General features: G+C 46.3%; 92 protein-coding genes, 3 tRNA genes, 2 pseudogenes and 2 CRISPR repeat arrays (1 of these 99 cut by a window edge). Of the genes and pseudogenes, 38 read left to right on the top strand and 59 right to left on the bottom strand.

Going from position 1 to position 115,343, the window contains the following annotated elements:
- Window positions 1-1,455, top strand: the end of a protein-coding gene (locus H3S83_RS10100; RefSeq protein WP_198239603.1) for a type ISP restriction/modification enzyme. It extends 3,423 nt beyond the left edge of the window; the window shows 1,455 of its 4,878 coding nt (coding positions 3,424-4,878); its start codon lies beyond the left edge, outside the window; it ends in the stop codon at window positions 1,453-1,455.
- 99 nt (window positions 1,456-1,554) lie between these two features.
- On the opposite strand, the gene H3S83_RS10095 is transcribed toward H3S83_RS10100, so the two are convergent.
- The 17 genes from H3S83_RS10095 to H3S83_RS10015 all read right to left on the bottom strand — a co-directional run bounded on the left by H3S83_RS10095 (window position 1,555) and on the right by H3S83_RS10015 (window position 23,319).
- Window positions 1,555-1,639: transfer RNA gene (locus tag H3S83_RS10095), tRNA-Leu, on the bottom strand.
- Window positions 1,640-1,873: 234 nt separating this feature from the next.
- Entirely contained in the window at window positions 1,874-2,035 is a 162-nt protein-coding gene (locus H3S83_RS10090) for a hypothetical protein (protein ID WP_210327926.1), read from the bottom strand.
- Between the two features lie 86 nt (window positions 2,036-2,121).
- On the bottom strand, window positions 2,122-2,361 hold the full coding sequence (locus H3S83_RS10085) for a hypothetical protein (RefSeq protein ID WP_198239601.1): 240 nt from the start codon (window positions 2,359-2,361) through the stop codon (window positions 2,122-2,124).
- Between the two features lie 87 nt (window positions 2,362-2,448).
- Window positions 2,449-3,066, bottom strand: coding sequence for a 2,3-bisphosphoglycerate-dependent phosphoglycerate mutase (locus H3S83_RS10080; protein ID WP_075914011.1), 618 nt, complete (start codon window positions 3,064-3,066; stop codon window positions 2,449-2,451).
- Between the two features lie 34 nt (window positions 3,067-3,100).
- Window positions 3,101-3,907: a 4-hydroxy-tetrahydrodipicolinate reductase gene (dapB, locus tag H3S83_RS10075; RefSeq protein ID WP_198223828.1), complete on the bottom strand. Its 807-nt coding sequence runs from the start codon at window positions 3,905-3,907 to the stop codon at window positions 3,101-3,103.
- A gap of 452 nt (window positions 3,908-4,359) precedes the next feature.
- Window positions 4,360-8,559 (bottom strand): autotransporter outer membrane beta-barrel domain-containing protein, encoded by a 4,200-nt coding sequence (locus H3S83_RS10070; RefSeq protein ID WP_198239600.1) that lies wholly within the window; start codon window positions 8,557-8,559, stop codon window positions 4,360-4,362.
- Window positions 8,560-9,785: 1,226 nt separating this feature from the next.
- Window positions 9,786-12,815 (bottom strand): autotransporter outer membrane beta-barrel domain-containing protein, encoded by a 3,030-nt coding sequence (locus tag H3S83_RS10065; protein ID WP_198239599.1) that lies wholly within the window; start codon window positions 12,813-12,815, stop codon window positions 9,786-9,788.
- 494 nt (window positions 12,816-13,309) lie between these two features.
- A complete protein-coding gene (locus H3S83_RS10060) occupies window positions 13,310-14,329 on the bottom strand; it encodes a glucokinase (protein ID WP_198239598.1) in 1,020 nt (339 codons plus the stop codon).
- A gap of 73 nt (window positions 14,330-14,402) precedes the next feature.
- A complete protein-coding gene (gene mepA / locus H3S83_RS10055) occupies window positions 14,403-15,311 on the bottom strand; it encodes a penicillin-insensitive murein endopeptidase (protein WP_149867596.1) in 909 nt (302 codons plus the stop codon).
- Between the two features lie 106 nt (window positions 15,312-15,417).
- Window positions 15,418-16,356 carry an SDR family oxidoreductase gene (locus H3S83_RS10050; RefSeq protein ID WP_246741748.1) on the bottom strand — a complete coding sequence of 313 codons (939 nt, stop codon included), beginning with the start codon at window positions 16,354-16,356 and terminating at the stop codon, window positions 15,418-15,420.
- The gene (gene queG / locus H3S83_RS10045) at window positions 16,353-17,501 is read right to left on the bottom strand and encodes a tRNA epoxyqueuosine(34) reductase QueG (protein WP_198239596.1); all 1,149 of its coding nucleotides are present in this window, start codon (window positions 17,499-17,501) and stop codon (window positions 16,353-16,355) included. The genes H3S83_RS10050 and queG overlap by 4 nt, the downstream gene beginning before the upstream one ends.
- Window positions 17,482-18,174 (bottom strand): glutathione S-transferase family protein, encoded by a 693-nt coding sequence (locus H3S83_RS10040; protein WP_077972509.1) that lies wholly within the window; start codon window positions 18,172-18,174, stop codon window positions 17,482-17,484. The genes queG and H3S83_RS10040 overlap by 20 nt, the downstream gene beginning before the upstream one ends.
- Before the next feature lie 747 nt (window positions 18,175-18,921).
- Complete coding sequence (gene yihA / locus H3S83_RS10035) at window positions 18,922-19,578, bottom strand: ribosome biogenesis GTP-binding protein YihA/YsxC (RefSeq protein WP_078039923.1); 657 nt, start codon at window positions 19,576-19,578, stop codon at window positions 18,922-18,924.
- Window positions 19,579-21,426, bottom strand: a complete 1,848-nt coding sequence (yidC, locus tag H3S83_RS10030) for a membrane protein insertase YidC (protein WP_198239595.1) — start codon at window positions 21,424-21,426, stop codon at window positions 19,579-19,581. It abuts the gene before it with no gap.
- Between the two features lie 14 nt (window positions 21,427-21,440).
- Window positions 21,441-21,809: a ribonuclease P protein component gene (gene rnpA / locus H3S83_RS10025; protein ID WP_198232350.1), complete on the bottom strand. Its 369-nt coding sequence runs from the start codon at window positions 21,807-21,809 to the stop codon at window positions 21,441-21,443.
- A 186-nt stretch (window positions 21,810-21,995) separates the two neighbouring features.
- Window positions 21,996-22,130, bottom strand: coding sequence for a 50S ribosomal protein L34 (rpmH, locus tag H3S83_RS10020; protein ID WP_075869057.1), 135 nt, complete (start codon window positions 22,128-22,130; stop codon window positions 21,996-21,998).
- A gap of 139 nt (window positions 22,131-22,269) precedes the next feature.
- On the bottom strand, window positions 22,270-23,319 hold the full coding sequence (locus H3S83_RS10015) for a DUF4105 domain-containing protein (protein WP_198239594.1): 1,050 nt from the start codon (window positions 23,317-23,319) through the stop codon (window positions 22,270-22,272).
- 565 nt (window positions 23,320-23,884) lie between these two features.
- Here H3S83_RS10015 and H3S83_RS10010 point away from each other — a divergent pair.
- The 11 genes from H3S83_RS10010 (at window position 23,885) to H3S83_RS09960 (ending at window position 38,226) form a co-directional block, all read left to right on the top strand.
- The gene (locus H3S83_RS10010) at window positions 23,885-24,091 is read left to right on the top strand and encodes a hypothetical protein (protein WP_198239593.1); all 207 of its coding nucleotides are present in this window, start codon (window positions 23,885-23,887) and stop codon (window positions 24,089-24,091) included.
- A gap of 118 nt (window positions 24,092-24,209) precedes the next feature.
- Window positions 24,210-25,451: an alpha/beta hydrolase gene (locus tag H3S83_RS11725; protein ID WP_198239592.1), complete on the top strand. Its 1,242-nt coding sequence runs from the start codon at window positions 24,210-24,212 to the stop codon at window positions 25,449-25,451.
- 73 nt (window positions 25,452-25,524) lie between these two features.
- The gene (locus tag H3S83_RS10000; protein ID WP_198239591.1) at window positions 25,525-26,670 is read left to right on the top strand and encodes a P-loop NTPase; all 1,146 of its coding nucleotides are present in this window, start codon (window positions 25,525-25,527) and stop codon (window positions 26,668-26,670) included.
- 437 nt (window positions 26,671-27,107) lie between these two features.
- Window positions 27,108-27,890 carry a lytic transglycosylase domain-containing protein gene (locus H3S83_RS11720; RefSeq protein WP_198232345.1) on the top strand — a complete coding sequence of 261 codons (783 nt, stop codon included), beginning with the start codon at window positions 27,108-27,110 and terminating at the stop codon, window positions 27,888-27,890.
- A gap of 1,138 nt (window positions 27,891-29,028) precedes the next feature.
- Window positions 29,029-29,724: an orotidine-5'-phosphate decarboxylase gene (gene pyrF / locus H3S83_RS09990; protein WP_198239590.1), complete on the top strand. Its 696-nt coding sequence runs from the start codon at window positions 29,029-29,031 to the stop codon at window positions 29,722-29,724.
- An 86-nt stretch (window positions 29,725-29,810) separates the two neighbouring features.
- Entirely contained in the window at window positions 29,811-31,304 is a 1,494-nt protein-coding gene (locus tag H3S83_RS09985; RefSeq protein ID WP_198239589.1) for a succinate CoA transferase, read from the top strand.
- A gap of 3 nt (window positions 31,305-31,307) precedes the next feature.
- Window positions 31,308-32,192, top strand: coding sequence for a 16S rRNA (cytidine(1402)-2'-O)-methyltransferase (gene rsmI, locus H3S83_RS09980; RefSeq protein ID WP_198239588.1), 885 nt, complete (start codon window positions 31,308-31,310; stop codon window positions 32,190-32,192).
- A 293-nt stretch (window positions 32,193-32,485) separates the two neighbouring features.
- Window positions 32,486-32,857 carry a YraN family protein gene (locus tag H3S83_RS09975; protein WP_198239587.1) on the top strand — a complete coding sequence of 124 codons (372 nt, stop codon included), beginning with the start codon at window positions 32,486-32,488 and terminating at the stop codon, window positions 32,855-32,857.
- A 413-nt stretch (window positions 32,858-33,270) separates the two neighbouring features.
- Entirely contained in the window at window positions 33,271-33,516 is a 246-nt protein-coding gene (locus H3S83_RS09970) for a hypothetical protein (RefSeq protein WP_077972485.1), read from the top strand.
- A gap of 130 nt (window positions 33,517-33,646) precedes the next feature.
- Window positions 33,647-37,465 carry a methionine synthase gene (gene metH / locus H3S83_RS09965; RefSeq protein WP_198239586.1) on the top strand — a complete coding sequence of 1,273 codons (3,819 nt, stop codon included), beginning with the start codon at window positions 33,647-33,649 and terminating at the stop codon, window positions 37,463-37,465.
- Complete coding sequence (locus tag H3S83_RS09960) at window positions 37,462-38,226, top strand: pyrroline-5-carboxylate reductase (RefSeq protein WP_198239585.1); 765 nt, start codon at window positions 37,462-37,464, stop codon at window positions 38,224-38,226. Before metH ends, H3S83_RS09960 begins: the two co-directional genes overlap by 4 nt.
- 397 nt (window positions 38,227-38,623) lie before the next feature.
- Here H3S83_RS09960 and H3S83_RS09955 read toward each other — a convergent pair whose 3' ends face one another.
- Window positions 38,624-38,959 (bottom strand): hypothetical protein, encoded by a 336-nt coding sequence (locus H3S83_RS09955; RefSeq protein WP_198222306.1) that lies wholly within the window; start codon window positions 38,957-38,959, stop codon window positions 38,624-38,626.
- 639 nt (window positions 38,960-39,598) lie between these two features.
- Between H3S83_RS09955 and H3S83_RS09950 the strand changes: the two genes are divergently transcribed.
- Window positions 39,599-39,883 carry a hypothetical protein gene (locus H3S83_RS09950; protein WP_198239584.1) on the top strand — a complete coding sequence of 95 codons (285 nt, stop codon included), beginning with the start codon at window positions 39,599-39,601 and terminating at the stop codon, window positions 39,881-39,883.
- A 237-nt stretch (window positions 39,884-40,120) separates the two neighbouring features.
- Here the strand turns inward: H3S83_RS09950 and H3S83_RS09945 are convergent, their stop codons facing one another.
- Window positions 40,121-42,382, bottom strand: coding sequence for an AGE family epimerase/isomerase (locus H3S83_RS09945; protein WP_198239583.1), 2,262 nt, complete (start codon window positions 42,380-42,382; stop codon window positions 40,121-40,123).
- Window positions 42,383-42,963: 581 nt separating this feature from the next.
- On the opposite strand from H3S83_RS09945, the gene H3S83_RS09940 reads away from it, so the two are divergent.
- A tRNA-Pro gene (locus H3S83_RS09940) sits at window positions 42,964-43,040 on the top strand.
- 1,795 nt (window positions 43,041-44,835) lie between these two features.
- Window positions 44,836-45,048 carry a hypothetical protein gene (locus tag H3S83_RS09935; RefSeq protein WP_198226713.1) on the top strand — a complete coding sequence of 71 codons (213 nt, stop codon included), beginning with the start codon at window positions 44,836-44,838 and terminating at the stop codon, window positions 45,046-45,048.
- Window positions 45,049-45,625: 577 nt separating this feature from the next.
- Here the strand turns inward: H3S83_RS09935 and H3S83_RS09930 are convergent.
- The 3 genes from H3S83_RS09930 to H3S83_RS09920 form a co-directional block, all read right to left on the bottom strand.
- Window positions 45,626-45,970: a hypothetical protein gene (locus H3S83_RS09930; RefSeq protein WP_198239582.1), complete on the bottom strand. Its 345-nt coding sequence runs from the start codon at window positions 45,968-45,970 to the stop codon at window positions 45,626-45,628.
- Between the two features lie 526 nt (window positions 45,971-46,496).
- Window positions 46,497-46,763, bottom strand: coding sequence for a hypothetical protein (locus tag H3S83_RS09925; RefSeq protein ID WP_198233342.1), 267 nt, complete (start codon window positions 46,761-46,763; stop codon window positions 46,497-46,499).
- Window positions 46,760-47,425: a lysozyme gene (locus tag H3S83_RS09920; RefSeq protein ID WP_198239581.1), complete on the bottom strand. Its 666-nt coding sequence runs from the start codon at window positions 47,423-47,425 to the stop codon at window positions 46,760-46,762. Before H3S83_RS09920 ends, H3S83_RS09925 begins: the two co-directional genes overlap by 4 nt.
- A 283-nt stretch (window positions 47,426-47,708) precedes the next feature.
- Here H3S83_RS09920 and H3S83_RS09915 point away from each other — a divergent pair, with 283 nt between their 5' ends.
- Window positions 47,709-48,002 carry a hypothetical protein gene (locus H3S83_RS09915; protein ID WP_198223877.1) on the top strand — a complete coding sequence of 98 codons (294 nt, stop codon included), beginning with the start codon at window positions 47,709-47,711 and terminating at the stop codon, window positions 48,000-48,002.
- 78 nt (window positions 48,003-48,080) lie between these two features.
- Here H3S83_RS09915 and H3S83_RS09910 read toward each other — a convergent pair whose 3' ends face one another.
- From H3S83_RS09910 to H3S83_RS09850, 13 genes are all read right to left on the bottom strand, one after another.
- A complete protein-coding gene (locus tag H3S83_RS09910) occupies window positions 48,081-48,698 on the bottom strand; it encodes a hypothetical protein (RefSeq protein WP_198239580.1) in 618 nt (205 codons plus the stop codon).
- Between the two features lie 4 nt (window positions 48,699-48,702).
- The gene (locus H3S83_RS09905; protein WP_198239579.1) at window positions 48,703-49,731 is read right to left on the bottom strand and encodes a hypothetical protein; all 1,029 of its coding nucleotides are present in this window, start codon (window positions 49,729-49,731) and stop codon (window positions 48,703-48,705) included.
- Window positions 49,732-49,899: a hypothetical protein gene (locus tag H3S83_RS09900; protein WP_178391754.1), complete on the bottom strand. Its 168-nt coding sequence runs from the start codon at window positions 49,897-49,899 to the stop codon at window positions 49,732-49,734. It abuts the gene before it with no gap.
- Between the two features lie 3 nt (window positions 49,900-49,902).
- On the bottom strand, window positions 49,903-50,844 hold the full coding sequence (locus tag H3S83_RS09895) for a tail fiber protein (protein WP_198239578.1): 942 nt from the start codon (window positions 50,842-50,844) through the stop codon (window positions 49,903-49,905).
- Window positions 50,841-51,236 carry a hypothetical protein gene (locus H3S83_RS09890; RefSeq protein ID WP_198239577.1) on the bottom strand — a complete coding sequence of 132 codons (396 nt, stop codon included), beginning with the start codon at window positions 51,234-51,236 and terminating at the stop codon, window positions 50,841-50,843. The genes H3S83_RS09895 and H3S83_RS09890 overlap by 4 nt, the downstream gene beginning before the upstream one ends.
- A gap of 185 nt (window positions 51,237-51,421) precedes the next feature.
- Complete coding sequence (locus tag H3S83_RS09885) at window positions 51,422-52,471, bottom strand: tail fiber domain-containing protein (RefSeq protein ID WP_198239576.1); 1,050 nt, start codon at window positions 52,469-52,471, stop codon at window positions 51,422-51,424.
- Entirely contained in the window at window positions 52,458-52,901 is a 444-nt protein-coding gene (locus tag H3S83_RS09880; protein WP_198238124.1) for a hypothetical protein, read from the bottom strand. The genes H3S83_RS09885 and H3S83_RS09880 overlap by 14 nt, the downstream gene beginning before the upstream one ends.
- Entirely contained in the window at window positions 52,898-54,364 is a 1,467-nt protein-coding gene (locus tag H3S83_RS09875) for a hypothetical protein (protein ID WP_198238125.1), read from the bottom strand. Before H3S83_RS09875 ends, H3S83_RS09880 begins: the two co-directional genes overlap by 4 nt.
- Complete coding sequence (locus tag H3S83_RS09870; protein WP_246741747.1) at window positions 54,365-55,060, bottom strand: hypothetical protein; 696 nt, start codon at window positions 55,058-55,060, stop codon at window positions 54,365-54,367.
- Between the two features lie 4 nt (window positions 55,061-55,064).
- Window positions 55,065-55,412 carry a hypothetical protein gene (locus tag H3S83_RS09865; RefSeq protein ID WP_198238126.1) on the bottom strand — a complete coding sequence of 116 codons (348 nt, stop codon included), beginning with the start codon at window positions 55,410-55,412 and terminating at the stop codon, window positions 55,065-55,067.
- Window positions 55,413-55,538: 126 nt separating this feature from the next.
- Window positions 55,539-56,657 carry a N4-gp56 family major capsid protein gene (locus H3S83_RS09860; RefSeq protein ID WP_198238127.1) on the bottom strand — a complete coding sequence of 373 codons (1,119 nt, stop codon included), beginning with the start codon at window positions 56,655-56,657 and terminating at the stop codon, window positions 55,539-55,541.
- 277 nt (window positions 56,658-56,934) lie between these two features.
- Entirely contained in the window at window positions 56,935-57,924 is a 990-nt protein-coding gene (locus H3S83_RS09855) for a hypothetical protein (protein WP_198238128.1), read from the bottom strand.
- Window positions 57,925-58,118: 194 nt separating this feature from the next.
- Complete coding sequence (locus H3S83_RS09850) at window positions 58,119-60,218, bottom strand: portal protein (protein ID WP_198239716.1); 2,100 nt, start codon at window positions 60,216-60,218, stop codon at window positions 58,119-58,121.
- Between the two features lie 172 nt (window positions 60,219-60,390).
- Between H3S83_RS09850 and H3S83_RS09845 the strand changes: the two genes are divergently transcribed.
- The gene (locus H3S83_RS09845) at window positions 60,391-60,837 is read left to right on the top strand and encodes a hypothetical protein (RefSeq protein WP_198239575.1); all 447 of its coding nucleotides are present in this window, start codon (window positions 60,391-60,393) and stop codon (window positions 60,835-60,837) included.
- A 34-nt stretch (window positions 60,838-60,871) separates the two neighbouring features.
- Here H3S83_RS09845 and H3S83_RS09840 read toward each other — a convergent pair whose 3' ends face one another.
- The 3 genes from H3S83_RS09840 to H3S83_RS09830 all read right to left on the bottom strand — a co-directional run bounded on the left by H3S83_RS09840 (window position 60,872) and on the right by H3S83_RS09830 (window position 63,609).
- Entirely contained in the window at window positions 60,872-62,197 is a 1,326-nt protein-coding gene (locus H3S83_RS09840) for a phage terminase large subunit (protein WP_198239574.1), read from the bottom strand.
- Between the two features lie 421 nt (window positions 62,198-62,618).
- Entirely contained in the window at window positions 62,619-63,131 is a 513-nt protein-coding gene (locus H3S83_RS09835; protein ID WP_198239573.1) for a hypothetical protein, read from the bottom strand.
- A gap of 175 nt (window positions 63,132-63,306) precedes the next feature.
- Complete coding sequence (locus H3S83_RS09830) at window positions 63,307-63,609, bottom strand: hypothetical protein (protein WP_198239572.1); 303 nt, start codon at window positions 63,607-63,609, stop codon at window positions 63,307-63,309.
- A gap of 700 nt (window positions 63,610-64,309) precedes the next feature.
- Between H3S83_RS09830 and H3S83_RS09825 the strand changes: the two genes are divergently transcribed.
- Complete coding sequence (locus H3S83_RS09825) at window positions 64,310-64,480, top strand: DUF1508 domain-containing protein (RefSeq protein WP_077972433.1); 171 nt, start codon at window positions 64,310-64,312, stop codon at window positions 64,478-64,480.
- A 328-nt stretch (window positions 64,481-64,808) separates the two neighbouring features.
- Here the strand turns inward: H3S83_RS09825 and H3S83_RS09820 are convergent, their stop codons facing one another.
- A complete protein-coding gene (locus H3S83_RS09820; RefSeq protein WP_198239571.1) occupies window positions 64,809-65,747 on the bottom strand; it encodes an AbiJ-NTD4 domain-containing protein in 939 nt (312 codons plus the stop codon).
- 384 nt (window positions 65,748-66,131) lie between these two features.
- Here H3S83_RS09820 and H3S83_RS09815 point away from each other — a divergent pair, with 384 nt between their 5' ends.
- Window positions 66,132-67,745, top strand: coding sequence for a hypothetical protein (locus H3S83_RS09815; protein WP_198239570.1), 1,614 nt, complete (start codon window positions 66,132-66,134; stop codon window positions 67,743-67,745).
- 466 nt (window positions 67,746-68,211) lie between these two features.
- Here the strand turns inward: H3S83_RS09815 and H3S83_RS09810 are convergent, their stop codons facing one another.
- The 3 genes from H3S83_RS09810 to H3S83_RS09800 all read right to left on the bottom strand — a co-directional run bounded on the left by H3S83_RS09810 (window position 68,212) and on the right by H3S83_RS09800 (window position 70,557).
- Window positions 68,212-68,817 (bottom strand): hypothetical protein, encoded by a 606-nt coding sequence (locus H3S83_RS09810; protein WP_246741746.1) that lies wholly within the window; start codon window positions 68,815-68,817, stop codon window positions 68,212-68,214.
- A 191-nt stretch (window positions 68,818-69,008) separates the two neighbouring features.
- Window positions 69,009-69,587, bottom strand: a complete 579-nt coding sequence (locus H3S83_RS09805; protein ID WP_210327925.1) for a hypothetical protein — start codon at window positions 69,585-69,587, stop codon at window positions 69,009-69,011.
- Complete coding sequence (locus H3S83_RS09800; protein ID WP_198239568.1) at window positions 69,550-70,557, bottom strand: hypothetical protein; 1,008 nt, start codon at window positions 70,555-70,557, stop codon at window positions 69,550-69,552. Before H3S83_RS09800 ends, H3S83_RS09805 begins: the two co-directional genes overlap by 38 nt.
- Before the next feature lie 391 nt (window positions 70,558-70,948).
- On the opposite strand from H3S83_RS09800, the gene H3S83_RS09795 reads away from it, so the two are divergent.
- Both H3S83_RS09795 and H3S83_RS09790 read left to right on the top strand, forming a co-directional pair.
- Window positions 70,949-71,239: a hypothetical protein gene (locus H3S83_RS09795; protein WP_198239567.1), complete on the top strand. Its 291-nt coding sequence runs from the start codon at window positions 70,949-70,951 to the stop codon at window positions 71,237-71,239.
- Window positions 71,240-71,847: 608 nt separating this feature from the next.
- Entirely contained in the window at window positions 71,848-72,582 is a 735-nt protein-coding gene (locus H3S83_RS09790) for a S24 family peptidase (protein ID WP_246741745.1), read from the top strand.
- A 76-nt stretch (window positions 72,583-72,658) separates the two neighbouring features.
- Here H3S83_RS09790 and H3S83_RS09785 read toward each other — a convergent pair whose 3' ends face one another.
- Complete coding sequence (locus tag H3S83_RS09785) at window positions 72,659-72,805, bottom strand: hypothetical protein (RefSeq protein ID WP_198239565.1); 147 nt, start codon at window positions 72,803-72,805, stop codon at window positions 72,659-72,661.
- Window positions 72,806-74,245: 1,440 nt separating this feature from the next.
- Between H3S83_RS09785 and H3S83_RS09780 the strand changes: the two genes are divergently transcribed.
- The 4 genes from H3S83_RS09780 (at window position 74,246) to H3S83_RS09765 (ending at window position 77,147) form a co-directional block, all read left to right on the top strand.
- Window positions 74,246-74,806: a hypothetical protein gene (locus tag H3S83_RS09780; protein WP_198239564.1), complete on the top strand. Its 561-nt coding sequence runs from the start codon at window positions 74,246-74,248 to the stop codon at window positions 74,804-74,806.
- A 372-nt stretch (window positions 74,807-75,178) separates the two neighbouring features.
- The gene (locus H3S83_RS09775; RefSeq protein WP_210327924.1) at window positions 75,179-75,844 is read left to right on the top strand and encodes a helix-turn-helix transcriptional regulator; all 666 of its coding nucleotides are present in this window, start codon (window positions 75,179-75,181) and stop codon (window positions 75,842-75,844) included.
- Window positions 75,845-75,882: 38 nt separating this feature from the next.
- On the top strand, window positions 75,883-76,746 hold the full coding sequence (locus H3S83_RS09770) for an XRE family transcriptional regulator (RefSeq protein ID WP_198239563.1): 864 nt from the start codon (window positions 75,883-75,885) through the stop codon (window positions 76,744-76,746).
- Window positions 76,747-76,823: 77 nt separating this feature from the next.
- Complete coding sequence (locus H3S83_RS09765; RefSeq protein ID WP_370541352.1) at window positions 76,824-77,147, top strand: XRE family transcriptional regulator; 324 nt, start codon at window positions 76,824-76,826, stop codon at window positions 77,145-77,147.
- A 67-nt stretch (window positions 77,148-77,214) separates the two neighbouring features.
- Here H3S83_RS09765 and H3S83_RS09760 read toward each other — a convergent pair whose 3' ends face one another.
- Complete coding sequence (locus tag H3S83_RS09760) at window positions 77,215-77,580, bottom strand: hypothetical protein (protein WP_198239562.1); 366 nt, start codon at window positions 77,578-77,580, stop codon at window positions 77,215-77,217.
- A gap of 692 nt (window positions 77,581-78,272) precedes the next feature.
- Window positions 78,273-78,992: a hypothetical protein gene (locus H3S83_RS09755; RefSeq protein WP_198239561.1), complete on the bottom strand. Its 720-nt coding sequence runs from the start codon at window positions 78,990-78,992 to the stop codon at window positions 78,273-78,275.
- Between the two features lie 658 nt (window positions 78,993-79,650).
- On the opposite strand from H3S83_RS09755, the gene H3S83_RS09750 reads away from it, so the two are divergent.
- Window positions 79,651-81,291, top strand: coding sequence for a Na+/H+ antiporter (locus tag H3S83_RS09750; RefSeq protein ID WP_198223932.1), 1,641 nt, complete (start codon window positions 79,651-79,653; stop codon window positions 81,289-81,291).
- 120 nt (window positions 81,292-81,411) lie between these two features.
- On the opposite strand, the gene H3S83_RS09745 is transcribed toward H3S83_RS09750, so the two are convergent.
- The 10 genes from H3S83_RS09745 to H3S83_RS09700 all read right to left on the bottom strand — a co-directional run bounded on the left by H3S83_RS09745 (window position 81,412) and on the right by H3S83_RS09700 (window position 94,392).
- The gene (locus H3S83_RS09745; protein WP_198239560.1) at window positions 81,412-82,776 is read right to left on the bottom strand and encodes an MFS transporter; all 1,365 of its coding nucleotides are present in this window, start codon (window positions 82,774-82,776) and stop codon (window positions 81,412-81,414) included.
- A gap of 346 nt (window positions 82,777-83,122) precedes the next feature.
- Window positions 83,123-83,881 (bottom strand): ABC transporter ATP-binding protein, encoded by a 759-nt coding sequence (locus H3S83_RS09740; RefSeq protein ID WP_198222350.1) that lies wholly within the window; start codon window positions 83,879-83,881, stop codon window positions 83,123-83,125.
- Window positions 83,878-84,741: an iron chelate uptake ABC transporter family permease subunit gene (locus H3S83_RS09735; protein ID WP_198239712.1), complete on the bottom strand. Its 864-nt coding sequence runs from the start codon at window positions 84,739-84,741 to the stop codon at window positions 83,878-83,880. Before H3S83_RS09735 ends, H3S83_RS09740 begins: the two co-directional genes overlap by 4 nt.
- A gap of 664 nt (window positions 84,742-85,405) precedes the next feature.
- Window positions 85,406-86,362 (bottom strand): ABC transporter permease, encoded by a 957-nt coding sequence (locus H3S83_RS09730; protein WP_198235233.1) that lies wholly within the window; start codon window positions 86,360-86,362, stop codon window positions 85,406-85,408.
- A gap of 129 nt (window positions 86,363-86,491) precedes the next feature.
- Window positions 86,492-87,421 (bottom strand): siderophore ABC transporter substrate-binding protein, encoded by a 930-nt coding sequence (locus H3S83_RS09725; RefSeq protein ID WP_198239559.1) that lies wholly within the window; start codon window positions 87,419-87,421, stop codon window positions 86,492-86,494.
- Window positions 87,422-87,423: 2 nt separating this feature from the next.
- Window positions 87,424-89,124 (bottom strand): alpha/beta hydrolase, encoded by a 1,701-nt coding sequence (locus tag H3S83_RS09720; RefSeq protein WP_198239558.1) that lies wholly within the window; start codon window positions 89,122-89,124, stop codon window positions 87,424-87,426.
- A gap of 63 nt (window positions 89,125-89,187) precedes the next feature.
- Window positions 89,188-91,653, bottom strand: a complete 2,466-nt coding sequence (locus tag H3S83_RS09715) for a TonB-dependent receptor domain-containing protein (RefSeq protein ID WP_246741744.1) — start codon at window positions 91,651-91,653, stop codon at window positions 89,188-89,190.
- A gap of 914 nt (window positions 91,654-92,567) precedes the next feature.
- A complete protein-coding gene (locus H3S83_RS09710; protein WP_198239557.1) occupies window positions 92,568-92,966 on the bottom strand; it encodes a cupin domain-containing protein in 399 nt (132 codons plus the stop codon).
- A complete protein-coding gene (locus H3S83_RS09705) occupies window positions 92,897-93,223 on the bottom strand; it encodes a hypothetical protein (RefSeq protein ID WP_198239556.1) in 327 nt (108 codons plus the stop codon). Before H3S83_RS09705 ends, H3S83_RS09710 begins: the two co-directional genes overlap by 70 nt.
- A gap of 119 nt (window positions 93,224-93,342) precedes the next feature.
- Window positions 93,343-94,392, bottom strand: coding sequence for an NAD(P)-dependent alcohol dehydrogenase (locus H3S83_RS09700; RefSeq protein ID WP_198233762.1), 1,050 nt, complete (start codon window positions 94,390-94,392; stop codon window positions 93,343-93,345).
- Window positions 94,393-94,865: 473 nt separating this feature from the next.
- On the opposite strand from H3S83_RS09700, the gene H3S83_RS09695 reads away from it, so the two are divergent.
- Complete coding sequence (locus tag H3S83_RS09695) at window positions 94,866-95,732, top strand: NAD(P)-dependent oxidoreductase (protein WP_198239555.1); 867 nt, start codon at window positions 94,866-94,868, stop codon at window positions 95,730-95,732.
- A gap of 104 nt (window positions 95,733-95,836) precedes the next feature.
- Here the strand turns inward: H3S83_RS09695 and H3S83_RS09690 are convergent, their stop codons facing one another.
- Together H3S83_RS09690 and H3S83_RS09685 are read right to left on the bottom strand one after the other, a co-directional pair.
- Window positions 95,837-96,025 (bottom strand): hypothetical protein, encoded by a 189-nt coding sequence (locus tag H3S83_RS09690; RefSeq protein WP_198239554.1) that lies wholly within the window; start codon window positions 96,023-96,025, stop codon window positions 95,837-95,839.
- Window positions 96,026-96,048: 23 nt separating this feature from the next.
- Complete coding sequence (locus H3S83_RS09685) at window positions 96,049-97,065, bottom strand: LacI family DNA-binding transcriptional regulator (protein WP_198239553.1); 1,017 nt, start codon at window positions 97,063-97,065, stop codon at window positions 96,049-96,051.
- Window positions 97,066-97,233: 168 nt separating this feature from the next.
- On the opposite strand from H3S83_RS09685, the gene ptsP reads away from it, so the two are divergent.
- From ptsP to H3S83_RS09665, 4 genes are all read left to right on the top strand, one after another.
- A complete protein-coding gene (ptsP, locus tag H3S83_RS09680) occupies window positions 97,234-99,735 on the top strand; it encodes a phosphoenolpyruvate--protein phosphotransferase (protein ID WP_370541351.1) in 2,502 nt (833 codons plus the stop codon).
- Complete coding sequence (pfkB, locus tag H3S83_RS09675) at window positions 99,732-100,664, top strand: 1-phosphofructokinase (RefSeq protein WP_198239551.1); 933 nt, start codon at window positions 99,732-99,734, stop codon at window positions 100,662-100,664. Before ptsP ends, pfkB begins: the two co-directional genes overlap by 4 nt.
- A 27-nt stretch (window positions 100,665-100,691) precedes the next feature.
- Window positions 100,692-102,449 carry a PTS fructose transporter subunit IIC gene (locus H3S83_RS09670; RefSeq protein ID WP_198239550.1) on the top strand — a complete coding sequence of 586 codons (1,758 nt, stop codon included), beginning with the start codon at window positions 100,692-100,694 and terminating at the stop codon, window positions 102,447-102,449.
- A 599-nt stretch (window positions 102,450-103,048) separates the two neighbouring features.
- Window positions 103,049-103,930, top strand: coding sequence for an HAD family hydrolase (locus H3S83_RS09665; RefSeq protein WP_198239549.1), 882 nt, complete (start codon window positions 103,049-103,051; stop codon window positions 103,928-103,930).
- 297 nt (window positions 103,931-104,227) lie between these two features.
- On the opposite strand, the gene H3S83_RS09660 is transcribed toward H3S83_RS09665, so the two are convergent.
- Window positions 104,228-105,718: a histidine-type phosphatase gene (locus H3S83_RS09660; protein ID WP_198239548.1), complete on the bottom strand. Its 1,491-nt coding sequence runs from the start codon at window positions 105,716-105,718 to the stop codon at window positions 104,228-104,230.
- A gap of 512 nt (window positions 105,719-106,230) precedes the next feature.
- Here H3S83_RS09660 and cas9 point away from each other — a divergent pair.
- From cas9 to cas2, 4 genes and pseudogenes are all read left to right on the top strand, one after another.
- The gene (gene cas9, locus H3S83_RS09655) at window positions 106,231-109,545 is read left to right on the top strand and encodes a type II CRISPR RNA-guided endonuclease Cas9 (protein ID WP_210327923.1); all 3,315 of its coding nucleotides are present in this window, start codon (window positions 106,231-106,233) and stop codon (window positions 109,543-109,545) included.
- A gap of 165 nt (window positions 109,546-109,710) precedes the next feature.
- Window positions 109,711-110,142: pseudogene (locus H3S83_RS09650) on the top strand (CRISPR-associated endonuclease Cas1); the annotation flags it as partial.
- Window positions 110,143-110,195: 53 nt separating this feature from the next.
- Window positions 110,196-110,321 (top strand): CRISPR-associated endonuclease Cas1, encoded by a 126-nt coding sequence (locus H3S83_RS11600; protein ID WP_370541350.1) that lies wholly within the window; start codon window positions 110,196-110,198, stop codon window positions 110,319-110,321.
- A gap of 323 nt (window positions 110,322-110,644) precedes the next feature.
- Window positions 110,645-110,926: pseudogene (gene cas2 / locus H3S83_RS09645) on the top strand (CRISPR-associated endonuclease Cas2); the annotation flags it as partial.
- Between the two features lie 71 nt (window positions 110,927-110,997).
- A CRISPR array of direct repeats spans window positions 110,998-111,497; the repeat unit is 36 nt; unit sequence GTTGTAACAGATTAGAAAATGCGGTCAAGCCGCAAC.
- 182 nt (window positions 111,498-111,679) lie between these two features.
- Here cas2 and H3S83_RS09640 read toward each other — a convergent pair.
- Window positions 111,680-111,769 (bottom strand) — tRNA-Ser (locus H3S83_RS09640).
- A 518-nt stretch (window positions 111,770-112,287) separates the two neighbouring features.
- On the opposite strand from H3S83_RS09640, the gene rplU reads away from it, so the two are divergent.
- The 3 genes from rplU to H3S83_RS09625 all read left to right on the top strand — a co-directional run bounded on the left by rplU (window position 112,288) and on the right by H3S83_RS09625 (window position 113,781).
- Complete coding sequence (gene rplU, locus H3S83_RS09635; RefSeq protein ID WP_075868983.1) at window positions 112,288-112,773, top strand: 50S ribosomal protein L21; 486 nt, start codon at window positions 112,288-112,290, stop codon at window positions 112,771-112,773.
- Window positions 112,774-112,795: 22 nt separating this feature from the next.
- Entirely contained in the window at window positions 112,796-113,065 is a 270-nt protein-coding gene (rpmA, locus tag H3S83_RS09630; RefSeq protein WP_075868982.1) for a 50S ribosomal protein L27, read from the top strand.
- A 116-nt stretch (window positions 113,066-113,181) separates the two neighbouring features.
- Window positions 113,182-113,781 carry a GNAT family N-acetyltransferase gene (locus H3S83_RS09625; protein WP_246741743.1) on the top strand — a complete coding sequence of 200 codons (600 nt, stop codon included), beginning with the start codon at window positions 113,182-113,184 and terminating at the stop codon, window positions 113,779-113,781.
- Between the two features lie 618 nt (window positions 113,782-114,399).
- Window positions 114,400-115,296: direct repeats of the CRISPR family, unit length 36 nt; unit sequence GTTGTAACAGATTAGAAAATGCGGTCAAGCCGCAAC.
- Window positions 115,297-115,343: the final 47 nt, after the last annotated feature.

The raw sequence follows: 115,343 nt of genomic DNA, 5'->3' as shown, positions 1-115,343 counted from the left end.
ATCTTTGGTTCAGGTTCCCGCGCGCCGATTGCCATTTCTATATTAGTGAAAAACCCTGCTTCCAAGCAGCATGGAAAGATTTTCTTTCATGATATCGGCGACTATCTCACCACCGAGCAAAAGCTTGAAAAACTCGCCGATCTTACATCCATCTCAGGTTTAAAAGGCCAATGGCAACTCATCATCCCCGATGCTCATAATGACTGGGTTAACCAACGTGATGATAGCTTTAATGAATTTATCGCTATTGGCGATAAAAAAGTCAAAACAAGCATCACCATTTTTGATAATTATTCTTCCGGTGTGAAAACGAACCGAGATGCTTGGGCTTATAATTTTTCTAAAAGCAAACTGTCAAATAACATGCAAAGCATGATTGATTTTTATAATTCTGAAATTAACTGTTTCAATAATTCAAATATTAAAGAATTGAAAATAGATGATTTTATTAATCTCGACACAACAAAAATAAGCTGGTCAGGTGATTTAAAAGATGCATTTAGGAAACAAGTTAAGGGGATTTATTCAGTAGATAAAATTAAATCTAGCCTGTATAGGCCATTTACTAAAGAATTTTTATATTTTGATAAATTGTTTAATAACAGTATATACAAAATTCCTCTTATTTTTCCTAATGCGGAAGCAGAAAATACCGTTATTTGTGTTTCAGGCATCGGTGCTATAAGTGCTTTTTCGTCTTTTATATCTAATAAAATTACATGTCTGGATGCTATAGAGAAAGGTCAATGCTTTCCGATGTATCTTTATGAGCAAGAGTCGGCGGAAGAAGGCTTGTTTGCCAGTGATGATAAGCCAAAATTAAAGCGCCGCGATGCGATAACAGATGCGGGCTTGCAACATTTTCAAAAGGCTTATCAAGACAATACCATCAGCAAGGAAGACCTTTTTTATTATATTTATGGGTTGTTGCATTCTGAGGATTACCGCACCCGCTTTGCTGATAATCTGATGAAAGAATTGCCGCGCATACCGGCGGTTAAAAAGTTTGATGATTTCAAGGCATTTTCACAGGCTGGACGCGCCTTGGCCAATTTGCATTTGAATTATGAAACTATTGAGCAATATCCGGCCACTCTTGTCACTAAAAATAAAAATTTGGAAGATTCCGACTATTATGTTCAAAAAATGAAATATGGTCGCAATGGTAAGGATAAAGATCTTTCAACAATTATCTATAATGACAAGATCACCATCAAAGATATTCCTTTGGAAGCTTATGACTATATCGTCAATGGCAAATCTGCCATTGATTGGGTGGTGGAGCGTCAGGGAGTCAAGACAGATAAAGCCAGCGGTATTGTTAATGATGCCAATGACTGGGCAATAGAGACCATGCATAACCCTGCCTATCCGCTGGAACTCTTATTAAGAGTTATCACAGTTTCATTGGAAACAATGAAGATTGTTCACAATTTGCCAAAGCTGGATATTTAACACCACCGCAAGCGCCCGCCGAAAGGTGGGCTGTGGGGTGGACTGAAAGAAAATAAATTTTCTTAACTTATTGTTTTTATTATATTTTTCAGAATGTTTTGGTGCCCAGAAGAGGACTCGAACCTCCACGCCTTGCAGCACAGATACCTGAAACCTGCGCGTCTACCAATTCCGCCATCTGGGCATTGCGTTCCATCTAAGCTGGCAATCTTTAACTGTCAACCCGAATTTTGTTTAGCCCACAAGCCAACATGGAATTTATCTCGGCGACAATTTCGCCGATTGATGGAAAATCATCAGAACTGAAATGACGTAGTTTTTTCCACCAGCAATGCAAGACAGTATAATGTCGTCGAGAAAATGTCGGGTAGCGTGATCTCGGGCAGTGTACCGCCGAGTAGTGTGATGTCGCGCAATGTTATGTCATGCAGAGCAACTTCACGAAGACTAATGTCGGGTGGGATAATGTCGTTAGGCAAATATCGGGTAGTGTGATCTCAGGCGGTGTAATGAGAAGCAATGTGACGTTACGCAGAGTAATGTCGAGCAGTGCAAAATCAAGTATCGCGACGTCAGGCATTGCCACGTTGAGCAATGTAATGTCGGACAATGTCGTTCGGAACAACGTCACGAAGAGTAAGTCGGCCAATGGAACGTCCAGTAGTGTTATGTCGGGCAGAGTAAGTCAGGCGAGGTAATGCCGACGATGCAATGTCGCGCAAGGTAATGTAAAGCGGTGTGGTGTCGGGGAGTATGAAGTTTCGAGCAGGGTAATGTCGTGTAGTGTGATGTCGGGGAGTGCGGTCTTGGTCTTTTCAATGCCGCATCGTCTTTAATATCAAGCGTTATATTTTCGCGTAACTCAGCTTCGGGATTTGTGGCTTCAGCTTTATATAAAATTTTCATGATGCTGGTTATCTTCAAAAACCAGCGAATATAAAAAATGCCGGAGCAGACTTGTTCCGGCATGCTTAAGTTTAAAATGAGATTTATCTATTCAAGCACTTTTTTGGATGCGATTGTTGAATCGGCATTGAGTTCGTAAATCATCGGAACACCTGTTGCGAGCTCCCGTTTGACGATTTCTTCGCCACTCAAGCCTTCCAATGCCATGATGAGTGCGCGCAATGAATTGCCATGGGCTGCAACGAGAACCGTTTCTTCCCGCAATACATGTGGCTGGATGTTGTGAAGGTAATAGGGCCAAACGCGTGCACCTGTATCGCGCAAGCTTTCGCCCCCCGGAGGTGGGACATCGTAAGAGCGACGCCAGATGTGAACCTGCTCTTCGCCCCATTTCTTGCGGGCGTCATCTTTGTTGAGGCCGGAAAGGTCGCCATAGTCACGTTCGTTCAAAGCCTGATTTTTGATTGTTTCAAGCTTCGGTTGGCCCATTTCATCCAGAATGTGCTGGCAGGTATGTTGTGCGCGTTGCAGAGCGGATGTGAAGGCAATGTCGAACTTCAATCCTGCTGCCTTCAATTTTTTCCCGGCGGAGATTGCTTCCTCCAATCCTTTTTCAGAAAGATCGGGATCTTTCCATCCGGTAAAGAGATTTTTCAGGTTCCACTCGCTTTGTCCGTGTCGAACCAAAACCAATATTCGCGACATTCTTTCCTCCTTGATAGGGGTTTACTCAAGTCAATTAATCATTAAGGCCCAAAACATCGGCCATGGAATAAAGTCCATGCTTTTGTTTGTGCGCCCAGAGTGCAGCCTTCACCGCACCATCGGCAAAAATCGAGCGATCCTGTGCAAGGTGCGAAAGAACAATGCGCTCGTTATCACCGGCAAAAATTACCGAATGGTCACCGACTACAGTGCCACCGCGCAAAGACGAAAAGCCGATTGTACCGGCTTTTCTTTCGCCTGTATGACCGTCACGGCCGCGCACACTCACATCTGCCAAATTCTGGTTGCGGGCCTCTGCGGCTGCTTTGCCTAAAAGCAGCGCTGTGCCGGAAGGGGCATCAACCTTTTTGCGGTGGTGCATTTCGGCAATTTCAATATCGTAATCTTCCATATCCAAGGCCTTGGCCGCTTTTTTGACGAGCTCTGCGAGCAGGTTTACGCCAAGGCTCATATTGCCTGATTTGACAATCGTTGCATGGGCAGCAGCCGCTTTGATTTTCTTTTCATCTTCTTCGGAAAAACCGGTTGTGCCGATTACATGGACAATGCGAGCCTGTGCTGCATAGCCGGCATAAAGCACACTTGCTACCGGACTGGTAAAATCAAGCACACCTTCGACCTTGGCAAAAACCGGCAAAGGATCATCGGTAATGGTGACGCCAAGATTTGCCTGACCAACAAGAATGCCTGCATCCTTTCCGATAAACGGAGAACCCGATTTGACAATGGCGCCTTGAAGTTCGACACCGTCAATCCGACCGATTGCCGAAAGCAGTTCTCTTCCCATTCTACCATCAGCACCAACTACAGCCAAACGCATCGTTTTCTCCTGTCTATCATCATCGGAAAATCATTTTCTTCCGTTTTATCTGATCGGCAGGAAAATGAGAAGAGCTTTAACCGGTGAATAAAGCGGCATCCCGCTTTTTAAAAAATTGGCTGCCGAATTTTGAACGCCGTTTTGTGTCACGTCGATTTTCGTCATGCCGATTTGTCTTGGCTACAATTCCGGTTTTCTTTTTTTACTTTCTTCTTTTTAGGCGGGGAGATTTGAAAATTAGAAAAATTTGACGGGAATGTTTTTCGGTGAGGCCTTAACCGGTTAACGGTCAAAATCTATAGGACACGAATTTCCCGTCCGTCGAGATCAATTTGGCAAAGCGCATTTTTTCGAGATTGAAACGCATTTGATGCAGAAGGCGCAAGCTTTGCCAATGTTTAAGGTTTTGCCTTGCCAAAGCTTGGGATGAAGCTTTGCCAAAGCGTGTTTTATCAGAACTCGTATTTGAGTTTGACACCGCCGCCACCACCTTGGCGGGCGCCGACATAGCCCTGACCATCCACATTGATTGTCAAAGCCTTGTTGTCTCTCAACGGGTTCATCCTGAAACCTGCTTCAAAAATGCCGGTCGAGCCTTCCAATGACGGTTTGTGCAAATTGAATTCATAAGCTTTTGCCCCGACATCGCCATCAAACTCGTAATCATAGGTTGCGCCGACATAAGGCTTGAACCAGTCATTATATTGATAGGAATACCGTGCACCAAGCTCGATGCGCGAACTCGTCGCACTGTCAAAATGCAATTGTTCAGGCTCGATTTTAACCGTGTCGCTTTCCATATGTGTCCATAAATAGCGGCCATAGACATCAAGGGCACGTTGATCATCAAAATTGAAGACATAGCCGCCCGTGACATGGCCACCGAAATAATTGACCGTGCTGTCATAAGAACCGTGATAGTCGACCACCTGTTCTTCAAGGCCGAATTTGCGACCGGCAGTAAACTTCCCGTCCGACTGGCCGAAACGCAAGGATGCATCGGCATAAAGCCCGTCCGTTTCGTCGGGTTTCAGGTCTTTGACCAACCCGAGGCCGGTACCGGCAAATTCAATACGGGCGAGAATGCCACCGCCTTTGTAATCGCTATCACCATCACCATGAACCGAGGCGAAACGGTCGAAACTGTTATAAGTGTCGTAGGTGCCGCGACCATATTCGAAAAATGCGCCGGTTGTGACTTTATGGCCAGCTTCAAGGTTAAAGCCGAAAGCAAGACCGGCAATCATATTGAAACCGTCAATCTCGACATGGCTTCCGGTCTGATAACGGGAGGAAGAACCGCCGGTGATGATAAAGGGAACATAGAGCGGATGATTGAAGCGGTGATCTGTTCTTGTTGCCAAGCTGCTGATTGTGCCCATGCTGTTGGCAATAATATCGGAGCCTTGCGAAACAAAGGCGAGGCTTGCTGCACGACCTTCCGAATAGGTTTTTGACTGCGGGTTCAATTGAGCCGCCGATTGACCCGGATTGTTGTGATCGCCGCTATTATTGCCATTATTATCGCCGGTATTATCACCAGTGTGATCGTGATCATCACCATGATCATGACCGGGAGTTTTGTCGGTTTTCTTGTTGATTTGCAGAATGAAAGCGGTGTTGTCGCCCGCCTTATTTTGTTTAAGCGTTGTATCGTAAAAGATAAATTGTCCTTGTTTGAGTGTATAGGAAGCAGGTGACCAACTGCCGGCAGATTTATCAATCATGGTCACCATATCGCCAGCCATAAATCGCGGACCATTCGGGTCAAGACCGGCAATAGTGTGTTTGGTATTGGTTAGATCAACCGGTGTACCGCCTTCGGCAATTTTTATCACCGTATCGCCATTTTTTACATCCGTCGGCAAAGTCCAGTTATAATTTTCAAAATTATGGATACCGGCAACCGTTCCGCGGTAACCGTTGAGATTGAGAGTATTGCCGGAAAAAACATCGGCTGTAAGGCTGTCTTGACCATCACCATTAAGGCTGCGTCCACCCCATATCGAGCCGTATTTTATGACATTTCCTCTCTCATCGCGTTCGCCAATGACGATCTGGTCACCGTTAAGAGTTACACTATTGTGGTTGGCATCGCCGCCGAACCCGACCTCGCTGTTGACGAGCTTATTTTTGTCGTCAAAGTGAGTGCCAGCTTTTCCACCTTGTGAAAGACCGCCATAAATATCTTTATTGATTGCGGATTTTCCGGAAATCTCAATTCTATTGCTACTGACATCGCCGGCATCACCACCCTTGCCGCCGTTTTTGTCAACGCTTTTGCTAATGTCGCCAAAGCCGCCGTCGCCGCCAATGCTGATGCCGCCATAAACCCCGGATTTATGATCGCCATTAGGGGTTGTTTTCGTGCCATAAAGTGTCACGTCGGTCAAACTGATACGGTTATTGGTGACATTGCCACCTTTGCCACCATTACCATTGGTTTGTGTTGCGTCATATCCTATTCCGCCAGCACCACCGACACTTGCACCACCATAGATACTTCCGCCGTCCGAACCGCGAATGCCGGACCCTTCATTGCTATTGTTTTCGCCTTCGATTTTTCCGGCAGCGCCGCCAGCACCACCGTGAAGTTCTACCCGTTCAAGGATAATGATATTGCCACTCACAGTACCGGCATTGCCACCAACGCCATTTATCAATCCCCCTTGCGAACCATAGCCACCGGCGCCACCAAGGCTGATCCCGCCAAAAACGCTGCCGCCGCCAGTGCCGCCGGCACCGCTTCCCCCCATACTGACGCTCTTTTCGCCTTCTTCGTCCAAGATTGTAATCGTATGGGAAATTGACCCACCGGTACCGCCCGCATTGCCATTCAATGTGGAATCGACAATTTTTATCCGGTTATTGATGACATCGCCGCTATCGCCGCCATTGCCATTATATTTTTTTGAATTCGAACCGTTACCACCACCGCCGCCGGTACTCAAACCGCCGATAACGCTGCCGCCGCCTATGCCGCCAATTCCTCCGCCTTGACCGCCATTGCCGCCAATGCCACCATTCAGTGTTGTGTGATCAAGAGAAATAATATTGTTGCTGACAACTCCGCTCGCGCCGCCATTACCGCCTGCACTCTCGCTATTTTCTGTGTTTAAAGCTGCGTCACCGGCACCACCGGCACCCCCCATGGAAAGACCGCCAAAGACCGTAGCGCCGCCAGCGCCGCCTGCACCACCACCGCTTGTTGTGCTCGAGCCGCCAGCGCCGCCAGCGCCTCCGTCAATCGTCACATTAACCAATGTAACGCTATTGGATTTTACATAATCGGCAATGCCTCCATTACCGCTCGACGTTTCAGCCGCATAGCCGGAGCCACCGGCACCACCGATGGTCATGCCGCCAAAAATCAGACCACCGCCCATGCCGCCAACGCCACCGCCGCTATTGGGTGCGCCGTCACCGCCTTTACCGGCATTTCCGCCTGTGATTGTTACATGGGTCAGGATGAGCTCGTTGTCATGGATGGCGCCACTATGACCGCCATCAGAATTCGAGGCGCCGCTACCTCCGGCAAAACCACCTCCGCCGGCAATTGCCAGGCCGCCTCCGATTATACCGCCGCCAAAGCCAGCCGTTCCGCCACTCCCGTTAACGCTTAAGGCCGAGCCGCCATTACCGCCATCGGCTCCCGTCAAAGTTACATCCGTTAAAATAACGTGGTTGTCGGAGATGACACCCGTTGAACCACCCTGACTATTATGTTGTGTTCCGTTATAGCTGGTGCCACCGGCACCGCCGATAGAAACACCGCCCAACACACTTGCACCGCCAAAGCCGGCGGCACTTCCACCGGATTTCGAACCACCATTGCCGCCTTTGCCACCATAAAGGTCGGTTTTTTTCAAAGTAACATAATTGCCGCTTATGTCGCCTCCGTTGCCACCATTTGAACCATCGGCGGTTGAACGTGTTGACCAGGCTCCGGCGCCACCGATACTGATAGCGCCAAAAACCGAACCACCCCCCATGCCGCCAACCGTGCTTCCACGATGGTTGTTATCGGGTGAACTATTTCCCTCACCGGCATCGGCTCCATGAATGGCGACATTATCAAGGGTAACATGAACGCCCTTGATGTAACCGCCATTTCCTCCCAAGGCCACATTCGTACCATCATAGGCGGTACTCCCCGGGGCGCCTGCACTGAGGCCACCAAAAACCGAGCCGCCTCCCATGCCACCAAGTCGACCGGCTTGTTCGGCATTTGTTGCTTTGTTTCCGGCACCGCTCCAGTCATATTCGACATCTTTGACCGATACGATCGCCCCAGTGTTAGAGGCTCCGTCAATGCCATTATTGCCTGTGACATCATATTGCACAGAAGCAAAGCCGTAGACATTATAGGGAGCAATAGTGTTTTCCCAAAGCGTTCTTTGCCCCGCGACTGCCCCTTTAACGGTAATGTTATTGGTTTCATCACTCGTGCGCGGAAGAAGGCTCATGCGGGAAGCATTTATATCTGTCGGATCTGCGGTTAAAACACTCTGATCAGTGCCGTCATAGGTAAGCTCGTCAGCTTGCACCTCTTCCACTGTTATGGCTGAAAGAGCCACAGTTGAAAGAACAATGCTTGAGGCAGCATTTAACAAGCCCTTCGAGAGGCGGCTCAGATTAGAAGAAAGGTGCATAAAATTTCCTCGCTCTTTCATGGCCAAGGCCAGCGTCGCAAAAAACAAGAAGCGCTCTTTATCGGCAGGTAGCTGATTAATTGATGGCGCATGAATCAGCTATAGTCTATCTTGCTATGTTGAAAATTAAAAGGAGAAAAACACAAAATTATGTAATCAATAATAAATAGAAAATAACACAAAAAAATTTTAATTCATAAAATAAAACAAAATGTATTTTAAATTAATTTTTTATAAAACAAAATAACTTAATAAAATTAATATATATATTTTTATATTCAAATATTAAAAAATAGTATTTTAACGATAATAAATTAGCCGGCATAATAACGATATTTTAACAATAATTCTCAAAGTGAATAAAAGTGTAAATCGTTTTCATATAATATATTTTCAGGAAGAAAAAACAGTGAATTCTAGTCGAAAAACTCTGGTTTTAGCGGCGCTAAAAAGGGAATAATGGAATTTCATCCTTCGTTTTTCTTTACTGCTTTTAAAGACAATGTCTGGACCTTAGCGAAATTGTTTAAAAACAGGTTGAAATTTTGACACTATGCTTTTTGACAGAGATTGAAAAAATGTCACGAAATCGGTTGGTAGTTTTATGTGAGAAAGGATTTTTCCGGTTTGCAGATAGCAGGCAATCGCACAAGAAATCCCATTGTTGGAAAAAATTGGTGATTGTTAAAGACATGTGAAAAGAACCGCTTTGCCGGAAAATGGGCAAAACTTTTGCAGGAACAAGAGCGGTATAAAATATAAAACGATTCCGGAATTGCCCGTAATCAAAAAGACAAAATAGCTCTTGAAGAATTTTAAAGTTAAAGAATTTAAAGCGGGTTTCTTTTCAAAATCGGTAAGTGTTTCTCATGACCAAGTGATAAGAAGGCGTTCGGGAAAGTCCAAAAACAAAATTTTCCGGCATGAAGAGACCGGAATGAATAGAAAAGGGTAGGGGCCTCCCGAAAAAGTCACAGGCAAGAAAGGCGGTAAAGCCCAAAAGGGGTTGTGTTTCCCCATGAGGCAGGTTTATTTCGGGTGAAAAGCCGGTTTAATAAAGCGCGGTTTGCCCCAGTTTCTCCAGCAAGGCTACGGGTGGTCTTAGAGACTTTGCCCTGCCAAAGCCTGAAACTTTGTCCTGACAAAGCCTGAAACTATGCTCTGCCAAAGCATGAAACTAATGCTCTGCCAGAGCTTGAGATTTTGCTTTGCCAAAGCGTGTTTTATCAGAACTCGTATTTGAGTTTGACACCGCCACCGCCGCCTTGGCGGGCGCCGACATAGCCCTGACCATCTACATTGATTGTCAAAGCCTTGTTGTCTCTCAACGGGTTCATCTTGAAGCCTGCTTCAAAAATACCGGTCGAGCCTTCAAGTGACGGTTTGTGCAAATTGAATTCATAAGCTTTTGCACCGACATCGCCTTCAAACTCGTAATCATAGGTTGCGCCGATATAAGGCTTGAACCAATCATTATATTGATAGGAATAACGGGAGCCAAGCTCGATACGTGAACTCGCTGCACTGTCAAAATGCAATTTTTCTTGGTCGATTTTTACCGTATCGCTTTCCATACGTGTCCATAAATAACGGCCATAGACATCAAGGGCACGCCGATCATCAAAATTGAAGACATAGCCGCCCGTGACATGGCCACCGAAATAATTGACCGTGCTGTCATAAGAACCGTGATAGTCGACCACCTGTTCTTCAAGGCCGAATTTGCGACCGGCAGTAAACTTCCCGTCCGACTGGCCGAAACGCAAGGATGCATCGGCATAAAGCCCGTCCGTTTCGTCGGGTTTCAGGTCTTTGACCAAACCGAGGCCGGTACCGGCAAATTCAATACGGGCGAGAATGCCACCGCCCTTGTAATCGCTATCACCATCACCATGAACCGAGGCGAAACGGTCGAAACTGTTATAAGTGTCATAGGTGCCGCGACCATATTCGAAAAATGCGCCGGTTGTGACTTTATGACTAGCTTCAAGGTTAAAGCCGAAAGCAAGACCGGCAATCATATTGAAACCGTCAATCTCGACATGGCTTCCGGTCTGATAACGGGAGGAAGAACCGCCGGTGATGATAAAGGGAACATAGAGCGGATGATTGAAGCGGTGATCTGTTCTTGTTGCCATGCTGCTGATTGTGCCCATGCTGTTGGCAATAATATCGGAGCCTTGCGAAACAAAGGCGAGACTTGCTGCACGACCTTCCGAATAAGCTTTTGACTGCGGGTTCAATTGTGCGGCCGATTGTCCCTCTTGCTGATTGTTTTCGCCGCCGCGATTTTTTCCGGTTGTGCCGTCATTTTGTCTTCTGGCAATTTTCAGGACAAGAGCATTATCGCTGTCGTGCGTCTGTTGAAGTTTTGCCTGATAGACAATGAATTGCCCTTGATGAATGGTGTAAGGGCTTTGTGCGTTCAGTGTTCCGCTGGTTTTGTCGATCAAAGTTACGATATTGCCGGTCTCGAGGCGGTTACCCGAAGGAGCCATATCGGCAATTGTATGGTTGGTATTGGTGAGATCAACAGCTTTGCCACCTTCGGCAATTTTTATCAAGGTATCACCGTTTTTCACATCGGTCGGCAAAATCCAGTGATAATTCTGGAAATTATAAATGCCGGAGACTTTACCGCGATAGCCGTCAAGAGTGAGAGTGTTACCGGTAAAGACATTGGCCAATTCATTGATTGTACCGTCGCCTTTCAGACTGTAACCGCCATAAATTGCGCCGTAACTTACTATATTGCCGCTTGCGTCGCGCTTGCCGATGGTAATTTCATCACCTTCAAGCGTAATGGCATTTCCTGTTATGTCGCCAGACAAACCTGTTTTCGCGTCTTTACCGGCTGCACCACCTTGCGAAAAGCCGCCATAAACATTGCCGGAGATATGGGTTTTTCCGGAAATGACGATTGTATTGTCTTTAACATCGCCACCTTTTCCGGACGTGCTTTCTCTTCCATCACCATCTCCGCTTGCTCCGCCGATACTGGCCCCGCCAAAAACCGAGCCGCCCTCAAGCCCGTCAATTCCGGCACCACCCCTACTACCTTTTCCTCCGCTTCTGCCGACATTGCTGGCATTCAAAGTGACATTGTCGAGAAAAATATGATTGTTGTAAACGTTTCCACCTTTGCCAGATGTTTTTGTGCCAAAACCATTGGCACTGGAGATGGATAAACCGCCAAAGACAGAGCCACCAGCCACGCCACCATTGCCAGAACCGGCCTCATCTTCCGACAAGCCGCCATTTCCGCCATTTCCGCCAGTCAATGTGACATCGACAAGAGAAATTTGATTATCATGGACTGCGCCGCCATCACCGGCTTCAAGAGGCCCACCTGCAGCACCGATACTGACACCACCAAAGACGGCGCCGCCGCCGAAACCACCTATACCTCCCGCGTTATCATCCATATCGGAATTAGCTCCGCCATTTCCACCGTCACCGCCAATGAGGGTTACATTTTTCAAACTTATTGTATTATTGAATACGTCGCCGCCGTTTCCGCTGTCGCCCTCTTCGTCATCATGGTCGAACGCGTATTCGGTAACTCCAATGCTCAATCCACCAAAAATAGAAGCTCCCCCCATGCCTCCGATACTGCTCCCTGCGGTTGACATACCGGCGATTTCATTCTTCAACGCATGACCACCATTACCGCCCGTCACGCTGACATTTTCAAGGATAACGGAGTTTCCGGAAATGCTTTTGCCATGTACTCCGTTTGTTTGCTCCTCATTACCGCTTGTATTTGAACCATTGCCATAGCTCAGCCCGCCGATTATGGAACCGCCACCGAATTGACCAGGTTGAAAATAAGAATGGTTACTTTCCGCAGTAACGGCCGACCAGTCATAGGAAACATTTTTTATGATGAGGTTGTTAGCGGAGATATTATCGCTAAGGGGATGGGAAGCCTCTTTATTTTCTTCGAAGATATCGACCCCGCCATAAATAATATAAGGTGCAATGGCGCCATCTGTTGTCGACCATTCTATCTGCTTGTCTGACCCGCCAATGACTGTGATGGTATTTCCGGAAAGGTTTGTTTGCGAATAGAGGCTTTTATATTGATCGGAATTCGATGTGGAATCCTTGAGAAGCAGGCTATTATCACTTCCATTATAGCTAATCTCGCCGGCTAAAGCGCAATTTGCAACAAGGCTTGTGGAAGCGGTTACGCCGATTGCCGCAGAAAAGGCAAATAGAGAAACCAAATGCAGATATTGCAGTTTGAATAACATTATAAAACCCCGAGAAGCGAATGAAAGTGCAGCTCTTGCCAAAGAAATTTGGCAATTCGTCGGGTTGGTTTTTTAAGAGTTATCAAACAGGAAAGCAAGGCCTATATGGCATACACCATGCATATCGTTAATACAGAAATAATATTTTGCGTTTGCATTTTTAAAATTTATAGAACGAAACTACATTTTTTTGCCGGCTGATCAGATGAAGCCCAAAACGGAATGGAAAAAACTTTGTCGGTTTAAATAAACTGTCTGGTTAAATAAAAACTGTCAGGTAAAAGGCAGGTTATGAGAGCATTGCAAAGGGTAAGAAGACTGTCGCGATAGAGTGAAAAAGCGCCTTCTAGCGGTTAACAGTGCCGATTATTCCGCTTGATCGGTGTAAAGGACTTTATCGCGCGAAAATTGGTTTTAAAGACCTAAATTCGGATTGGTTACTATATTCGGGGTGTTTCCTGTTCACTCCGGTTTTTTAACCGGCATGTTTGACTTTAATCGGCATGGTTGACAAAGAAACGGCCTTTCATATCAAGCATGAAACGCTCGGGTTGATGAACATAGGATTCCATACCGACGAGTGCGGCCCGGGGATGGGTGATGACAAATGTGGGGATTTTTTCAAGCAGTTTTTCATGTGGTTGTTTATGGATGAAATTTTGGCGGAATTCATCCTCGTCAATGAGAGGTAAAAGTTCCGGCAGAATGCCGCCACCGATATAAACACCGCCTTCGGCCTTGAAAACGAGGGCAAAATCACCCGCCAAACGCGCCAGATAATTGATAAAAAATTGTACCGTGTCATAAGCTTGTTGTTCATGGGCAGTTAAAGCTTCGGAGGTGATGACTTCGGGGACTTCGATGGTGGGTGTTGCGCCGCGCATATCGCAAAAGGCACGATAGATATTTAAAAGTCCGCGCCCGCTCAACAATTCCTCGGCACTCACACGCCCGACAATCTTTTTCAAAAACGGGTAGAGCGCAAAGTCTTCTTCGCTTTGCGGGGCAAAGTCGATATGCCCGCCTTCACCTTCAATCGGGATATAGTGCCCGTTCAGATAGGTAAGACCGGCAATGCCGAGCCCCGAACCGGCGCCGATGATAACTTTCGTATCATCTGTCGCAGTGTTTATCGGGCCGATTGGTTCAAGATATTTTTGCGGCAATACAATCGTGGAAAGTGCCTGCGCCTCGAAATCGTTGATAATGAAAACTTCATTGAAGCCGAATTCTTCCATGAGGTGGCGAGGATTGATGACCCAGTTGCAATTGGTAAGCTTGATAACCTCTCCCGTTACCGGACCGGCAATGGCGAGAAAGAGCGATTTTAAGGGCGCTTTTATCAATGGCAGAATGGTCTGGTGAATGGCTTCTTCAATAGTTGGAAAATCATTCACTTTGCGGGTGGCAATGGCCATTTGTTCGCCGGCCTGATTGAGGATGAGCGAAAACCGCATATTGGTGCCACCAATATCGCCGATAAGAACAGGAAATTCCAGATTTTGATTTTGCATGAACCATTCCCCGGTTTGGTGGTTGGGTATTTCATTGCAATTATATCATTGATGAAAAATTGCAAAATATAGTTTATTTAGCCGATTTTTCCGGTGCGTCCAAAACCGCCGTGCATTCCTTCGGCAATTCCGAAACCATCATAATATGCGGCTTCGGCGGTGTGGTGGTTACGGGTTTCTTCGGCTTTTTATCGGCCCATGGCTCGTCGGTAAACCACCAGGCAAGCGATTTGTCGCAACCGTCACCACCTGTCACTTTTGGTTGTGGTTTGCAATTTTCAGAACCCGACTGGCATTTTAGCCGGACATGGAAGTGCCAGAAATGCCCCCAATAGGGGCGCACTTTTTGGAGCCACGAACGGTCGCCGGTCACTGTATCGCATAATTGTTTTTTGATGCCCGGATGCACAAAGATGCGCTCGACTTCCGGATTTTCAGCCGCGTCGCGAATAAGTGCGGTGCGTTCGGGTGTCCATTTTTTCGGGTCGGCGTAAAGCGAATCTTTTTTAAGCATAGAGACGCCTTGCATATTTTCTCTTTCTTCCCGACTTAAACGGTGGTCGGGCATAGGGGTGAGCCAGATATCCGCATCAAGCCCGATCTGGTGGGATGCGTGCCCGTTCAGCATCGGCCCGCCGCGCGGTTGCGAAATGTCGCCAATGAGGAGGCCCGACCAGCCATCTTTGGCAGCCTGCCGCGACAATTGCTCGATAAAGCGTATGGTGGCCGGATGCCCCCAATTGCGGTTTCGTGAAAGCCGCATGACTTGCCAATTGGGGCCGTCGATCGGCAGCGCTACCGCGCCATTAAGACAGCCTTTTGAATAAAACCCGATGGATTGTGCTTGACCGGTCGACGGCAATCTGACAGCGCCAAAAGCCTGTTTTGCCGGTTCGTCACTATGGGCAGCCGCGATAGGCAAAAAAACTGCTGCCAATGTTGTTGCCAAAATCCGGTTGAATGACTTGAACTTTGAAGACATCCCTAACGCCTTTCGAACGCGCAAACTTTTTTCAAAAGCACAATAATTTTTCAATATTTGCAACTTTTTTGAAGCCTCCGCCCGCCTTTCGGATTTGCGTGCGAGCTTAGATCTTTTTATCCCAAAGTTTATCTTTCCACATTGCCTCCAATGCGGTTCGGTAATCGGGATATTTCAGATTATATCCTGTTTTTGTGAGTTTATGATTCAATATTCTTTTATTATCACCATAAAAAGAACGTGCCATAGGGGACATATCGGCTTTTTCGAAGGGAACTTCTTCAAGATCGGTTACCCCCATCAATTTTGCCGCATAATGCATGACGGCTTCAGGCGCTGCCGGTTCATTATCGACAATATTGAAAATGCCTTCACGTTTTGCCGAAGAAAACGCCTTGATGACACCGGCAATATCATCAACATGGATGCGGTTGAAAAATTGCCCCTTTTTGATAACAAGCGTTTTGTTGCCCTGACTCAATTTTATAAAAGGATTGCGCGACGGGCCATAAATGCCGCCAAGGCGCAAAATGGCAACGGGGATATTGTGCTTGTTCCCGAAAGCTTGCCATTTCTTTTCCACTTCAAGGCGGGAAATATTGCGTTTGAGTGACGGGTGACAGGGGGCTTCCTCGTCAATCCACCGGCCATCATGATTGCCATAAACGCCAATCGTTGAAAGATAGCCTATCCATTTTAATTCCGGCATAGATCCAAGAATGTCGGGCCGGTTCAAAACCGCGTCGCTCCTTGTCTCGTCTGGTGAAACCGAAATAACAAGATGTGTTGTTGTTTGAAGCCTTTCAAAAAAAGTCGGGTTCGGCTCGTCAAAAAGAAAGGGTTCGATATTGGCGCTTTCGAGAGAGGAGAATTTTTCTTTTGTGCGTGTCGTGCCGCAAATCCGGCTTTTTGTGGCAGAAGGCGCGGTGTCTGATGTGTCGGCAACGGGGTTGCCGTAAAGCAAACCAAAGGCGCGAGCCGAATAGCCCGCTCCAAGCATCATGAATTGTTCCGCTGCTTTTCCCTTTGCTCTATCCTGTTTCAATCTTCCCATTCCTTTAATACATCGGGGTTTGAAGAGAATGTTATAGAACGCTTTGCCAATTCATCAAATTCGGCTTTGGTGAGGAGTTGTTTCAAGGCCCAGACGGCCATACCAGCAACAAGCGGGTCGGGATCCTTCAAATGCGGCTTGACCACACTGACAAGCGAGCGGTCGGCGCTGTTTCCCGCAGCAAGCAGACAATTGCGGATGAAGCGGTTGCGCCCGATGCGTTTGACCGGAGAAGCGGTGAAAAATGAGCGGAAGGCTGCATCATCGAGTTTCAAAAGAAAATCGAGTTTCGGGGCAATCAGATCTTCTCGTGCTTTGAGTTTGATTTCACGTGTCGTTCGGGCAAATTTGTTCCACGGGCAGGCGGAAAGGCAATCATCACAGCCATAAATGCGGTTGCCGATGGCTTTACGGAATGAAAGCGGAATTTGCTCTTTGAGTTCGATGGTCAGATAGGAAATGCAGCGGCGTGCATCAAGCTGATAAGGGGCGGGAAAGGCATGGGTAGGGCAGGCGGAAAGACAGGCGTGACAGGAACCGCAATGGTCGACTTCAGGCTCGTTAAAGGGAAGTTCCACATCGGTAAAAATGGAACCGAGAAAAAGCCATGAGCCGAATTCACGGCTTACAAGATTTGTGTGCTTCCCCTGCCAGCCAAGTCCGGCAAGTTGGGCAAGCGGCTTTTCCATAACGGGTGCGGTATCGACAAACACTTTGACATCACCCCCGAAACGCGAAACAAAGCGCGAGGCTATCTGCTTGAGACGCCCCTTTATCAATTCATGATAATCGCGATGGCGCGCATAATAGGAAATATTGCCGGAGCTTTTATCGGGTCTCTGGTGGAATTCATGCGCGTCCGGCCCGTAATTCATTGCAAGCATAATGACCGATTTGACGTCCGGCCATAAATTGGCAGGTTCCATACGCCGTTTGGCGGTTTCAACCATCCATTCCATGGTGCCGTGATAGCCTTGGTGCAAGGCTTCGACAAGGTGGTGGGCCGCTTTTTGATTGTTACAACCGGTGATTGCAATGGCATCGAAACCCTGAGCTGCAGCTTCTTTGATAAGAAAATCCCTGAGGACCAGAAAATCCTTAAGTTTTGCTTTGTCCTTAGAAGTCGAGATCGGCATAATGCGTGCTCGGAGCAATGCCTCTTATGCGGTCATTCAAAAGCGGACGAAACGAGGGTCTCGATTTGATGCGCATATACCAGTCGCGCGAGGCAGGAAAAGTTTTCCAGTCGATTTCTCCCATAAAATCAAGAACAGAAAGAGCCGCAGCAGCGGCAAGATCGGCATAAGAAATAGAGGTTCCGGCGAGCCAGTCACGCGAGGCGGCAAGCCATTCGAGATATTTCATGTGCGGGCGGATATTGGCACGGGCATAGCGCAAAGTTTGTGAATCGGGCGCTCCACCACCCTGTGCGAGCGGTATTTCGCGTTTATAAATACGTTCGCGCACAATGTGACGGGTTACTTCGCTTTCAAACTTCGATAAAAACCATTCGGTCAGGCGGCGAACCTCTGCGCGTTCAAGCGGGTTTTCGGGAAAGAAGCGCTGGTCACGGCGTAAGCCGCCACGCGTTTCATCAAGATATTCATAAATGACATAGGCACCGCAAAGCGGCACTTCCCGCTCGGCTAACAATACTGGCACGCTGCCAGCCGGATTGAGCGCAAGAAACTCGCGCCGACGTGCCCATTCATGCTCTTCGATAAGATTGGTGGCAACATCATATTCGTTAAGGATGAGCCTTACAAAACGGGACGAAGAAGACATCGGATGATGAAAAAGCGTTAGCATGACTACTCTGGTTTTTAAAAACTTCAAAAGACCTTATAGAACCCATTCGCCCGAAGAACAAGAAAGGGAACCACGATGCTTCCCCTGTTGCAACACTCATGCTTAACCAATTGTAAAACGCGGCAAAAAATTGTCTCTCAACGTTAATAATTTGAAAACGGAATGTATAAACCGGTGAAGCAGAAAAGATGTATTCATCCATTGTTTTGACGTTCGGGTTGTTTCATCTTCCCCCTTCAAAATTTCCTTGAGAGTTCACTTGAGAGTTCATTTGTAAACCGATGGCTTTCCCGTGAAGACGTTTTTCGGAGAAGTACCAGAGCCTGTTTTTAAACAGATAGCTCTCGAAAAGGGAGAATTCTTAAAATGCAGGCAGGATTTTTTAAAAAGCAGAAAGTGATTTCCAAGAGCCGGTTTTTGCCAACAGTGTTTCAATGATGAGGCAATGACTGCAAATAATTACACGCTTGCCAAAAAGGTTTTGTTTGTTCGTTGTGGCGCGCATTTTCAGCCGCCAGTTTTGAAAACGAAATCGGGCACAACTTGAAAGGGGCAAAACTTGGAGGGGCTTAACTTGGAAGGGGCGAAACTTGAAAGGGTCAAAACTTGGAGGGGCTTAACTTGGAAGGGGCTTAACTTGGAAGGGGCGAAACTTGAAAGGGGCAAAACTTGAAAGGGGCGAAACTTCAACCGCGTAAAATTTGACGGGACAAAGTTTGAACGGGGCAAAATCCGGGGAGCAAAAACTTATCGGGCAAGCGGATTGGCGGCCTCTAAAATCGTTCCCCTCAAATCATCAAGGCCTATTCCTTTTTCCGAAGAGGTGGCGATGATATGGGGAAAAGCGGCAGGCCGTTTGACGATCGCCTTATGGGTGTTATCAATCAGTTTTTGAAGCTCTGTGGTTTTGATTTTGTCGATTTTGGTGAGAACAATCTGATAGGAAACGGCTGCTTTATCAAGAAGGGTGAGCACATCCTGATCGTTCTTTTTAATGCCATGGCGGGAATCAATCAGCACATAAACGCGTTTTAACGTTGTGCGACCGCGCAAATAGTCGAAAATCAGCTTTGTCCATTGGTCGACCTGTGCTTTCGGTGCTTCGGCAAAGCCATAGCCCGGCATATCGACGAGCGCGAGCGGCGGCAAATCATCCACCGTGCCGGCAAAACCGTCCGGCACAAAATAATTGAGCTCCTGTGTGCGACCGGGGGTGTTCGACGTGCGGGCGAGACTTTTATGTCCGACCAACGCATTGATGAGCGAGGATTTGCCGACATTGGAACGGCCGGCAAAGGCAATTTCGGCTGGCCCTTCGGGCGGCAGAAACTTCATTGCCGGTACACCGCGGATAAAAATCCAGTTACGGGCAAAAAGTCCCGCCAATGCAGGACTGTCTGTCACTTATTTGGTCTCTTTCTTCGGTTTCTTTTTGAAGATGGCTTTGAGATTGTCCCAAAGTTCGATCTTTGCGCCCTGACGTTTCATGATGATTGCCTGCTGGCAGATCGACAGCGTGTTGTTCCATGCCCAGTAAATAACAAGACCGGCAGGAAACGAGGCGAGCATGAATGTAAAGACAATCGGCATCCATGTGAAAATCATGGCCTGTGTCGGGTCGGGCGGTGTCGGATTCATGCGCATTTGCAAGAACATGGTGATACCCATAATGACTGGCCATGCGCCGATCATCAAAAATGCCGGAACATTATAGGGAAGCCAACCGAACAGATTGAAGAGCGATGTCGGGTCGGGAGCTGCAAGGTCCTGAATCCAGCCAAAGAACGGCGCATGGCGCATTTCAATGGTGATATAGAGCACTTTATAAAGGGCAAAGAAAATCGGGAACTGCACCAGAAGCGGCCAGCAACCGGCAAGCGGATTGATTTTCTCGGTTCTATAAAGCTCCATAATGGCTTGTTGCTGCTTGACCTTGTCATCGGCATATTTGGTGCGAATTTCCATCATTGCCGGTTGTACGACCTTCATGCGGGCCATGGACTTGTACGACTTGTTGGCAAGCGGGAACAGAACTGCCTTCAAAATGACAGTGACAAGCAGAATGGCAACACCGAAATTGTTGGTGAGCTTAAAGAGGATGTCGATCAAAGCAAACATCGGCTTGGTGATGATCGAGAACCAGCCCCAGTCAATCAGCAATTCGAATTTTAAAATTTTGAGATTGTCCTGATAGGCATTGATGGTTTCAACGCGTTTTGCACCGGCAAACAAATGATTGGTAACGGTTTCGGTTGTACCGGAGGCAACGGTGATGACCTTGCCGGTCAAATCTGACTGATAATGGGTGGAAAGACGGTCGAAATAGACAAAACGGCTCGTATATTCCTCATCCTGCGGAGGAATGGCAGCAACCGCCCAATATTTGTCGGTAATGCCGATAAAGCCGCCTTTGACCTTGTCGAAAACCATTTTCTTTTCATTTGCCGCATCGGGTTTCAAATCTTTCAATGCGGAATATTTTTCTTCCTTGAGGCCGTCATCACCGGCAACGCCGATCATGCCTTCATGAAGAAGATAGGTGGCACTTGCGTGTTCGGGAGGAGCAGCGCGGGCAACGCGCGCATAAGGCAGAAGGCTTACAACCGAAGAGGCATTGTTGGTGACACTGTCGGAAATGGTGAACATGTAATTTTCGTCAACCGAGATGACACGGTGGAAGACCTGCCCCTGACCGTTATCATAAACAAGATGGACAGGTGTCTTGGGGGTCAAGGTTGTGTTTTCACCATCAACCTTCCATTCGGTATTGAATTGCGGCAGGCTTCCGGCAGGCAATCCCTTACCGGTAAAACCGAATTCGGCAATATAGGTTGTGTTGAAACCGTTCGGGTTAAGAAGGGCAATTTCCGGCGAATTTTTGTCAACCGTCAAACGGTAATTTTTCAAAAACAGGTCATCGAACTGGGCACCGACAAGATTGATCGACCCTTGAAGTTCGGGCGTGTCGATTGCAACGCGTTTGGATTTTTTAAGCGCCGCGTCGCGTGCGTCCGGTGTCATTTCGAAACCGGCGGGGTTTGTTTCTTCTTTGTTTTGCGGCGGTGTTACAGTGCCATTTTCGGCAGTCGGAACGGCTTGATTTTGCGCGTTTTCATCTTTCTCGATCTGGCGGGCAATTTCTTGAGCCTTTTGCTGGTCGGCATTTTTCGGCGCAACATAAAAATACTGCCATGCAAGAATGATAAGGAGCGACAATCCAATAGCAATGAAAAAATTACGATTATATTCCATGAGCGATTGTCCTGTTACCGTTTCGAGTTTTGTAATTTTTGCCTGAACCGGCGTTCCATTTCTCCGGTCAGACTGTCGAATGATGCTAGAAGCGCATCGGGCCGCGCAATAATGACATAATCTGTCCCGGCGGCAATGTCACGCTTTAATGAAAGCCGGAAAGCTTCGCGTAAACGCCGTTTGATGCGATTACGCTTGACTGCATTACCATTTTTGCGTGTGACAGTAAAACCGACACGCGGCGGCGTTATTGCCCTGATTTCTTCCGGCAAATTCCGGCTTTTCGATTCGAGAAGAAAAAACGGACCACGCCGTTTTTCACCGTTTCTTAATGCCAAAAAATCCGCCCTTTTACGAAGGCGGAGGAAGGATTTGTCACTCATCGGAAAAACCTCTGACAAAACTCTGCCTTTGAAAGAGCGGGTTTTAAAGGACGTCTCAACACTGGCCTTTTTACAACAAAAATGGGAAAACCGGTCATAATGCCTATCTTTCCCGTGGTTGTAAAATCCCTGAAAAACCGGAAAAAGAAAACCGGAAAAATTGGAAAGCCGGAAAAAACCGAAAAATCAGGCTGAAAGGCGCTTGCGACCGCGGTTGCGGCGAGCAGCGACGACTTTGCGGCCACCAAGGGTTGCCATGCGCGCACGGAAGCCGTGGCGGCGTTTACGGACGAGTTTGGACGGTTGATATGTACGTTTCATTTATTTAACATACCGCGGCGTGCGGCCCTTCTTGGTTCTATGTGCGGTTTTCCGCCGGTTGAACAGTTTTCAAACCCTGTACCTTTTTAAATAAAGCACAAGGCAATTTTTGCGCTTATACGGTTTAGTTTTCATCGAGTCAATTGCCGTTCGTATTTCGCCCCTGTCTAATTTCAACAGAATATTGGTCGCGGCGGCCTTTTATCTGGGGCTTTATATGGGCTTCGTCAACAAGCTCTTTTAACGTTTTTTTCGTATCGACCACTTTGAGGTCATAAAGATAGGAGGGGAGCTGTCCTGAAAAGAGAATGCGCCAGTCAAGCGGAATACCGGGGTCGAGAATGCGAGCCATATCGAAAACGACTGTCGTGCAATTAGCCGTAACCGTGTTATAAAAACGTGCTTTATGGGCAAGTTTATCGGCTGTTTCGAGATAGTTCACAAAGAGTTCTTTTATCTTTTCCTGACGCACATTGATCGGATAGCGATAAACATTTTCATGCCTGATATCGGTGCGCAATTTTATGATGTCTTCTTCAGGTGCGGCAATCATGATCAATTCGAATTCTTTGAAAAAACCGCCAATAGCCGAAAAGCTTTGTTCTTTTGTGCGCCGGATTTCGGCAGAAAACACCAGATGGCGCCCGTCCTTGAAGGTAAAGCCCACAAGCGTGTGGGCAATATAGGGACCCATCCAGTAGGATAAATAGACATCAAGCCCGATAAGATCATTGATATTATAAGTCCCGTTTTCCCAGTTTTCCTTTCCCTCGTAAGGCGCAATCCATTCGAAATTGCGGATGTTTTGAAGATGGACAATATCGGGATTGATCGGGTCGAATGTGGCTTCCACACTGCGCGCAAGCTCGGGTGCCCAATCACGGTGCAGTGTCGGCCTGATTGTTGACCACCATATGATTACGCCAATAAACATAAGCGCTAAAAGAATACGCGATTTCCATGGGGCTTTGAATTCGAGGATAAGCGCATAAATGCCGACGACCACCCATAAAGCGGCAATAAAGACAAAGCCCGCCATATTGAACGGTAACTGGTAGAAAAACGCAAAGAGGCTCCATACCAGCATGAGGACGGCAAAGCCGACCCACAAGATACGTGCAATTTTTGCAAGAATACGCAATAGAAAATGTGACAGAGTGCTTTCCCGATGTAAAATAACTTTATTCATAACTACCCGAATTCATAATGACCCGATCAATCAGAAAATGCCTTTTTATTAAAAAATATTGGCCTGATGTAGTCCTTTCAAAGAATAATGTTGTATTCAACCAGAAAACAACCTATGATTGTTAATTGTAGCGTAAGTGTATCGGGTGGAAAGATGAACGAACATTGCACAGATATGCAACGACTGATCTTGATGATTCGTCAATATCTTTCAAAGCAAAATCGTTCGATCGAAGAGCCGGTCAACAGTGTTTTCGAGGTTGAACGATCGTTGAGAGAATTTCGTTCCTTTGATAACAGCTGTACTACTCCCGATGAAATTCTGCGTCGGCTATTGTGTATCGAGGCTTTGAGACTGGGGATGATTTTGTATTTCGGCGATGATTACCGGAATTTCGCAAAAAGATAAGGGCTTTTCCGAAAACGCTTGTTTAAAAACGCTTGTTTAAAAATGTTTTTGAGAAAAAGCGCCGCCTTACGCCAAAACTTATGCGAAAATGTGCGAGGAGAGAGGGGCGTACGGGTCTGCTGCAAATCTTTGCAACAAGCACATCGGCAATAAGCGCATGGCCAACAAGCATATCGCCAACAAGCAAATCGGATTTTCCGTTTCGGCAAATTTGCTCATTGAAAGTCGATATTCTATTTCGATATTGGATATTTCATTTGATGACGGGTGGCAAAAGCCCCTCGTTGTTTTTTCATGTGATTGCGTTTCATTTGATGACAGTTGGCGAACACTTCTCGCCATTTTTCCCTGCATTGCTTTTTAAATTTTCTTGATCGCTTAAGGCGGGCGCTATCGGCTCTTCACTGCGAATTGTTTTGGTTAAACAGCCTTTAACCCTTATATTGAAGAATTGTTAAAAGGTTCATCGGCATAATGGAGTTATGACAAAAAAGTCCGTTTTTTTTCTTGCGTTTATTGTTCTGGCATTGGCAAATTTTGTTTGTGATGCCGTGGCTTTCACTCAGCCATCTGTCAAGGATATGTGCGGCCATTTCATGAATGACGATTTTGCGGGTAAAACAACCGGAGTAGAAGAAAACGGGGGCACATCCGCTATCCGGCCGTTGATAGTGCCGGACAGCGCCCATTATCGCGCAGCCGATATGCTTAAAACCGATAGCGTGCTTCAGCGTTCAAGCACCGCCCGCAATTTCTCCGAAAGCGGTAATCTTATAAAAAGCCGCGAAATTGTAAAAAGCCGCGCCAATATAAAAATAAACGCCGATATAAAAATAAACGCCAATAAAAATATAAACGATGGTGTAAAAAGCCCCGGCAATGTCATGAAGATCAATGCAACCATGGCGAACGGCACAGTTCAAAACGGCGTTGTGCCGCTCAAATCCGGTTTGGCAAAATTACCGGGAAATTTGAGGGCCAATCCTGAAGCCGACACCGCCAACAAAACTCCGGATAAAGGAATTTTTATGCAAAAAAATAATGATGACCGTGCCGATATTATTCGTCTTGATAATTTCCGTTATCGCATTGACCGCGCTGCCAATCCGTCAGGCGAAGTCATTATTCTCTTGCATGGGTCGGGGGGTGATGAAACCACATTGTTATCCTTTGCCCGCCCGATATGGCCGCAGGCAACACTTTTGGGTATTCGCGGGCGCATTGTGCAAAATGGCGAAACGCGCTGGTTTAAAAAAATTACACCGACAAAATTCGATCAGAAAGATGCGGTTGACGAGGCGGAAGCCTTTGTCAAGTTTTTGACCGATCTTGGTGAAGATGATCAATATGATTTGTCGCGGGCAACCTTTGTCGGTTATTCGAACGGCGCTAATTTGCTGGCGGTCATTATGATGCGCCATCCCGAACTTGTCCGGCGTGCAGTTCTTTTGCGTTCCATGCCGGTTCTTGATAGTTACCCGCATAAAAATTTGTCAAAAACCAATGTGCTGATTATTTCGGGGAAAAAAGATTCCCTTTATTCGCCTTTTCAACCGGCTTTGTCGGCGATGCTCACCGAAAACGGCGCCAAAGTCGATAGTGAAATCGTGAACAGTGACCATATGATTGGTGAAAAAGATCGCGAGATGATTGTGAAATGGTTGGGCAACCAAAATTCAAGCCGCATTTTGGCCAATACAAAAACCGGAAAAACTGCTCATTAGCCGGTTGACCAACGGCTTGTCACCGCGATAGGAAAGGAAAAAAATCCAGCAAATTTGCAGGAAGGAAAATTTCGTGTCCAATATCACAAGCGATGATGTTGTTGATGAATTGCGTAAAGTCAAAGGGCCCGATTTTGAAAGCGATATTGTTTCGCTCGGGCTTGTTTCGGAAATATTTATTTCCGATGGCAAGGTATTTTTTTCGATAACTGTGCCGGATGAAAGGGCACAAGAACTGGAGCCGTTGCGACAGGCCGCGCAGAAGGTTGTCGAGGCAATGGATGGCGTTAAAGCCGCAATTGTCACATTGACTGCCGAGAAAAAGGGTTCGTCCAATGCTACTGAAACGGCAAATAGCGCTGCGCCCCATAAGGGACCGGCAAAAAGAATTGTTGTCGAACCGGGGCACGCGAGCCCGAAAATTGCGCGTGCAAGCCATGGTATTGGTGAAAAAAAGCCGATTGACGGGGTTAAACATATTATTGCGGTTGCATCCGGAAAGGGGGGCGTTGGCAAATCGACAACTGCAATCAATCTGGCTTTGGCACTTGCCGACAAGGGGCTTAAAGTGGGGCTCTTGGATGCCGATATTTACGGGCCGTCCTTGCCAAGGCTCACCGGCCTTATCAACCAGCGCCCGCGTGCGGTTGAAGGCAACAAGCTTGAAACGCTGGAAAAATTCGGCCTGAAATTGATGTCTATGGGCTTTCTCGTGGATGAAGACCGGCCAATGGTTTGGCGTGGGCCCATGGTGATGTCGGCTGTTACCCAATTTTTACGTGACGTTTTATGGGGGCCACTTGATGTATTGGTTGTCGATATGCCGCCCGGCACCGGTGACGCGCAATTGACCCTTGCCCAGCAAGTGCCGATGACCGGCGCGGTTATTGTGTCCACCCCTCAGGATTTGGCGTTGGTTGATGCGCGCAAGGGCATAGAGATGTTTACCAAGGTCGGCGTGCCGATTCTGGGCGTGATAGAGAATATGAGCTATTTTATCGCTCCCGACACAGGCAAGCGCTATGACATATTCGGCCATGGCGGGGCACGCAATGAAGCCCACCACCGGCAGGTGCCGTTTTTGGGAGAAATTCCGCTTGATCCGGATGTGCGCGCTTTGTCGGATGCCGGTACACCGGTCTATATTGCCAAACCGCAAAGCACTTTTGCCAAACTTTATAGCGAAATAGCCGATCGGCTAAAAAGTAACCTTTTGTAAACGAAAAGGCGAAATTTAACCCTTTGTAAACCATGTTTTGCGATTCTTTAAAAGTTGTGTTAGGTTGACTTTGCAACTTAGGTGCCTAAATGTCGTTTTCGAACGCTGTTCAATGCCTTTTCACAACATTGGATAACGTTCCGGAGCTTCATTGAGTGTGGTGCGCTTTCATGTCGAACACTGGTTTTTCATGAGGTTATCCACTTAAATGACAAGAAAATGACATTTTGGTCACAGGATTGCCATGAAATTGGCTCATCGGGAGTTGTCGCGCAAAGAGTGCGGCGGCAAAGTGTACAGCGGCAAAGTGTACAGCGTATGTGCGTTTTTGATGGCCAAAATATTTGGCTTTCCTGAATATTTTATGAAAGCCTGAACAAGTTGAATGGGGCTTGAACGGGTTTTAAGAAAAAGTTTGTATTAAAAACGGGTGGTGTATGACTAAACGACGTTTGATAGTCAGTGGCAGTATTGTCGTACTAACGGGTTTTCTGGGAGCATGTACCCAGCAAAACAAACCCAAAGCCGAACTCGCTGATGAAACCGCGTCGTTTGCACGTGTCGGAACAATGACAACGCCGTTATCATACGGTTATCTGATTGACAAAAAAATTCCGGTTCCGGTGTTCAAGGAATTGGCATATAATGGAAAAGAAGCCAATCCTGCAGCTCTCGCTAGAGAAAATGCCGCCAATCCCGATGCCCTTAAATCCTCGTCGGGGCCCGTTGAACTTGCCCATGCAAGCCCGGAAGTCGAACAGCTCATTTCCAAATATTCAATGGCCTATAATGTGCCGGAAAGTCTCGTAAGACGTGTTGTCAAACGCGAAAGCAATGGTAACCCCAATAGTCGTAACGGGCCCTATCTCGGTCTCATGCAAATCAGTCATCCGACGGCCAAAGGCATGGGTTATCAAGGGGATCCGAAAGGGCTTCTTGACGCAGAAACGAATTTGCGTTTTGCCGTGAAATATCTTGCAGGAGCCTATAAAGTGGCAGAAGGCGACGAGACGCAGGCCGTGCGTCTTTATGCCCGCGGTTATTATTATGATGCCAAGGCTAAAGGACTTTTAGGCGAGACAGGGCTTGGCGACAATTCCGGCATTTCGGATGACGCAAGAAATGCTGTCGAATCGGTTACCAGACCGAAAACCGATGCCAGCACTGGTAACGGCACGGTCAATATTCCGATACCGCAAATGAAAAGCAGCGGAACCTGATTTTTAAAAAAATCCGGTTCAAGTGTCTGATTGTTATGCTTTTGCAAAAAGAAAAATGCATAAAGATGAGGCGTGGAAAAACGGCCGGTTTTACGCACGGAATTAAACGGTATTAAAACCTGTATTAAGCAAAGCAAGCACTATTAAATAAAACAAGATAAGCATAATTTATTCAAGCTTGTTTCAAGCATTGTCAAAATTGCCGGAGAATGGAATTACCAGACGATAAAATTACTGGTAAATTGCCGGACAATAAATTACCGGCAAATTGCCGGACAATAAATGTTATTTCACTGGTTACTCGCCAAGCTTGTTCGACAAGAATAGCCATTTGATCGCTTCTAACGACGCGGCTTCAACATAATTTTGACCGGTTGCCTATGCGCATTTTGCAGCCCGGCTGAGGGGCCTAACCATAATCATTTATCTATAATCATCTGACCACCATAATCTAAGTTCCATGATCTCATCCCGGTGATGATCCGACTTTGATGATTTTGCTTTGATGATTTTGCCTTGAAGATCTGACTTTGATTATCTGCCTTGGTGATGGTCTCATCTTTGTCTTGATTTGCCCAACTTGATGAAACCGATAGCACCGGCGAGTAGAACATATTGACACGTTTCTTTAAAAAACAGCGCATAAGTTTGTTTTGAAAAACACGTTTTATTATCGTTTCCCGATTGTCATTTCAAAGAGCACTGTTTGTCCAACAATGAGAATAAGCGCCCCGAAGAAGTGAATGCTGTTTTGAAAGTTTTTGCCCGTAACTGACAGACGTGAACCGGTTTAAGCCTGATTGTTTTGAGCCTCGTCAAAATTGTCGGACAAAAGGTGCACAATTGTTTGGTCTTGAAGCACAATTACTTGATAAGAGGGGATAATTGCTTGATAACGGGGTACAATTGCATGATAAGGATGACTGGAAAGTTGTACTTTCGGCTTATGCCTGATAATGAGCTTTTTAATGGAACCTATTCTGTTCAAGAACAGTTTGATTTCAAAAATTAAGGAAGTCGGAACAGGACCGGAACAAGATTTATACCCCCCTGAAGTCAATTCCAGATTGTAAAAAGGGTCAGGATTGTTAAAAGGGTTGAGGTTTGTTAAAAGGGTCATGGGAATGGAGTTTGATTGATGGCAAGTGTTATGCGAGATCGGTTAATCGTCGGATTGGACGTGGCTGATATTCGGCAGGCAGAAAAGCTGGTTCAAGAATTGGGTGATACAGTCGGCTTTTATAAAATTGGCTATCAATTATTGTTTGCAGGCGGGCTTGAATTTGCCTGTGAACTCAAAGCGGCAAACAAAAAAGTTTTCCTTGATATGAAACTCCTCGATATCGACAATACGATTGCGAGTGCGGTTGAAAATATCGTCAAGCTCGGTGTCGATATGTTGACTGTTCATGCCTATCCGAAAGCCATGCGTGCAGCCGTGAGCGCGGCCAAAGGGAGCAATCTTTGTCTCCTCGGTGTGACGGTGCTCACCTCTATGGATGACGCTGATCTTAAAGCGGCAGGTTATTCAGACGATGCCAAAACATTGGTGCTAAAGCGGGCGAAAGACGCGCGTTTGGCAGGAATGGGTGGAATTGTCGCTTCGGCTGCGGAAGCCCAAGCATTAAGAAATGTTATTGGCCCTGATATGGCTCTGGTCACGCCCGGTATTCGCCCCAAAGGGGCAGATAAAGGCGACCAGAAACGTGTTATGAGCCCGAAAGAAGCGATTCAAGCCGGTGCAAGTCATCTTGTTGTTGCCCGACCGATTGTCAAAGCGGACAATCCGTTACAGGCGGCCAAGCTGATTTTAACTGAAATGGAAGAGGCTTGATAGCATAAGCCCAGCAAACATTACCTGGATTTTCAAAAGTTTCGCAGGGAGGCTGGCTGAAATGTTGTTGAGAATGGGAGTATGGAATGTATGAAGGTCGTATTCAAAGTGAGGAATTGAGAGCAAAAATCGTCTCGGCGGACGAGGCGGCAAGTCTGGTCAAAGATGGTATGGTTGTCGGCATGAGCGGTTTTACCCGTGCGGGCGATGCCAAACTTGTTCCTCATGCAATGGCAAAGCGGGCAAAAAATCACCCCTTTAAAATCAGCCTGTTGACGGGTGCTTCTCTTGGCCATGATACCGACAAGGTATTGAGCGAGGCTGGTGTTCTTGCCCGCCGTATGCCGTTTCAGGTTGATACCGCTTTAAGAGCGGCAATCAATCGCGGCGAGGTTATGTTTATTGACGAACATTTGTCGGAAATGGTCGAGCAATTGCGCGCCCATCAATTACCGCCGGTCAATATTGCCATTATCGAAGCGATGATGATTCATGAAGATGGTTCGATTGTGCCGACAACATCTATCGGCAATTCGGCAAGCTTCGCCTTGGGAGCCGATAAAATTATTATCGAGCTCAATACCAGTATCAATCCGGATTTTGAAGGCATACACGATGTCTATATTCCCGAAGCACGGCCAAACCGCAAGCCCGTCGGGGTTGTAAAACCCGATACGCGCATCGGCACGACATCAATCAAGGTGGATAAAAACAAGATTGCGGCCATTGTCATTTCGGATGTGCCGGATAGCCCGTCATTGATTTCGCCAGCCGATGATGCAACCAATGCCATTGCCCGCCATTTGACCGAATTTTTCTTAAAAGAAGTCGACCAGGGGCGCATGGATATGACATTAAGCCCGATTCAGGCCGGTATCGGCACCATTGCCAATGCGGTTCTGACAGGCTTTGTGAATAGTCCGTTCCACAATTTGCAGATGTATAGCGAAGTGTTGCAGGATTCGACCTTCGAACTTTTCGATGCCGGCAAGCTCGATTTTGCATCGGCCTCGTCCATTACTTTGAGTGAAGCCTGTGCCGCACGTGTTTTCCCGAATATCGGGCGCTATAAGGACCGGTTGATCTTGCGGCCGCAAGAAATATCGAATTATCCGGAAATTATTCGCCGCCTCGGTATTATCGCGATCAATACCGCACTTGAAGCCGACATTTACGGCAATGTTAACTCGACCCATGTCGGTGGCACCCATATGATGAACGGCATTGGCGGTTCGGGCGATTTTGCGAGGAATGCCTATATTTCGGTTTTCGTAACAAAATCGGTTGCCAAAGGTGGCAAGATTTCCTCCGTTGTGCCGATGGTTGCCCATGTCGACCATACAGAGCATGATGTGGATGTTCTGGTGACAGAATTGGGCTATGCCGATTTGCGCGGTCTTGCACCACGTGAACGTGCGCCGCTTATCATTGAAAAATGTGCCCATCCCGATTATCACGATATATTGCGCGATTATTTCGATCGTGCTTGCAAAACGGTTGGTGGCCAGACCCCGCATATTCTTGAAGAAGCCTTTTCATTGCATGAAAAGTTCAAGAAAACGGGTTCAATGTTAGGATGAGTTTTGGCAGACAGGAAATATATCATCGGGGCGAATGCTTATGAAGCACCGGCACTTGAACCGGCGCTCTACCTTGTGGCAACACCGATAGGAAATCTTGGCGATATCACCTTGCGGGCAATAGAAACAATTGCCGCTGCCGATGTTCTTGCCTGCGAAGATACCAGAGTAACACGCATATTGCTTGATCGCTATGGTATTCACCAGAAGCCTATCGTTTATCAGGAACATAATGTCGAGGAAGCAGGCAGAAAACTTCTCGGCGCTCTCGAAGATAATCAATCGGTCGCACTGGTGAGCGATGCCGGTATGCCGCTTATTTCCGACCCCGGTTTCCGGCTGGTTGCCGAAGCGCGGGAAAAAAATATCAAAATCGTGCCGTTGCCGGGTGCTTCGGCCGCTTTGACAGCATTGATTGCAACAGGCCTACCGACGGATAGTTTCTTCTTTTCCGGCTTCCTTCCAACAAAGTCCATGCAAAGAAAAGCCCGCCTTGAAGAACTGGGGTCCATTCCCGCTTCATTGATTTTTTACGAGTCGCCGCATCGCGTGTCGACAACTTTGGCCGATATGGTTGATGTTTTCGGGAAAGATCGCCGTGGTGCAATCTGTCGCGAAATGACCAAAAAATTCGAGACGGTGGATGTTGCGCCACTTTCGGAATTGAAAGAACGCTATAATGATAGCGAAAAGATACGCGGCGAAATTGTTATCATTGTTGAACCACCGTCAAAACAGGAAGAAAAATTCAGTGCGGAAGAAATCGACAAACTTCTGATCGATCTGGCGAAAGATTTTCCCGCAGCAAAAGCCGCCGCAGAAGCGGCGAAAATCACAGGACACAAAAAAGCCGATCTCTATAAGCGCCTGTTATCTTTGAAGACTTAAGCTTTTTTAAAGAAGAGCAGGGGCTTTAAAAAAAAGTGAAGCGGCTGAAAAAATCCGGAATAGTAGGAAAAGATCAAAACACGAAAAACCCCAAGGGTCGAAAAAATAAAGCGCTTAAAAAATTTGGTAAAACTTCTCTTCCCTCAATTTTTAAAGTCTCGGCCGTCTCACCTTTGAATAGTTGGGGGACACGATCAAAGCACGGTGTTTTTTAAAAAATATGTCTGTATAAATTGTTATTCTTATGAGTAGATAGATGTGTCATTTGTCTTCCCCTTTCATGAAGAGAGATCATGAACAAAAAACGCAAGCAGAAAACCTATTTACGTGGCATTTATGCTGAAAGGCTTGCGGGCTTATGGCTGCAAATGAAAGGTTATCACATTGCGGCACGCCGGTTTGAAACCGGTTTCGGTGAAATCGATATTATAGCGCGGCGCGGGCATGTTATCGCCATTGTTGAAGTGAAAGCGCGCCCCAACCTTGAAGAGGCGATGGAAGCGGTTAAACAACAGAGCAGAAAGCGCATTGACAAAGCGGCAAATGTTTTTCTTGCACGCCAGCCTGACGCTAAAAAACTGCGGCTGCGCTATGATTTGATAGCAATCAGCCCGTGGAAATTGCCCCGCCATATAGAGGGGTTTTTTCATCCTGAAAATTTTTGAAAAAGAGCAATTTGGTGATGTCAGGTTGTCAAAGCGACAATGATTATGTTTCACCGTCCGGCTCTTTGCAAGTGGAGCAACTGGTGCAGATGCTGTAACGGAAGGCAAAGACGCTCGTAACGCGGATGTGTTTTTGGAGGCGAAGAGTGCTAAAGGGCAAATGCTTTGACAAAAGCGGACGAGTGCCATAAGGCGGATGTCTCTACAAAAGGCGAATGGTTGCCAATCATCGCGGGGTGTTGTTGCTTTAAAGCGCATCAACGAAAACCAAAAACCGTCTGTGTCAACCTTCTTTCCCGCCTGAACGAAAAAAACATTTTGTTTTTGTCTTTCATGCGCTAGAAGGAAAAGTAACATCAAGTAGCCGGACTTTGATTTATGAGAATTGCAAGCCCGCTTGAAGAGGATTGATTATGGACGATTATGAGAAGTTCGCAACCGGTCTTATAATAGTTTTTGGTGCGCTGATTATCGGTGGCCTCTTGGCTGCCCATCTTGTTGCCATGAACCGCGCCGGTTTTATGTTTGCATTAAGCGCCGGTATTATGGGCTGGTTTTCTGCTTTCGCAATTCTGTTCGACAAGAAAAAAGCCTATCTTATTTTGATAATTCTGTCAGTTTTGTGTGTCGCTTGCTCTATCGGTATTTTTGTCCGGTGACGATCACAAAAAGTTTTATTAAAAAGGCGCCGGTTTATACCGGCGTTTTTTATTTCTATTCTTGGATTTTATTGACATAAAGAAATCTTTATGTCACTCATGACCGGCTGATATGAAAGGTTCCCCTGCTATGTCACATATTGTCGAAAAGTCATCTTCCGGTGAAGAGAAAGCCTCGGGCAAAACATCAAATTCCGATAAATCAAATCCTGTAGAACAATTGTTCGGTCAAACAGAAAAGCCGAAAAACCGTACGGAAGAATTGCGCCAATTGGCGCGCGAGCGCATTCTTATTCTTGATGGCGCGATGGGAACGCAAATCCAGTCTTTCCATTTTGACGAAGAACATTTTCGTGGCGAGCGGTTTGTGGCCTGTAGCTGTGCTCTTCAAGGCAATAATGACCTTTTGACATTGACCCAGCCGAAAGCCATTGAAGACATCCATTTGCGCTATGCTTTGGCCGGTGCCGACATTCTGGAAACCAACACATTTTCCTCAACCACCATTGCGCAGGCCGATTATGGCATGGAAAATATGGTCTATGAGCTTAATCGTGACGGCGCCCGTCTTGCGCGCCGTGCGGCTTTACGGGCAGAAGAGAAAGATGGCAAGCCGCGCTTTGTTGCCGGTTCCATTGGCCCCACCAATAAGACCGCGTCGATTTCGCCAGATGTCAACAATCCTGGTTTTCGTGCCATTACCTTTGATGAATTGCGCATTGCCTATGGCGAGCAAATCAATGCACTGATTGATGGCGGTGTTGACCTGCTTCTCATTGAAACGATCTTTGACACACTCAATGCCAAAGCGGCTATTTTTGCTGCAAAAGAAGTTTTTGCCAAAAAAAATATCGAATTGCCAATCATGATTTCCGGCACAATTACCGATATGTCGGGGCGCACACTTTCCGGACAAACGCCGACTGCCTTTCTTTATTCGGTTGCCCATGCCAAGCCGTTTTCTGTCGGGCTTAATTGTGCTTTGGGCGCAAAGGCAATGCTGCCGCTTGTCAAGGAAATGGCCGCCAATACGGAAGAACTGATTTGTGTTTATCCCAATGCCGGTTTGCCCAATGCTTTTGGCGGTTATGATGAAACGCCGGAAATTATGGCAAAAGAGCTTGAGGAATATGCGCGTGAAGGTGTCATCAATATTGTCGGCGGTTGCTGCGGGACCACGCCCGACCATATTCGCGCCATTGCCGAAGCGGTCAAACCGTTCAAACCGAGGAAGCCCAAGCCGCAGGAAAAGCTTTTGCATTTGTCGGGTCTTGAACCGTTTACGCTCACCCACGACATTCCTTTCGTCAATATTGGCGAGCGCACGAATGTTACGGGTTCGGCACGGTTTCGCAAACTCATAACCAATAATGATTATACGGCTGCTCTTGATGTTGCGCGCAATCAGGTAGAAAACGGTGCGCAGGTCATCGACATCAATATGGATGAAGGCTTGATTGATTCCGTTGCGGCCATGCGCAAATTTTTAAATCTTCTTGCCGCCGAGCCTGATATTTCCCGTGTCCCCGTCATGATTGATTCATCCAAATGGGAAGTTATCGAAGCCGGTCTTCAATGTGTGCAGGGGAAATCCATCGTCAACTCGATTTCCTTGAAAGAGGGCGAGGAAAAGTTTATCGAACACGCAAAACTTGCCTCCCGTTACGGGGCGGCGGTTGTGGTGATGGCTTTTGATGAAAAAGGTCAGGCCGACACTGAACAACGCAAGGTTTCAATCTGCGAGCGCGCTTATAGAATTCTTGTCGACAAGGTCGGTTTTCCGCCTCAGGATATTATTTTCGACCCCAATATTTTCGCCATTGCAACTGGTATTGACGAACATAATAATTACGCCGTCGATTTTATCGAAGCGACCAAGGAAATTCGCAAAAAATTGCCTTATTGCCATATTTCCGGCGGGGTCTCCAATCTGTCATTCTCGTTCCGTGGCAATGAGCCGGTTCGCGAGGCGATGCATTCGGTCTTTCTTTATCGGGCAATTGCCGCCGGTATGGATATGGGCATTGTCAATGCCGGCCAATTGGCCGTTTACGATACAATCGAACCGAAGCTTAAAAAAGCCTGTGAAGATGTGATCCTCAATAAAGACGCTGGCGCAACCGAGCGCCTGCTTGCACTAGCGGAAGAATATCGTGGCAAGGCCGGTGGCGGTGTTAAAAAGGAAAAAGACTTGAGCTGGCGACAATTGCCGGTGGAAAAGCGCCTTGAACATGCTCTTGTGAACGGCATTACCGAATATATCGATGCCGATACGGAAGAAGCACGCCAAAAAGCCGAACGCCCGCTTGATGTCATTGAAGGGCCGCTTATGGCCGGCATGAATGTGGTGGGCGACCTTTTCGGTTCGGGTAAAATGTTTTTGCCGCAGGTGGTCAAATCCGCCCGCGTGATGAAGCAGGCTGTCGCCATTCTTCTTCCCTATATGGAAGAAGAAAAGCGTAAAAATGGTGGCGAAGGTCATCAGAGTGCGGGCAAAATTATTCTCGCAACTGTCAAAGGCGATGTTCATGATATTGGCAAGAACATTGTCGGCGTTGTGCTTGCCTGCAATAATTACGAGATTATCGACCTTGGTGTGATGGTTCCTGCACAAACCATTCTTGATGCGGCACGGCGTGAAAAGGCCGATGCAATCGGTCTTTCCGGCCTCATTACGCCTTCGCTTGATGAAATGGTCAATGTTGCCCATGAAATGGAAAGTCAGGGCTTCGACATTCCCTTGTTAATCGGCGGGGCAACGACAAGCCGCGTTCACACGGCCGTCAAGATCAACCCGCAATATCACCGCGGGCAGAGTGTCTATGTGCTTGATGCAAGTCGGGCGGTGGGGGTTGTTTCATCGCTCCTTTCCCCGCAGACGAAAACCGAAACAATCAAAAAAATCCGTCAGGAATATGCGAAGCTCGCCGCCGCCCATGAAAGGGGCGAACAACAAAAGACCCGCGTTTCATTAAGCGAGGCGCGCGCCAATGCACTGAAACTCGATTTCAAGAATTATAAACCGGTCAAGCCGACATTTCTTGGTGTCAAAAAATTCGACGATTGGGATCTTGCCGAACTTTCTACCTATTTCGACTGGACACCGTTTTTCCAGAGCTGGGAATTGCGCGGGCGTTTTCCGGCAATTCTTGATGATGAAAAGCAGGGGGCAACGGCCCGCCAGCTTTATGACGACGCGCAAAAAATGCTTAAAAAAATCATTGCCGAAAAATGGTTCCATCCGAAAGCGGTGATCGGCTTTTGGCCGGCAAATCGCGTTGGTGATGACATACGCATTTACACCGATGAAACAAGAAAACACGAGCGGGCAACCTTCTTCACTTTGCGCCAGCAATTGCAGCGGCGCGAGGGAAAGCCCAATCTCGCTCTGGCCGATTTTGTTGCGCCTGTCGGCACGCCCGATTATCTTGGCGGTTTCGTGGTGACAAGCGGCTTTGGCGAAGAAAAAATTGCCGAACGTTTCAAACGCGAAAACGACGATTATTCTTCCATTCTGGTCAAAGCGCTGGCCGACCGCTTTGCCGAAGCTTTTGCCGAATGTCTGCATGAACGCGTTCGCAAAGTCTATTGGGGTTATGCGGCCGATGAAAATTCGACAAAAGAAGATCTGATTGTTGAACATTATCGCGGCATACGTCCGGCTCCCGGCTATCCCGCACAGCCCGATCATACCGAAAAAGGCACATTGTTCGAGCTTCTTGATGCGACAAAAAATACAGGTGTGAAACTGACCGAAAGTTACGCCATGTGGCCTGGCTCGTCGGTTGCCGGACTTTATTTTTCCCATCCCGACAGCTATTATTTCGGCGTTGCCAAGGTCGAACGCGATCAGGTTGAAGATTATGCCAAAAGAAAAGCAATGCCGGTAAGCGAAGTCGAACGCTGGCTTGGCCCGATCTTGAATTACGAGGTTAAAAGAGACAAATGAAACTAGGTTTTATCGGTACAGGAACCATTGCCTCGGCCATGGTGGAAGGCTTGATGAAGAGCAATCTTCCGGTGGAACAAATTACGGTTTCACGCAGAAATGCTGACCGCGCGGCAGAGCTTTCCAAACGCTTTGACAAGGTGAAAATCGGCAAAGACAATCAGGATGTAATCGACCAAAGCGATGATGTTTTCATTTGTTTAAGAAGCCAGATTGCCGAGGAAGAATTGAAAAAGCTCGATTTTTCTAAAGCCAAAACAGTTATTTCGGTTATTGCCATGGCAACGGCAACCGAGACCGAAAAATGGATTGGCAAAAAGGTTTTTCGCGTAATGCCGCTTCCCTTTGTTGCGGAAGCCAAAGGCGTTACGGCAATTTATCCCGATAATCCCGAATTGAAGAAAATCTTCAATGCAATGGGTGGGGCAATTGCTGTCAAGGATGAAAGCCAGTTTGCCTTGATGATGACGGCCGGTTCTCTGATGGGCGTCTATTTCAATTTCATCGAAACAGCAAACCGTTGGTTTGAAAAAAACGGGCTTGATGAAAGCCAGTCGGCACCATTTCTTGCCTCTATGTTTGGCAATCTTGCCGACGAGGCAAGGAAAGCCAATAAGCCCGATTTTACTAAATTGGAAGCCGAATATTCGACCAAGAAAGGCACGAACGAGCTGGTCTCCCAATATTTCACCGATCATGGCGGCAGAGAAGCCTTAACCGGCGGCCTTGATGAAGCGTTCAAACGTATCAAGGGCGAGTGAACACTGGCGCCAATTACATGACGTTTCAGTGCGAAAGCAGGTTCATAACAATGCCAGTGCGTTAAAGCCCCGCGGGCAAAGAAAAGGCAAGGGAGGTGCTTGCAACCGATCGCGCGCCATTTGTGAACGGTTTTAAATCAACAATGCCCGAGCAATAAAACTCTGCAGGCATAGAAAAGGCGGTCGGGCACCCGACAGAAAATTTGCGCGGTTCGGGAGGGTTGCAAAGCTTCAAAGCAATGACGGCGTGAGAAAACCTCGAACATATCGGATGCGGTCTAATAGTTCAAAACAATCGGTGGTGGCCGCCGGATGATTTTGGAAAAGCATTTGGTTTGACGTATCCGCAATTTTTGCGACCGGTTTTCGGGATTGATTACTTTGTCAAGAATTGCCTTCAATGGGGAAGGTAGCTTTTCCGCCCGCTATCGGAATAACAATAATGTCCGCCTCTGGGGCCAACGCAATAGGTTCCCGACCGGCAAGAACAATTTCCCGATGATGGTTCCATGAAAGACGGGTTGCTTTCCAAAGATTGGCGGTTTGTTGCACGGCCGCCCATATAGGCCGAACAATCTTTGGTCGATGCGCTGGTAGATCCATCATTACAGATAAAGGTTCTGCCAACACAATGGGAAATGCCGCCTTTCCGGCCTGAACAAGGTGTATTTGCCGCAGCAAGTTCAGGAAATGAAGCTGTGAAAAAAATGAAAATCAGCAAAATATATCTCATATCGAGATTCCCCGTGCGATCATCGTAATACTCGAAATAATTTTTTTACAATCAATTTCGAGTTTGACGGGAGAAAAGCGGGACTATCGCCAGAAGTTTTTCAATAGTGCGCGAGATAGTTGTGGCTATCAAATGCTATCTGGACTATTTACCCGTTCCGGTTTTTTTAAATTTTTTTGGCCGCAATCATTTGTTCTTTAAGTGTTTGTCCGAAAGTTGGCCGGTTGTTGAAACCGGTTTTAAAAAGGTATTACCGGTTGTTTGCTATGGCTCTCCATCGAAAATCGTGGTCTTTCATTATCGCGGCTCTTTACCGAAAACCGTACTTCTTTATCACATGCTTCTTCACCAAAAACCGTTTCACACTTTTTGGGGCAACCGCTTGAACCACTTTTCGGGAAACATGTGGAACTTTTCGGGGTGGCCGCTTGAACCACTTTTCGGGAAGTATGTGTGCCTTTTCGGGGTGGCCGCTCGAGACACTTTTTGGGGCAGTCGCTTATAGCATTTTTCGGGAAGCTGGTTGTCGGTCGGTTGTCGTTAAGGCGAAGATGAACACAAGATTAACAAAAAGTTCAGGATAAGTTCAGCTAACAAAGCATAAGGTGTTTCTCAAGAATCGTTAAAAGGATATCTCGCATGAGAAAACTGATTGTTCTTCTTTTAAGCCTTGCAATGACAGTGCCGCTTTGTGGTGCACTTTCTGCCAAGGCTGATGTTTATCCTGTCATCATCATTGATAACGGTCATCGTCATCATTATGACCGCTATCATCACCGCTATCCGCCGCATCGGCGCTATTTCGAGCACCGGCACTTCTATCCGGCTCCGCCACCCCCGCCGCCCTATTATGGCCCGCATTTCGGCCCACATGGTCCCCATTATGGCCCGCGGCCCTGGTATCCGCATCCTCATTGGTATTGATAGGTTGTCGTAAGATAATCATAAACCGGAACCCCGATAAAAGCCCGTTTGGCAACACATGCCGGACGGGTTTTTATTGTTTTCCTGAATTTTGCATCTCACACTTTTCCGCGTGAGCCCGGATCGTCCGGTTTTAAACATGGCAATTCTTGCCCCTGTTTTGAAGGGTGACATGAAAAGACCGTGCGGGTGATTGAATGGGGCAGGGCAGATTTTGAGGAAATGACCGGCGAAGTTTTACGCCACCTTCCAATGCTGGGCAAATTTCCGATATTGCGTTAAAGCCGTTATCATATGGTAGAAAATGGAAGCGGGAACATCTTCGGCAATGGCACGGCCGTTTTCCGATATAAGGTCAATCCATAAACCTTTGGGGGCGGCGTCGATATGCCACCGGAAAAGCCTTCCCACACGCGCTTCTATTTCAGGTTTCAGATCCGGCCCGTCATTGCCATCAAGCGCAAGCGCTGCTTTGATCGCTTCGGTTTGCGGCCAGCTTCTCGAATTGGTGTCGATCGGCATTCCGTGGCGCGAAATCGTGTTATAGGCAAGCCCCGTTTTGCGGTTCAAACCGTTGGCAATTGCGGAGGCATAAAGCTTTTTGGCAAGCTTTATAACACTGCGGTCATTGGTTTTCTTCGAAAAATCGACAAGCAGCGACGACCATTCGAAATGGTGTCCGGGTTCGCAAATGTCACCTTCAGGTGAAGCCGCCCTTTGCCAGTCCTTGTCGTAATATTCGGCAAGGGTCCAGCTATCCTCATCAAAGAAATGTTCTTTGAAAAGGTCGACAATGCGTTCTGCCCGTTCAAGATAATCTCTGTCACCAGTCACATCATACCAGGCCATGAAACTTTCAAACAAATGCATATGCGGGTTGGAACGGCGAAATGTTTTCTCTCCGTCGGCTTTGGCATTTTCAAAAAAGCCCTTGCCATTTTTGTCGGCAAGATGAAGATCGATGAAAGAAAAGGTCTCCATAGCAAGCGGCAAGGCTTTTTTATTGCCGACACGATGGGCGTGGGCAAGTGCCAGTAACACACAAGCCTGATCGTAACTGTCTTCGGTTGCGTTGAGAACCTTGCCATCTTGTGAAAGCTGTAAAACCCAACCGCCGCGGTCAGTTCTGCCATTTTTGCCAATAAATTCAAGGCCGTGGTCAATCAGCTCTTTATAAGGGCCGTCCCAGCCCATTTCACCGGCCATGGCAAAAGCATAAATTTGGCGTGCCATTGTGCGCATGCGTTTGGCGCGCAATACCGGCATGGAATCAAAACCCAAGGCTTCATAAAAGCCGCCTTTTTCGTCAACTCCGCGTGTGGACCAAAGCGGCAGCGCTTCATCAAAAAGCCAATGCTCGACACGGGTAAGATAAGCGCCGCTTTGCGGTATTTTATCGGCGGCGGGGGTGAATTTGGTTTCAAGCCTTCCGGCTTTTTCAAGTGTTGCCACCACGTCGCGCACATTCTGGCTTTCTTTGACGGGAGCCACAAAAGTTGCGTCTGTCGTTGCGACAACCGCCATATTATGAAGCCCGACAGCCGACAGTAATCCCGCTTCCGAGCGCAGATAGCTGCCATGGCAATTGATCGCCACAACATCGCCCATAATCACATTACCGTTTTCATCAGGCGGTGTGGGGCTTGATTGCTGGTCCAAAAGCGATTGCCACGAGCCGAGATCATTCCAGCGAAAGCGGGCGGGCACAAGCGCAATGTCTTTGACATGCTCCATAATGGCGTAATCGACAGAGTCAGAAGGGATAGCCGCATAATGCTCGTAATTTAGCCATGTGCCCGATATATCGGTATGGGCGCTTTTCAGTGCCTCGACAGTCTTCTTCCAGATTTCCGGCTGGAATTCAAGAAAGGCTTTTTTCATGGTTGCTGCGGAAAAAAGGAATATTCCCGAATTCCATAAAAAATTGCCCGATTGCAAATATTTTTTGGCCGTTTCAATGTCCGGCTTTTCAACAAAGCGGATAACGTCATAAACGCCATTTTTTTCTTTTCCTGTTTCGACATAGCCATAGCCGGTTTCCGGCTTGTCCGGATGGATTCCGAAAACCACAATGCGCCCGCTCCTTGCGGCTTCTTCCCCTTCGTGGACAGTTTTCCAAAAATCGTCATCGGTTGAAATTTCATGGTCTGACGGGGCAACGAGAATGAGCCTGTCACCATATTCGGCAAGGGTGATGGCTGTTGCCAAAGCAACAGCCGCCGCCGTATTTCGCCCCAAAGGTTCAAAAATCGGGCGCCCGCCATTTAATGGCAAACCGGCAATATCATGGCGCAAACGGTATTCATGAGCTTCCGAAGCAATTAGAAAAATCGGCCCGTGGCCGCTCGGCCGTGCATTCATGCGCTTGACAGTGCCGGACACCATCGAGCCTTTGCCGGAAAGGTCATGAAACTGTTTTGGAAAATCTTCGCGCGATAATGGCCAAAGGCGGGTGCCAACGCCGCCACTCATGATAAAACTGATGATTTTTTCGGCCATTTTTTCTTTTCCGGCTTGAACTTAAAAAGCATATTCTTGCTATCGCTTTTCATTGGCTTAGGTCAAGTCAATGCCGCGCGCCGCATAAAAAATAATAAAACCGTTAAAACGAAGACCGATAATAGTCGAGCGACTTTTCAAGCGATAGGGCGATGGCTGTGCGAACCGGCAGATAATTTTAAACTGGTCTTTGGGGACAACTTGTCGGCGTGATCTTTGCCCGATTGGATAAACGGGAAAAGCGTCTGAACGCTCACAAAACAGGAAAAGAGGAAAAATAGGCCAAACTTGTAACAGAAATGTCGAGAGGTGGGAAGAAAGCATTTTAAAGCGGCAAAAACCTCCCCCACTACCAGCAAAATCTCGTGCTTCGGTGAAAAAATTCAAGCAAACTATAACAAAGGCTCTGTTGTACGAGGGGAAGGGAGCCAATATAGGGGAAACAAATCCGGAGAAGGCGATTGTGATTGAAGGAAGAAGGGGGAAACAGACAGGAAATGAATAATTGTTGAGCGGGTTTTTTTAAAAAACACTTGCGAGAAGTCTGTCATAACGGTATAAGCCCGCCAACACCAGTTAGTCGGAGTGTAGCGCAGACTGGTAGCGCACCTCGTTCGGGACGAGGGGGTCGGAGGTTCAAATCCTCTCACTCCGACCATTTTTCATAAAAATTATTTTTAAACGACAAAACTTCAGTTTTGTAAGTTTCAAAACATCGAACAAGCGATCGTGCTTTGCGCGTGACTTTGTTGTGCTTTGCGCGTGATTTTATTGTCTATGATTGTTTTAAAAGTCAGGGTTCATAAGTCTCAACCGCGGCAATTGAAATGCCCGCGCGTGAACGAAATCCCCCCGTTCAATGAAAAGATTGCCAGAACAACCGGATATTTTATCTATATCTTTGACGGAAAAACACAGGCTGAAGGCGACACGCGGAGCTTATAATAAAATGTTTCTGGTTAGTTGCACTTACAGCCTAAAAAAGAAGTGATTCGGTAAAAATATAGAATTCATTCGATTTTTCTTAAAAATTCAGGTTTTTAAATTTCAAAAATTTCAGCGAAAGAATACATTGTTTTCGAGTAATCAAACTCTTTTTCGTTTTTTTTAAAAATGAAGTTTCTATAGCATTTTCAAATATTTATTATTCCTTCAATAGTACAAAAAGTAATAGTTAGCCGGTTTACTAAATTTAGCGAATAGAACCCGTTTAATATTGTTAATTGACACTTTTAAAGATTATAATTTACACTAAAACTGTTAATGACAATTCCGCCATTAACAATCAAGCCTTGGGTAGCGCCAAGGCTTGATTTGAAAATAAAATAAACCATCGCGAATTGGAGATTCACGATTTCGGGTTACTCTTATTGGTCATCACACATTTTATCTTTCATTTTTGAAAATATCAATGTGTGAAATGAGAAGAAACGCGTAATCGTAGATTTTCTTCCTTTGCGACGGTTCTTTCAACAGGACATTCCTATGAACTTAGTAAATGATCATATGGTGTCAGTAATTAAGTTGGCACGTTCAAAAGGCATAAAATGTCATATTATTTCCTCCTATTTTAAAATAAATCAGGGGCGAATATCGGACGTGACAAAGGGGAGAATTGGAAAGGGAGTTGAAATGGCAAAGTCACTTCCTGTTGATTTTCCCGTAGAACACTAAAAAACTGGAAGCGCCTCTTTTTTCGGAGGCGCTTCCAAACCTCTGGCTCAAAACACGGCTAATCTGTTAATTAAAAACTTTTATTGCGCTCTGATAAAACCAAAGAGGCTCACGCGCCTGGATGAAATTCCGATAGCACTTCTTGGTATACATGGCGGTTGATAGAACTCACCAAGATAAGGGGCTGCGCTTTTCCAGAATGCCCTTCTTTTGGTCATTTCCTCTTCTCAACTCGTTGCTTTCCGTGCCATTGTCGTTGAGGCGGCTGATGAAAACTCCAAGAGATTTTATGAACATTTCGGATTCGTTCAAATAAAAGGACTGGACATGAAACTTGTTCTTTCTACCGCCGATATTCTAAAATCATCCTTGGAAGCTTGTGATGGAAGAGATTGCTGATAGGAAATCCCTTCACGTTTTTCGGGAGGGGCGATCGTTTCAATTATTTTTCTTTTTCCACATTTGGTTATCTGAAAAATCAGGAAAACAAAGCGGTCTCAAACAAACCGGAAACAAGCGTAAGCCTGCATCCTGTTTCCGGTCTGCGTTGATTTGCATTTTATCAACTCATTGAAAAATAAGTTGAAAAACTCATTGATAATGAGAATTTAATTCTCATGAAAAAGTGCATTTTGCGATTAAAAGGAAAATAAAGTGCGGCTTGAAACCCACCTTCATCAACCGCATATAATTTATATAAAAGGCTCGTTCGGACTATTCGTTTGAACGATTTTTTAATTGACTCTTTTTAGAAAAATAAGAACAATACGAGAACAAAAATGGAGTCGCGCAAAGTGAGCAAAGCTGTTTCAAACGATAGTTGTGAAGATGATATTGATGGCCTCATTGCAGCCTATGATGGGGATGCAAAAGCCCTCATTAGAGCTTTGCTTGAAGAACGGAAAATGCTTATCCACCAAATCGAAGTTGCCGCTTCTGCTATGTCTGTCGGCTATGGTCGGGGGTGGAAACCGAAATTGCCGATTGACTAGATTGGCCGTTCTTTATCTCCACGGCGCTTAAAACCCGCGTTAGGATTTCGCCTTTCATTTTGTTTCAGGTTTGTTTCAAGAGCCGGTCAAACGAACTTAAAAGCCAACGAGACCTTTGCTGCAAGCTTGGCAATTTAAGGTTGAAGCCGGATTTTAATGTTGGACATCCGCGGCTTGGAGCTCAAAGCGATAGCTTTGCTTGTGAGTTACTGAAGCAAAGAGACGGGGAGAAGATGCGATATATTCTAAGACCGGCTTCACTAGCGATGAATGATATTTCCGGAAGGGCGGATTTCGTCACGTTATAAAAGGCAAAATAGGAGATAGTAGAGTTACCGGTTATTCGATAATCCAAAATTTCATGAGTGGTAAAGCGGTGGTAATTTAGATGGAATTGATTGCTGTTTGCCTTTTTCTGCCGCCAATCAATAAGCGATATTCAATAGGGTAGCAAACCGGTTGTGACAAAGTTTGAAAGTCCTTTTTGTCCGTGCGTCAACATGTTCCTTCCTTTATTGATCTGATGTGCAAAAAAGCCGGTTTAGCGGGGGCATGAGGAACGGTTACGAAGACCGTCTTATGAGCCGAATTTTCTTCTCAATAGGCCTATGACACTATCAATAATCGCGACACCCAAAGCACCGCATAAAAAACCGGCAAGGCCAAGAAATTTTTCCGGTACGACATAGGAACCGTCGATCAGGTCGAATTTATCAAGCAGATGAGAAAGGGTATTGGCGGCAAGCTCTGCCCCATAGATAGCGCATAAAGCACCGCCAACCCATTCCATTACGCGTTGCGGCCATTTTTTTGGAGCGTCGTTAAGCTGGCTTAGAAAGCTGCCGCAAGCACCGGCAAGAGCAAGAAGCCCTAACCTGACAAGATAAGCAAGCCAGTCGGGTGGGGGATTGTTTTCTGACATTTGATTAGTCCATGATAAGCGAGAGCAGTAATTTGAATAAACTGAAGCAAAAATTAAACCCGTTATTTTATATGCATCTGAACTATGTTGTTAGCCGGCTAATGTTATAATACGAGGGAGAATAACTGTGCCGGTAGGGGAGTAGGAATCAGAACTTTGGTCGGGCAAAGATATTTGTTCTTGTGTCGGGGAGGGAAACCTGACGGGATTTCATCAAAATGACGGCTATTGTTTATGGTAAATTGCGAAGCACTGCATTTCCTATTTTATTATAAAATAGGTGATCGGGCTTTGGCCGGAAAATTGCTTTTAGTTGTCCGTAACACGGTTTCTTCCGGATTGTTCAGACAAACAGTATAAAAACATTGGCATCAACGCGCTGCCCAATGATCGACTTTTAATGAATGCCACTTGGCATAAGGATAAAAAGTTTTTTCATTTCCAGCATTTCTGTTTCTGTCCAAACCGGTCGGTCGAGATTATCCATTTGGTGATTGCCGGTTCGGTTTCGACAAGGCGCGCTGCATCATTTGCCCTGGGTGGTTTTGTCCAACCCGCGCAGGAGAATTTTGCATTGGTCTGGCACCCCGCCAACAGCAAGGCAGCGCTGATAGGGAGTAAGAGCTTCAACTTCATTTTCAACCTCGTGAGAATTTTCAAAAGCTGTGATCGCAGCCTTTAGCGACTTTTGTTTTTGCAACTCTTGACCGATAAAAATACCGCCGGACACGGCGGCAAAAATGACGACAATGATGATGGCAATGGTGATAGTCAGGCGTTCGAATGTTGTCATAATTCCGCCTCTCCAAATCGTTTGAGAAAATAGAAACTGCCAATTGCAACGCCGATCACCATGACGGCTGCTAACGCCCATTGGAACGGTCCCGAACCGGTGGCAAAACCGGTCAAGCCGGAAGCGGCACTGATAACCGGCCCGATGACTTCCGGTTTCAACACCGGATGAACAGTTTTTTGTTCCGGCACGACATCTTTGGACGTCACAAAAGCACCTTCCATCCACAGATACCCTTCGGCCCGCCGCCGGTTGACAAGGCCTTGGATTTTTTTGCCCCCCGCTTTTGTCCATTTCATCAATTCGGTCGGAACCGCGTTGAAATTGCCTTGGTTCAATTTCTTGAGCAGTGTCGAATTTTTGAAAGCACCAATGCCGACATTGAAAGCAAAAGATACGAGAGCGGCAAACTGGTTGTCGTTGAGCTTGACTTTTACGAGGCTTTCAACAGCTGCTTCGTATTGTGTTAGATCTTTCAAAAGAATGCTTTCCGCTTCTGCTGCGGTAATAACTTGGCCCTGATATGGCACTGGAGAACCGGCCATGGCTGTGTGCCCATAGCCGATAGTCCACACCCCGCCAGCATCCTTATAAGCTTTGGTTTTGAGGCCTTCCCATTGTTTCAGTTTTTCAAGGCCGTGGGGGCTTATTTGTCGTGTCATGGTGTTTCCTATCAATGATAAATGAAGGCAATAAAAAACCCCGCGCAAAGCGGGGTGGTGGTTCAATATTCAATGAAGTAAATTTTTGCTTTTGTTAAAAACCGGATAAGGTGGGCGCGGCTCATGCGCTGCAACCATAAATTCATTTAGAAGCGTGTTCCGTTTGCTTTAAACCGCAATCGCTTGTGAAAAACACGAAAATTGTTCACGTTTTTCTTTTAAAAAAGGTGGCAGCTTATGATATTGTAAGCCTTGGTTCAGTTTCATTCGGGAGGGGAATTTAATGGCAAGTCTGGAAGATGAATTTCATAAAGAAATGTTGGCTATTTATGATAAAGCTCTTCATGAAGTTGGAATAAAATTTCCCATCTTCAGACAAATGGTTGATCGGGAAGGTGGCGTTGTCGCTGCTAAAAAGTTGATCAACGCCAAAACTATTCCTTCCGGTTATTTTAAGCTATTCGAGAAGAACCGGCTTGATTTGACGGTTGAATCGCTTGTTGCAAACAATGAAAAATGGCATCCGCTTTTTAACCGGGAAGAAATAAATAAAGCCAAAGCACGGCTTCAATCATAAAACATCTCCGCTTATTTCCAAGAGGCCATAAAACCGAAGCAAAAGATGCGGGGTTTTCAGTCGGTTTTACGGCAGCATTTACCGGATATTGGCAGCCCAATTCCATAAAGTATCGAGCTGCGTATCCGGAATTTTGTTGACTTCGGCCATTTTTTTCAAAAGCGGAAAATCACGGGTAAAGCTTGTCGCTTTGGTAATATCAATGAGTACGCTTTCGCGTTCCTCTTCATCTTCAATGTAAAAAGGGCTATCCTTATTGGCTATACCGGTGGTGAGGTTTTCTTCTCTCACCCCGATGACAAGAGCCGCCTGCCAGAATTGCCGCGCTGTTAAAGGCGGAAATACAGGGGGAGCTGCAACAATCTTTTCTCCGTCCCATAGCTTGCCATAGACACTGCCGCCCGGACCGAAAGTTTCGCCATAATTCCCGTCAATACCGATAATATCAAAACCTGCAATTTGCGACTGTTCGGCGTCATCCGCCATGGAAATAATGTGTTTTGTGTCGTCGATAGCGATATAGAATTTATGCGGATATTTTTTGAAAAGATCGTGCCACTCAATTCCGTCTTTATCTTTCAACACGTGAATGATGACAGTTGCGGCTTTCTGGACAATATTACCTTTTTCATCCTTGATATCTTCACCAAGCTTGATTTCTTCCAGAGTTATTGAAAGTTTACCAAAATTTTTCATTTTTTTACCACGCCCCTAAAGGAAACCAACCGATATCTTTGATATAAAGCTGCGGCTGCCTGCCGCTCATGCATAATTGCCCGTTAATCCAATAACCGGTTGTAACAAAGTATCCGGACGGCATCTCCGCCAATACATTTGTTGAGGTTCGCAGCATTACCCCAGCCGAAATCCGGCTGTTGGTGACACATGCGTTTTGAAACGCAGCGCAGCGGCTTTCGATATGACTGGAGAGGTCTCCGTTTGTCCAGGTTGAACCAAGGATGTTGCCATCAGTCCTCACATTTGTCTTGTCACCAACAATCAAACCGCTTTGAACACGGACGTAACCATTTTGATAACATTGAAGCGCATAATCCGTAGGCGAACTTGCCATTCCGAAGCGGAGTTCTCCTGCCGCTCCCAAGGTTATTTCCGCAGTATGATCGGATTTTTTTTCGGGAACAGTCAGCCTTATGCCGTAATGATTGACATCGTCTGTTCCATCATTTTCTATCAAAACCCATCCGTTGGTTTTAAGTGATCGACACCCCGTCAAATCCTGGCTGACATCGAGATCGCCGGTAATCGTGCCGCCGGTTTTGGGAAGATAGGTCTTGTCCAGTTTTGCAATTTTGTCGCGTTCGTCGGCTGTCATAATTTTGGCATTTGACGCCTCTTTCATATTGCCCATATCGAACGCGTCGGTTCGCTTACCCGACGGGTCATAGAGTGCAACTGTCATGTCGCCGCCACCGGTAAGGGTCTGCCAACCATTGCCGGATAGAAAAGTAGTGTTTGAAGGCAAACCGTTTGTTTCAATTTCAGTTAAAACGACTTTGTCTTTTCTGGCCAAAGTGCCGAGCGTTTCCGGTTGAACGGCGCTATCGGCTCGTTTGCCCTGTTCGGCCGTTGCAAATTCGCTTCTATCGGCTGTTGCAGCCGTGCCCAGAACCGAAGGCGTTACGGCTTTGTCATTGGAAGCACGTGCTGCCATATCCTGCGGCGTTGCAGTCGGAATTTCGAAAGTGTGTGTATGATAGGGTACAGCCATTTAAACCCCCAGTTTCTTCAAACGGTTGTCGAGTTCGGTAATTTTGTTCTGTAACGGCATAAGAAGTGCGGAAAGGGCAACATGCGCCATTTGATTATTCGCGTAAATCAATATGCGGATTTTCTCCGGCTCTTTTATGCCGGATATTGCAAAAGGGTGTTCATCCATTGTTCAAGCCTTGATAATATATTGAATGGCAATATTGACCGGGCGCGCTTCATTGCCGCCATCGGCATTGATGTTGAGACTATGGCTGTGTTTTCCGGATATCGCCGTGTTTTCGGTTATTTGTGAATACCAATCCCAGCCATTTTGGCCGTCCGGTCCTCCGTTGTTGCGCTTCCATGTCGTATAGCTGTGGTTATGTTCGCCAGCTTCACCGACAGAGCCTGAATGGCTGTGCGATTTGTTCTGGCTATCCTGAAAAGAGGCAAAGGCACGGTTGGGGTCGATATTTTTACCGGCATCTGAGCCGCGCAGAAACACACCGCGCAAATCCGGTACGGCAAAGGTTGTTTGCCCGTCGCCTTTTCCCCACCATTCGCCGATAGCCGAAAAAAGTGCGCCATATTGTGTTCTTGATAACAAGCGTCCGTCGCAGGGTATCCATCCGGAAGGCGCTGTCGGCGCACCGAACATTGAAATAACACCGGGCGGCGTTGATTGTTGAGGAGTGGGTGACGACAAAAACCAGCCTCCGCTCCCGTTGTTCAATAAACTGCAAAAGACGATTTCATAAAGAGCGCCGGCCTGAATATCCCCGCTTTCCAAAGGTTTTACCCCCTGATAGGTTGCCTTGAAAACCGGCTTATAATCAATATTGTTGAGGCTTATCATCGGTTGCTCGACATTCATACCGAGCGCGCGAAACCGCAATGTTATGCCGTTGATATAAGCAGTTACCGGTGTTTTCGACTGAATGGCAATGCGTGAAGAAGACCCTTCAACAGTAACATCGCCGCCAATATCACACATATATTCGCGCACACGCTGCATCATCGAACGGGCGGAATTGTTGACCGTGCTTGGCGGCTGCCCCTCTGTCCAGTTGATAATATTGTCGGCATTGGCATTGCTTGCCGCCGAAAGTGACCAATCATAAATCGAGCTCATAACATTCCCCCGTTATTGGTTTTCTGCTGCATGTTTTGAAGAAGCCGTAAAAGTGCCTGCGATTGTTCAGCCGAGGGGCCGCGCACCGGTTTTAGTTGCATCGAGCTTGTCTGTGGTGCGTCAACATTGCCGAGGGCGATCAATGCATTGGCAAGTGAAGCAGCGCCTTTTTCAAGGCCTTTTTGCGTTTGCCCGTCTTCCAGTAATCCGTAAGCGGTGGTGGGGCTTAAAGGGGTTCCTCTATTGTTATCACTCGTAATGGGGGAAGGGGCGGGTGTGCCGGTTTTAAAGTTTTGGCCGGCAAAACCCAAGGGGCCAATCGAGCCGAACACAGGCGCATTGTTATTGGACGGGCGGTTAGCCCAAAAATTAAAAAAAGAATGTGAATTCATGAATTGGCCTCCATTCGGGTGCAATTTTTCCTTCGCGCTTCCGGTTTTTTCCGGAATGGTCACGCAATGTCTTTTGACTGATTTGTCGTTAAATTTATGAGGCTCATGCTCAAGCGGCGGGTGTAGACAAGCCTCTTGTCTCCCATGTCACGGAAAGGCGTTTGAAACAGCCGAATGGCTTTTCTTCACAGAAGCCTTTCCATAGGAAATCCGAGTTTGTTGTAATTGACCACTAACAATCCGCTTTCAGGGTGGGTCACAACTTTATCGGGGTCGGTTTTAAGGATTTCTTGCGCGATAACACCGCGATAGCGTTCAGCCCTTCCGATATAGTTGAAATCATAGACATTGTAGCCGTTGCGTTTACCCGCATAGCGGATATTTTCTTTTGTGCGTTTGTCCGACAAGCCAAAAAGCGATGTGAGCGCACCCAAACCGTTTCCTATTGTGGTGAGCGCACCATTCTGTTGTTTTGTTGTTTGCGTTCCGCTTGAGGTTCCGTAATTTCCTGCAGCTCCCTGAGCCGCACTTAAAAGCATGGCAAGCCGGTTCCAGCCGCGATTATCTTCTTCATTCCATTGGTCACGCGCCGCATCAAGTTTTTGCTGGTTGTTCTGGTCAAGGATTGTGCCGCCTTTCAAAGCATTGAGAAAATTATTGCCTTGCCCTTGAAAATAATTGCTTGCCGCTGAAAGCTGGTTATTGTTTGCCCTGTCGATAAGTTCGTTGGCATTGAGCATATTTCCAACATCCTGATTATACTGGTTGGAAAGTGCCGTTGTTGCAGCCTGTCCCAATTGTCGAGACAAAACACCGCTATGGGCGCCCGAACCATAACGACCAGCGCCACTCATTTGACTGTTGATGGTATTGGCGGTGTTATCAAGTGTGTTTTGCAAAGCCTGATTATAGGCTGTGTTTGCCCCCACCATTTTTCCTGAAGCCATATCGGCAAGGTTCTGGCCACTCGCATTTTTGCCGCCTGCAAGGCCTTGCAAATAGCTGTTGCCATAATTGGCGGTGGCGTTTCCAAGCCCGCTAATGGCATTTTTTGTTGTGTCACTTAAGTCGGCCACCCGCGAGCCTTGATAAACATTGCCACCCTGACCGGAATTATAAAGGTCCATGGCATCCTTTGCCGAGCGCTTGAAGAGTGGTGCCGCCCATTCCGGCGGGGCTGATGTCTCGGTTTTGGTTTGCTTTGTTTTTCCGCCTTTTCCGCTACTTCCGCCCATTGTTCAATTCCTTTCGATATTTGACCACGCTTGGCCGATAGCCATGTGCGCGCATGATTTTTGACCAGCCGATGCGACCGATCGGGCAAATTTCGGATGCACCGATGGTTTTTGCCCATTCTTCTATCGGTTCGATCATATCGGCTATTTTTTCGCCGCCGTGACCGGCAAGTTCGAGGAGTTCGACACGTTTTTTCCCGCTCGCCAGAATTTCGATATGCGAGGTGACGAAGGCTACAAAGTTTTCTTTCTCGTCAACAATGATCCACAATTGCCGCTCGCCATTTGCAATTTCTTCAGCCATTGTTTGAAACGATATGTCGTCGGGAAAACGACGGGCGATTTTTTTCATCGCCTCTGTAAGATCGCCGCTATAGCGTCTTATCCGCTCATAAGGCCAGTTTTCAGTGAGATAGATTTGATAGCTCATCTTTTTCCGGCTCCTGTAAAATCGACATTGAAGCCTGCAATATGCGACCATTTCGCGCCTGCCGGAACACGCAGGCGAAATTTGTGAAAACGCGCCCGCGAGCGGCCATGGTAACGGCCGGTATTGTAAGAGGGGCTTTTTTCACCGGACCATTTTACCGGTTCTTGCGGGTTTCTCCGCATTCTTGCACCGATGGCAAGCAAGGCTTCATTCGTGTCTATTTGTGCAATAACATTTTCCAGCCGGTTTATATCACCATTGGTGTCTGCAATTTCCTGCGAGGAAACAATTGCTTCCATTGCTTCTCCCGAAAAGGAGCCCAAACGGTAATCCATGGAAAAAGCGCCGAGAATGGGCGCACCACCTTGCCAGATTTTGCTATCCAGCGAAAACGGCAAATTTTCCAGAATAGTGGAAATATTATCAAGCCCGTCCAGTGTGTAACCGCTTGTATAAATCGGCATGATGCTGCTTGCCGCAATGCTGATAACTGTCCATTTTTGCAGGCCCCAGTCATAAACCATCAATTCGTTCATCACGCCTGAACCGTTATAATCCATCGCCCAATAGACACGGTTATAGAAAGGGTCGATTGCACAGAACATTTCGGCAAGATTATTGGCATTCATGCGGGTAAAGACCGAGCGGTCGATTTTTTCAAAGCCGATAGGTGTCACCGCGCCATCGCTGGTAATCTGGAAAAAACCGCCTTCATCGGCATAAAAGGAAAATTCGCCGCGACTGCTGATTGCGTTTGATGATTTTGCACCGCGTTTGTCATGAATTTTCTGGAAAGAAAATATAATGTCGGAACCGGGAATGAATGTGCCGCGATAAATCGCCGATTGCAAAAAAATAATCGGGTTGGTGGCTTCACTCGAGCCTTGAACACTGCCCCCATCCGGAAAATCCTGATAGTCGCAAGACTTTTCGCCCACCGTCCAGAATTCCGCATCATTCAGTCCCGACCAGTAAACACGGTTGGGATTATCCGGCAATTGCATGAGACAAACAAAATCGCCCCACACTTTGACAGCTCCTGCCCGTGGGGGATTGCCGCCAAGATTGCGGAATTTTGCCGAACGGTTGAGCTCGAAAACTTGTGGCGGGTCGTTTTTGTTGACCGCAATAATATAATTGCCGAAAGAAGCAAAAGACCAACGTGCCTCATCGGAAGCGGAATAGATTTTTCCCGTTTGCGTGATGTCGCGCCAGGAAAGATCGGTATTGTCGAGGACAAAAAGTTTTGTTGCAGTTCCCGCAAAAACCGAGGTTGTTCCATCAAGTGACCGTGCGGCATAGGCTCCATAAGGCTTTTCCGGAAACGGCTTGGAAAAGGCTTTGAAGCCGGGCATGGGAATATAACTGCCGTCTGCCGGCAAAACGTTCAATATATCATCGCTGTAGTCGCTATTGATATCGGCAATGTCGGGGCGATATTCGGCTATCGATAAAAATGTCATTTAAAACACCGTTGCTTTGATTTTGCCGCTACCATTGCGCCGCGAGGTTTCCGCTTTTAACGCTGAAAGCTGCTCGTTAAAATCGTTAAAGGCTGTTCGAGCCATTTCGGCATCTTTCAAAATATCTTTATAAAGCTCGTATTTTGCCCGCGCTTTGACAAGGTCGAACGCATCGAGAAACCAAGGGGATTCCTCATCGGCTTTCAAAACTTCTTCAAGCCGGTAGGGCTCAATCATCAGCCTTATTTTGTAAACCTTGTCAGGACAGGGAAAAAGCCGCAGTTTTTTCCCAAAATAACAATAGGCATAAGGTTCGCCATGGGCTGAACCCGCGCTTTCAAGTTCCTGCGGGGAATTGAGGTTAAGCCGTTTTGCGTTTCCGTGAGATTTTTCAAGAAAAACAAAGCGGATACCGGCCGCACTCGCAATCGCTTTTTCGGTTGTTGCGCCATACCATTCCTGATTTTTAGTCGTCAAAAAGGTAATATCGCGCGTTTCATTGAAATAAAGCGGTTCGCGTGCTGAAAAGCGGATGGCCGAATAGATTGCTTCCTGAATCTGGCTGAAATATTCATTTGTCGTGTCGTCAATTTCATCCTGAATAACGGCAATCATATCCGAAAAGTTTTTGTTTTTCGGCTGGAGAGGCGTGGGAAGACTTGTCATCGGCCCTGTCGTGGTAATGATAATGGCCATGGTATTAAACCTTTGTTGTCCGGTTTTGCTTCGAGTTCGGGTTGCGTGTTCTCAGTCGCTTTTTGCCGCTTGCGGTCTTCAACTCGGCGGCTGTTGATTGCGTTGTTGTTGCTTGCGCCGGTATGGAAGGCTCGGCCTTCAAATTTCCGGCTTTTTCCGCAGTGTTTCGAGATGTCTTTCCGGTCTTGACTTGCGGCTTTTTTAAACATGTCTTTTTCACCGGTTTTCGGGAAAGGGGTGTGGTCTTTTTATCTCGCACATTCGGTTTTTCTGACGCAGGCTTCTCAAAATCGAGAAGTATCCAGTCGGTATCATCGCTTGAAGGCGTGTCTATAGAATAAGCATGGGTCATTTTTTCATCTCTGACAAAATCACCGTTTTTTCAAAAAAACACGGAAAGGGGAAAAACGCGGCTTTAACAGCGCATTGAAGAAGAAAAGGAGCATTTGCCCCTTTTCCTTCTGTTTCAAATGCCGTTTTAAAGCGGCTCGGCATAAGTTGAAATAACGATGGTTGCGAAATCCTGTTCGCCGACAGTGCTGTCTTTCAGTTTGAAGTTTGTTTTCTTCATACCGATCAGGGTTTTTGCCGCAACACCGAGTTCGCGTTCATAGTCAAAGAATTCTTCAACCAGTTTGTAGCGCGTTGGTCCGCGGTCCTTGCCGAAAGCCACAATGGAAGCCTGTGCACCCAAAAGCACCGCACGGCGGGTGTTTGAAACAGGCGTGGTCGGGTCGGCAGAATTGACACCTTCGGTAATATGTTCGGCTTCACGCAGAACCACCCCGTTATACATGCCGAGCGAGCCGTCAAAAATCGGGTTTTTGGCGCGCGAGCCCTGATAGGCCGCTTTTTGTATATCAAGCCATTGGCCGGTTGCCGTGTTGGTGCGCAGCGCCGTCACCTGTGTCGGGTGAAGGTAAAGCACATAAACACTATCGCCCTCGACACGCACAGGGCGCAAACGCGGATTGGCAAGTTTTGCCCGCTCCACCGCTTTATCAACCAGAGAAAGATTGAACACATCTTTTTCGTCAAGGCTTTCGTCAGTGGTTTTGCCATTCGGGCGAATAACGCGCTTGTCGGTCGGGGCTGTCGGCTCATTGAAACCGTAATGCACCGGCGACAATGAAATGGTGCGCCCTTCAAAGTTCATTTGTTTAGCGGTATAGCCGCAAACATGGGTAAAAAACATAAGCGACAAACGGTCGGCATACCAGTCGGTCAAACCGTCCTTGGCTTCGCTGCGCAAATCGAAAAGCACGCGCTGCTGGTCGATTGTGCCCTCGTTTTTTACCCTCACAGCATGGGCAAGTTCATTGATGATAACAGCATCATTCAAGGTTGAAAGGGCTTCTTCATTGCCCTCCAGTTTAACCCCTTCCGAAACGCCTTCGCCGATCAGCTGGGTGCGCAAGCCGAAACGGACAGTATCACCCGCGCCTTTCTGGGTTTCGTCTTTAAGCTGGATAATGCTGTTGGTGTCGGTTCCGATCAAAGGCGCAATCTCGGTAGCTTTCGATACTTCGACGGCAAGTTTCTTCGACCAGGCACGAACAGCCAGAGGGTCGTTCACCCCGATGGATGTAATAGCCATTATGGCCTCCTAAAATTCAATTGATTTTCAAGCTTTTTGTCGCTTTAACGCGAGCGAACCAACGAAACCGGAAAACCTCCGGTGGGTGAAAATGATAACGTCCATTTCAAACGAAAATCCGCAAAAGAAAAAGGTGAAAGTTTTAAAACGAACCTACACGAACCTACTTCAAAGTTTTAGAAGCCCCATCTTTTGCAAGCGGTGGTTTTTAAAGTTCAAGCTTCTGAAACAGAAGTCTCTCAAATCAGCTTTAAAAAACAGGCTTGTGCAAAAAGCCTTATTCCCCTTTCATCAGAATGTTGAAGGCTCTTTCATTTCTCGGATTGGAAATCCACTCGGCAAATTGCCGATCGCTCATGGCATCTATGGCTTCAAGGCTAATAGGGTCGGCAATAGCGCGCCCGTTCGATGCGGTGAGTGTCCGCGCAGCGTTTTTTTTGGCGCGCATTGCGGCAATGTCACCCCCCGCTATAGATTTCGCCTTGAAGCCGATATTTTTTGCATAATTATAAATTGTTTGCGCAGGATTGGTGCCGCTTTCCAAAGCACCTTTGACAATGGCTGCAAGCTCGTTTCCAATCTGCGCGTTGATCGCATCGGCATTTTTAAAAGCAGGGTAAGCATCGGCGAGCGCCTTCAACTGGTTCACCCGTGCTTCATAAAGAAAATCGGCCGCTTCGTCGAAATCCGGCAGTTCGGCTTTAAGTGCCGTTACAGACGTGGCAAAATAATCCTTCACCGCTTCCTGTTCTCTTGCGGCTTTGATAGATTGCCGCTCTTCGGCTTCTCTTTTTTGTCTTTCGGTTTCCTCGTTTTGCAATCTGGCGCCAATCCATTTGACATAGCCGACAAAATCTTTTTCCGGATCAGGCGCTTCCATCTGCTGCTGCTGTTTTAACAGTGAAAAGCTTTCGTTTCCGGCATTATTTTCTGTGAATTCGCGTGCAATTTTGAAACGTTCTTCAATGCGGGCAAGTTTGGCTTTTGCTTCCGCTGCCTCGGCTTGCGCTTTTTTGCGTTCTTCCCTTTCAGCGTGAAGTGCACCATGCGGAACCATATGATTTCGCGCTTTTGCTGTTCTTTCGTCTTCCTCTTCCGCTACCGGTTTTTCATGTTCCCCTTCCTGAATTCCGGAAGGTCCGGTCATCGCATCCATGTCGGAAAAATTTTCCGGTAAGGCTGTTTCATCATCTAATCTGTCATGGTCGGTATTTTGCTGGCCAAGAACATCCTGTTCTTCCGGTGAAAATTCGGGTGCAATATCCATAAATTTATCCTTTAAACATGCCCTTTAAAAAAGCGGGCAGCAGAGCATCAAAACGCCGATGCTTGAGGCGAAGCCGGTTCATCCGGCAGGAAAGACAAAAGTTGCAATTGCGGGAGTTGAAAATCAGCGACAATCTGAAATGCCGCTTTGCCAAATTTAAAACCCATTTTATCCAAGCTTTCGGGGCGCTTGTTTCAGGAATTGGCGTTCCCCGTTTGCGATTGTTCAATTTTCAATTGTTCAATGAGGGCGCGGTTTTTGGCTGTTTCGGTCTCAAGCCGTGCTTTCTGATTTTTTAAAAAAAGATCGGCCGCTTTGGCATTAAGGTCGAGTTCACGGGCCTTTGCTTTCATATCAAGCTCGTTTGCCAGAGCTTGCAACTTCAATTGCTCGGCCTGTTGCCCTGTAGACTGTTCCGGCAATGCATTTTTTTCCATTGCCGCTTCTTGGCTCGTCATCTGTTCTCTGGCCATCTGTTCTCTGGCCATTTCCTGTTCTGCTTTTTGTTGCGCCGCTTCTTGTGCCTTGGCTGTCCATTTTTCAACAAGCGAGGCAGGAAGTGGCGAATAGCGCAGAATTTCCAGTCCGATTTCCGGTGTGAGATAATCTTTCAACATCGGCAGCATCTGTTGAATAATCGCAAATGTCCGTTCTTTTTCATTGGGGCTTGTCGGCGCATCATCAACAATAATGTCATATTGGCGATTGGCGACCGCTTCATGTGTCAAAGGCACATATTTCTTGTTGTCATCCCCCACAATGCGGATAAGCCTTCCATCGGAAAGATAGTTCTGTATGAGATAAAGCATAATTTGCCCCTGTCTTTTCCGATAACGGCGCAGCGCATCAAAAAGCGAGGCAAGCAAATTCAAAGAAGATTGCCGGCGCTGGCTTTCCAAAACACCGGGCTGGTTTACTTCTCTCGTGCCGATAAATTCGGAAGATAAGCCCGTCACATCCGAAATTGCTTCTTTGGCTTCGTTGAAAAGCTGGAAAAAACCAACAGGAAATTGTGCCACGGGTTTGGGTTGAATGCGGGCATTTTGTCCGCCAAGCGCATTCTGTTTTGTCCAGGTAATGGCATCGGCGCGCGCCCAGCTTTCTTCAGCCTGCCTGTCATCATCAAAAGCACCGCGTTCGGCAAGAATGCCGCCCTTCGATTGGCTGTTTAAAAGATACATCACCTGGCTGAAAAATTTGTTCGCCCAGCGCTGCGGGTCTTTTGTGGGGCGCACAATGCCATAATAATGCTTTTTCATCTTGTCGAAATAGCCGGTAATGCATTCCCAACCAAGTTGCCCGTTCGGCACCATCGGCTGATCGGGTTCGGCAAGCAGAACCTCGCCCAGAAAAGCCCTTTTCACAATCTTTCTTGTAAGCCTTACCGATTGTATTTCAGGCGAAATTTTCTTTTTCTCTTCATAGTCGCGAAGCGAATAATCCTGTGTTTCACCTGTCAGCGGGTCAAAAACCTTGTAAAAAGCCTCACGCTCGAACCAGCGGCATTCGACAAGTGTCACCAGAGAGCTGGAAGCGGAAGAAAGCCCCAAGTCGTTTTCATCCGCATCCGAAGCACCCGTTTGGTCGTTACCATAGAATGTGTCGGAATTCACATGGGAAAGAGGTGCACTACTGTCAAAAACACCATTTTTCGCCCAACGTGCATCAAGCAATGACGGGTCAATATCGGGAAACATGCGGCGCGCTTCGGCAAGCGGCTTTTCGTCGATATACCAGAGGCGCTCCGCATCTACCAGATTGGCTTTCACCGCCGAGGCATCCCACACCATTTTCAACGGGTCAAGGCGGCAAACAACCGGTTTACCCGCTTCATCATCGTCAAAGTCAAGGCGTGTATCTGTCCACCCCATACCGCAAATGACGGTATCGGTAAAAGCTTCCGAATCCTCATATTCCGCTTCCGCCTGATCGCGAAACCATTCCGCCGCACCGGTCAATATTTCATTGGCTCTCGCATCTCCGATTTCACGCGGAATAAATTGCACTTCGCGTTTATTGTTGCGCTCCGAGCCGATAACAGCATTGACGAGCGGCGCAATGCGGTTGAACGTCATGACAGGGCGTTTTTGCTCGAAAAGCGCCGCCTTGTCTTGGGCTTCCCACTGTTCACCATTATAAAAGGCATAATCTTCGCGGGCATTTTTGCGCCATTCGGCAACATGCGCCATATCCTGCCGGAAAAGCTTTAACAATGACTGGAAAAGAATATCTCTTTTTGCACTGTCAAAGCGCTCCGAAGCTCCATGGTCTAAACTCTCGTTTTCTTGCATCATCATCAGCCCGTAAAATTATTGGTTAAAATTGGTCGCGCGCCGCCCGCACAACTTGAAAGTTCAATTCTGAAAAAGCCAAAAAGCCCGAAAAAAAAACATAAGAAAACCGCGCAAGCGGGCAGGCGGGAAAGCACAAGGCAATCATCATAAAGAAACAAAAAGGTCAGCTCACATGAAACAAAAGCCATCGCCGGAAAACCAAAAGCCGACATGTTGCGCATCCGGTTCTATTGTTCCGAATAGGGCACCTCGTGCCACACCGGCAATCACAGCGAATATCACTCATGCCGCGAACGCTGCCAATATTACGCGTCCCGTAAACATCGAAAATATTCCGAACATTTCCCGTGCCTTAAACAATGCATATATCGCAAACATTACGAACGCCGCCAAATTCACGCCTGCCGCGCATAAAGCTTGTTTGAGCTTCGGCCCTCGTTTTCCTTGCTCTTTTGCCCGTTTTGGAAGCTCTTGTCCAAGAAAGTCTCCGGTTTCGCATATTGTGCCGCACCCTTGGCAGCTTCTTTTGTTTTTGAAACTTCGCTTTCAAGCTTTGAAAGAAAAGCAAAATGCAATTGCTATCCGCTATAATTTGGACACGCGCGGTTCTTTCACTTGAATATTGGTTCAACAGTCGACAATTTTGCTTTTTGTTATCCTGCCATCCATGACGTATTGAAATCATGCCGCGGGAAATTGCGCTGCCTGTTTTTAGAAATTTTTGGTGCTTCATAGGCAATACACATCAGGCCGAAAGCATCAGCCCCGTGGCTTGCCCAGTCATGTTCCGGCCCAAGTCCTATATCGCGTTTGTTGTCACGTTTTTCGTGATACCAGCCCAAAGCATTGCGTCCTGCTTCGGTGGTTTTTTCATTAAACCAGATAGAGGAAAAAAGCCGTCTTGCCGCTTCTATGCGGGCGCGTGCTGCCCCTTTTCCCTGATTGGGAATAATGTCCACCTCGAAACCGGCTTCTTGAAGCGCGCTTTCAAAACTCACATCCCGCACGCGATCTTTGGTTGCGCCATCATGCGGCAATGTAATTTTTGCCCGCCCGTAACCTTTTTCGCGCAACCAGTTGATATGGGCGCTCAAAGGCTGCCCTTGCGCTTCATAATAATCAAGAACGCGGATTTCTTTTCCGATAAATTGCGCAATCCAGATAGCGGTTGCATCGGCTTTGGCACCTGTTCCCCCAATGTCGAAAAAAGCTTGAAACGTCATTAACGGGTCGGCCGGAACATTGGAAATGCGCCTTTCGTCTTTGGCAATTGCAAGACCGGTTGCAAAATAGGCTCCCTCCATCTGGGAAAGAAATCCCCCCTCCCATATATGGTCATAACTTTCCGGCCGGTTCTTCAAATCATCAAGGCGGGCGCGGTTTAATAGATCGGGAAATCTCGGATTATCACGCCAATTCAGTTGAACAGATTTGATACGCGCATTTTTACTGTTGCGAAAACGCTTTTCAACAGCTGCCTCTTTTCTGAGCGGGTTCCATGTTACCCAGAGTTCGGTGTTCCAACCGTCACCTTCCTCACGCAAAGTCGGTATCAATGTGTTCCATGCGTGAGAAGTCACCGGTTCGGCTTCATCCACCCAACAGAGAAGCAACCGCCCCTTCGATTTGATACTCGCAATATTCCGGTCAAGACCGGAAAAGGCATAAGTAATGCGCCCGTCTTTCGAGCGTATATAGGTTTCACCAATGGTATAGTAATTTTGTAAAAACGGATAATCGGCAATGGCTCTTTTGATTTCTTCCAAAGAGCTGTCAGCCAAAGAATTCTGGAACTGGCGGGCACAAAGAATAATGCCGCGAATCCCTCTTTTTCCCAAACAATAGCCCACCACTGCGCTCATTGTGGCAAAGGAGCGGGTTTTCCCCGAACCGCGCCCGCCATAAGCTGCCCTGATATCGGCAGGCCCGTCGAAAAGCGTAATGAGCTTTTCCGGCAATTCTATTTTTTCTGTTGTCATGAACCACCACAAAACCACCGAAACAAAAAGGCCGGACAAGACGTTTGCTACGTTCCAAACCAAATCCGTTAGCCGAAAAAAGGCTTAAAAAACTATTCTAAAAACCGTCTTCACCACCTTGACGGTTATGAAAGGAAAAACACTTGTTTTAAACAAGCATCGCCCCCCGCAAAGAACCACACCTTCCGGAAATAAAAGATCCCATCACGATAATGCCAATATAAGAGAAACAGCACGTCAAGCTTTTTAAAAAGCCCGTCATTTCAAGAAGCCACCATTTCAAAACGGCACGACGTTTTTTGAAAAACTTTTAAGACACGAAAAACAGTGAAACTCTCTCTTCATTTCGCATGGCAAGCAAATTCGTTGAACAATTGCAAAACCGGTTCACTTCTTTGAAAACCTTTTCATCGGAGGTTCTTCAATCGTCTTTTTTAAGGATTTCCGAAAGTTCCTGATTTATTTCAGGTTTCTGATTTCGGCTCATGCGCTTTTTACAAGTCATGCGCTTTTTTCCGGTTGGTGATTTTGCAACTGTCAAATCTTTCGGTGACGGAGATAAAGCAACCAGTTCGATTTTTGTCACGGTTTTTAATTCTTGTCCGTCTGAATTAAGTTCGGCAGGCAATACTTTGCCGAGTAGTGTCAAAAAGGAAGAAGCATTTTTTAAAGCCTGCGCTTCAAGATAGGAAACAAGCCCGTCTTCTCCCAATTGGTTACCGGCTTTTATTGCAGCTTTTAAAATAGCCTCTTTCAAAATTCCGGAAGCTTTCTTTTCTCGCACAGCTTCCCGCTTTTTTTGCGCGGCCTTCTTTGTCGCTTTTGCTACAGTCGGCATTGTTTTCAAAACTGCATTACTCTCTAGCGACAATTTTCCCTTGCACTCATCCTGCACAGTTTTCTTTTTAGCCTCTTCTGTTAAAGGCGCAGCCATTGTCTCGTTGCCAAGCATTTTTTGCAGCATCTGCTTTCGAATTCGCGTGGTTAGAGTTATCTCTTTTTCCTTGCTTCCAGACACATTTTCCAGCGTTTCTTTTTTGAACTCTATGCTTGAGTGCGCGCCATCCCCTCATTGCCGAGCACTTGCCGCTCAATTTCCTTTTCACGCCTCACTTTTGAAAGTGCTGCCTTTTCCTTGGATACAAGCACATTTTCCAGCCTTTCCCTTTCAACTGCTGCGCTTGAGTGCGCGCCATCCCCTCATTGCCCAGCACTTGCCGCTCAATTTCCTTTTCAAATCTCACTTTTGAACGTGCTGCCTTTTCCTTGCAACCATCCTCATCCTGCAAAGTTTCCTCTTCATTTTCTTCCGTTAAAGGCGCGGCTCTTTTCTGTTGGCGCATCTTTTTAATGGCGGGTTTCTTTGTCGATTTTCCTGCTTCAGGGAGTGCTATTTTTTTGGTTCCGACCACGTCCCTTTTCCTTTTCAACCGCTAAAGTTTTTATCGTTAAAAGCGCTACGAGCTTGAAAACATCTGCCACACATTTTTGCGGCTCAAACTATTTCATCCGGTTTTTTAAAAGCATTCAGAAACCGCTATGAATAGCAAATGGAAATATTCATGAATAAAAATCGGTAATTTCAAATAATAGTGTTTTAAATGAAATTTAAATTCAACAAACAATATAATATTTAAATATCATAAAAATCATAAAATGTTTTTATATTTATAAACGTCAACCAAACCATAGCTACAATTCTTGTTGTGCCGTATTTGTCAGTTAATATTTAGTGACACATTTTTGCAAGAAAAAAATTATCGTAAATTTTAAAAATTTATTTTCTAAAAATCAGGCGGTCGGAAGACGCGTGAATTTTCATCGTTCGCTTCCGTTCAAAACCAATCGACACATGTTTTTCAATTGCCGAATAGATCATTTCCATTTTGAAAAATGCAGATGCCTTTAAACTTAAAAAGAGAATTTTTAATAAAGAGGGGGAAGTTCTCTTTTAGTGTAAAAGAGTTTTACTCGTCAAAATAAAATTAATAAATAAACATGATTATATCTACTAATTATCTTGAAATGATGAAATAAAAAACCCACTTTCCTTAAAGTGTTTGGCGTAATGTTTCTGAATTATCACTAATCCACTTAAAACAGGAAAAAATCATGAAATTTGAAATTTATAAAGATAAAAACGGCGAATGGCGTTGGCATTTGAAAGCAGCGAACCACGAAAAGATCGCAACTAGCGGCGAAGGCTATAAAAACAAGGCTGATGCTCTTCATGCAATTGAACTGGTGAAATCCTCATCTCACGCACCGGTTGAGGAAATCTGAAGCCTGAATATTCGTCTGCCATTTCTCAGGTCTATTTGTCAAATTCCCTAATCGGTTAGTTTATAGTTTAAAAGCTGACGTAACCACGCTACGCCAGCTTTTTAATTAACTATCGTTCCGAATTTTTCTTGGAATTTCTCCCCTCAACTGAAAAGCAAAACACCTTTCCCGCATTTTCTATCCCTCTTGAAAATGAAGTAACATTGCCGGAATTTTTTCGGTATGGCGACATAGAGTTGCCATCTTACGTCTGGGCACATCTATGTTTTGGCCAAGTGTTTTGCATTTATGAGCGCCCGAAGGTTTATCTCAACCAATTTAAAAAAAATTATTTATCGTCTTTCGACCTTGTTCGGGAAAGCAAATAAGAAACAAAGGATGCGCAAGCCCCCAACATGAAAAGTGCGTCGGCCTCGTCAACGGCTGCACTCGACTTGTCCAAAAGTGAATGTCGAATTCCGTTTTCATCAGAGGTAAAGCCATAAAGTGCGCTCAACGCTTTCTTAAATGCCGGATGCAGAGGATAGTTCTTTTCAATCTCATTCAACGCTGAGCCGAGAGTTGCATTTTCTCCGACAATTTGGCGGCAAATCGCTTCCACCGCGCTGATACTTTCCCGAACGCTATCAGCCCACTTCTGGTGATTTATCTGTTCTCCGGCTTTAATCAAATGACTGTGGGCACCAAGCTGGCCAGTGTCCTTGGTCTCATCGAGTGCAGCAACATAGGTCTTGCCCTCAAATTCATTACTGATAGGTTCAATTTTCCCGTTGTAAATTGTGTAGGCTAAGTGATGCTTTTTAAAAAGTTCGTTTAAAACATCTCCAAATATTCGATTATTACCATTATAATTATGTGCGTATAAGTTTAATTGTTTTTGATTGTAAATAATTTTTTCTAATAAATCGAATAGCTTAAAAAATTCACAATTATCTATAAATCGACATAAAAAATTCATAATAAAGCTTTTTGGTATTGAAGTTACGTCACTAATTTCCATGTATTCAAAATCATATTTTGTATTAACCTCTTTATGTTCAGAAAATTGCTGATAGGTTCCTCCGCAAATATTTATGAAAATATCGCAAAAAATGTATATTGTGGAGATAGGAATACATTTATTATCATCTTCGGGAATAACTTCGTCGAGAAGTGATTTTAACTCTTCTTTAAAAGCCGTTATTATTTCTCCCAAAGCAAGCTGTTGAATAACCGGCACATGGCCGTAGCGCTGGGAAAACGGAAGATCGTCAGTAGAATTGCTCATAATTAAAAGGTCATACGTTCTTTTGAATTGTGAAAATGTATTGTTTCAGAAATGTCCAAAGATTAACCGATTCTGTGTGTCAAAAAAAATAGCTCAGCCTTTTATCACTTCACAAAATATACCGCTTTTTTTTGCGCTTAAACGACATTCTAAACGGAAACGACAATTCCGGCTTTGACCATAAAAAGCTCATGCCACGAGATAATGCCATAAATAGCCGTTAGTTATTCCCTTCGTCATTCTTGATGAACCTTGAAACTATCGATAAGAAAAAACCATCACACAAATAGTGGTTGCAAAAAGGGGAAAACCACATCCTAACATTGCTTTTGTCTGAATTTTTGGCATAAATCGCTAGGGTGAGAGAGTGGGAAAAAGCGGAAAATGCCTTCAAATAGCAATACCGATAAACAGAACGATAATCTTGAACAAGCAAGTAAAGCAGATAAAAAATTCATTGCTTTTAAAAAGCGCATGTTCCGGCTTGGTGTCGGCTTTTTAATTGCGGCGATAGCATTATCTCTTCCGAATTATTTTTTTCTTGAAACAAGTAACAACATTCTTGGTGTGGCCATTTTCTTATTCGTTGTTTTGGCAGACATATTCATCTTGCTTCCCGCAATCATCACAAAAGAAACAAGCTGGCCTGCGCTTCTCGGCTCGACTATTTTATGTATTGTTTTCCTTTGTCTATCGGTTTTTTATCCCTTTCAGGACTTTCAATATAGATTGAAAGTTATTTCCTTGGTCGCGATTGTTGCAACGCTTTTATTCGTGGCTCTGAATAGCTGGATTAATGCTGCTTTTTTCCCGTCGAAAAATGCCAATATTCGCCAAAGTGTTGATTTTGCAAGCAACCGTTTTGCTATTGATGTTTTAAACGTTACTTTAATTCTCGGCACTTTGTTCGGGACAATTGCTTTTCTCTATTTTAATCCGGGTGGCGACAATTCAACCTTTTTCGGTGGCATTGACATAAAAAATGTAGCGCTGGCCACTGCCGGTCTTGTTACCTTTTTCTGGGCTGCCAAAGCGACAAAGAACAAATCAATCGAGCTTGAAGAAAAGAAGCAGGATGGCAAACGCCACGACAATGAAATCGCCATGGCAAAGCGGCGTGATACTGCCCAGCTTATCGCAGAAGCATCAAAACTATTAAGCAGCAAAAACGTTTCGCAAAAATATGGTGGTCTTTCTTTATTAAATACGGTTGCCGGTGATCGCGAAGGACCTTTCGGTAAAGAAGCATTCGATTTGATAGCAGATTTTATTTTGTCGAATTATAACATTTCAATGGCGAATAAGACACGAATGCGAGCAATCCGTTACGTCGATGATTTGGTCGGAAATAATCCTGATAAATTTCAAATCAATGAATTTATACAAATATCAAGTTCGGTCGACCCAGGGAAGCTCTTTGACAAAAGTGTGGAGAATTATTTTTCAATTCAAAATCTTCACACTACATTCATTAGATTTAGCCTTAATAAAGATTTTGTTTTTGATGTGATACAATCTAAAAGGCCACGTTGCTTGGGATTTGTTGACTGTGACATTTTTGGCAACCCTAATAACTTGCCGTTAGAAATAGATAAGATCTCTGCTTATAATTGTAGATTCCATTATTTCAAGATTAAAAAAATTAATTCATGGGATGACGTTCAAATCAGAGATATATTAACTGGCGTTAATTTAGACAGAGTTGTTTTTCCGGATGAAAAAAAATTCCGCCGCAAAGGATATGTCAATAAATTTTATCAATGTGATTTTAGTGACAGCCTAATGAATGACATTATAAAAGATTCAGTTCCGAACGGGCAACAGGTGCTAGAGAATAAGTTCACTAATTGCTTTTATTATGCTGGTCATAAACCTGCATATTTTGATGAGAAACGCTATGGTGATTTGTTGACGGAAATCACTTCAGAACAACAATTTTACCAAAAATTTAAAGATTTTCCTTACATGCATTATTCCCCACCTGACGATAAAAAATGAGCGTAAACAGTCACGTGCGCGTAAAAATAAATGATTATCCTTTAAATTTTAAATCTCTTCTATCTCTATCAACCCAAGTCGGGCGATTATCTTGCGCGTTTTCGCTTTCCCGTCATTGCACGGTGATAAATTGTGCGAGGTGTAAAAGAAAAGGCAGGGGAGTGCCTGCCTTTTAGAAATAGCGTTGCAAGTCGAGATAAAAAGGCGGGGTGGACTTCCGCTTTACGGGGGTGACCTCTTTTATAAATTTACGGGGGGTAACCCCTCTCATAAATTGCAAGCCAAGTTTGCTCTTTCAGCCTGTAGTTCTAGCTAAAAATAGGCTTTTTACAAAAATAGTCTTTCCGTCCGCATAACAAATTGCAACAAAATCATAAAATTCCGGTCGCAATATGAATTTTCCGCTGCCTAAGAAAATTTCTTTGCAAAATAGAATACTTGTTGCGCCATCAAGGTCATTAAAAATTTAATGACCTTTATTGGCAAGGAAAAAATGCCGGTTCAGCGCATTGAGCACAAGCCTTGTTGCGCCGACAAGGTGCGGCAATTCGAGATCTTCCAGCACGATATATTGCAAGGCGGCATAAAGGTTATCAATTCTGTTGTCGAATTGCGCTTCCTGAATGGCTTCTCTTGCGGCAAGATATTGCTTTTTTGCACGCTTGCAAAACACTTCATAAAGTTCGGGATTGGGCGTGCTGTTAAAATCGTCATAATAGGCGGCAGGCGAAAGCAATGCTTTTTTATAGTTATTATCAACCTCGATAAATTTTAGCGCGGCATTATACTGGTCTTCGCTAATGCCGCCGCATTCGGGGCCCGCCAAAAAAAGCCTGCCGATATAGGTGGAAGCGCGCGGGTCTTTTGCCTGTTTTTCGGAAAGGCCTGTGTGCTTGGCACGCATCAAAATGGTCAGACGGTCAATCGCCTCACGCGGTTTTTTTGCTCGGCTGCGCCTGCCATTCGGTTCGCGCGCAATGCCTTCGATACGCGGCCGTCCGCGCCCGCGCTTGGTTCTCAGTTTTCCTGCCTTTGAACGGGCTTTCAATCTGATAATTTCAACTTCCTGCATGGTTTAAGCCTTTCATGATCGCTTTTTATCGCGTTGTTGTTTGAAGTGTTGTTGTTTGAAATCTTGTGGTTCTCGCGCTTTTGAAAAAACATTGGGCTTTTCACAGATGTTCCATATCGTCCCATATCGTCTCACATCGTCCCATCTCGTCCTATCTCGTCCCATCTCGTCCCATTCCGTTTCATTCAGCTTCATCGAGCGCGCATTTCTATTGCGGGCGGGAAGCGTGTCGCCCTGTTTTTATGTTCTGTTGTTTGTTTTCCGCTTGCGTCCGTGGTTTGGTGGTCACAAGCGGGCTTTTCTTCCCGCGCCTCCGGAATTAAAACGTCGTTTGGTTCTTCTTCACCGGCTCTTAAAAGCCGTTCCACATGGTCGATTTTCAACCATTCTGTTTTTTCGATATGTTCGCAAAAAGCGGCAAGTTCCGGCGCTGTCGGCATGAAGGTTTTGTTGAAGCCTTCCGCCTTGCCGCGAATAATCAAAAGCACCGATTGCATAATGGCAAAGCTGGAAAATCCGGAAAGCGCAATCATATAGGATTTGGCCGCACTTTCCCCGTCTATATCGCGGGGAAGGCGCATACCGCCCGAAAGCAGCAAAAACTGGTCCATGATTTCGTCACTTCGTGCCTTTTTTAAAAGTGTGTTTTTTGCTTCCTCAAGCGTGTGCCTAATTGTTGCAATTTGGGCGTTTGTCGGTTTCTTTCCTAACTTGAAACGGGGTGGAAAACCTTCACCTGTCGTGAGGGAAACGAGTTTGGTAAGCGTCAAATCGAGGTGCGAGGCGGGCCATCGCATCGGTAACTTTTCTGGCAGTTGATCTTTTATCATATTTAAATTTTGCATTTTTTCGCTCCAGAACGGGGGCAGGTTGGTCATTCCAGCGTTCCTGATTGAGAAACGTTGTCGGGTTAAGCCAGGGGCGGTCGGGTGGTTTGTCGGCAATATAGCGTTGAAGCCCCGCCATAATGGCGGCAAGACTGTCTTTTTTGCGCGCTTTCAAAAACGCCGTTAGCGCCTTCGGCTTGCCGCATTTGTTCGGGAAAGCCGGCCAGAAAATTTCATGAAATTCGGCTTCAAAACCCCGTTTGTCAGTGCGGTTCTTTGCAAGCTCTGGAACTTCGTTTTTTCCAAAATTCCGGCTTCCAAAAATCCCTGAAGGTGAAGGCAAAAGCGGTCCGCCCGCACTTTCTCCGGAAGCTGACATTGCGCTTGAAACTTCCTCCTTTTCAGCCGCAGACACCGTTCCCGTGATCGCTGAAAGTGGTGCACTTTCCGCTTGCGGCAAAGCTGAATTTTCTGACAGGGTGCAAGCCTTGTCCTTGGGCAAACTCTCCGCAAAAGAACAAGCTTTCTCCGGCTCGCATTCCGTAGGGATTTCCGTTAAATTTTTAATCCCGCAAGGGGAGAAACCGTGCCCGCCTTTTTTGTCTGTTGGCTCTTCGACAAGCGCATCAGAAGACGTTTCAGAGAAAGCGGGAAAGGGGTTATTTTCTTTAAGGGGGTGTGGGGGAACCTTTCTTTTAGGGGAAAGGGGTAATGTTTCCTCGCTGTTACAATTTTCCTCTTGTAACGTTACATTGTTTTTGCGTGTCAGCCTGAAACGGCGCACACGCTCGCGTGTACGGGCACGGCGTAAGTCTTCCCGCTCGTCAATATCGGCAAGAAGTTCCAGAATTGCCGACATTTGTTCGGTAGAAAGGTTCAAACCGGCAAGGCGACGTAGTGTGGATGAATCCATTTTATAAAACTCTTTTCTCTGCCTTGAAAAAGGTTGGTTGGTGGCACAATTGACGCACAAAAAAACCCGATAATTCCGGAGGAAAAACGGCTTTGAAAAGGCATCCACCATGAAGTGCTAAAGCCTTGCTTTTTCGTGTCACATCTCTGATTTTTCCGGTTACGCTTTTTGCTGACAAGCAGACTTTTGCTGCACTTAAAACAATGCTTTTAAAAATTCGGTTTGATTTTTGTTTTCCTGCACAGGCAAAAATTGGCGCGCTCAAACAAAGCCTTTTCCCGAAAGCAGAAAGGCTCACCGGTTTAAAAATCGCGATTGCTATTGCCTTGATAAAAACAACAAGTTGTTTAACTATTTCATCAACAGATTGATGAAAGACAAAGGAAAGAGAATGCCCGTTATTAACCCGATAAGATCTGCCACAGTCAATGCAGCAGCCACACCGGAAGAAGTCGCATTCCGTTTGTTCAGTATTATTGCCGGTGCTTCCGAAAATACGATTGATAGCAAAGATATTCTGCCGCTTTTTGCCAAATGTATGATTGCTGTCGGCAAACCGGAAAATATCCTTGCCGAGCCGCAGAAATATGATGTGACACTCGAAAATACCAATGCCAGAAAGGCTTCCGCAGAAGGTGCAGGCTCGCCAGATAGTGCTTCCGAAAGCGGAAAGAACGCATAAGCATAATTTGCTTTTTTTAAGAAAAAATCGGGATAAAGAAGAAGTGCGGGAAAAAAACGTTCGGCATAATGAACGGGGCGCAAGCATCGTCAGCCCGCAACAGGCGCTTCCACCGGCGGTTTCAAATTCGCTTTGAAGTTTAAATACGCTTTGAAGCTTGCCGGAAGAAGGCGCAACGCAAAAGCCGCACGTCAAGGCCTCTTCGCTTTTTAAAACATTTTCCCCTGCGGCTTCATCATCTGCCGCTTTATTCTCGGTTGAAGCTTCTAAAGGCCAAGTCAACAGTGTGGGCTTGCGGTTAAAGCAGTTCACCAGCTGTTTTTCATGCAAAACATAAGTGTCTAATGATCGCGACACGCCAATATCTGACAACACGCAAATATCTGATTTGTCCATTTGTTCCACCCCGAAACATGGCAAATAAGCCGTCTAAAAAACTTGTAGGAAAGCGCACACTGCACCTTCGATCTCTTACCCGCCACTTTTAAACACTAATAATGTTATAATACACCCAAAAGTAGCGGATAGTTGTATAACAACATCATTTATAGCAGATTGTCAACATGATTTATGTTTATTATTCTGACATAATGTATGTTATGGACACGATGGGACAAAGATTGCGCGAAGCACGGCTGAAAGCGGGCTTTTCATCTGCGACGAAAGCTGCGGATGCAATTGGCGTGAGCCATTCGACCTATCGGGCGCACGAAAACGGGCAGAATGATTTCGGCCCTGAAGAGGCTGCCATTTATGGCCGAAAATTCGGCGTAAGCGCTTCTTATCTTTTGACAGGTGAGAATGCCGCAAAACACAAGATTGTATCGAGTTTTGACCCTGATATTCCTGACCGGATTGATAGTGATGTTAAAACAAGGTTGCAATTGAAAGATGGTGAAATTCCCGAAATTGATGTCAAGGCGGGCATGGGGGCCGGCGGGGAAATTATGATCGTCAACGGTGCCAAGAATGCTGTTCAAATTTCAACTGAAGTAATAAGGGATTTTTGGCGTTTGCCGGAAAGCCTCTTGGCAAAACTCAATGTTGTTGCGTCGAATGTTGCAGTCCTTCCCGCTTATGGCGATAGCATGTCGCCCACCATTCATGATGGCGATGCGGTGTTTATCGACATATCGCACCGTGTTCCGTCACCTCCGGGAATTTATGCGCTGGCAGACGAGCTTGGCGGAGTTATCATCAAACGGCTGGAAATTGTCTCGCGTCCTGGTGCGGATGAAATCGAGGTCGAGGTGATATCGGATAATCCCCACCATAAACCGCGCATTCTGAATTTAAGCGAAATCACCATTCTTGGCCGCTATATCGGCCGTTTTACCCGCTAAAGCCGGAACATTTTGCAAAACATTGGCCTATCGGATGTGCCGACATATCACACCGTGTTCCGTCACCTCCGGGAATTTATGCACTGGCAGACGAGCTTGGCGGCGTTATTATCAAGCGGCTGGAAATTGTCTCCCGTCCCGGTGCGGATGAAATCGAGGTCGAGGTGATATCGGATAATCCCCACCACAAACCGCGCATTCTGAATTTGAGCGAAATTACCATTCTTGGCCGCTATATCGGCCGTTTTACCCGCTAAAGCCGGAACATTTTACAAAACATTGGCATATCGGATGCGCCGACATATCGCACCGCGTTCCATCGCCTCCGGGAATTTATGCGCTGGCTGACGAGCTCGGCGGGGTTATCATCAAACGGCTTGAAATAGTCTCCCGTCCCGGTGCGGATGAAATCGAGGTCAAGGTCATATCGGATAATCCCCACCATAAACCACGCATTCTGAATTTAAGCAAAATCACTATTCTTGGCCGCTATATCGGCCGTTTTACCCGCTAAAAAATTGGCATAAAATAGGTTCCAAAAGCATCGTCATGTCAAATACTTATGTCTGTTCAAGACTGTCTCCATAGCCGAATAATCGAGGGAATGTCATCACAACAGAATATCCAAAACCAAAAGTTTTCCTGCACCCGATCATTCATTTGAAGACCGATGTTTTTAAGCCCGATATTTTAGCACCCGATTTAACGGTGCGATAATTGTCGGGCTTCATCTAATGAGGCAGAATTTTTAGCAAGTTGATTTTCTTACACTGCATTTCTTGATGTGAGTTTTAAAGCTACACGATTATTTCAAACACACATGACCGCTGGCAGATTTTCCCCGCTCTGATTTTCCTTCCGTTTGATTTTTCAATATCTGATTTTCCAGCGTCGTGTTTCTTGATGCGCTATTTATTGCTATTGGATTTCAGTCAAACAAAAGTCCGCCGGTTTCCCTCACACCGGATGGAGCTGGTCGGGCGCATAATTTTCCAATGTCAAATTGGCAATGCGATCGTTCGAAGCGAAATAATTTTAAATCCGTATTGCCGGTATCAAACTTGCTTTTGCTCGATCACGTTATTGAAAACGGGGTGATAAATTATCCTTTGTCAATGGCATCACGCTTGATTTTTATCTCCCGATTTTTTTAAACATCGGTTGCTTTCAAGCTCAACTTGTAGATGTTCGAGCTTCCGTTGCCGGATAAACGGAAGACTTATGTTTCAAATACTTTGTTGACCGCTATTTTTCATTACTCTTCGCTGGCTATTCATTTTTAATCAATCCTCCAAGCAACAGAGCCTCTAATACTTTTTGTTGTTCTAATTGGCTTGTTGGTCTGCTTGGAAGTCGCATTCATTTATAAAATTCCTTATTTCGAGGAGAACTTCGTCGATATTCTTCTTCGCTTCCGGTTAATTAGCCGGTTCAACTTTGATGTCTTACGACAACCATCCGGTTTTTTAAAACAATATAAAAGTTGAAAGCAAAACCATCAAAACAACCAAGTCTTCATGGTTAAACGATTCGTTTGTTGATGAAGTCCAGTAAAATATCAACATAAAATATGTTGACATTATTCATGTCATTTTTTTAGATTCCCCCGTTAAGCGTGTTGAAGCTGATGGATTTGTGTCCAAACAGGCGAAGGGCGGGTGGAATGAAAAAGCCTAAAAATCATGGAAAAACTTTAAAGCCACAAGCCGGATTTCTTTGCCACGCTGATGACCAAAAAGGCTCGCCCGACAATGGTTCAAGCGTTGACGAAGAATTGCACCCGCCTTTCGGCAAAGCGGGTGGGGGGAACAAAGAAACAAGTCGCGCAGAAATAGATCACGGGCAAAGCAAACTTGCCGATGTAACAAATAAAACTCTGGATGGTCGAAAACCCGAAGGGAAAAATCATAAAAAGCCGGTTAACCAAGCCGACAATGCAGGAACAAAGCACAAGGAAAAAGAGCGCTTCTCGTGGGGTGATATAAAGCCTTTTTTGAAAAGTTTGGAGCACCATTCGCGGGCAGAAAAAGTCATGGCACTGGCATGGAAACTTTATCGTTCAAGCCCGATGACGGACGAGACATTCGATCTTTCAAGGTTTACCCTTTTCATGCGCACGGCGCAGGCAGAAGTGGAACACGAAAACGCCCCGCCGATCACTATGACGCGTAAAGAAATCCTCTTTATCGGTTCCGACTGCGCCACCAGACCGGACGAACATTAATTGGTAGCACCTTTCGTTTTTCTCTGCGGATAAGAGAAAATATCGTTGGATAGCCTTTTCTAAAGAGGCTGGATTGTTTCGTGACAGAATAGCTTCACTGATAAAGCCAAACAGACCGGCTTAAAAATGAACGAAGATTGCGCTTGTGTTCCCAACTTTTATCATAGGTTTATTATGCGTTCCGCCGGTATCTTAATCACCTAACGCCTCGTTACTCGCGAAGGGATTACCGATTTTATCGGATAATGACCAACAACGTCATTTTTTGCTATTGATTAATAAAACCGGTTTTCTTTATTCAATAAAAAATCTTGATGTTTTCTTTTTATGATATTCTGAAACCGAATATTCTTGGCTGTAAAAGGGACTATCATGAGCCTGAATACCCGCATTTTTGAAGCGAGGAAAAAAGCTCACCTAACGCAACAGGATCTAGCGTCACGTCTTAATGTGACGAAAGCTGCTGTTTCAAGTTGGGAGCGTGGCACTTCGCCGCGTCAAGAAAAACTTGAGGCCATAGCCAAAGCAACAAACGTTTCTTATGAATGGCTCCTCATTGGGACTGAGCCGATAGGCGAGGACAGTGTTGTTTCGACACCAAACGGGATTATCTTGCCTAATATCGATTTTTCGACAAATAAGACAATTCCCGTTTATGGGCAAGCTGTAGCAGGAATAAACGGCGAGGTTGCTTTTGACGGTAAAAAGTTGTTTGAGGTGCCTTGCCCACCACAATTATTGAATCTGGATAACGCTTATGGCGTGGAGGTTGCAGGTGACACAATGTCCCCGCGCTATGAAGATGGTGAAATTGTTTATATCGATACATTGCGAAGAATAAAAAAAGGCGATTATGTCGTTGCTCAAATAATGATGAGGGAAGAGGATAGTTTTCCAACGGTATTCATAAAGCGCTTTATTCGCCATAATGAAAAAGAGCTGGTGCTTACACAATTAAATCCGGCGAAAGAACTGGTTTTTCCGCATCAACACGTTCTTTCAGTGCATTATATAGCTTTGGCAGGCGAAGGGCTTTAGAGGCGGTCTATCAATAGCTTTTGGTGCAGGAGTGGGGCATGAAAGAAGAGAAGAACAAAGAAATCGGCAATAGACTAAAAGCAGCGAGAAAAGCTGCCGGTTTTTCTTCTGCTATCGACGCCGCCGCTGCTCAGAGGATCAGTTATCCGACTTATGTCGCGCACGAAAATGGCACCCGCGGGATAAGCGGAAAAATGTTAGCGCTCTATGCAAAGCGGTTTGGTGTTACAACAGATTGGTTATTAAGCGGAAGAAAAGATGCTTTAACCGGTCACTATAAAAGAAAAATCGACGAAAAATTAAGTTTTATTATGGAAGCAACCGGCTGGAGGCAAGCTGATCTTGCAGAAAAGCTTTCTGTGACGCAAGCATGTGTCAGTCGGTGGTTTTCAGGAGCAGACCCACGTGGCGAGCATCGCGATAAAATAACTGAAATTTATAACAGGATTACTGGAAAAAGCGCGACTACAGAAAACACGAAAATCCCTTCAAAAAGCTATGTTCCTTTGATGGGATATGTCGGAGCAGGGGCAAAAATTGAACCGGATTTCGGAGAAATGCCATCCGACGGATTAGGTGTCATCGAGATTCCCTTTTCAATACCTGCTGATATGGTGGCTTTTCGGGTTCGTGGGGATTTGATGTTACCGGTTTATCGGGAAGGCCATATCATTATCGTATACCGAAACCAGACGAAGCCGCTTGAAGCTTTTTATGGTGAAGAAGCTGTTGTTCGAACAAGCGATGGTCGCCGTTTCATTAAAACGATTATGCGCGGTGCAGAAGGCGTCAATCTTATTTCGTGGAATGCCAGACCGATAGAAAACGTTACGTTGGAATGGATAGGGGAAATATTCGCAATTTTACCACGTCAAGTGTTGCGTTTATTGGTAGAAAGTTAGGCTAGAGGGCGGTTTAAAAAATGGGTGTAGAGCACACCCCTTGCTGACACTCTGTTATGAATGTGTAGGAGGAAATTTTGTCACAACCACAAACTTCTGAGGATTGGCGTGTGCGGCTGGCACAAAAAATCGAAGAGAGCGGCAAGTCAATGCGAGCGATTTCTCTCGCTTGCGGGAGAGCGGCCGGCTATGTTTTTTCGATTATGAAAGAAAAGAAAACCCCTACGGCCGAAACACTTGCGGAAATATGTGCAGAAGTGGGTACAAGTATTTCGTATGTATTGTATGGCTTTGATATTTCTGCCGAAGGAGAAGAATTTCTTGAGCTTTTTCCACGGGCTTCTCCAGACGTGCGCGCTGCAATCTTAACGCTTTTGCGTGCAACAACCGGCGCAAAATAAAAAAAGCTTTCCGCTCTTTGGAACTTTCCTCTAAAAACGATCGCAGAATAAACGATGCAGGATGTGGTCATTTCTCAGGGCTTTTGTGGCTCTGGACTAACGCTTCAACCATCGCAATGATCGCTTGCTGCCATTCGGGCGAAACAGAGTCAAACATAGCTAATAGGTGTTGTTTCCTGCTAACAGGGAAAATCGACGGCATCATATTGTCTGGCCATTTACCAAAAAAATCGACTATTTTCAAAAACTCATCTGCCTGCATTGAACGGGGTTCTTTGCCAGCCTCGGTGTTCAACAAGCGCGTTAATTGGGTCGGGGTTATCTCTAAAAAATCTGCCAGTTTTTTCATAGTTCCGCGCGGCATAGGCTTTAACTGGTCTTTCACCCACAATTTTATTTCATTTTGAATATCCATTTTATTTCGCGTATCCATTTCATTTCCCTGTCATCAAAATACAACCGTCGCCGCATTGTAAGATCTACCTTACAAGAAAAAATATGCGAAAAATAATTTTTGCTTTTGGTTGATGAACAGTTTGAATGTGCACATAGCCTACTTGAAATTGCATTGAATGCATGAAGAAGCAAGAGCCGATCCGTCATTACTTGGGCGCCAAGAATGTATGCGATGAAGCGCAACAATAAGCTATTTGTTATTGTCACAAGCGAATTGGCAAAATCTGCCAATGTTTCCGGAAACCGTTTTGCTTGGGAAAATATCAAGCCTTATCAAAAAGTCTGAAGAACTATTCGTGGGCAGAAAAGGTCATAGAGCTTGCATAAAAACTCTATCGTTCGAACCCGTACCGGTTTTCCATGATGCTGATGGTTTGCTGCGTTTAACGTTTTGTTTTTCGAGTTAAAAAGCTCATTACCACCGGTTTCCATTTTTTCCGGTTCCGGCCATTGCGCTTTATCTTAGACACAGAGCTGCCGCTATTCCCCAAATCCGTTTTAAAAGTTCACTCCCACCGTTTTCCGACTTTATAGGTTTCGGCCATTGCGCTTCATGTTAAACGCAGAGCTGCCGCCATTCCTCACTCCGATTTTTCATCCGAAAACACAAGTATTCAAAAATGCTGTTTTTTAAAAAACAGGTAATCGCGTGATTAGTGTCAAAAGCAATTATCTCCGTGCTGGAGGGAAGCTTTTCGGCATATAAGTGCCGGTCGGCTGATCGGTCAAAATCTCGTTTGGCCGCGAAGCATTGGATTGAGCAGTGGCAAGTTGTTCGGCCGCTTTTCCGGTTGCGGAATTCTCTCCGTTCTGGTTCAGAATTTCTTTGATATCGTTGAGTTCACTGTCAACCTCAGAAGAGGCTTCACCATCTTTCCCGAAATAGACATCAAGCATTTGGTCAACTTCTTTCGCCTTTTGTGAAGATGGGTCAGCCATTGCCTTGACAATGTCTTCCGCCTTCAAGCCTAATTTATCAAGGCCGAGCCGTTTAGTGATTCTATCCATAAATTCTTCATAACCTACCGGGTCTTGAGATTTCATGTAAGCCAATTTTTTGCCGATAAAATCGGCCAGACGTTTGAGATTTGCTCCACCTTTATCAAGATCAACGCCAACGCTCCTTGCTATTTCTTTCAGTATTTTTGCTTTGAATTCGCTTTTGCTCATACGGCTATTATCAAATACCGTAGCGCCAGCTATCTTGCTGCGGATTTTGTCATAGGTCGATTTTTCTTCCGCTTTCAAAGGAGAGCCTGTTTCTTTGGCTTTAAAAATCTGTTCCGTCGTCGTGGGAGCGCGTTTGGCCTGTTGTTCGACCTGATCAATTCTCTCTTGCAAGATTTTGACAGAAGCGAATTTCAAATTCTGGACCGGCGTCAGTGCCATGATAGTCTCTCCCACAATTTACTCGTGTTACAGTAGTCGGTTATATCAATCTGTTAATAGATCATGTATTATTAGATTATTATTTTACACGTTAATTTTTTGAAAGTAAAGTTTCAATATAGAACATGAAATTCCTGCGCCGGCATTGAAGTTAAAAACAACATATCGAGAGAAATGTTTAACTCTGCTGGAAGATTGCGAAAATCTATTTCGCCAAAAGTTTAACCGACACTATTTTTTTGAATAAAAACAGAAGGCCAGAAAGCCGCTTTCCAAAAGCATCAGGATAATTTCGAGAATATCAATCAAAACATAATGTTAAGGAATGTCTGAATGGAAATGAAAAATTGCTTTTTGTGAAAGAGGGAGCAGTGTTGAAAGGCGAGGTCAATTGCCAGAACACAGTTTTATGGGCGAAACCTTGTCAGCTCACGGGCAGATTTCATCCGGTTACACAATTTTGATGGAGCACAATTATTTTTCATTGAATAGAAGAAAAACTGCCCACAATTTACCATTTTTACCGCACATGACATGAGCAGAAGTCGATCGTCATAAATTTGGCAGGAATTTTTCAGAAGTTCGTTTTTGTTTATCTTATTGAAACTGTTCATTGCTTAAATGGCATGGCATAGTTTTCTCTGAAGGGTTATCAAGAGTGGAATCGGTTGTCGTGATATTGATATTGCTGGTCGCTGTTATCATCAGCGGCGCAATATCGCGCGCGCTTCCATTGCCCATTCCGTTACCGCTTATCCAGATTGCTGTTGGCGCGGTGGTTTCTCTTGCTGGCGACATGGGCGTAAAATTGCGGCCGGAAATGTTTTTCCTTCTGTTTTTACCGCCGCTTTTATTTCTTGACGGCTGGCGCATCCCGAAAGACGGTTTGAAGCGCGACCGCTGGACAGTGCTTGAAATGGCACTCGGGCTTGTTGTCTTTACGGTTTTGGGGGTCGGCTTTTTCACCTATTGGATGATTCCGGCCATGCCGCTTTCGGTCGCTTTTGCGCTTGCTGCCATTGTTTCACCAACCGATCCTGTGGCCGTTACAGCAATTGCCAAACGCTCTCCTATCCCGAAGCGCCTGATGCATATTCTGGAAGGTGAATCCCTGTTGAATGATGCGTCCGGTCTGGTCAGTATGCGCTTTGCTGTGGCAGCCGCCATGACCGGCTCCTTTTCGCTCATTGCGGCTTTCGGAACCTTTTTGTGGACAGCCGTTGCCGGTCTTATTATCGGTGCGGCAACCACCTTCTGTGTCACTTGGGTGAGCAATTTCTGGAACAATAAATTCGGCGAGGAAACAGGTTCACATATTCTCATAAGCCTGCTTATTCCTTTTGCCGCCTATCTTGCCGCCGAACAGGTGGACGCATCGGGAATCCTTGCCGCCGTTGCCGCCGGTATTTCTATGAGCTTTACCGAAGACAGTTTGCGCAATCTTGCTTTAACGCGCATTCGCAGACTTGCTGTCTGGGACACTGTGCAATTTGTTGCCAATGGTGTCATCTTTGTTATTTTGGGTGAGCAACTTCCCCATATTGTGAGCGGCGCGGCAATCGTGGTTCAGGAAACCGGACACCACGAACCGATCTGGCTTGTGGCCTATGTCATTTTAATCAATCTGGCACTCGCCTTACTCAGATTTATCTGGGTTTGGGTCTCTTTGCGTTTTACACTTGCACGTGCTTATCGGCGCGGCTTCAAACCTTTCGTGCCAAGTTGGCGGCTCGTTGCTGTGACATCGCTTGCCGGTGTTCGCGGTACGGTCACCCTTGCCGGTGTTTTGACCTTGCCGCTTTTTCTCCCCGACGGTTCGCCTTTTCCCGCCCGCGACCTTGCAATATTCCTTGCCACCGGCGTCATTCTGATTTCGCTTGTCATGGCAAGTGTTTCTTTGCCATTCCTCCTCAAAGGTCTGGAATTGCCGCCCGAACCTTCCCACCAGAAGGAAGAAGAGCGCGCCCATATTGCGGCTGCCGAAGCGGCTATCAAAGCGGTTGAACAGGCGGTGCACAATTGGGGTGAAGGCCGCAGCGATGCCGACCTTTATACAAGTGCGGGTGCGCGTGTCATGGCGAACTATCGTGATAGATTGGCCGACCAGAATATTTCGGATGCCGATGCGATCAACACGCACAAGATTGCCGAAATCGAGCGGCGTTTGCGCCTTGAAGCTTTGAAAGCCGAACGCCAAACCTATTTTGCTTTTGGTCGTCGTCACCAGCTTTCGGAAGAAACAACTGCAAAATTGATCCGTGAAGTTGATCTTCTGGAAACCCGTTTTTCAAATGGCTAAGGAACACATTTTGGAACCGGCTTATTGCCCGGCCTTTCCAAACCGGTAGGGCGGAAGTGTGCGGCCTAAATGGTAGAAAAGACTAGCCTAAAAAGAACAGCCAAAAACAGAAAGCAGAGTTCAAGATTTTTTGGCTTTTCCGCTTGTTAGCCGCAAGCCACCAGTCAACACAGCGAGTAAAAAACAGATTGTGCCGCACCACAAAGCATAGCGCGAGCCGTAATGGGAAGAGACAATCAGGAAGAATGCAACAAGTGTGCTTCCCACCGATTGGCCGATAAGCCTGGCTATGCCCATAATACCACCGGCAGCGCCACTTCTGTCGGCAGGGGCGGAAAGCATGATAACGCGCTGGTTGGGCGCATTGAAAAAGCCCATGCCGCATCCGCACACCATCATGCAGATCACAATCACAAAAATCGGCGTTCCCTCGCCAAGTAGGCTTAACGAAAACATGCCGCTTGCGCATAAGAGCATGCCGATCGCAACAAGCAAAACCGGTGAAAAATGGTCGGAAAGCCGGCCGGTAAAGGTTGAGGTGAGTGCCGCAAAAGCCGGCCACGGCGCAATCAGAAAGCCGGTGGCAAACTGGCTTTTATGCATCAACATCTGGAACGAAAAGGGAAGCGCCACAAAAGCAATCCCTTGCGCGATAAAGGCAAAAAGAACAGCAAGAATGGAAAGGGTAAAAATCCGCGAGGAAAAGAGATCGAAGGCCAGAAATGGCGCAGGGTGGTTTTTTTGGCGAATGATAAGGGCAAAAATGGCAACAAATGAAACGACAAAGGTCGGAATAATCATGGAAAGCGGCTGGCGGTGTGCACATTCGCCAATGCCGAAAATGAGCGCGGCAAAACCGATGCCGCAAAAACAGGCGGCAAGATTATCAAAACGATAGTGGCTCAAAGGCGTTTTAGGGAGTGAATGGAAGGAAATAGCAAGCGCCACAAGGCCAAGTGGAACATTCATCAAAAACAGCCAGTGCCAGGTGGTAAACCACAAAATAAGCGAGGCGAGTGTCGGCCCCAAAGAAAAGCCTACCCCCATGCAAATGGCATTGATACCAAGCCCGACACCCAGTTTCTGCGGCGGAAAGGTAAAGCGGATAAGAGGAAGGTTGGTACTCAATATTCCGGCCGCACCAATACCTTGCAAAATGCGTGCGCCAACCAGTGTTGGAAGCGACCATGATAGCCCGCAAAGAAGCGAGGCGAGGGTGAAAACCAGAAGCCCGACAATGAAAATAATGCGAAAGCCGATCACCTCGCCAAGGCTTGCGAAGGGAAGAGTCATTGCAACCATGGCGAGAAGATAGGCTGTCACCGCCCAAACGGTTGAAGCTTCGCTGGTTTTGAATTCCTGTGCAATTGTGGGAAGGGCGGTATTGGTAATGCCGGTGTCGATCATTGCCATGATAACGCCGAGGCAAATCGCAAAAATAGCGGTCAATTTATAGGATTTTGTCACTTCAGCATTTCTATTCACGTGCGATGTCTCTTTAACAATGCGGACTTCAACCTTGTGTCAGCCGTCTTTCCGGCCAAGCTTTTTGCCCCCCACGACTATAAACATGAATAGGCTCTAAAAGCATAAGAATATTTTTGTGAAGAAAATCATTCCAACACATTTTTCAGGCAATTGTTTTTGCCCTTATTTTTTTCTTACGTTTTATTGTTCTTCGACCGTTTTATTGATTTTTCCCTATTTATTCTTTTTTACCCGTCTTTTCGGCTTGATGGTTTTGATTTCTTTGACCGGTCGCTTTTTCTAAGTTTTTATCTCTAACACCCTCCAATGTTTTCGGGTGGCAGAGTTTTTTAAAAAAGCCGATTTAGCGATAATAAACGGCGATTTTCTGCCCGTCTATATCTTTGACTTTGATGTCGATATCATAAATTGCCGAAAGGATTTCATCTTTCATGACATTTTCGGGCGTACCGGAATAAACGAGTTTTCCTTCTTTCAAAGCAATGATGAGGTCGGAATAGCAGGAGGCGAAATTGAGATCATGCATCACCATAATAATGGTTTTTCCCAATTCGTCTGCCGCATTGCGAAGTCGCTTCATCATTGAAACGGCATGGCGCATATCAAGATTGTTCAATGGCTCGTCAAGCAGAATATAATCGGTATTTTGAGAAATCACCATGGCAACAAAAGCGCGTTGTCTCTGCCCCCCCGACAATTCGTCAAGAAAACGTTTGCGATAGGGGTCAAGCCCAAGATAGCTTATGGCATTATCGACAAATGTCTTGTCTTCTTTGGTCAAGACACCATGCGAATAGGGGTAGCGGCCGAAGCTTACAAGATCTTCTACGGTAATGCGCGCTGTGAGGGTGTTTTCCTGTCGCAAAATAGAAAGCCGTTTGGCAAACAAGGCCCCTTTGGCCTTTGTCACATCAATTCCGTCAACGGTAATTTTTCCCTTTGTGATCGGCAGCAGGCGACTTATCATAGTTAGAAGCGTTGATTTACCCGCACCATTGGGGCCGATAATCGAAACCATTCCGCCTTTCGGGATTTGAAGCGACAAATCCTCGATAATGCTATTGTCGTCATAGCTTTTGGATACATGGCTAATTTCAATCATCTCAATTTTCCCTTGATAAGCAGGGTCAAAAACACAATGCCGCCAACAAATTCGATAATAAAGCTCAACCGGCTTGCCATATTGAAAAGCTGTTCAAGAATGAACTGGCCGCCGACAAGGAAAATAATCGAAAGCAGAATGGCAACCGGCAACACGCTCATATGTTTGGCAGTCGGTGTAAACTGGTAGGCAAGGCTTGCAACCAGAAGGCCGAAAAAGGTGACCGGCCCCACAAGTGCAGTTGAAATGGCAACCATAATCGAAACCAGCACAAGAATGCGTGAGACGGCCTGTTTATAATCGACACCGAGATTGATTGCCATATCGCGGCCTAACGCCAGCACATCGAAAAGATAGCGCATACGCCAGCCGATCAGCGAAACAATCACAACAATAATCACTGCAATGCCAATGAGATTGGTATTGAAGCGGTTGAAATTGGCAAACATTACATCGGTGAGATTGACTGCTTCATCGGGGTTCAATTGCAGTTGCAACAACATGCGCAAGCTGAAGAACAGGCCGCCAAACACAACGCCGATCAAAAGCGTCATGTGTAGCCCTTTGATGGTTCCGGAAAAGAGCCATGTGAAAAGGCTTGTCGAAAACAGTGTGAGAATAAGTGCCACAGCGATGAAACGTACTTCGTCGCTTACCCCGTAAATAACGGTCGAGCCGACAAAATAAACCACCACCGTCTGGATGAGGATATAAAGCTGGTCAAACCCCATAATCGAGGGGGTAAGAATGCGGTTGTTGGAAACCGTCTGGAAAAGCACCGTCGAGACAGCAATGGTATAGGCAATCAGAATAAGCGAAACGAGTTTTCCCAAACGGAACGGCCAGATCACAACCGACATATTCCATGAAAGATAAAGCGCAATAAAAATGGCAGCAACAACACCAAGACCGATGACAAGCGGCAGTGTCGAGCGGATTTTTTTTGATTGTTTGGGTTTGATGAAGTTCAAATCTGCGGAACCGGAGCCGGTAATCGCTGTTTTGAAAGAATCCGCTTCTTTGGTGCTGATAAAGCCGGATTGAACAGCTGCATTTTCCCTATTTGCTTTCTTCCTTGCTTGCCCGTCTGTTTCCTTGCCCGCGTCTTTTTCTAAATTCTTGCCTAAATCCCTGTCGGTTTCCTTGTCTAAATCCTCGGTCGGGATGTTGACTTCGGCTTTCTTGTTCAGGATGTTGACTTCGGCTTTCTTGTTCAGGATGTTGACTTCGTCAAGGCCTGCCTCGCCAATTCCGGCTTCGCCAATATCTTTTTCGTCAATTTCTGCTTCGACAATATCCGCTTTAACAGAAGCATTTTTTTGTTCATCCGGCGTGCTGGCATCGGTTTCGATAATTTCTGTTTTCGTGAAATTATCCTCGCCAATTGCAGTTTCGATTTGATCGGTTTCAAGAAGGCCGGCTGTAGCAATACCGGGCTCAACCGCATTTGTTTCGGTGACGCCCTTTCCGGTAGGTTGTGGTTTCTCACCTTTGAGAGCGGGCTTTTTATTGTCCGGTGTTTTTCTAACCAAGGCGCTTTCTCCATTTCAAGAGAAGTGCAATGAAAAGCACACTGCCAAGAACCCCCATAATGGTTCCAACCGGTATTTCTGCCGATTTGCTCATCAACCGGCCGAGAATGTCGCAGGTAAGCACCAGTCCCGCACCGGTTATCATGACAAAAGGTGCTGTGCGGCGCATATTGTCGCCCATGACGATAGAGACGATATTGGGCACAACTAGGCCGATAAAGGGAATCCGCCCGACGGTGCAGATAACGGTTGCCGTTATCATGGAAATAATGACAAGGCCGAAAAGCATCACTTTTTTATAATCAAGGCCGAGATTACTTGAAAAATCTTCGCCAAAACCGGCAACGGTAAAACGGTCGGCCGCAAGATAGGCAACAAGGCAAAGCGGCAACGACAGCCATAATAATTCATATTTGCCTTCAACCACCATGGAAAAGCTGCCAAAAAGGTAGGATTGCAGCGAAGGCAACAGCATTTCCTGATCGGCAATGCCATTTGTAAGCGCACCAATCACATAGCCGAGCATGATACCCGTTAGCGGCACAATCAACACGGATTTAAGCGGTATTTGCCGCAATAAAAACATGAAAATGAGCGAGCCGAAAAGCGCAAACAGGGCGGCCACCAGCATTTTTAAAATCACATCAAGACCGGGGGCAAATATCATCACCACAAGGATGCCGAGCGAGGCCGATTCAACGGTTCCGGCTGTTGAAGGTTCAACAAAACGGTTCCTTGTCAGCATTTGCATAATCATGCCGGCAAGGGCAAGAGAAGCGCCTGAAAGAATAAGCGCAATGGTGCGCGGAACACGGGTTTGGAAAAATACAAGAAAGCTGTGCTCGTCACCGGCAAGAAGGCCGGAGAGGGTAACACTGGAAAACCCCAGAAACATACTGATAATCGACAGGACGATAATAACCGTTATGCCAATAATAAGAGCGCGCACTTCAATCTTTACCCGATTAAAAAACACCAGAAGCCGGCAGACCAATCTGCTGCTTCCGATGTTTAAGCGTTAAAGCTGAAAACAATCAACCCGTTTCATGACTTTTCAAGTCAACAACAGGCTAAATGCTTATTTTGCTTTGGAAAATACGTCATCAAGTTGATCGGCTGTCTCATGAAGACCCGAAAGTCCGCCGCCGATAAGATACCAGTTTTGCGGGTCGAGATAAACGATATGCTTGTTCTCGGCTGCTTTGGTTTTGTTGATGAGGGCATTATCAAGCAATTTTGCTGCCGATTCCCCTTCGCGGCCAATCGCTGCATCACGGTCGATCACAAAGAGCCAGTCGGGATTGGTTTCCAAAATGAATTCGGGTGAAATCATCTGCCCGTGATTGCCCACTTCCAGTTTGTCGTTCGCCGGTTTGACACCGAAACCGGAATGCAGCAGGCCGAAACGCGACCCCGGCCCGAAGGCGGAAATTTTGCCACCGGTGGTCAGAACAAGAAGGCCTGTTCCTTTGTCAGCCGAAACTTTCCTTACCTCTTCAAGCTTTTTGTTAAGGCTGTCGATTTCGTCTTTTGCTTCTTTCTGCTTATTAAAAATCTGGCCCAAAATTGTCACATTGCGATCAACATCGGCAAGATATTGTTTATTGTTGACGGACAAATCGATTGTCGGGGCAATTTTTGCAAGATCGTTGAATTTCGGTGCCGAACGGTCGGCAATAATAATAAGATCAGGCTTCAGGCTTGCCACTGTCTCGTAATTGGGTTCAAACAAGGTTCCGACCTTGGTGTATTTTGCATCATTATACTGCTCGAGATATTTCGGCTTTATCCCTTCCGGCACACCCACAATATTATCAATTTTTAACCGGTTCATATTGTCGAGCGTGGCAAGGTCGAACACCACAACCCGTTTCGGATTATCGGGAATAGAGGTTTCACCGGCGGCATGTTTGATGACAACATCGGCACTTGCCGGTGATTGAAATGACAAAACGGAAGCCAGTGCACCAAAAAGCAGTGCGGCGAGAGTATTACGTCTATTAATCATTTTTACCTCATTTCTTTTCGACTGGTTGAAGGGAGTTTGTGGGGAAATTTTTGTTGTTTGAAATTTTTCGCATTCAACGCGAAGTGCAGACAGTCTTTGATCGCAGGCGAAAGCATTGTGCCGTGGTTTTTATCGGAAAAGCTGTAATATGTGTTGTCAACTGCCTTTGTCTTTCTCAAAATCTCTGAAACATCTTTGCCATTCGGGCCGGAATGTAAATCCTTAACCGGCTTTTTATTCGATTCAGTCACATTCTTATGATGGGTTTTAATGCCCGATGTTTCAATCAATAGTCGTGATTTAAAACCCTCCGGCTTGTTATAGGCGGCAAGTTTTTCCATAAATTCATGCCCGTTCCACCAGATAGACGGGTCGGCAGCGCAATAGGTAGAAAAACCGTGACTTTCGGCCGATAAAAAACTCTTCATCACAAAAAGCCCGCCAAGCGAATGGCCAAAGAACGTGACATTGGCGCGATTGACCGGCAATTCCATCAGTATTTCCGGTAAAATCTTTTTTTCGATAAGGCTGCGAAATTCTTCTTCACCGCCGGTTTTCGGCGCTTCCATGCTTTCTCGAAGCGGAATTTTATCGGCCGGTGCATAAGAGGTGAGGTCATAAAAGCGGCGTTTCACAATCTCTTTTTTCTCGTCGGTGGAATAGCCGATTGCCACAATTACGGCATCGGGTGCTTGCCTGATTGCGGGCTTGAATGTCGTGTTGCCATCAAGGAGTAAAACAAGCGGAAAGCCCTCTCTTGGTGCCGGCTTTTCCGGAACAGCGATAAACAGGCGATAGCGCCTTATCTCGCTGTTTTCGTGCCTCTTTCCGGCCTTGATTGTTTCTTCGCTTGTTGCCTGTGCGGTGTTTGTCCCTTGATCACTTTTTTCATCAGCATTTTCAAGCACGGCGCTCTCAGAACCGTTATTTTCGGCGCCATGAAACCCGACGCTTGGATTCATTTTACCCGAATTTTCCCCGCCGGTTTTTGTCGGGCTTTCTGCTTTGTTTTTCTTTTCATCTTCTTGGTTGCCAGCCGGATTTTGCGCTTCTTCAGTTGGTAACAAAGCAATATTTCCATCCATCAAGGCAATTTCTATATCTTTGGTGAGGATGCGCATTTTTCCTGTGTTTTTGTTTGTCACATTTGCAAAACCACAGGAAAGGCCGAAAAAAAGGCCGGCAACAACAAGAGCAGACATCTTCAAGCAGGAAAATGACAAACGGGACAATGACACGCGGGAAAGTGAAAATCGGGAAAATGGCGGGGCTTGCAAGCTGTAAGCGTCCGCCCGTTGTGCCCGAATATCCCCTGCCTTTTCAGCCGGAACAATTCCCGCCCTTTCTCCCGTAACAATTCCCGCCCGTTCAGCCGGAACAATTCCCGCTCTTTCTCCCGTAACAATTCCCATTCTTTCTACCCGAACATTTACCCCCTGTTTTTCCCTCACAAAGCGGGGGCTTGAAATAAACCGGCGTGTTCCGAAGAAGCAGCTTTCCAAACTTCGGGCTTCCGCCAAATTTTCAAGTTTTGCCAAAGCCAAAGATTTTTCACGAACAAAAACAATTGCCTGAAAAAGAGCGTTTTCCAGAGTTAAAGAATTTGTCGGAGCAAAAACATTCTTTGTAAAAAGACCATTTGCCGGAAACAGGGAAGGCCGGTTTTTAAAAAACCGGCACATGATGTTTTTGATGTTTTTCATCAAACGCGAACTTTCAAAATTGATCCTGTCCTTCAAGAGTTCATCACTCTGTTCATCCGGGCTTTAAAATTGCGAGTTCATGCTCAACCAGAGGCGTCGGCCTTCCACCACATCATTGAACTGGTCAACACCCACACGCTTGTCAAACAGGTTGTAGATTGCGGCATTCAGTTTGACATTTTCGGAAAAAGCGTAAGAACCGCCAATATCGAAGGTGACATAATCATCATATTCACGGCCGACAATTTTGCCGTCTTTGTAAACCGCCTTACCGGCACTACCAGTTCTAAAACCCGCATTGGTTTCCTTGCCGTGATAGGTTGCAGCCGCAAAACTTTCGAGCTTTTCAATCGGTGTTTGCCATTCGGCACGCAGATTGGCCATGTGTTTTGGCGTTCTTGCCAAAGGCAGCCCCTCATAATCGCCGCTCTTTTGTTCGGAATGGGTGTAGGTATAGTTGGAACGGATAGTCAAAACATCAATCGGTTTCCATGAACCGGTAAGCTCCACCCCTTGCATCACAGCATCGTCGATATTGAGGTTTTCATAAAGCACATAATTCGGGTCAACCGACCATTCAACCGGATTGCCATTGCTATCCAGAACCTGCCGGTTGGTGATTTTGTCTTTGAAATCGGTGTAGAAATAGGTTGCCCCCAATTCGAGATTATCAAGATTGTCCCAAATGGCAGAAAATTCATAAGAGGTACTTTTTTCCGCTTCCAGATTGTCGGCACCGACAATCACACCGCAGCGGTTGCGCCCTTTCGGGGGATTGCGCCCGTAAAAGCAATTACCACCTCCGGTTGTATAAGCATATCCGGGTGCAATTTCACGAATTTCCGGTGCTTTGAAGCCGGTTGAAACACCGCCTTTGAAAACCAGATTGTCGGTGGCATGCCAAACAGCATAACCGCGCGGGCTCCAATGTTCGCCATAAATCTGGTGGTGGTCCATACGCACCCCGCCGGTTAGCGAGAATGTATCTGTGAGCCACCATTCATCTTCGGCAAAACCGGCCCATTGTTCGATGGTAAATTCTTCATCAAGTCCGGTGCGCATACCGGGGTTCTGGTCGGTCAATGCCCCTCGGTTGAATTGCCCGCCGGTTACCAATGTGTGGCGGCCAAAAATGTCGAACGGGGTGGTAAATTTGCCATCGACAACGGTGTTTCGTATTTCCGGCGAACGCAAATTGGCAACATAATCGTGGGTCGGGCTGTCCCATGTGTAATTGGTGCGGCTTGCGGTTTCCTGCAACACGGAAAAATCGGCGGTGGTAAAGCCGTAACGGCCGGTATAGCCGACAACCCAATGGTCACGATCATTCTTGTTATAGGTGTCAACAGGTGCGCGGCTGATATTTTCGGTTCGCTCGATATTGTGGCCCACCGAACTATAGCGGCGCAATCTCGTGTGACCGGCTTCAAAGGTGAGGTCATTGTTTTCGTCCGGTGTTACGGTAACCTTGCCGGTAATGTCGATTTCCTTTTTCTTCGGCGTACCGGAAATAATATCATCTTCCTCGCGTCCCAAACCTCTTCCCCAAAGCTGCATTCCCACAACATCGGGCGCCACAGGGCCGCCGACATAATAGCTTCCTTGAGCGGTATTGCCGAATTTGCTGTACTGGTTTGCCGTACCGTCAATGGTAAAGGAACCGGTCCATTTGTGCGGCACTTTGCGGGTGATAATATTGATAACACCACCCATTGCATCCGAACCGTAAAGCGACGACATCGGCCCGCGCACAACTTCAATCCGTTCGATTGCGGCAGCCGGCGGAATGAAACTCTGCTCGAAACCGGAATTGCCATTGGTGCGTGCTTCACGCGTGCTCTGACGTTTGCCGTCAACCAGAATAAGCGTATAGGCACCGGGAAGCCCGCGAATGAAGATATCCTGTTCGGCCGCTGTCCCCGTCACAGCAACACCTTGAACATTCCTCAAGGCATCGGTCAAATCACGGAACGACCCTTTTTCGATTTCCTCGCGCGGGATCACCGAAATACTGGCCGGTGCATCTTTCACATTCTGCTCGAAGCCGGTCGCACTCACCACCACTTGGCGTAACATTGTACCTTCATCGGCAAGTGGAGCGGGATTATCAGCCGAAGCAGCGGAATTCGAAGCGGCTTCTCCGGTTTCAGTTGCCGCCTTTTCCCCCGTCGCGTTTTGCTTTTTCTTCGCAAGAGAGGGTTTGCTCTGTTTGCCATTTTTGGCAATTTTGACCTCGTTATTGACGGTCTCGGCAAAGGCTGCGCCATCAAAAAATAGGCTCGTTGAAAAAAAACTGCTGCAAGCAAGTGCAACCAACATTTTTCGGCTTGCGTTGAAACCTTTTGCCCCCGAGAGGCTTTCACCCGCACTGAATTCTTTCCCCCGACCGCTTTCGTTTTCCGCTCTGAAGCTTTGGGCAGCCATGTTTTGGTGGCTTTTCAAAATTTTCTTTTCCGTCATCACATTCTGACAAGCCGAAAATCCCTGATCGTCTGAAAAATGTTCTCCTTCACCGTACCCGATCGACATACGCAATCCCTCGAATTTTAAAGTTGATAAAAAAGGTATAGATTGAGAAACAGTTAAAAAAATATTTAAACCTAATGTCAACACTCAAGTTTTAGAATAGTTCAAAATTTCAGTAAAACGTGTTGAATAATAATCACTTAGAAACGAAAAAAAATAAATCGTTAAAGCACAGAACACAACTTCCGGCATGTGGAAAGTTTTTCATTTATCGTACTACTATTTATTTATATGGGTGAAATAAAATATATTTTCGAATCGCTAAGGGAACGATCGTTATATTTTTGATCAGACACGAAATTCACTCGACAGAATAACTGTTATCTTGTTGAAATATTATGAACGACAATGAGGAAAAATAAAAAAAGGCGAGAAAATCGGAGATAAATTTAAAGAAAGTCCATGAAAAGAGCCGAAGAATTTAAATCTCTATAATCCGGCATTAAACCGGCATGATCCGTTCTTTCCCGTTCTTGTCAGCCAAAATCAGGGCTTTGCTTGCCGCAAGTTTGCAAACGAACACTTGATTCAATCGGTTACGATTTGGCTTTTAAAAAACAGGCGGGCAGAACAGAAAAATATGAAGCGGCTTTTCAAAGTTTGAATTTCCAAAAAAATCCAATTTCCAAAAAGCCCGAATTTTTAAAAAAAACGGTTTTAAAAAACTGCTTTGGTTTTATGCACGCCCGCCGAAGGCAGTAGGCCCTCGATGGGTGATTTTCATTTCTGGCAAGAAACTTTGTAACAGTTTCCAAGGAAAACAAGAAACTTTGTCACACTTTTCAAGGAAACCTGCGTCATTTACCCCAAAGGAGTCTATTCAAGCGTCGTGCCGGTCTTTTTAGCATTTTATAATTTCAGCATTTTATGAAATGCAGAAGTGTGATGAAGTACAAGGTTTTGGAATTCAGCTTTCTTTATTTTCCTTTATATTGCTCATCGGTCACTTCTTCCATCCAGTCGGCACTTTTGCCATCCACTGTTTCCTGTATGGCATAATGTGACATTGCGGTGTCGGGGCAAGCACCATGCCAATGTTTTTCACCCGCTTCAAACCAGACAATATCACCGGCAAAAACTTCCTTCACTTCTCCATTTTCGCGGCCGATAAACCCGCGCCCGAATGTGATAATCAGAGCCTGCCCCTTCGGGTGCGTGTGCCAATGCGTGCGTGCTCCGGGCTCGAAGGTGACATGACCGGCAAGAAGGTTTGACCCATGATGCGGGTCGATTGCCGGATCAAGTCTCACCCGACCGGTAAAAAATTCTTCCGGAACTTTGCCGGAAGGGCGGCTGCCACTTCTTTTAATTTCCATTGTTTTTCTTCCCTGAAATGTGGTTGGTTATGAATTCCGGCTTTGCTTTGGAATGGCTGTTTCAGCGCGCTGCCAACAAAAACATTTTCCCAAACATTCTTCCAAACGTTCTTTGAAAGCGCATGAATATTATTGGTTGAAAGCGCATGAACAGTACCCGCAAAAACACTTTTCCAAACAGTCTTTGAAAGCGCATGAACATGATTGGTTGAAAGAGCAGGGGCTTTGCCGGTTAGCGCTTTTGCTCGCTCGGTCAAGCCAAGCGCCAACAAGTTTTGTTGTGAAAAGGGGCTTGTCATGAGCAGGGCTTGTTGTGCGCCCCGCTTTCGAGTTTAAAACCTTTTTCCGGAATGAAGGCTCCCGGACAATAAGGTTTTCAGAATGAGGCCATGTCGATGACAAAGCGGTATTTCACATCGCTTTTGAGCATGCGTTCATAAGCCTTGTCGATTTCCTGAGCTTTGATGAGCTCGATATCGGCGGTAATGTTGTGTTTGCCACAAAAATCCAGCATTTCCTGTGTTTCGGCAATGCCGCCAATGCACGAACCGGCAAACGAACGACGTGCCATAATGAGGTTGAAAACGCCAACCGGCAAAGGTTCGGCCGGTGCACCGACCTGCACCAATGTGCCATTGACTTTAAGAAGGTCGAGATAAGCGTCGATATTGTGCTTGGCCGCAATGGTGTCGATAATCAAATCAAGCGTTTTTGCAGCTTTTGCGAGGTTCTCGCTGTCGCGTGTCAAAACCACATGATGGGCACCAAGACGACGCGCATCGGCTTCTTTGGAAGGCGAGGTGGTAAGCATCGTCACATCGGCCCCCATAGCGTGGGCAAGTTTCACCGCCATATGGCCCAAACCGCCAAGACCCGCAACACCCACTTTCATTCCTTTTCCCGCTTTCCAGTGGCGCAAGGGCGAATAGGTGGTAATGCCTGCGCAAAGGAGCGGTGCTGCTCCTGCAAGATCAAGATTTTCCGGTACCGACAAAACAAAATTGTCGTTCACCACAATGCGTTTGGAATAGCCGCCGAACGTATAACGGTCTTTTCCGGTCTCAGGGTCTGGGCTGTTATAGGTAAGGGTGTTGCCTTTTTCGCAATATTGTTCAAGTCCGGCGCGACAGCAATCGCACGTTCCGCAGGAATTGACCATGCAGCCCACACCCACCGTGTCGCCTTCTTTGAAACGGGTTACTTTTTTGCCCACGCGGCGCACCTTACCGACAATTTCATGACCTGGCACACAAGGATAAAGTGTGCCCGCCCAGTCACTGCGCGCGGTGTGAAGGTCGGAGTGGCAAACGCCGCAATAGCGAATTTCAATGTCCACATCATGGTCAAGCGGGTCACGCCGCTCGAATGTGAAAGGATGGAATGTCTTATCAGGGCCGTCAACGGCAAATGCATCACATGTAAACATATAGGAAATGTCCTTTGAATAGTTGTTTTACTATCGGTTTTGCTTCATTTTTGCTTTGTTATTTTCCGGTTTTTGCTATCGTTTTTTACGTCTCCGGTTTTTTAAAAAGCTCAAGCGGCGGTATTTCATCCGAAATTGAAATCATCCGGTTTCATCCTCTTTCCTTGCACAAGCAATCATTCGCCTTTTCTAGCGGTTTTAAAAACGCAATTCTTGTTTAAAAAATTCCGCTCTTTTTAAAAAATCCGGTTTCCCCAAGAAAATGACGGTCAAGAATGAAACGGTTTAACCGCAAATAGAAAGCGTCAATTCTATTTCCGGTTGTTTCGGGTTCAATTCTTTTTCCTGTTAATAACAACTATATTCTTCAAGACGATTTTGATAAGCTCTATCAAGATCATTGGGCTTATGAATTTTTTTCATAAAAGCCGACAAGTAGAAAACAATCGAGCGGCAAAACAGAAAGTGGAAAAATGGCAAAAGTGGCTTTTATCGGTTTAGGTGTAATGGGTTACCCTATGGCAGGGCATTTGAAAAAAGCCGGCCATGATGTGACGGTTTATAACCGCACGGCAAAAAAGGCGGAAAAATGGGTAGAGGAGTTTCACGGCAAAAAAGCCGATACACCGGCAGAAGCGGCAAAGGGGCAGGATATTGTTTTTGCCTGTGTCGGCAATGACAATGACATAAGAGAAGTCACAACCGGCAAAAATGGCGCATTCAAGACAATGGTAAGGGGAAGCGTTTTTGTCGACCATACGACAGATTCGGCAAAGGTTGCCCGCGAGCTTGAAGGGGAAGCGGAAAAATGCGGTATCGGTTTTATCGACGCGCCGGTTTCGGGTGGTCAGGCCGGTGCCGAGAACGGCAAACTCACCATTATGTGCGGTGGTGAGAAGGACATATTCGAAAAAATTGCCGATGTTATGAAAGCCTATGGCATTTCGGTAAAGCGGCTGGGAAAAAGCGGTAGCGGGCAATTGTGCAAAATGGTCAACCAGATTTGCCTTGCCGGTGCTGTTCAGGGGCTTGCCGAAGGGCTTGCTTTCGGTAAAAAAGCCGGTCTTGATATGAACGAGGTTCTTGATGTCATTTCCAAGGGGGCGGCCGGTTCATGGCAAATGTCGAACCGCGGCACAACGATGGTTGAAGGCAAATTCGATTTCGGCTTTGCTGTTGACTGGATGAGAAAAGATCTCGGCATCTGCCTTGATGAAGCGCGCTCTAACGGCGCGGTTTTGCCGGTCACTGCTTTGATCGACCAATTTTATGCCGATATTCAGGCAGAAAATGGCGGCCGGCTTGATACATCAAGCCTGATCAAGCGGCTCCCGCAATAATCTTGATACATCAAGCCTTATCAAGCGGCTCCCGCAATAGTCTCGTGACAGTCATTCATCTGCTGCAATTGGCTGCGAGGCATTCCGGTGAATGCGCTGCGCTTTCATTGCCGGTCAACTAACAAGCCGCCTGCTTTGCCTGAACCATTCTTGCAAGCGGCGGCTTTATTCGCCGTTTGAACCCGCGCGGCAAAATCGGCCGGTTCAACACCCATGCGTATTTCATTGAAAGCGTGGGTCGAAGAGAAGAATCCGGGGCGTGAACCCAATTCCGGAAGCTCCAAATGTGCCAAAACAAGAACGTTCCTGCCTTATTTCATTGAGTGGTGGTGCGGGCTTTCAAGGTTGAACCGCGAACAATCAATTTGCTTTTCAAAACGGTTTGCAGCACCGGTTTTAGCGGGTTTTCAAGCCTTTCCATCAAACAATGATAGGCTTCGCGGGCAATGTCGCCAACCGGCTGGGCAATGGTGGTAATGCCGTTAAAAACAAGGTCCATCCACGGTTCGTCATCAAAGGCGGCAAAAGCCAGTTGATCGGGCACAACAATACCGGCTTTTTTTAAAAATGCCGCCGCTTTTAAAGCGAGACCCCCATTGGTGACAATGAGCGCATCGCTATCGGGATTTTTTGCAAGCGCATTTTTTAAAGATTTCGCCAAATTATCTTTTCCGTGTTTTACGGCTACACTTTCACCTGAAAGGTGAAGCGCCCTGATTGCGTCATCAAAGCCTTTTTGCCGTTCAAAACCGGTCCGGCTATCCGCTCCGTAAAGGCAAAGAATGTGTTTTCTGCCGTTTTCGTAAAGGTGTTGCACAAGTTTCTTGGCGGCAGCATGATTATCGATCAGCACGGAATCATAAATCATTTCATCGGGCGTGCGATCAACAAGAACAAGCGGGCGTTGGAGTTTTGCCGGCTTTTCTTTGCGGCTTGTTATGTGTTTGCCGCTTGTTAAAAGTGTGGGAGAAAGAATGATACCGGCAACATTTTCTTCCTCCATCAAGTCGAGATAGGCCTTTTCCTGCTCGAAATTTTCATCCGTATTGCATAAGATCACATGCTGGTTTTTCGTTTTTGCTATGTCGTCAATCGCGCGGGCAAAGCGGGTAAAAAACGGGTTTCTGATGTCGGCAATGATAAGGCCTATCATATCATTGCTATGCCCGCGCAAACGGCGGGCGGCAAGGTTCGGCCGGTAACCGGTGGCAAGGATTGCCTTTTCCACTTTGCTTTTCAATTCATGGCTCACAACTTTGCCGGAAACAGCACGCGAAACGGTGGCAACCGAAACACCGGCAAGTTTTGCAACATCCTTAATTGTGGCAGCCATTCGATTTTTCTTTCTTTCTTGGTGCCTGAACACGATAAATAGGCGTTTTTTCCTTGAAAACGTTTCCAGAATTTGCTGTAAAATTATATGACAGAATTAAACAGTTGCTTGATATTTTTCAAGAAAACGTTTTCAATTCATTTTGAAAAAGCCCGAGGGAGGAAACCCGTGGCAGCAGCATCTGAAAAGACAGCAATTCTTTCCGAAAATGCAATTTTGTTGAATGCGGATTTTCCCGACAAGGAGTCGGCCATTCTTGCCGCAGCTCAACTTCTTGTTGATGAAGGCGCAATTGAACCGGCTTATGGAAAAAGCATGTTGGCGCGTGAAAAAGTTGCCAATACGTGGCTTGGTTCGGGCGTTGTCATTCCCCATGGCATGGTGGAAGACCGCAACCTCGTCAATCGTGATGCGATTTCGGTTATTCAGGTTCCAAACGGGGTGGACTGGCAAAATGGCGAAAAGGCAAAACTGATTTTTGCTATCGCCGCCAATTCCGATGGCCATATCGAAATTTTAAAAAGATTGACCCGCCTTCTTAGTCATCCCGATGCGCTGCAAAAACTTGAAACGACGGGCGACAAATCGGTCATTATGGCAGCCCTTGTCGAAAATGACGATGCACCAGAAAGTGAGGCCGCCGATCTTCGAGTGACCAAAGAATGGGTTCTTGATTATCCGTCGGGTCTTCATGCGCGTCCGGCGTCGATCTGGGTGGAATTTGCCAAAAAAAGCGGGCAGAAAATTCTCGTCCGTAATGGCAATAGTCAGGCCGATATGACAAGCCTTGCCGGCCTCTTGCAACTGGGCGGGAAAAATGGTGACACGCTCGTTTTTTCAACCGATGCGGAAAATGGTGAACAGCTTCTGGGTGAAGCGGTTTTAATGGCAAGAAAAATCACGTTAAGCGAGCGGGAAGCGGCCGAAAAAGCGGAAGTGAAACCGAAGAAAATCTATGGCTTCCGGCCACCATCAGGAAAAGCGGGAATTGACGGCCTCTCGGCAAGCCCCGGTCTTTCTGTCGGTACAATTTTCATTCTCGAAAACGGGGCAGGCGAAGTTGAAGATAAGCCCGACAAACTTTCTGAAGATGCCGCACGGCTTGAAAACGCTTTGGGGCGCACCAAAGACAAGATGAAAGCGATTGTTGATGATGTAACCCGTCGCATCGGCGCGTCGGATGCTGCCATTTTCAAGGCACAGGCCACCCTTCTTGATGATGACAATCTTATCTCTTCTGCCTGCCATTTAATGGCGGAAGGCCATGGCGTGGCATGGAGCTGGAACAAGGCGGTCGAAGAGGCGGCCAGTGCCCTTCAACATATGGATAATCCTTTGCTTGCCGCCCGCGCGGTGGATTTGCGCGATGTTGGCGGGCGTGTTCTTGCCGAAATCGACCCGCTTTATGCCAAAGGCTCGTTCGAGAATATTGGTGAAGGGGCAATTATTGTTGCGGAAGATTTAACACCTTCTGATACGGCCAATCTGAACCCTGAAAAAGTCCACGGTCTTATCACCGCATCGGGCGGGCCAACCTCCCACACCGCCATTCTTGCGCGCACTTTGGGGATTCCTGCGCTGGTTGCAGCGGGAAACAAGGTTTTTGAAGCAAAGAATGGCGAAAGCGCGATTGTCGACGGCTATAACGGCATTTTATATCTTTCGCCCACGAAAGAAGATGTCGAGGCCGCACAAAAGCAAATCGTCAAATTGGCAGAAGAGCGTGAAAAAGAAGTTGCCGAACGGGCCAAGCCCGCAAAAACCACCGACGGCCATGTGATCGACATTGCCGCCAATATCAACCGCCCCGATCAGGTTGCCTTTGCATTGGATGAAGGGGGTGAAGGTGTGGGGCTGATGCGCACGGAATTTTTGTTTCTGGAAAGCACCGAAACGCCCGACGAGGAGACGCAATATAAGGTCTATCGCGATATGCTTTCGGCATTAAATGGCAAATCGCTCATTATCAGGGCGCTCGACATTGGTGGCGATAAACAGGTTGCCCATCTTGATTTACCGAAAGAAGATAATCCGTTTTTGGGGGTGAGAGGCGCGCGACTCCTATTGCGCAGAAAAGACCTGCTGGTGCCGCAATTGCGCGCAATTTATCGCGCCGCCAAAGAAGGCGGGGATCCGTGGATTATGTTTCCGATGATTATGTCGGTCACCGAAATTAGAGAGTTGAAAACGCTTGCCGAAGAAATCCGCAAAGATCTTGCCGCACCGGTGTTGAAAATCGGCATTATGATCGAAGTTCCGGCTGCCGCCATTATGGCCGATATTTTTGCCCCCCATGTCGATTTCTTTTCAATCGGCACCAATGATCTCACCCAATATACCATGGCGGTTGACCGGCAAAATCCCGACCTTGCGGCCGAAGCCGACAGCCTTGACCCTGCGGTTTTGCGGATGGTGGAAAGAACGGTTGCAGGGGCAGAAAAAGCAGGCAAATGGGTGGGGGTTTGCGGCGGTATTGCCGGTGACCCGTTCGGCGCGATGCTGCTTTCCGGCCTTGGTGTCAACGAATTGTCGATGACCCCGCGTGATATTGCAACGGTCAAGGCAAGGCTCAGGGCAAAAAGCCTTGCCGATATGCGCAAGCTTGCCAACAAGGCTTTGCAATGTGAAACCGCCGAAGAGGTTCGTTCTCTTGACGAGGCCAAGTCATGAAAATTGCAACACTCACCGTCAATCCGGCAATTGATGAAACAATCCATTTGAAAAAACTTGAACGCGGGCATGTCCACCGTGCCGAAGAGGCACGTTTCAATGCGGGCGGCAAGGGGATTAATGTGGCAGCCTGCCTTGCCGATTTTTCTGTTAAAACGGCGGTCACAGGGTTTCTCGGAAGCGCCAATAGCCGACTTTTTGAAGAGCTCTTTCAAAGCCATCATATCGAAGACCGCTTTATCCGCTATGAGGGGGAAACGCGCACCAATATCAAAATCGTTGACGAGGGCGAAACCACCGACATCAATTTGCAAGGGGTCAGCCCGACGGTGGAAGAAATCGCAAAATTGCAAAATATTGTCGATGATTTTATTGCCGAAGGCGCGCTTATTGTCATGAGTGGCAGCCTTCCCCCGAAAATGGATCCGCGTTTTTATAGAAACGAGGTTGAAAGGGCAGGAAAAGGCGCAAAAATCATTGTCGATTGCAGCGGAAAAGCGCTTCAGGAATTGTTGAAAGCGGAAAAACTTCCCCTTGCTATCAAACCCAATATTGACGAGCTTTCGGCCTTTTCAGGTCAAAAGCTTGAAAATGAAGGAGAGGTTTTAAACATTGCCCGTTCTTTGATTGACCGTGGAATGGCACTTGTTGCCGTCTCTATGGGCGAAAAAGGCGGGCTTTTTGTTTCGCGTGAAGGGGCAATCCACGCGCAATATTTGCTTTCGGGCGTCAAAAGCACAGTCGGGGCGGGCGATGCCATGGTTGCAGGCATTGCAAAAAGCATTTCCGACAATGCAAATCTTGAAGATATTGCACGCCTTGGTACAGCCTTTGCGGTTGGCAAACTTCAAAAATTCGGACCGGCTTTGCCGGAAAAGACGATAATCGAAAATTTGGCTCAAAAGGTAGAATGTCGGCGGGTCGGTTGATCGCCGCATTTGAACGAGGAGAAGAACATGACTTTGATAGCCTTGATAGATGGTGCAGGCGGTGGTGTGCATAGTTTGCTTGCTCGCGAAGTTCTTCAAAAAGCCGCAAGCGAAAGGGGCGTACTTTTAAGCCTTGAAATCGTCGAGACCGGAACCTTGCCTCGCATTCCCAAAGATGCCGGTGCCGACAGTTTGCTGCTTGTCAGCAACAATCATGATTGGCAAAGCGATCATGTGAAAAGCTTCAAAGGGCAATTGCAAAGGGTCACGTTTGAAGAGCTTCTCAAAAACCCTTCTGCTATTGTTTTCGGGGGTTCAAGCGAAAATCCGGCAAAAAACGGGACAGAAAAAACAGCCGGTTCCGATGAATTTCGTCAGGATTTGAATGGCGCCAATCGCAGTCTTAAGATTGTCGGGGTGACATCCTGCCCGACCGGCATTGCCCACACATTCATGGCGGCCGAGGGGCTTACAGAAGCGGCCAAAGCTTTGGGTCATGAAATCAGGGTTGAAACGCAAGGGTCGGTTGGTGCCGGCACACCTTTGACGTCAGCCGAAATAGCCGCAGCCGATCTTGTCATTATTGCCGCCGATCGTGAAGTTGACCGCACCCGTTTTGCCGGAAAACGCGTTTATTCCTGCCCGACAAAACCGGCCATCAATAATGGCGAAGCTTTGATACAGAAAGCCATTGAAAGTGCTGAAGTGCAAAAGCAGAAAGCGGTTCAGGACGGGGAAAGTGCTGAAATGAGCGAAACTGCCGGCGGTGTCTATAAGCATTTGATGACCGGTGTTTCTTTCATGCTTCCCTTTGTTGTTGCGGGCGGGCTTTTGATTGCATTGTCCTTTGCCATTGGCGGCGTCGGTGTCACCAGTCAGGAAGGCACATTTGCCAATGTGCTTTTTGTCATCGGCTCCAAAGGCGGATTTGCGCTGATGGTGCCGGCACTTGCGGGCTTTATCGCCTATTCGATCGCCGACCGGCCGGGCATTGCACCGGGGATGATCGGCGGGTTATTGTCGCAAAATATCGGCGCCGGTTTTATTGGCGGCATTTTTGCCGGTTTCATTGCCGGTTATTCGGTTCGCCTTGCCATCAAATGGATCAAATTGCCCAAAAGCTTGCAAGGCTTGATGCCGGTTCTGGTCTTGCCACTCATTGCCACATTGATAACCGGCCTGTTGATGATGTTTGCCATCGGAACGCCGGTCGCGGCACTTCTTAATTTCCTCACCGAATGGCTCAAAGGCCTGCAAGGCACCAATGCCTATCTCCTTGGCGCCATTATTGGCGGCATGATGGCGGTTGATATGGGCGGGCCGGTCAATAAGGCAGCCTATGCAACTTCGGTTGCACTCATTTCATCCGGCGTTTACGGGCCGATTGCCGCAACTATGATTGCCGGTATGACTCCGCCCATGGCCTTGGCACTTGCCGCATGGATTTTCCCCAACCGCTTTACAACCGATGAACGTTCCTCGAAAGTATCAACCTTCATTCTGGGGCTTGCTTTCATCAGCGAAGGGTCCATTCCTTTTGCCGCACGCGACCCGTTCCGCGTCATCCCCGCGCTTGTTGTGGGGTCTGCTGTTGCCGGTTCCATTGCTATGGGGCTCGGCACGGGCCTGCGCGCTCCCCATGGCGGCATATTCCTTGCCTTTATTCCGGGTGTCGTTATCAATTATATCGGCTATTTTGCAGCCCTTATTATTGGTACCATTGTCACCACAATTGTGCTCGGGCTTTTGAAACAACCGCTTGTTGCGGCAGAAAAAAAGGCCTGAACCGCACACTTTCCTTTCCGCCATAGGATTTTATGGCGGAAAATGTTTTCATGCGGAAAGCGGTTTCATGCGGAAAGTGATAGATTAAAACGAGCTTTTCAAAATGAAGTGAGTTTTAAAAAATTTTTCTTGGAGCGCGAGGCCACAAAACCGGAACAGCTTTGTTGGGAAAAAACGCCTCGCCGGTGCGACGCTCATTGCCCTTGCCCCCTTTAAACTTGCTTTCAATTGGCCACAATGAAATCTGGCATTTCGGCGCTAATCAAGTAGAACAGCTTATCAGAAAAAAGTTTTAAAACTTTCATTTAGTAAGTCAAAAACACGCGCTCCCCCCAATTCATTTTGTTTTTTAAAAATGGGACGCGAAAGTTTGCGACCGGCATTGAAAATATCCGGTCTTTATCTTGAGCGGTGACAACGCTGTTGATTTTATAATCTTGAATTGTGGAAACGCTGTTCGATAAAGACGTGCAATAAATCCATTGCCTTTACTTGCTTTTTTTCCGGTGAGAGATTTTATTAATTGGCGCGCACCGTGGCGGGCTTTTGAAAAAGCTCTCGAAACGCTAGCCATAAAGGCAATCTGAAAGGCAAAATTGATGACAAATAGCAAACCGGAAATGGCAATCGCCTATGACTTTGATGGCACATTGGCCGACGGTAACATGCAGGAAGCGCAGTTTTTGCCCAATATCGGTATGAAACCGAAAGACTTCTGGAAAGAGGTCAATCAACTGGCAAAGGAAAATCAGGGCGATAATGTGCTCATCTATATGAGCCGGATGCTCCGCAAAGCTGATGCCGCCGAAGTTCCGGTACGGCGTGAAGATTTCAAGAAACTGGGCGAAGCAGTCAAATTGTTCAATGGCGTGGAAAGCTGGTTTCAACGCATCAACATTTACGGAAAATCAAAAGGTGTGGATGTCAAACATTACCTGCTTTCTTCAGGGAATTATGAAATTATTGCCGGAACAGCGATCGCAAAAGAGTTTACTGAAATTTACGCATCCAAATTCTTGTTCGACGCAAATGGTGTTGCTTTTTCTCCAGCCTTGGCCGTCAATTACACAACCAAAACACAATATCTTTTTCGCATCAACAAAGGCGCGTTCGATCTGAGCGACGATGTCAAGGTCAATCAATATGTGAACAAGGCAGACCGTCCCGTACCCTTTGAAAATATGGTCTATATTGGCGACGGAACAACAGATGTTCCCTGTTTTCGCCTTGTCAAAGATCAGGGCGGGCTTTCTATTGCGGTTTATAAAGCCAATAAAAATGGCGCACACGAAACGGCATTGAAATATATTGATGATGGCCGTGTCCAATGTGTTTTACCGGCAAATTATTCGGAAGGAAGCAAGCTTGAAGAAGTGATCAAGGCAAATATTGATGTTGTTGCTGCACGCTCTGCCCTTAAAAATCTGCTCTATCATAAAAAACAGCCGCGAAAAGCCCGTGCAAAAAAGAGCGATCAATAGTTCGGAATTTTCAAGAACCCGCAATTCTGCCAACCCCGCCAATTTTGAAAGCGGGAAACGTTAGTCAGAACAATCCAATCTTTTTGATTGGGGGGCAAAATCTTTCCGGAAAAACCACTGGAAAATTGCACTGCAAAAGTCTTTCAAACACTGTCAACTGTTTTGCGATTGTTTGTAGCTTGCCTGATTTTCAAGAACTCGCAACCAAAATGACCGTGAGCAAAATCCGCTTCTTTTTGCCAAACGTGCAATGACTCTTTAAAAAAATTGTAAAACCATCTTCAAACCAATAAAGCCTCATTTGAATAGCGGAAGATTATCGGGAATATTGTCAAGTTTATCGCGATAGAGGCTCACAAAAGTTTCAAGATCACAAAGACTTCCAAGTTCAACATCGTTAGTTTTCGCGCTTTCGTTTTTGTCCATTGGTTGAGCGCTCTCCTGTTTTTCCGGTGCTTTAACACCCCTTGCTTTTTCCGGCGTTTTATCCCCTTTCTCGTCCCTTCTGCGGTTTTCGTCTTTTCCGGATAAACTGCATTCCGGATTGGTATAAATTTCGCGGGCAATCGGGTTTTTCTCTGAAAGCGGCGTTAAAAACCGCCATTCATCAAGTGTTCGCGCAGCAAATGACAATTGCACGGCCAAGCGGCCGGTTTTGTTATTTTTATAACGCTTGAATATCAGCATACCACCGGGGGGAATATCATCTGCCGGATAGGAAGCAAGTTTCCAATGAAAATCCAATATGGTTTTGATTTGTGAAATATTGGTGTCATGGCCGACAAATATAACAAGGGGGGCGGCAAGTTCTGGAAAGTTCTGTTCGGTGCCCGACGTTTTATCGGCAAGGAGGCTCTCGGTTATTTCATGCATTAAAATATTGCCGCCGGTTCTTGCAATTTCCATTGTATTGTCGAGAAGATCATATTTTGCCGCATGGAGGCTCATGAGCTTCAACACATCGCCCGCATTTTTTACGTGTCCGAATGCCACGTCTTGAAGGGGTAATCCCTCACTATATTGCAAGCGGATTGTTTCCGAAATTGCACTGGCAGAAGAGACAGGGCCGGTCAATTTGTATTTTCCGGATTTTGTTTTTTTGAAACCCCATTGTTCATCCAAAAATTGGCAGTCTTTCGGGTTTTTGCCACACACGGTTTGGCGCAACCACTCCACATCATCGGCATATTTTTGTGCGGCTTTTTCAGGCGAACCGCCCATAGCTTTCATCACTTCATTGTCAACCTTTTTCGGGTCCGGTCGCGCTAACCCCATTTCCACAGATTGAAAAAGCGGGTCTTTTTTTTGAAGCGGCAAATGGCTTGGCGTTATACCGCATCCGGCAAACATGCCGTCGGTTAAAGCTTGCGCTGTTGCAACAGTTCGCTCGATCGGGCTTGCCCAAATGAAGACTTCATTTTTTTTCGGGCAAGGGGCGGAGAGTGCAAGGCCTTCGCTTTTCCAGTGTTGCAACATATAGCGGGATTGGTCAACAATTCCCGCATAGCCATGACCGCTCAAATTGCCGTCGGGAACTAACCATTGCGGCCAATTCCGGCCGGTTGCTTTATCGAGTTTTGCGGTGTCGTTTTGCGGGCGCACGCCATGGCGCATTAAAACCACTACCTTGTCCAATGTGTAATCGGAAAAATCGTCACCGGCTATCGCCTCCGGTTTTGATATAGACAAACTCAATAACAGAACGACAATGAAAAACAGCATCAAACAATATATTTTGGCCCGCAAAAAACGGATTGTCGCAATAGACATGTCGGTTGAATTTTTCATGTGCTAATCGCCTTCAAGCTCCGGCTTTAAAAAATTGTCGTTCCACTCGAAAGAATGTCGTTAATTTCACAACTAATCATTACGCGTTTTTTTGACAGGAAAAACGCAAAAACAAGCCGGATATTTCCCAACGGTTGCGTCAGTTAAAATCAAAAACGCATTATGCTTTTAAAAAATCGCATCTTTTTTCTTTTCCACCATGCACAAATTTCGCTGCCACCAAGCACAAAGTGGCCGGAATGATGACAAGTCCGCTAAATAAATAATACGTAAACAACCACGAAACCCGTGCGAGGATAAATCCGAGAAAATAAATGAAAGTACAATAAAAAACAGCTCCCGCAGGAGCTGTCTTATTTGGTGCATATCTAGCTTGTTAACAGCCAGACCGCATTTTCTAATCTGTGAACATTAAATTATATGAAAATAACCAGTTGTCAATAGTTTTTTATTCTTGCTTATTTTTTCCTCTTGTTTAAATTTTTCAACGATTTTGCGTGAGGGGAGCAGTTATGACTGCAGAAAATTATTCCAATGTTCGTTTTTCTTTCGATATTGGCACCAATTCTATCGGCTGGGCGGTTTTTCAATTAAATAACAAGCAGGAAGCGGTAAAAATTCTCAATGCCGGTGCACGTATTTTCAGCGACGGTCGGGATCCGCAAAGTGGTGACCCGTTAGCGGTAAGGCGGCGTAACGTTCGTTCGGCTTCCCGCATGCGCGACCGCTATCTCCGTCGCAGGAAAAGAACATTGGATAAATTGATAGGCTATGGTCTTCTGCCTGAAGATAAAGCCGCACGTGATAAAATACTTCTTGAAACAAATGACAAATCCTCCGGTTCTACAGATAAAAAGACCGACCCCTATTCGTTAAGAGCGCGAGCACTTGAAGAAAAATTGCCCTTGGCTTATGTGGCGCGTGCACTTTTCCATATCGGGCAAAGGCGCGGCTTCAAATCCAACCGTAAAGCCGACCGTAAAAGCAATGAAAAAGGCAAAATTGCTGTCGGTATTGAAGAATTGTCAGGCTTGATGCACCAAAGCCACGCACCGACTTTGGGCGCTTATCTTGCCAAACGGCGGGATGAGGGGCATGTTGTGCGCCTTCGCGCCAATTCCGAAGCGTTAACGGATAAGGCTTACGCCTTTTATCCCGAACGTTCCATGCTTGAAGACGAGTTCCGCAAAATCTGGCAAGCGCAGGCAGAATATTATCCCGATGTTTTAACAAAAGAGCGGGAAGAAGAATTGTTCCATGTCATGTTCTTCCAGCGCCCGCTTAAAGAACAGAAGGTGGGCTTGTGCACTTTGGTTGAAGGCGAAACAAGGCTTGCCAAAGACGACCCGCTTTTTCAACAATTCCGCCTTTATAAAGAAATCAATGAATTGGCGATTGTCCTTCCCGATCTGTCGCAACGCAAATTGACCATGGAAGAGCGCGACACGCTCATCACATTGATGCGTCCGGCCAAAACAAAAACATTTGCGGCACTTCGCAAAGCGTTGAAAATTCCGACAGGCGGGCGTTTCAATAAAGAAACCGAAAATCGAAAACAGTTAACCGGCGACGAAGTCTATTCGGTCTTTTCAAAACCGGAGCTTTTCGGGGGTGATTGGGCCAAATTTTCAATAAAGCAACAGTGCGAAGTTATTGACCAACTCAATAATGAAGAAAATCCCGATAAACTCGAAGAATGGTTGAAGGGCAAATTCCCGAAACTGTCGGATGAACAGCGGGCTGAAATCATCAATGCCAATCTGCCTGACGGTTATGGGCGTTTTGGCATTACAGCAACATCCAGAATTCTGGAACAAATGAAGAAGGATGTGATTAGCGAAGCCGAAGCGGCCGATCGTAGCGGTTTCGATCATTCATTGGCAAATCGCAATTGGAAGGGATTGGACGAGTTGCCACGCTATCAGGAGGTTCTGGAACGCCATATTGTTCCGGGAACCGGCGACAAGAATGATATTTATGACATTTATAAGGGCAGGCTCACCAATCCCACAGTTCATATCGGGCTCAATCAGCTTCGTCGCCTCACCAACCGGCTCATCAAGGCTTATGGCAAGCCGTGGCAAATTGTGGTTGAACTTGCACGCGATCTACCCTTGTCGCAAGAGCAAAAACGTAAAGTTAATAAAACGATCAAGAATAACACTGATGCGGCTATAAAACGTTCCGAAAAGCTTGAGGAAATTGGCAAAAGAGACAATGGTTATAACCGGCTATTACTGAAACTTTGGGAAGAACTCGGGGATGACCCGAACGATAGAAAGTCCATCTATTCAGGAACACGGATAACCGAGCCGATGCTGTTTTCCGGCGAAGTGGAAATCGATCATATCTTGCCTTTTTCACGCACGCTTGATGATAGTAACGCCAATAAAATTCTCTGTTTGCGCGAAGAAAACAGAGTGAAACGCAATCGCGCACCGGATGAAGTGTCAGAATGGCAAGGCCGTTATGACGAACTTATCGAGCGGGCTAAAAAATTGCCAAAAAACAAGCAATGGCGTTTTACACGCGGTGCAATGAAGAAAGCCGAAGAAAATCGGGACTTTCTCGCCCGTCAATTGACCGATACCCAATATCTGGCAAAGCTTGCCCGCGAATATTTTGATAGCCTTTATCCGGGGGAAGAGGCGAACGAGGATGGCGAGTTCAAAAAAGTTCAACATGTATGGGCAATTCCCGGCAAACTCACAGAACTTCTTCGTCGCAATTGGGGGTTAAATTCTCTGCTTGCAGCTGAAGGTGATGAAAACGCAAATCATCCTAAAAACCGTAAGGATCACCGCCATCATGCCATTGATGCCATGGTGATCGGCGTCACAACGCGCTCGCTTTTAAAACGTATTGCAACGGCTGCCGGAAGGTTCGAGGGCGAAGATTTCGAGAATTTTGTCAAAAAGGCAGTTTCCGAAATTTTGCCGTGGGAGAATTTCAGGAACGACGCGAAAGACGTTGTCGACAAAATCATCATCAGCCATAAGCAGGATCATGGCACAATAAGCCGTGCCGGTTACGCTCAAGGCAAGGGTAAAACCGCCGGACAATTGCATGATGCAACAGCTTTAGGCTTAACCGGTGAAACGGACGACGAGGGCAAAAAAATTGTTGTCACGAGAGAGAATTTCTTGTCGCTTGAAAGTACAGATATTCCAAAAATTCGTGACAAGAATTTACGAGCCGAGCTTGATAGTGCAGCGAAACAGAGTTTGCCGCCAGATTTCGGTAAAATGACGAAAGCGCAGAAAAAGAAAGAATTTCAGAAAGTGCTAGTTAGTTTCGCGCGTGACCATAAGCTTTATAAGGGTATCCGCCATGTCAGAGTACTTGATTCACTTCATGTCATTGAAATAAAAGACAAAAATGGAAAAGCTTATAAAGCTTATAAGGGTAATTCAAACTATCGCTATGATGTTTGGGAAACATTGGATGGCAAATGGAATAGCGAAGTTATTTCAACGTTTGACGCGCACCAACCAAAATGGAGTTCGCAATTCCATAAAAATAACCCGACAGCACGAAAGGTGTTGAGCCTGCAACAAAATGATATGGTCGCTTATAATGATCCGGAAAAAGGACATGTGATTGCCCGCATTGTCAAATTCGGTCAAAACGGCCAGATATTTTTTGCTCCCCATAATGAAGCGGATGTATCGGGTAGGGATTCAGACAAAAATGACCCCTTTAAATTGACCTCCAGAAAAGCATCAGGGTTGAAAAAAATGCAATTCCGGCAAATTCGTGTGGATGAAATGGGGCGCGTTTTCGACCCCGGTGCGCAGGACAGAGAGTCCAAACAGGCAAGGTCATAGGAAATTAACCCTGTTTATAAAAAACTGTTGAGAACATGCCGTTTTGCGGCATGCTCTTTTCATGGAAAGAATAGTTGACATACCTGCTGATGGCTTACACCTTGCCATAAAAAGCACCTTGCCATAAAAAGAGGTTTTTTAACCATTTCCGGTCGAGAAGCGGAAGTGGGGCGGGTTGCGCTTGATGATATTGGAGCCTTAATTACTCATTCTTATGGTTTGAGCTCAACAAATCACGTCTTTATCGAATTGTCCGAACGCTCTATTCCAATCGTTTTATGTGGAAATAACCACCGTCCGGTTGCTATCGTTTGGCCGGTAGAAGGCCATTCTGTTCAAGCTGTGCGGATGAAAGCGCAGGCTTCGGCACCAAAGCCGATACAAAAACAGATTTGGGCAGAAATCGTTCGTTGTAAAATCAGGCTACAAGGCGCGGTGCTCAAAGCTTGTGGCAAAGAGGGTGCGGCTTTTGTCTCCATTGCCCGTCAGGTGCGTAGCGGTGACCCGGAAAATAAGGAAGCACAGGCCGCCCGCAAATATTGGAAAGCATTATTCGGAACCGCCTTCAAGCGTGACATAGCACAAGGAGGTGTCAACAGCCTTTTAAATTATGGTTACATCGTTCTACGTGCACTTGTTTCACGCGCCATTTGTGCGGTCATCCAACATTGGGCGTTTTTCATTCACATCGTGCCAATGCCTTCGCGCTTGCTGATGATTTGATGGAACCTTATCGTCCTTTTGTTGATCGCCTGGTCTTCCGCCTGCTTAGTTAAAGGAAAAACAAAAGTTGATGCCGAGGTAAAAACTTATCTTGCTTCACTTTCAACACTTGATTTGAAAAGTCATGTGGGAACGTCGCCTGTCAGCCAGCAAGTTCAATACTTTGTACATTCGGTTGCGGAAAGTTTTGAAACGGGAAAGGTCAAGTTGGCTTTACCCGATGAACGTTCAATTTTTTCTTTGGAAAACGATCCGGTCCAAATTGATGACGCATGGGGAGAAAATGACAATTATGACAGCCTATCTTGAGCGTGCAACATCGGGTCCTAAACATTTAAGCGGGTATCGATTAATGTGGATATGAGTTACTTTCGACTTACCGGTAGAGACAAGAAAACAGCGCCACGACGCAACGAAATTCAGACAATTTTTGTTGGATATTGGCTTCGAGATGAGCCAGTTCTCGAATTATCTGCGTTTCTGTAATGGAAAAGAACAATTCGAATCTTATGTCAGGAAGATCGAATCCTCCTTGCCTGAACGAGGGAACATCTATATTTTCCAATTTACCGACAAGCAATATGAAAATATCGTAAGATTTTCCGATCAAGCACGTAGGAAACGTCAAAAAAATCCCGCCCAACTGGTGTTATTTTAATGAAAAACAGCATTTTTTTTAAAAAAAATATCCACTTAAACCTTATAAAACAAAGGGTTAAGTGGACATCGGTTGTAACAGATTAGAAAATGCGGTCAAGCCGCAACAAATTCGATCATGCCTTGCCGAGCAGATGAGTTGTAACAGATTAGAAAATGCGGTCAAGCCGCAACTAATCAGAGCTACGGCAATACAGTTGCCAGCCGTTGTAACAGATTAGAAAATGCGGTCAAGCCGCAACCATACGAAATCGTTTGAACGTAGAATTTGTGTTGTAACAGATTAGAAAATGCGGTCAAGCCGCAACCAAACGTACCATGCATAGAAAACGGGTGGGGTTGTAACAGATTAGAAAATGCGGTCAAGCCGCAACACTTTTGTCTGTAGATTTTTGTGGGCAAGCATTGTAACAGATTAGAAAATGCGGTCAAGCCGCAACACCAGCCACCCATGATGCCCAAAACAGTATGTTGTAACAGATTAGAAAATGCGGTCAAGCCGCAACACGGAACTTTAACGCTTACGCTTTCATCCGGTTATATCAGCCTATAAAATGCGATCAGGCTGCAAGCATGGTCAAGAAAGCCAATATTGCAGCCTGAACACAACAGATTAAAAAATGCGGTCAAGCCGCAACTAAAAGTGTCAATAAACTAACAGCTAATAGTCTATCAGATTGGAACAAGCGGTCAAGCGCGGCCATTCCGAACGGGCGCATAACTAAAGAAGTCGTTTCAAAGAAAAGCAAAATCATGGCGGAGAGGGAGGGATTTGAACCCCCGATAGAGTTGCCCCTATGCCGCATTTCGAGTGCGGTGCTTTCAACCACTCAGCCACCTCTCCATAAAAGGCGAACTTTGTTTGTTAAACAAACATCCGAGCGCGTTAGCGGCTAAATAGCTGGCAATTGGCTTTGACACAAGCCCCTTTTTTTAATTTTTGGAAAATTCCGCTCACCATTTCAACTTTGTTTTGTTCATTTTTGCGCGGGGCTCGGGCCGCGTTTTTTAAAACGCATCAGAGTTTTTCCAGTTCATTGCTGTTTGCCCGACAAAAAATTATTTGTTTTAGAGAGCTTCCGGTTTTTCGCCATGATTGCCGGTTAATTCACAAAAAGCTTTCCGGTTTTTTAAAGCTGGTCGATTGACAAGTGAAGAAAACTTCTGCATAAATCGGTGAAAGGCGTAGTGTGTCTACATTTATGTGAAAAAATGTATCTGCACTTGTTTAAAATTATGCCGGTCGGTTTTTAGGGCTGGCAAATTTTAAAAGACTGATAATTTTAACGACTGATAAAAAGACGGGCTGTCTCATCGCTTTGAAGTGTTGGACAAGATCCGGATGGAACGAAAGGGTAAAAAATGTTCGCAGTCATCAAGACGGGTGGTAAACAATACCGTGTTTCCCCCAGCCAACTTGTGAAAGTTGAAAAGGTCGCTGGCAATGCCGGCGATATTGTGGAGTTCAATCAGGTTCTCGTTGTTGGCGAAGGTGAAACAGCAACAATCGGAACTCCTGTGGTTGCCGATGCGTTGGTAACAGCAGAGGTTGTTGAACAGGCACGTGCACGCAAAGTTATTGCTTTCAAAAAGCGCCGTCGCCAGAATTCGAAGCGCATCCGTGGTCATCGTCAGGAATTCACCACAATTCGCATTTCCGAAATTCTTACAGGTGGTGCAAAGCCTTCCAAGGCTGCAACAAAGCCGGCTGAAAAAGCAGCAAAACCGGTAGCCGCCAAAGAGGCAGCACCAAAGGCTGAAAAACCGGCTGCAAAGAAAGCCAAAACAGAAACAACCGAAAAAAAAGCAGCGCCGAAAAAGGCAGCCGCTAAAAAGTCGGAAAAGTAAGAGAGATTAAAGGAGAACAACCATGGCACACAAAAAAGCTGGTGGTTCCTCGCGTAACGGTCGCGATTCAGAATCAAAACGCCTAGGCGTTAAAAAATTTGGTGGTGAAGCAGTTATTCCGGGTAACATCATTATCCGGCAACGCGGCACACAATGGCACCCTGGCGAAAATGTCGGCATGGGTAAAGACCATACATTATTTGCCCTTAAAGCGGGCAAAGTATCTTTCTGCGTCAAAGCGAATGACCGCTCCTATGTGTCGGTGATTCCGATGGCGGAGGCAGCAGAGTAAGCCGGAGCTCTTAAATAAAACCGGCGTCCCGTTGGACCCCGGTTAGCTTCCAAAGCAAATTAAAGGGAAAGATGGGACACCATCCTTCCCTTTTTCTATTGCTCCAGGAGGTAACTATGAGCACTGAATTATTAGAAGAAATAAGAAAGAGGCCGCCCAGAACCTTGGATTGCCCGGTTCTGGTAACTGAAAGGCTTGTTTTACGCGCACCCAATGTAGAAGACATGGACGCCATTGCCGATCTCGCCAACAACCGGAATGTATCTGCCATGCTTCAATCTGTGCCTTTTCCATTCACACGAAAACATGCAGCAGAATACATTCTTCGTTCGGTGGCGGGCGAGATGGGCTATTGCGCCTATGCCATTACCAAAGCCGAGGATGGCGCATTTATCGGCGCCTGTCATATCAAGGACCGCGAAGAGGGCGAAGGCTTGAGCATGCGTTACTGGATTGGCAAACCCTATTGGAATAAAGGCTATGCAACTGAAGCGGTTGGCAGCCTGATTGATGCCGCTTTCCGTGCAACCGATATTGATGCGCTCTATGTCTCGAATTTCGCAGCCAATAAAGCTTCCCGCCGCGTTATCGAAAAACAGGGCTTTGAATATATCGGAACATCCGAACAAAACTCGCTGGTTTCCGGTCTGGTTATCGCCGACAATTATGTCCTCGACCGCGAAAAATGGATCGGCCAGTTGAGCAAATGCGCCTGAGCAAGCCCGCTTCAATAATGAGGCCTGAAAAGCTCGTTTGAACTGGCAGGCCTCAAAAGCTTGGCTGAACAATCAGGCCTTTTATAAAAAAGGCCTGATGAGGCCGCTTCAATCGAGCCAATTGGATGAAACTGGCCGAGTGGGACAGGCGTGTTCGGCTTTAGCCACGCTAAAAAATTGGCAAAAGAAAAACGGATGTGCCAAACCGGTTTAACTCGCTGTCTTAAAGCCCGCTTTATCAAAGCGGACTTCTTGTTAAGTAGCACGACGCATTCACCAGTATATTATCAACCGAAAGCTTTCCTAAAAAATCGAAAACCGTGGGGGCAAAATTGCTTGAGGTCTTTCAAAAAAAAAGCCCGAACATGCCGGCTTATCCTGTTTTAGGAAGATCGCAACTACCTTGCCCAAACGATGAAATTTCGATATTTTTTTGCCTTAAGGGACAAGCAAATTGATCGTGCGCTTATGTGAAAATCTTGTTAGATTTTTAGAGAAAACGTGGAAGACACGTCAAAAAAAATCGAAAATTACCGGTGTTATTTTAATGAAAAACAGCATTTTTTTTAAAAAAATGTCCACTTAAACCTTATAAAACAAAGGGTTAAGTGGACATCGGTTGTAACAGATTAGAAAATGCGGTCAAGCCGCAACACGTCCGACCAGTCCAAATCGTTCGTTGCGGTTGTAACAGATTAGAAAATGCGGTCAAGCCGCAACTATCTTTTCCTGACTTAGCAGCGGAGATGCTGTTGTAACAGATTAGAAAATGCGGTCAAGCCGCAACCCAACGCTACGTTAGTTTGTTGCTCGCTCAGTTGTAACAGATTAGAAAATGCGGTCAAGCCGCAACTCCAAAGTGGCGCGGCCATCCGCTCGCGTCGTTGTAACAGATTAGAAAATGCGGTCAAGCCGCAACTCATGAGCCGAAATCCGGCTGCCCAAAACAGTTGTAACAGATTAGAAAATGCGGTCAAGCCGCAACAATTTCTCCGGTTGGTTCCTCTGTATCAGGGTTGTAACAGATTAGAAAATGCGGTCAAGCCGCAACTATCTTTTCCTGACTTAGCAGCGGAGATGCTGTTGTAACAGATTAGAAAATGCGGTCAAGCCGCAACAGCGTCAAGGACACGCCACGCGACACTGTAGTCGTAACAGATTAGAAAATGCGGTCAAGCCGCAACCTGTTGCGGTAGCAGGCATCATTGGTTGGGGTTGTAACAGATTAGGAAATGCGGTCAAGCCGCAACCGGAATCTCGGCTGGCAAACATACGAATGCAGTTGTAACAGATTAGGAAATGCGGTCAAGCCGCAACTTCATGGCGAGTAATGCCGCACCACCCACGGTTGTAACAGATTAGAAAATGCGGTCAAGCCGCAACAAAATTGACTTAATGCCCGCTTTTCGCGGAGTTGTAACAGATTAGAAAATGCGGTCAAGCCGCAACATATCGCCAAAACTTGCGGTAGCACCGTCGGTTGTAACAGATTAGAAAATGCGGTCAAGCCGCAACTAAGTCAAAGCAAGTGCGATTATGCCGAGTGTTGTAACAGATTAGAA

Source organism: Bartonella sp. W8122 (genome assembly GCF_016102485.1).
GTDB lineage: Bacteria > Pseudomonadota > Alphaproteobacteria > Rhizobiales > Rhizobiaceae > Bartonella > Bartonella apihabitans.
Note: the sequence above shows the minus strand (reverse complement) of the source record. Positions and strands in the feature narration are given on the sequence as shown.

What these genes read in the sequence shown, in the direction of transcription:
- H3S83_RS10090 (WP_210327926.1), bottom strand. Translation starts at nt 2,035, where the DNA reads ATGCCTGACGTCGCGATACTTGATTTTGCACTGCTCGACATTACTCTG.
- H3S83_RS10085 (WP_198239601.1), bottom strand. Translation starts at nt 2,361, where the DNA reads ATGAAAATTTTATATAAAGCTGAAGCCACAAATCCCGAAGCTGAGTTA.
- H3S83_RS10080 (WP_075914011.1), bottom strand. Translation starts at nt 3,066, where the DNA reads ATGTCGCGAATATTGGTTTTGGTTCGACACGGACAAAGCGAGTGGAAC.
- dapB (WP_198223828.1), bottom strand. Translation starts at nt 3,907, where the DNA reads ATGCGTTTGGCTGTAGTTGGTGCTGATGGTAGAATGGGAAGAGAACTG.
- H3S83_RS10070 (WP_198239600.1), bottom strand. Translation starts at nt 8,559, where the DNA reads ATGCACCTTTCTTCTAATCTGAGCCGCCTCTCGAAGGGCTTGTTAAAT.
- H3S83_RS10065 (WP_198239599.1), bottom strand. Translation starts at nt 12,815, where the DNA reads ATGTTATTCAAACTGCAATATCTGCATTTGGTTTCTCTATTTGCCTTT.
- H3S83_RS10060 (WP_198239598.1), bottom strand. Translation starts at nt 14,329, where the DNA reads ATGCAAAATCAAAATCTGGAATTTCCTGTTCTTATCGGCGATATTGGT.
- mepA (WP_149867596.1), bottom strand. Translation starts at nt 15,311, where the DNA reads ATGTCTTCAAAGTTCAAGTCATTCAACCGGATTTTGGCAACAACATTG.
- queG (WP_198239596.1), bottom strand. Translation starts at nt 17,501, where the DNA reads ATGCCGATCTCGACTTCTAAGGACAAAGCAAAACTTAAGGATTTTCTG.
- H3S83_RS10040 (WP_077972509.1), bottom strand. Translation starts at nt 18,174, where the DNA reads ATGCTAACGCTTTTTCATCATCCGATGTCTTCTTCGTCCCGTTTTGTA.
- yidC (WP_198239595.1), bottom strand. Translation starts at nt 21,426, where the DNA reads ATGGAATATAATCGTAATTTTTTCATTGCTATTGGATTGTCGCTCCTT.
- rnpA (WP_198232350.1), bottom strand. Translation starts at nt 21,809, where the DNA reads ATGAGTGACAAATCCTTCCTCCGCCTTCGTAAAAGGGCGGATTTTTTG.
- rpmH (WP_075869057.1), bottom strand. Translation starts at nt 22,130, where the DNA reads ATGAAACGTACATATCAACCGTCCAAACTCGTCCGTAAACGCCGCCAC.
- H3S83_RS10015 (WP_198239594.1), bottom strand. Translation starts at nt 23,319, where the DNA reads ATGAATAAAGTTATTTTACATCGGGAAAGCACTCTGTCACATTTTCTA.
- H3S83_RS10010 (WP_198239593.1), top strand. Translation starts at nt 23,885, where the DNA reads ATGGCCAACAAGCATATCGCCAACAAGCAAATCGGATTTTCCGTTTCG.
- H3S83_RS11725 (WP_198239592.1), top strand. Translation starts at nt 24,210, where the DNA reads ATGACAAAAAAGTCCGTTTTTTTTCTTGCGTTTATTGTTCTGGCATTG.
- H3S83_RS11720 (WP_198232345.1), top strand. Translation starts at nt 27,108, where the DNA reads ATGACTAAACGACGTTTGATAGTCAGTGGCAGTATTGTCGTACTAACG.
- pyrF (WP_198239590.1), top strand. Translation starts at nt 29,029, where the DNA reads ATGGCAAGTGTTATGCGAGATCGGTTAATCGTCGGATTGGACGTGGCT.
- H3S83_RS09985 (WP_198239589.1), top strand. Translation starts at nt 29,811, where the DNA reads ATGTATGAAGGTCGTATTCAAAGTGAGGAATTGAGAGCAAAAATCGTC.
- H3S83_RS09975 (WP_198239587.1), top strand. Translation starts at nt 32,486, where the DNA reads ATGAACAAAAAACGCAAGCAGAAAACCTATTTACGTGGCATTTATGCT.
- H3S83_RS09970 (WP_077972485.1), top strand. Translation starts at nt 33,271, where the DNA reads ATGGACGATTATGAGAAGTTCGCAACCGGTCTTATAATAGTTTTTGGT.
- metH (WP_198239586.1), top strand. Translation starts at nt 33,647, where the DNA reads ATGTCACATATTGTCGAAAAGTCATCTTCCGGTGAAGAGAAAGCCTCG.
- H3S83_RS09960 (WP_198239585.1), top strand. Translation starts at nt 37,462, where the DNA reads ATGAAACTAGGTTTTATCGGTACAGGAACCATTGCCTCGGCCATGGTG.
- H3S83_RS09955 (WP_198222306.1), bottom strand. Translation starts at nt 38,959, where the DNA reads ATGAGATATATTTTGCTGATTTTCATTTTTTTCACAGCTTCATTTCCT.
- H3S83_RS09950 (WP_198239584.1), top strand. Translation starts at nt 39,599, where the DNA reads ATGAGAAAACTGATTGTTCTTCTTTTAAGCCTTGCAATGACAGTGCCG.
- H3S83_RS09945 (WP_198239583.1), bottom strand. Translation starts at nt 42,382, where the DNA reads ATGGCCGAAAAAATCATCAGTTTTATCATGAGTGGCGGCGTTGGCACC.
- H3S83_RS09935 (WP_198226713.1), top strand. Translation starts at nt 44,836, where the DNA reads ATGGAGTCGCGCAAAGTGAGCAAAGCTGTTTCAAACGATAGTTGTGAA.
- H3S83_RS09930 (WP_198239582.1), bottom strand. Translation starts at nt 45,970, where the DNA reads ATGTCAGAAAACAATCCCCCACCCGACTGGCTTGCTTATCTTGTCAGG.
- H3S83_RS09925 (WP_198233342.1), bottom strand. Translation starts at nt 46,763, where the DNA reads ATGACAACATTCGAACGCCTGACTATCACCATTGCCATCATCATTGTC.
- H3S83_RS09920 (WP_198239581.1), bottom strand. Translation starts at nt 47,425, where the DNA reads ATGACACGACAAATAAGCCCCCACGGCCTTGAAAAACTGAAACAATGG.
- H3S83_RS09915 (WP_198223877.1), top strand. Translation starts at nt 47,709, where the DNA reads ATGGCAAGTCTGGAAGATGAATTTCATAAAGAAATGTTGGCTATTTAT.
- H3S83_RS09910 (WP_198239580.1), bottom strand. Translation starts at nt 48,698, where the DNA reads ATGAAAAATTTTGGTAAACTTTCAATAACTCTGGAAGAAATCAAGCTT.
- H3S83_RS09905 (WP_198239579.1), bottom strand. Translation starts at nt 49,731, where the DNA reads ATGGCTGTACCCTATCATACACACACTTTCGAAATTCCGACTGCAACG.
- H3S83_RS09900 (WP_178391754.1), bottom strand. Translation starts at nt 49,899, where the DNA reads ATGGATGAACACCCTTTTGCAATATCCGGCATAAAAGAGCCGGAGAAA.
- H3S83_RS09895 (WP_198239578.1), bottom strand. Translation starts at nt 50,844, where the DNA reads ATGAGCTCGATTTATGATTGGTCACTTTCGGCGGCAAGCAATGCCAAT.
- H3S83_RS09890 (WP_198239577.1), bottom strand. Translation starts at nt 51,236, where the DNA reads ATGAATTCACATTCTTTTTTTAATTTTTGGGCTAACCGCCCGTCCAAT.
- H3S83_RS09885 (WP_198239576.1), bottom strand. Translation starts at nt 52,471, where the DNA reads ATGGGCGGAAGTAGCGGAAAAGGCGGAAAAACAAAGCAAACCAAAACC.
- H3S83_RS09880 (WP_198238124.1), bottom strand. Translation starts at nt 52,901, where the DNA reads ATGAGCTATCAAATCTATCTCACTGAAAACTGGCCTTATGAGCGGATA.
- H3S83_RS09875 (WP_198238125.1), bottom strand. Translation starts at nt 54,364, where the DNA reads ATGACATTTTTATCGATAGCCGAATATCGCCCCGACATTGCCGATATC.
- H3S83_RS09870 (WP_246741747.1), bottom strand. Translation starts at nt 55,060, where the DNA reads ATGGCCATTATCATTACCACGACAGGGCCGATGACAAGTCTTCCCACG.
- H3S83_RS09865 (WP_198238126.1), bottom strand. Translation starts at nt 55,412, where the DNA reads ATGACCCATGCTTATTCTATAGACACGCCTTCAAGCGATGATACCGAC.
- H3S83_RS09860 (WP_198238127.1), bottom strand. Translation starts at nt 56,657, where the DNA reads ATGGCTATTACATCCATCGGGGTGAACGACCCTCTGGCTGTTCGTGCC.
- H3S83_RS09855 (WP_198238128.1), bottom strand. Translation starts at nt 57,924, where the DNA reads ATGGATATTGCACCCGAATTTTCACCGGAAGAACAGGATGTTCTTGGC.
- H3S83_RS09850 (WP_198239716.1), bottom strand. Translation starts at nt 60,218, where the DNA reads ATGATGCAAGAAAACGAGAGTTTAGACCATGGAGCTTCGGAGCGCTTT.
- H3S83_RS09845 (WP_198239575.1), top strand. Translation starts at nt 60,391, where the DNA reads ATGAAACAAAAGCCATCGCCGGAAAACCAAAAGCCGACATGTTGCGCA.
- H3S83_RS09840 (WP_198239574.1), bottom strand. Translation starts at nt 62,197, where the DNA reads ATGACAACAGAAAAAATAGAATTGCCGGAAAAGCTCATTACGCTTTTC.
- H3S83_RS09835 (WP_198239573.1), bottom strand. Translation starts at nt 63,131, where the DNA reads ATGGCTGCGCCTTTAACAGAAGAGGCTAAAAAGAAAACTGTGCAGGAT.
- H3S83_RS09825 (WP_077972433.1), top strand. Translation starts at nt 64,310, where the DNA reads ATGAAATTTGAAATTTATAAAGATAAAAACGGCGAATGGCGTTGGCAT.
- H3S83_RS09820 (WP_198239571.1), bottom strand. Translation starts at nt 65,747, where the DNA reads ATGAGCAATTCTACTGACGATCTTCCGTTTTCCCAGCGCTACGGCCAT.
- H3S83_RS09815 (WP_198239570.1), top strand. Translation starts at nt 66,132, where the DNA reads ATGCCTTCAAATAGCAATACCGATAAACAGAACGATAATCTTGAACAA.
- H3S83_RS09810 (WP_246741746.1), bottom strand. Translation starts at nt 68,817, where the DNA reads ATGCAGGAAGTTGAAATTATCAGATTGAAAGCCCGTTCAAAGGCAGGA.
- H3S83_RS09800 (WP_198239568.1), bottom strand. Translation starts at nt 70,557, where the DNA reads ATGGATTCATCCACACTACGTCGCCTTGCCGGTTTGAACCTTTCTACC.
- H3S83_RS09795 (WP_198239567.1), top strand. Translation starts at nt 70,949, where the DNA reads ATGCCCGTTATTAACCCGATAAGATCTGCCACAGTCAATGCAGCAGCC.
- H3S83_RS09790 (WP_246741745.1), top strand. Translation starts at nt 71,848, where the DNA reads ATGGGACAAAGATTGCGCGAAGCACGGCTGAAAGCGGGCTTTTCATCT.
- H3S83_RS09785 (WP_198239565.1), bottom strand. Translation starts at nt 72,805, where the DNA reads ATGGTAATTTCGCTCAAATTCAGAATGCGCGGTTTGTGGTGGGGATTA.
- H3S83_RS09780 (WP_198239564.1), top strand. Translation starts at nt 74,246, where the DNA reads ATGAAAAAGCCTAAAAATCATGGAAAAACTTTAAAGCCACAAGCCGGA.
- H3S83_RS09775 (WP_210327924.1), top strand. Translation starts at nt 75,179, where the DNA reads ATGAGCCTGAATACCCGCATTTTTGAAGCGAGGAAAAAAGCTCACCTA.
- H3S83_RS09770 (WP_198239563.1), top strand. Translation starts at nt 75,883, where the DNA reads ATGAAAGAAGAGAAGAACAAAGAAATCGGCAATAGACTAAAAGCAGCG.
- H3S83_RS09760 (WP_198239562.1), bottom strand. Translation starts at nt 77,580, where the DNA reads ATGGATACGCGAAATAAAATGGATATTCAAAATGAAATAAAATTGTGG.
- H3S83_RS09755 (WP_198239561.1), bottom strand. Translation starts at nt 78,992, where the DNA reads ATGGCACTGACGCCGGTCCAGAATTTGAAATTCGCTTCTGTCAAAATC.
- H3S83_RS09740 (WP_198222350.1), bottom strand. Translation starts at nt 83,881, where the DNA reads ATGATTGAAATTAGCCATGTATCCAAAAGCTATGACGACAATAGCATT.
- H3S83_RS09735 (WP_198239712.1), bottom strand. Translation starts at nt 84,741, where the DNA reads ATGTCGGTTGTGATCTGGCCGTTCCGTTTGGGAAAACTCGTTTCGCTT.
- H3S83_RS09725 (WP_198239559.1), bottom strand. Translation starts at nt 87,421, where the DNA reads ATGATTAATAGACGTAATACTCTCGCCGCACTGCTTTTTGGTGCACTG.
- H3S83_RS09720 (WP_198239558.1), bottom strand. Translation starts at nt 89,124, where the DNA reads ATGAAAAACATCAAAAACATCATGTGCCGGTTTTTTAAAAACCGGCCT.
- H3S83_RS09715 (WP_246741744.1), bottom strand. Translation starts at nt 91,653, where the DNA reads ATGTCGATCGGGTACGGTGAAGGAGAACATTTTTCAGACGATCAGGGA.
- H3S83_RS09710 (WP_198239557.1), bottom strand. Translation starts at nt 92,966, where the DNA reads ATGGAAATTAAAAGAAGTGGCAGCCGCCCTTCCGGCAAAGTTCCGGAA.
- H3S83_RS09700 (WP_198233762.1), bottom strand. Translation starts at nt 94,392, where the DNA reads ATGTTTACATGTGATGCATTTGCCGTTGACGGCCCTGATAAGACATTC.
- H3S83_RS09695 (WP_198239555.1), top strand. Translation starts at nt 94,866, where the DNA reads ATGGCAAAAGTGGCTTTTATCGGTTTAGGTGTAATGGGTTACCCTATG.
- H3S83_RS09685 (WP_198239553.1), bottom strand. Translation starts at nt 97,065, where the DNA reads ATGGCTGCCACAATTAAGGATGTTGCAAAACTTGCCGGTGTTTCGGTT.
- pfkB (WP_198239551.1), top strand. Translation starts at nt 99,732, where the DNA reads ATGAAAATTGCAACACTCACCGTCAATCCGGCAATTGATGAAACAATC.
- H3S83_RS09670 (WP_198239550.1), top strand. Translation starts at nt 100,692, where the DNA reads ATGACTTTGATAGCCTTGATAGATGGTGCAGGCGGTGGTGTGCATAGT.
- H3S83_RS09665 (WP_198239549.1), top strand. Translation starts at nt 103,049, where the DNA reads ATGACAAATAGCAAACCGGAAATGGCAATCGCCTATGACTTTGATGGC.
- H3S83_RS09660 (WP_198239548.1), bottom strand. Translation starts at nt 105,718, where the DNA reads ATGAAAAATTCAACCGACATGTCTATTGCGACAATCCGTTTTTTGCGG.
- cas9 (WP_210327923.1), top strand. Translation starts at nt 106,231, where the DNA reads ATGACTGCAGAAAATTATTCCAATGTTCGTTTTTCTTTCGATATTGGC.
- rplU (WP_075868983.1), top strand. Translation starts at nt 112,288, where the DNA reads ATGTTCGCAGTCATCAAGACGGGTGGTAAACAATACCGTGTTTCCCCC.
- rpmA (WP_075868982.1), top strand. Translation starts at nt 112,796, where the DNA reads ATGGCACACAAAAAAGCTGGTGGTTCCTCGCGTAACGGTCGCGATTCA.
- H3S83_RS09625 (WP_246741743.1), top strand. Translation starts at nt 113,182, where the DNA reads ATGAGCACTGAATTATTAGAAGAAATAAGAAAGAGGCCGCCCAGAACC.